Genomic DNA, 115,343 nt, shown 5'->3' with positions numbered 1-115,343 from the left:
TAAAAAAATGAAGCGGTTACGTAAAAGTTATAAAAATAGTCAGAAAGTTTGAACAATAAATTTAAAGGTTTTGGTATAATTAATTAAAAGAGTAGAACGATGGGGGCGGGGAAGTTGAGTATAATCGGGATCATTGTATCGATACTTGCGATATTTAGTCTCTTTGTAATAGCCGCAAGAGGCGGATTGCAAAGTGACGAAAACTCAGGAGACTTCGAACAAAACGTAGAAGAAGACGAAGACGACGTGGTGTAAAAGACAATAGGGAAGTGGCGTATGGAATTACGTTTAGAAGAAGTAATAGATAAAGACCAAAAAGCACGTATTGCGCGAGTGATACTAGAAGACTTGCCAGAATGGTTTGGTCTGCCAGAAAGTACGAAAGAATATGTCACAGAATCAAAAGAAAAGCCGTTTATTGTAGCGAAAGTGGACGATGAAGCGGCTGGGTTTATTGTGCTGACAGAAACAAGTCCAGACTGTGCAGAGATTTATGTAATGGGCGTGAGGAAGAAATACCATAGATTGGGCATTGGTCGAAAGCTCAATGAGGCGTATGAAACACTAGCGAAAGAAAACGGATATACTTATAGCCAAGTGAAGACTGTGGCGACCGGACACTATGACACATACGATCAGACCAATCAATTTTACTTAACAGTAGGCTATAAACCGCTAGAAATATTTCCGACACTATGGGATGAGTGGAACCCGTGTCAGGTGTATGTGAAGTATTTGGGGGAATAGGGAGACGACTAAAATGAGTCGTCTTTTTAAAATTGTAAAGACATCATATGATGATATGATAATTATATATATACGTAAAGTTATTCTAATTTTTAAAGGGGCATTTCAAATGAATGAATTTAATCGAAACTTACAAACATCAATAAATGTACAAAGACAAGCAAACTTAATCTGGAGTGTTGCGGATATTTTACGAGGGCTTTATAAACCACATGAGTACGGTAAAGTTATTTTACCGATGACAGTGATCAAACGCTTGCATGATACATTAAAGCCAACTCGTGATGCTGTATTAGATGTCGCAAAGAAAACAGAAAATATGAATGATACTATGCGTAACAGAATGCTAACAAAAGCATCTGGCTACTCTTTCTACAACACAAACCTTTATACATTTGAAACATTACTCGCAGATCCAGCAAATATTGAAACAAATTTTAGAGCCTATTTAAATGGCTTTTCAGAAAATATGCAGGATATTCTAGCTAACTTTAAATTCGATATAGAGATTAGTAATTTAGCAGAAAACGATCGACTCTTTTATGTCATTCAAGAATTTAGTAAAAAAGAAGTTGATCTAGGACCAGATAAAATGACGAGTACGGATATGGGATATGTCTTTGAAGAACTTGTAAGAAAATTCTCAGAAAGTTATAACGAGGAAGCTGGGGCACACTTTACAAGCCGAGATATTATTTATTTAATGACAGATTTATTGTTAGTTGAAGATCAGGATACTTTAACTGGAAAAGATGTGGTGAAGACAGTTTATGACCAAACGATGGGAACATCACAAATGTTGTCAGCCATGACAGAACGAATTCATGAGATGAATGAAAGTGCAGAAGTTGCAACATTTGGTCAAGAATTAAACCCTGAAACCTATGCAATCGCCAAGGCTGATACAATGATTCGTGGAGGAAATCCAGACAACATGGTCTTAGGCAGTACCTTATCCAAGGATGGCTTTGAAGGCTATACTTTTGACTACTGTATTTCTAACCCGCCATTTGGAATAGATTGGAAGGGTGACCAAAATGCTGTAAAGGCTGAACATGAACTTGGTGAAAATGGGCGATTTGGGGTTGGACTACCAAGAATTAGTGATGGGCAATTACTCTTCCAATTAAATGGTTTATCAAAATTAAAAGAAACAGGTAGAATGGCAATTATTCATAATGGTTCTGCTCTATTCTCAGGCAATCCTGGAGCTGGGGAAAGTTTAATTCGTCAATATGTCATTGAAAATGATTGGTTAGAAGCAATTGTTCAATTACCCAATGATTTATTTTATAACACAGGTATTTCAACATACATATGGATTGTTACGAAAAATAAATCTGCTGAACGTCAAGGTAAAGTGCAGCTCATTGATGCCTCGAAAATGTTTGAAAAACGCAGAAAAAACATTGGTGAAAAACGTGTCGATATTTCGGAAGAATGTCGTGACATGATTGTCAAGGCTTACGGAGAGTTTACTAATGATGAATATTACTTAGATGAACGTGTCGTTGAATCGAAAATCTTTGATAATGAAGAATTTGGTTTTACACGTGTGACTGTCGAAGGTCCGCTGAAAGATGAAAACGGAGAAATTGAACGTAAAAAGAACGGTGACCCAAAACCTGATGCGAAATTACGTGACACAGAAGACATTCCTTTAAAAGAAGATATAGATGCGTATTTTGAGAGAGAAGTATTACCATTCAACCCAGATGCATGGATGGATCGAAAAAAGGACAAAATTGGCTATGAAATTCCCTTTACGAGACTTTTCTATAAGTACACAGCACCAGAACCATCAGAAGTTATTGCTGAACGCATCAAAAAATTAGAGGAATCAATTGTCGCAAACTTCCAAGCACTATCAGGGAAGGATGTGGAAAACGTTGACTAGAAAAATGAAAGACAGCGGAATTGAATGGATTGGGGAAATACCTGAGGATTGGGAAATAAATAAACTTAAAAACTTTTTTTCGTTCTCAAAAGGTAAAAATGCTGCTAAATATACTAAAGAATATGTTAATGAAAAAGGTAAGTACCCAGTTTATAGTGGGCAAACTTTAAATGAAGGGATTTTGGGATATGTAGATCAATATGAGTATGATATAGATGAATGCCTTTTTACTACTACGGTAGGGGCAAAGGTGATGACATTAAATATATTAAAAGGAAAATTTACATTATCACAAAACTGTCTGATTATGAATAAAAAAAAGGATTTAAATATTAATTTCTTTTATTTTTTAATACAGGGATTATTTGATTATGAAAAATCAAGAATACCTTCGTTTATGCAACCATCTTTGAGAATTGAAGATTTAAATTCGTATAAAATAATACTTCCAAGTAATAAAGAACAAAATCTAGTAGTTAATTTATTAGAGAAAAAAGCAAATAAAATTGACAATATTATTTATAATACTCAACAATCCATCGAAGAACTAAAAAAATACAAACAATCACTTATCACAGAAGCAGTGACAAAAGGGTTAGACCCAAATGTGGAAATGAAAGATAGTGGGATTGAGTGGATTGGAAAAATACCAAAACATTGGTCAATTAATCGTATTAAAAATAAATTTACTTTGAATAAAGGATTAACGATTACAAAAAGTGATTTAAAAGATAAAGGCATTCCTGTAATTAATTATGGTGAAATACATTCAAAGTATGGATTCAGATTTGATACCAAAATACATACGGTAAAAAATGTAGATGAAGAATATTTAATCAAAAATGAGAACTCACTAATAGAAAAAGGTGATTTTATTTTTGCTGATACATCTGAAGATTTGGATGGATCGGGGAATTTTACTTGTTACATTGGAGATGCTCAATGCTTTGCAGGTTCGCATACAGTCGTATTAAAACCAAGAAAAAATATAAACCATTTATATTATTCATACTTGTTCGAATCACTAGCATTCAGAGCGCAGATACAAAAAAAAGTACAAGGAATAAAAGTGTTTAGTATTACACAAGGAATTTTGAAACCTTTAACATTAATTATACCTACTGAACATGAACAACAACAAATCGTCTCTTACCTAGACGAACAAACGTCTCGTATCGACAAGCTGATCGCTGATAAAACAAAAGTAATTGAAGAACTTGAAAGCTATAAAAAGTCTTTAATCTATGAATATGTAACAGGGAAAAAGGAAGTGTAAGGGAGGTAAGTATCATGCTAGAGAAAAAGGAAATTCGCTTTGAGCAAGATATTGAAACTGTGTTAACGAATGTAGGCGGTTGGCAGTCTGTGTCTTTTGCCGATACTAACTATGATCCTTCTATTGGAATGGATGCTAGTGTTTTGATTGATTTCATTCAAGAAACCCAACCACGTGCTTGGAAGCGGTATGTTTCTATTTATAAGGAAGCTGCGGAAGACCGTTTTGTAAGGCGTTTTAATGAAGAAGTAACAACACATGGTCTACTACACGTTCTACGCAAGGGAATTCGTGACCGTGGTGTTCATTTCCGTGTCATTTATTTCCGTCCCGTTTCTTCCATCAGTTACGATAACTTGAAATTATATGAAGCGAATCGTTTTCACTGTATTCGTCAATTTTATTATAGTGCAAACAATCGTAACTCGATTGACATGGTACTCGTCGTAAATGGGATACCACTTGTTGCCTTAGAGCTTAAAAACCAATATACAGGTCAAAATGTCCAACATGCAAAACTGCAATTTGAACAAAATCGTGACCCAAGAGAACTTGTTTTTCAGTTTAATACACGTTTTCTCGTATATTTTGCGGTAGATCATTACGATGTCTACATGACAACGAAACTAGCTAGAAATAAGACATATTTTCTTCCATTTAATCAAGGGTCAAACGGTCCTGGGAATGTTGGTGGTGCAGGAAATCCAGCTAATCCTGAAGGGTATCCAACTGCTTATTTATGGGAAGAAGTCTTAAAGCGCAATCAACTCATGGATATTATTGAACGGTTTATGAACCTAGAAGTGAAGAAGAATATTCTTATCTTCCCGCGTTATCACCAGCTAGATGTCGTGAAAAAGTTAGTTGCAGATACGAAGGAATATGGCTCTGGAAAAAATTATTTAATTCAACATTCAGCAGGGTCAGGAAAATCTAATAGTATCGCCTGGCTAGCTTATCATTTGGCTTCTTTACATAATCAAGAGGATGAGCCAATCTATAGCTCTATCATTATCGTGACAGACCGAACTGTCTTAGATAGGCAGTTGCAAGATACATTACTCAGTTTTGAACATACGACTGGTCAAGTTGAAACAATCGGTGATAATAAAACGTCCCAACATTTAAAAGATGCTATAAATGATAGAAAAAAGATTATCATTACAACCTTGCAAAAATTTCCTGTCATATACGAAGAGATAGATAGTGTAGCGGGAAGAAATTTTGCCATCATTATTGATGAAGCACATTCCTCTCAAACTGGTTCAAGTGCGCAAAAGTTAAAGCAAGCTTTAGCAGATAAGGAGGCATCCTTAAAGGAATATCAAGAAATTGAAGAAGCAATCGAAAACCAATCTTTAGATGATCAAGATCAACTTGTGAAAACACTACTTTCGCAAGGTCAGCATAACAATTTGAGTTTCTTTGCCTTTACAGCTACACCGAAAGAAAAAACGATTGAAATGTTTGGGGCAAGGCAAAAAGATGGTAGCTATCGACCTTTTCATATTTACTCAATGCGTCAAGCGATAGAAGAAGGGTTTATTTTAGATGTCTTAAACAACTATATGACCTATAAGGCGTCATATCGTATAGCAAAAGAAATAGAAGAAAATCCTGAATTACCAAAAACAGAGGCTGTCCGGGCGATTGCTAGATATCAGTCCTTCCATCCATGGGTATTAAGGCAGAAAACAGAAATTATCATTGAACAGTTTAGAGAAGTAACTAAAAAAGCGATAAATGGACGAGCAAAAGCAATGATAGTCACATCATCTAGATTACATGCGGTCCGCTATATGAAGGAATTTAAGCAATATATTGAAGAAAAAGGTTATGATGATTTAGATGTACTTGTCGCATTTTCTGGAATAGTAAATGATGATGGTGAAGAGTATACAGAACCAAAACTTAACATCACAAAGTCTGGAGAACGAATTCAAGAAAATCAATTGAAAGATACTTTCCATAGCGATGATTTTAATTTACTGATCGTTGCAGAGAAATATCAAACAGGCTTTGATGAACCATTACTCCACACGATGTTTGTCGATAAGAAATTACGTGGTGTGAAAGCAGTACAAACTTTATCGCGCTTAAATAGAACCATGCCAGGCAAAAAAGATACTTTTGTTTTAGACTTTGTCAATACAGAGGAAGAAATATTTGAAGCTTTCCAGCCTTTTTATGAAGCGACATCATTAAAAGAGGAAATTAATATTAACCTTATTTACGATACGCAGAGTAAATTAAGAAAGTTTTATGTTTTTAATGATGACGACATTAAACAAGTAATGAAAATAAATGAACAAGCGGGTAATAAACAAGACGAACGATTACTTGGCAGATTATCCAGCTTATTCAAACCAATACTGGGTCGTTATGAGGAACTAGAAGAAGATGTGCAATATGATTTTAGGGTGACATTACGTAATTTTAATAAGTGGTATAACTACATTGCACAAATTGACCGAACTTTTGATAAAGATTTACTAGAGGAAAGTATCTTTACAGGTTTCTTACTTAAGTTTATTCCCAAGAAAAAGCGTGAAAAGATAAGTATTGATGATAAAGTAAAATTAGAATATTACAAATTACAAGAAGACTTTCAGGGAGAAATAACGCTTATAGCAGAAGATGATGGAAGCGGTGAGTTAGCACATCCAGCAAGTATCGATGCAAGTGTAAAACCTGTTGAAGAACATGATTCCTTAGAAGAAATAATTAAACGAGTAAATGAACGATTTCCTGAAGGGTTTACAGAAGCTGATCGCGTTTTAATTGAAACTATGCATCATAGTTTGAGAAAAAATGCTGATGCTAAGTTGGTAAATATGGCAAGAAACAATAGTAGTGAAATGTTTGAGAGAAACTTGTTCAAGGAACAATATGAAAACTTTATTGTACAGCAATTTGAAAACAATCAACTAGCGTACAAAAAACTTTTTGATGCAGATCAGTCATATTATAATACTGTTTACTCGTTGATTGCTAAAGATATGTACAAATGGTTGAGATCACAGGAAGTAGAAAAACATGGTTAAGTTGATGAAACATTTAATTTTATTTATAAAACAATAATAAAATTAGGGGATATTGATTTGAAAGTTAATAATTATATCGAAAAGATAAACAGTGAGTTAAAACCTAATCAAAATATAGAGTACGAGAGTCTTTATAGCTCATTTAAGAATGTGAAATTACAAGAAATATTTTCAACTCTTCATCATTTATTAATTAGCAATTATAAAAAAATGAATACTCGTTTACCTACTGGAGATAAGACAGAATATTTCTGGGCAGAAAGTAGTCGTGAATTAATACTTGCTATCGAAACTATTCAAGGATTAGAAAGAGCACTAAGTAATAGTTTGTATAACTTCAATGTTGAAGCATACTATAATAGAATTAATAAAGAAGTTTTAGAGTTTTTATCACCCTCAATGGGTAGTATAATTCCAAGAAATATGGATAAAATTGAAATAATTGATGCAAAATCAATTTTTAAATTGCAAGATTCTGTTGAATTAAGATCAGAACTAAGCTCTGTTAATGTGCAGTTAAAGAAAATAGGAAGTGGATCTTATGCAACAGTTTTAAAATATAAAGATCCACTCTACGAAAAGAATTTTGTTGTAAAAAGAGCAAAGTCTAATCTTAATGAAAAAGAAATTGCAAGATTTGTTCTTGAGTTTGAAACGATGAGACAATTGAAGTCACCATATATTGTTGAAGTTTATAGATACAATCATGATAAAAATGAGTACTATATGGAATATATGGATACGACTTTGAATGATTATATCAATAAAAATAACACTAAGTTAAGTTTAAATATAAGAAAAAATATTGTCAGACAAACATTGAGAGCATTCGAATACATTTATTCAAAAGGTTTTTTACACAGAGATATTAGTCCAAAAAATATATTGATAAAAAAATATGATGATGTGAATGTGGTAAAAATATCTGATTTTGGATTAGTAAAGATTCCTGACAGTGAACTTACAAGTTGGAACACAGATTTCAAGGGATACTTTAATGACCATTCTCTACAAACAGAGGGATTTAATAATTATACTATCCAACATGAAACTTTTGCTTTAACCAGAGTTATATTATTCGTGATGACGGGTAGAGTTAATATTAATAATATTGATAATGAAGATTTAAAATCTTTAGTGGAGAAGGGTTTAAATCAAGATAAAGGAAAAAGATTTCAATCAATAGAAGAATTAACTCGATTTTTCAACAGTCTTTCTTTTGATGAATAATTATAATTTATAGGAGAGAAAAAATGGGTCCGTCATTGCAAATGTTGAAAAATAAAGTTGATGAAATTTCATTTCACGAATATTTTGTACGAATTGAATTTGGTGATGGTCGATATATATTTGGAGCAATACAAAAAGATAAAAGTAAAATCGATCTATTTGCAATAAACTCAATCTACGAAACTATAGTTGACTTAAATAATAAAATTATTTATTCGTTTGAAAAAGCTGTAGAATGCAATCCTTCAGAGAGTTTAAATGGCTATGACCCTTTTAGAAAGCCAATAGGAAATGAACTAACAGCACTTTATTATATTGAAAATATGGTTTTTAGAACTAGTGTATTATGGGATTTACTTGCTCAAATGTGTAATGTTTTTTGGCAAAAAGAGAAAGATCCACATAATATTTTCGTGGAAAGTTTTTTTCATGATTGTTCGCAAGGAAAAAATGCTCAACAGCTTGCCAAAGATATATATAATTATTTCTCTGAGGAAGATAAAGTCAAAGGTGATTTGGAAAACTGGTATGGGAATTTTGATTATGTAAAAGAATATCGTAATAAAATGACACACAGGAATTCGCCTAACATTACTGCTATATCTAACTTCGATACATATTTAAGACCACCTCCAATTTTTGTATTGAAAAGAGCTACAGAGGATTATTTAAAAGCAATTTCATTTATAAAAAGTATTTTAATTGAAATTGAAAACAAAATATTGGAGCAAAATTAATTCAAGAGCTACAATTTTTTAAGTAGCTCTTTTTCTTACCTAAAACACCGCTTCAACAACAACGCCCAGCAGCGCCCCAACTACCACTACCGTCCACGGTGGTAGTTTCAACATGGCGATCATTATAAACAGCACGACTGCTATAGCCGCTTCAATCCATCCGATTACCGACGTCGTTACAATCGGCGTCATCCACGTCGACACGAGTATGCCCACAACTGCGGCATTGATTCCCGCCACTGCTGTACCTAATTTTTCATTCTTCATCACTTCTTGCCAAAATGGTAACATGCCGATGATGAGTAGAAATGCTGGCAGGAATATCGTGAATGTTGCAAATAGTCCGCCTGGTATGCCTGCGATTTCCGCGCCTATAAAGGATGCGAATGTAAATAAGGGGCCGGGTACTGCTTGTGTTGCACCGTATCCTGCCAAGAACGTCGCCTCGTCTAAGTATGTCGGTACGAGTTCTGCTTCTAAGAGTGGTAAGACGACGTGTCCGCCTCCGAATACTAAAGATCCCGCTCTATAAAACGCGTCCATCATCTGAACGTATATATTTTCACTCAGTCTCGCAAGTATCGGTGTTAGTACAAAGAGTGCTCCAAATAACGTGAGCGAAATTATACCTGTATTCTTCGTCACATAGTGTGTCACTTTTGTTTGTTTTGTTTCTTTTTTAGGGTTGAGCAAGATAAACCCAAGTAATGCGCCCAGCAGTATCACAGCTATCTGAATAAACGGTGTATGTATTGTCAGTGTGAGGATAACTGCCAGTGCTGCAATCAGTATCGTCTGCCATTCTGTCGTGAAGTTTTTCGCCATCGAAATAATCGCATGCAAAACAATTGCGACCGCGACGAGCTTTAGTCCTGTAATTAGTCCGTCTAATTGTGACGTTCCGGTTAATAGTGACTGAAATACGATCAGAATAATAACTGACGGCATCGTAAATCCTAGGAAGCTTGTGAGGCCACCGAGTATGCCAGCGCGTCTCACGCCAATTCCAATGCCTACCTGAGAACTTGCAGGTCCGGGTAGGAATTGTGAGAGCGATACGAGTTCTATGTATTCTTTTTCAGACATCCATTTGAGCCGTTTCACATATTCTGTGTGAAAATAGCCTAAGTGTGCAACAGGCCCACCAAATGACGTGAGACCGAGTTTTAATGACACTAAAAATAGATGTATTAATGATTTCATAACCGTTACCTCCATTACATGATTCACTCTATCTTACAACATAGTAAGTATTAGTTTTATTAGATTTACACATTCTTTACAAATCTATTTAGTCACTCTTTTTGTTACAATATAAGGTAACACACTTTATGGAGAGGTTCATATGAGAATAGGCGTCATCTCTGACTTACATATCGATCGATATAATACGGAAGAAATAAAACCAAAGGATTTTTCTTTAACACTTGCAAATGAGGTGGCACGTCAGTCCATTGAGCTTTTAATTATTGCAGGGGATATCGCAAATGACCACCATAAAGCGCACCGCTTCATTCAAGAAGTGGAACAGCTGACTAATATTCGTGTTTTATTTGTACCAGGGAATCATGATTTCTGGAACTCGAGCAAGGATGCGAAGACAACGTGGGAAATCTACCGTTTCTTCAAGATGCAGCAGGAGTCTCTGATTGGTAACCCGTACATCATTAACGAGAAGTGGGCGATTGTCGGTAGTCCAGCTTGGTATGATTATACTTTCGCAAGTGATCGTTTTTCTTACGACGATCTGAAAAAGCGCGAGTTTAGTGGAGGTACGTGGCAAGATAAGGTGAGAATTAACTGGCAGAAGTCTGACCAAGAGATGTCAGAGTACTTCCGTGATGAGGCGAGCCGTGATTTTGAAAAAGTTAAAGATAAAAACATCATCCTCGTTACGCACGTACCGACACATAAAGCGTTTCGTGTCCCTATGCCGCACCGAATCTTCGACTACTACAATGCTTTTATTGGTACCTCGGACTTTAACGATTTTTATGATGAACACAATATTCGCTATAGTATAATGGGGCACATTCATTTTAGACATGAGGTTGTAGAAAATGGGGTCAACTATATCTGTGCGTGTCTCGGGTATAGACGTGAGTGGCGAACAAATAATTTACAGCATGAAATTAGGAATACATTAAAGGTAATAGAAATTGGAGATGAGTAAATGGTATTTGATGAATTTTTAAACAAGATCGATGAAGCGGATAAGCGTGCGCAAGTCGGGCAGATTTTAGAGTTTATTCACGAGGCATTTCCTGAACTTGAACGTGAAGTGAAGTGGAATCAGCCGTTCTTTTTAAATGAAGGGACATTTATTATTGCTTTAAGTGTGGCGAAACATCACATGTCGATCGCGCCCGAAGAGGTGACGATGGAGAAATTCTCGGACCGCATTGACGCTGCTGGCTACGATAAGACTAAAGGGTTATTTAAAATTAAGTTTAGTGACAAGGTCGACTGGGAGCTTTTAAAAGATATGATCGCGTTTAATATTGAAGATAAAAAAGGCTATAAAAAATTGTGGCGTTAAAATGGTTAGTGCAACAATTTTAGGGTATATTTAATTTATAGATTTATTTATTTAATTAAAGAGGAGTGCTCGTAATGAAGTTTATTAAACTCACGCTACTCGCTATTGTAAGTATGTTCGTGCTTGCGGCTTGTGGTGGTAAAGAAACAACAGAGAAATATACTGGAGATGTTCAAGGGTTAGATACGACAATTGAAATCACTGCAGATGGTGACGACGTGTCAAAAGAAAAACTCACTCAAACAGGAAAGTTAGACGCATGGGGCTTCTCTTCTAAAGAACAAGCTGAAGAAGCATTTAAGCAACAAGAAGAAATTGACAAAGAAACGTACAAAGACATCCCAGACGGTGCAATCGAAACAACATACACTGTAGACGGTGAAACAGCGACGATGGAAACAACGTTCAATTACACGAAAGATAATATTAAAGCTTTAATTGATGCGGGATTATTAGATTCTGAAGGTAACGAAAAAGCAGATCGCGTTTCTAAAGAGAAAACAGTAAAAGGATATGAAAATCTCGGCTTAACTAAAGAAGGCGAATAATTCATAAATTAAACATCGTGGTAGATGATTTTTATCATTCTTTACGATGTTTTTTAATTTGGTTAGGTTAATATTTATAGGGTATTTGGATATAAAAGGAGTGGGACGGTTGAAATACATAAGATTAATAATGATCTCGTTTTTAGGTATGATTGTGCTTGCAGCATGTGGCAGCAAGACGGAAGAAACTGTTACATATACGGGTGACATGAACGGATTTGACACGACTGTTGAGATGACAGCGAAGGGTGACGACGTGGTACGCGAGAAAATTGTGCAGGTCGTTGACTTTAAGACTGCGGGATTTAACAGTAAAGAAGAAGTAGATGAGTGGTTAGTTCAGCAGAAAGAGTATAACAAAAATGCGCTCGCTGACTTGCCTGAAGACACAGTGACGATTGATTATAAGATAGATGATAAAAACATCACAATCATCACGCACACAAACTACGAAGATGTAGATATTCAAAAACTGATTGATGCTGGCTTCATTAAGACAGACGGCGACAAGGACGCGAAGCATATCTCTAAAGAGAAAACAGAAGCCAACTACAAGAACATGGGATTAACGAAGAGTGAGTAGAAAGTCTTTTGCACTTTGAGATGCAAAGTAAAAAGCGATTTACGATTAAAAAGAAACACGCGAGCCCAAAGGTTTGCGTGTTTTCATCTTTTTATTTGACTTTAATTTCTTCGTATTTCTTGAACCATTCGGGAAATGTCTTCTTAAAGTTAACGGGTTTAAATCCACCTTCTGGTAGTTTCTTTCCTACAATGCACGTGACTGTGCCTTCTGAACACACGTCGCGATTCTGATTCACAATCTCAAATCCATATTCCACACGGATCCCCGTATTCTTACTCACCCACGTTCTCACAAACGCACGGTCCCCATACTGAATCGGCGTCTTGTATGTAATATTCACGTTATGAATCGGCGCGACAAATCCAGATTTTTCCATCTCTACATAGCTAAATCCAATGTCTTCAATCAGCTGAATACGCCCGAGTTCTAACCACTTCACATAGTTTCCGTGGTACATCACACCCATCATGTCGGTATCTGCATATAACAGCTGAATTTCAGTTTCTGCAATATAATGACTCACTTTAATACACCCTCTCAATGATACGTTTCATTGTACCATTAATGAATTTGAAGATAAAAACAATTATAATGAAAGTTAAGTATATTCTGTTAAAAGTGGGTGGCAATTATGTCTACAGGCATTATTAAAGAAATTTTTACAGGTAAAGTCACGACATACGGAGATAATCGTGAAGAGAATAAGTTTGACCAAGAGTGGGAGACGGCAGCATTTAAAACTCCAATCACTGAAAGTATTTTTTTAGATACGCTCGGTTTGAAAGGCGACGAACAGGCAGATAAAAAACATCATGGTGGTGTGGACAAAGCGCTCTTTGTATATGCAAGAAAGCATTATGAAGACTGGAATGTCGAGCTCGGAAAAGAGGTTAAACCGGGAGCGAACGGTGAAAACATCTCAGTCGTTGGAATGGATGAGTCTCTCGTATGCATCGGAGACGTGTATATGCTTGGGAAAGCGCAGATTGAAATTACACAACCGCGTCGTCCGTGCTGGAAACCGGCACGCCGATTACGTGATGTTGAATTCGCGAAAAAGGTTGAGGCAACAGGTCGCACAGGCTGGTACTTTAAGGTTCTCGTTCCTGGTGAGATAAAGCCAGGGGATACGTTTATATTGTTAGAAAGAAAATATCCGAACTGGACGATTGAAAAAATCAATGACGTGCTGTACAAATACACGGATAATATTGGTCTCATGGAGAGCTTATGTGACGTGGAGATCTTGCCGACGTCGTTTAGAGAGCTGTTTACGAAGCGTCTGAAAGGCGAACAAGTGGACGACACGAGACGTCATTACGGACCAAACATTTAAGAATTGAGGGAATATATTGAGAATAGATGTGAAATCACAAGCGTTTAAAATCAAACAAATGAAGCGTAACATCGAGAATTTCCTAAATAATATTAGTGAAGCAACCATGCAAGATTCCCTTAAAAAGTTGCAAGCGAAGCGTGCGGAGAATGATATCGAGGTCATTCCTGTCGACGTCTTGAATTCCGGTGATGATGACATTATTTCGAGTCTTCGTCAGAATAACATTTTTAATATCGGAGACTTGAAGCGCTATGACGCGAAGTCTCTTGGTGTTGTGCTAAATAATTTTACGCCTGAAGCGGTAGAAAAAGTGATACAAGATAAAGACATCTTAATGCGCGATATTACGGTCAACACATTTCCTAAGATTGACCCGGATCGCCTCAATAAAGATTCGCTTATTTTGCTGAAACATTGGTATTTTAATACGACGTATCAACGTGATGTTGAAACGTTAGAGTCTCTTACAGTGACGAGTGAGGCTGAAGCACTTCTTAACAAGATGAAGAAAAAGCGCGGGAAATTATTATCGTTATTTCAGTCTTCATCTGAAAAAGAACAAATAAATAAAGCATTCACTGAGTTTGAACAGATTGAACCTGAATTAAACGAAATTAAGAAACTGGTCGATAAACTCCTTCCAGAATACGAAGACGACAAATACGCGAGAGACGCGTTTATTAATGACAGCGCGGCGTTTTACGCGTACATAGAATCCAGAACGGGTGTTGCGCCAACCACGCATTCTGGAGATTTACCAGCGATTTTAGTCGAAGAGATTCAAAATATGGAACTTGATGTTTCGGGACTCACTGGAGGGACTCTGCGTCCGTACCAGTTATTTGGAACGAAATATGCAGTGTACAACAAGCGCACGTTGATTGGTGACGAGATGGGGCTTGGTAAAACGATCCAAGCGCTCGGTGTCATCACGCATTTATTTACTGAGCAGAAGACGCGCGCATTTGTCATCTGTCCGAAAAGTGTCATGGCGAACTGGGCACATGAAATTGAAAAGTGGACGGGAATTCCTGTGAAGATTTTTCATGGCGCAAAGAGGGATGAAGCATATAAAGAGTGGTTAGAGACACCAAGTATACTAATCACAAACCCAGAACACACAAAAAACTTAGATATCGATGCGCTCGATTATGTGGATTGCTTAATTATTGATGAAGCACATTTAATCAAGAATCCGAAGACGCAGCGTACCCAAAATGCGATAGCGATAGCGGCAAAAAGTGAGTACGTCATGATGATGACGGGGACACCAATTGAAAACAATGTGAACGAAATGAAGCATCTTATTGGAATCTTACAGCCCCACATCGTTGAAGAGATGGAGCGTCATCCGCGCATGAATGAACCGGAAGCATTCAAGACGCTCGTGTCACCGGCATATCTTCGCCGTAAACGTATTGATGTATTAAAAGAATTACCGGAAATTGACTTCATAGAGAAGTTCTCAGAGATGAGTGGCAAAGAGCGTGATTACTATAATGAAGGCGTTCGTGAGGGACTGTCTGGTCTCATGAAGATGAGACGCGCAGCTTTCACTGGAAACTCGATTGACGACTCTGAGAAACTCGCAAATATCATGGAAATCTGTACAGAGGCGAAAGAAAACGGACATAAGGTGTTAATCTTCAGCTTCTTTAAAGATAATTTGAATCTGATACATGAAACGCTTGGTGCACAAAGTGCGGGGATTATTTCAGGAGACGTTGGGATGGATGAACGTCAAGGGATGATCGATGAGTTCACGGCGCGAGAAGCAGGTGCGACGTTGATTGGTCAGATTGACGCGGCAGGCGTTGGATTAAACATCCAAGCTGCAAATATCGTAATTCTGTGCGAGCCCCAGTGGAAACCGTCAACAGAACTACAAGCCATTGGACGCGCGTACAGAATGGGACAGACGAGAAACGTCATTGTGTACAGGCTTTTATCTGAAAAAAGTATTGATGAAGCTATCACACAAGTTAGAGATGAGAAGCTGAAATCATTTAACCTGTACGCCAACGACTCGAGTGTAGCAGACGTCTTCAAGGCGCAAGAAGTAGAAATCAATGAAGCGGAAGTTCAAAAAGAAGCGTTTGAGATCGAACGCAAACGATTAGAAGAAGCGAAAGTATAACGTATAAGTTATATGTTAGTTTGAATATGAGGAATGAACACTTTTATTCATTCCTTTTTATTTTGTGTTGAATTTTCTAAAGTAAACGATAACTGCTGCAATTTGAAGTATGATAATTAAAACAGTGAGGCTAAACAGAACAGTGTTGTTTGTGAAAATAGACTCATCCATCAGTTCGCCTGACGTGAAGTTCAGAAGAATACAAATGATTGTGTACGGTAAAGAAGCAAGCAACACAGTTTTGGACTTGTTTTTATCTTTAGACTTTAGAATTCCCAAAACAGTAACGATTTGAACAAGTGCAACGATGAGGAAAATGAGAGTAAAAATTGTTAATGTCAGCATGAGGTGTGACTCCAGACTTTTTGATTTTAATTTAATTATAATGTGTAAATTTAATTGTTCAAAAGATAACCTTATGTTTAAAACTCTAGTTTACAAATAAATTGGTTTTATCTTTAAAGTAGGCGTGTATTGTCCTCTAGTTTACAAATAAATTGGTTTTATCTTTAAAGCAGGCGTGTATTGTCCTCTAGTTTACAAATAAACTGTTTTTATCTTTAAAGTAGGCGTGTATTGTCCTCTAGTTTACAAATAAACTGTTTTTATCTTTAAAGTAGGCGTGTATTTTCTTCTAGTTTACAAATAAACTGTTTTTATCTTTAAAGTAGGCGTGTATTTTCTTCTAGTTTACAAATAAACTGTTTTTATCTTTAAAGCAGGCCAAGATTGTCCTCTAGTTTACAAATAAATTGATTTTATCTTTAAAGTAGGCGTGTATTGTCCTCTAGTTTACAAATAAATCGTTTTTATCTTCAATATTTGTACAAATCCATGTTCTATCAAAACTAGCTCAGCAGGGCCAATAAAATTTAATACAATCGATAAAAACCCACATCAAATCAAAAAAAGCATCCTCTCGGCTAGCCCTATCTTGAAACTAGCCAACTAGAGGATGCCTTTTCTATTTACCCAACCCAGTTCATGATTTGGTTGCATTTATCGACTTCTTTTCCTTCAAAGATCCAGTCGATTGCTTTTCGTATGCATTTATCCCAATAGCTCCAGTTGTGCTCACCGGGTTCTCTATCATACTTGTGCGGGATGTGTTTATTTTCTAAAAATTTCATAAATGAGTCTGTACGGTCGATCAATTCGTCTTCTGTACCGCACATAAAATACAACTCTGGCAGGTTTTCGATTCCATGTGTTTGTGCTCCTTGCAATACCGTATGTCTCGTATCCATCGCAGTACCCGAAATGTCTTCAATGTCACCAAACACCGCGCGCCCATCAAAGTCATGCCAGTCGTAGTCTATAAACGACGCATCCATATCGAGTGCCGCACTCATCATTACGGCTTTCTCAAACAATTCTGGCACGTTCATCGCAAAATGGAATGCACCAAATCCCCCCATCGAGTTGCCTGCGACATAATTGTCCTCTCTTTCCCAAGACAGCGGCAACACCTGATGCGCATAGCGCCATACTTCTAACACATGGTCGTAATAACTATGCCCATATTTCATATTCTGATAAAAAGAATGATCGGCATTTGGCATCACAACAGCCAAGTTATGCGTATTTGCATACATTTCCACATTCGTATATCTAGAAAACATCGAGTCATCACTCGACAACCCGTGGAGTAACAACAATGTACGCAGCTTCTTCACCGGCTTATCTGTCTGAAACATATCTTGTTGCTCCGGCAAAATCACCTTAAACGTATGATGTTTTCCGAGCATCATTGAATGAAAGTTAATATCAAGTAAAGCCATTTAAATTTCCTCCTAATAAAAAAGTACCGCACACACTGTGCGATACTGTTCAATTAATTTACACTCTGAACGTCTTCTGGCGCATCATTATCTGACACTGTTGGATCGAGTTTACGTTCAATAATGCGAAGCGCAATATCGATAATGACCGCAATCAGTGCGATTGGTAAGGCACCAGCGATGATAAACACAGTACCATCCGTCGCGTTTGTGCCACGAATGATGATATCTGATAACGTTGGCGCACCAATGAACGAACCAATTGCTACGACACCAATCGCAACAACGAGTGCGATTCTAAGTCCACCGATAATTACAGATAAAGACAGCGGAAGCTCAATCATTCTGAGCACTTGGTTACGGGTCATACCCATTGCTTTACCGGCATCTGTAATGTTAGGGTCTACACTTTTAATACCAGAGTACGTATTTTTTAAAATAGGAAGTAGTGCATATAAGAATACTGTGAATATCACTGTATTTTGTCCAAGTCCCATGCCTAGCATTAAGATCGCAAGCATTGCGAGTGCTGGAACCGTCTGAATAATATTTGCGAGCGTGATGACTGTACCGGATAATTTTCCGTAACGTGCAATCAATATGCCAAGAGGAATACCCACAATTGCTGCGAACAGTACCCCATAAATACTCATCAGTAAGTGGTCGAAGAATAATCTCATCAGATATCCGAAGTTATCGCTGTAATATGCCGATAAGTCAGATAGTAAACTACCGAGTATCATTATTTTTCCCCCTCTTCATCAAAGTAATTATGCTCTTCTAAAAACTCTTCTGCGACAACTGCTGGTTCAATACCTTCACCGTCTGCGCGGTAGTTCAGCTGTTGCATTGTCTCTGTGGACACTTTTCCGACCAGTTTGTCTAACGCACGTTCCACTTCTGGATGTGTTTCAAGAAGCGCGTTTGTTGCGAGTGGCGATGCGTCATATGGTGGGAAGAACTGTCTGTCGTCTTCTAATACCACTAAATCATAAGCTGCAATACGCCCATCAGTCGTATACCCAAGCGCAACATCAATCGATTCTGCGTTCAATGCGTCGTACACTAAACCAATCTGCATTGGTGATACTGAATCGAATCTAAATCCATATTCTTCGATAAACCCAGGATAACCGTCACCTTTACGGTTCATCCAAGATGAGTCTACACCTAAGCGTAGATCGTCTTTATATTCTTCTAAATCAGAAATTGTTGTTAAATCATATTTTTCTGCTGTATCTCTTGTCACCATAAATGAGTAAGAGTTCGCAAAACCATATGAGTCAAAGAACTTCGTATCGAATCGTTCTTCAAATCCTTTTTGTGTCAGTTCAAGTGCTTCTTTCGGATCTTTCACAGGGTCATCACCAAGTGCGCCTGTTAAATCTGTACCTGTATAACGCACACCAGAAATTTGCGCATCACCGTTTTCAATGGCGTTATGTTGAATGGTACTTGAACCTAAGTTGTTAATTAATGTTGGCTTTAATTTTCCATCTGTTTCATGTTCAATCATGAGACGCACCATATGCGACATGATTTGAGACTCACTCGTTGCAAGTGCTGTGATTTTTATTGAATCTTTGTCACTACCACTAAGTCCAGGCAATGTACACCCAGATAGTATTGTAAGACTAGCGACTACAACGAGTAAAAGTTTACTTAATCGTTTCATAATTGCCTCCTATCTGGAAATGTTTATTCCTTTTGGTACTGCGTAACGTTCCACAAGACCAAGTATTTTATCAGTAAGTAGTGCAAGCACAGTCACTGCAACTGTACCAACGATAATCATTACAGGGTCATAGAGGTTTAAACCGTTGAAGATAAAGTCCCCAAGACCGCCTGCACCGATGTAGCTGGCGATTGTTGCCCACGAAATGACGTACACACTCGCAAGTCTGATTCCACTTAAAATCAGGGGAGAAGCAAGTGGTAACTCCACCTGAGACATCAGTTGTAAGCGCGTCATCCCCATGGAAAGTGCTGCTTCTTTTGCGTTCGGGTCAGTGTTTCGTACACCAATAATCGTATTGTTTAAAATCGGTAATAAAATGTACATCGATAGTGCGATAATCGCAGGAATCTTACCGATACCAAATAGCGGGATCATCAATGCGAGCACTGCGAGTGTCGGAATCGTCTGTAAGACTCCGGCAACCGTTAGAATCCAGTTACCGAGTTTATTTGTACGAGCAAGTAACATTCCTAAAGGAACGGCAATCACGACACCAATGAGTAGAGCGATTGCTGAGATATAGAAATGCTCCCATGTTTTTTGTAGGAGTTCGAACCCGTAGTTACTGAAGAATTCACTCATGCTTCATCAACTCCAGCAGGCGTCTCGCCCCAAATTGAATCGTACACGATGTCTACCAAGTTTGAGCGTGTAATGAGCCCAAGTAGGATATTGTTTTCATCGACTACAGGAATGTTTCTAAGATTACGTTTTAGAATTGTACGTACTGAGTCTTGTAGTTTGTCATGAATTTGAATTTTGAATAAATCGCGGTGCATGATATCGACGAGGTCTTTACCTTTACGATATCCTTCATTGATGTCCTCGATGTCTAAATATCCAAGTAATGTACCATCGTTTCTCGTTACAAAAATTGTATCTACACGACGCTCTCTCATAATAGAAATGACTTCGCTCAGTGATTTATCCGCAGTCACACTGATTGGTTTGATCATTGCATCTTCAACTGTACGCATGTTTGGACGGTCTTGAATTAATCTATTTTCACCAATAAAATCACGCACGAACTGGTTCGCTGGGTTTCTTAGGATTTCATCTGGTGTATCAAATTGAATCAGTTGTCCATTAGACAGGATCGCAATACGGTCTGCGAGCTTGATTGCTTCGTCCATGTCATGTGTTACGAAAATAAATGTTTTACCAAGTTTCTTTTGTAGTACTTTTACTAAGTCTTGGAGCGTATCACGTGTGATTGGGTCTAGTGCCCCAAATGGTTCGTCCATCAAGATAATGTCTTGCTCTGCTGCGAGCGCACGAATTACACCGATACGTTGTTGCTGCCCACCTGAAAGTTCGTTTGGATAACGATCTAAATATGATTCAGGAAGGTCCACGAGATTAATGAGTTCTCGTGCTTTTTTATCTTTACGTTCCTCTGACCATTTTAGTAATTTAGGTACTAAAACGATGTTTTCTTTAATAGTTAAGTGAGGAAGTAAACCGATCTGTTGGATTACATAACCTATACTACGACGGAGTTCTACCGGGTTCATTTGCATTACATCTTTTCCGTCGATTTCAATTGAGCCACTCGTTGGCTCAATCATGCGGTTAATCATACGTAAAGCAGTCGTCTTACCACTACCACTCGTACCGATAAAGGCAATAAACTCACCTTGTTCGATGTCGAGCGAAATGTCATCGACCGCTTTATTTTTACCGCCGTAAATCTTCGTTAAATTTTTAATACTTAACATGATATTCTCCTTTGGTTTGTATTTAGTTGTTATGAAAACTGGACACAGTTTACTATTATAACATAAAATCTATACCCTTTTTTAGAGAAAACATTCTTTGGATAGTATCTAAAGAAGTATTTTGTGAATATGTGAAACAAAATAAAAGTATCGTTACAATGCTTTTCACGTTTTTGTAAGAGGGTTTAAAAGAGTTCGAAAAAGGTTATTTCTATGGTTTCAGAACAATTTACAGTAGAATAAAATGAATAACATAAGAGTAGGTGCAAACGTGAAGAAATTTATTATGTGTCTATTGGTTGCTTGTTTTGTACTCATTTTACCGAGTGTGAAACTTGTACAGGCAGCAGAGATGAATCCATATTTAGAAAAAATTATAGATTTACGAATATATAATGATGATGAAAAAACAAATCAAGAAGCTAGAGAGATGATCGAGCGACTGGACCACATCGATGATAGTATTTTAAGGAATATCAGCTTGAGTGGGGCGACCATGATTTTATCTGACAAAAAACTCGTGGAGTTACCTGAATTTGCTGAGTTGAAAGGCGTTGTGCCGCGCGGACATACGGAACCGTGGGACGACATTCCAGGGCTCGGCGGATTTATTTCGTATGCAGCGATTGGTAAGAGCGATCCGTCCATCAAGAATAACCACGGAGACATTAACTTAGAACTCCACGAGTTTGGGCATATTGTCGATATGTATACAATTAACGGTGTGGAACTGAGCGCAACAGAAGCGTTTAGAGCCGCCCATCAAAAAGATAAAAACAATATCTTCCCGACTGATGATTACTTTGAATACGTCGATGAATATTTCGCAGAAGTGTTTGCGTATTACTACTACACGGAAGCGTCTAGACAGACGTTGTATGAAAAAGCACCAACAACTGCGCGATTCTTTGACGATTTACACACTAAAATTTTGACGGTATCAGAGCGTACGGAAAGTGCGTTTACAGTTGTGTGGGATGAACACGTAAGTGGCAACTCCTACATGGTTCGTGTGAATGACAAGGAGTATGAGGTGACTGAACCTGAGTTTAGTCTTGACGGATTACTCGGAAACTCAAACTATAAAGTGCAAGTGTTCACGAAAGATGCAGACGGAAAAGTGATTTCGAGTAGCTACGCAAAAACAGTGCTGACGCACAAATATGAGAATATTGATGTATCAGGGCTCGTAGATGCGTATAATGAAATAAAAGCAATCGATGTAGATAATAGAACTGAAGTACTAAACAAATTAAAGATACAAGCGGATACGATGTTTACGAATATCGAGCATGGTCGAATTTCCCAAGAAAAGGTCGATAAGTTAATAGACCAAATCATGGTTGAAGCGGAAGACATCAAGTTCGATCTTGTAATGAAAAATATGCCAAAGCGTCCAGTAACTGGAGTCGCAACACCACCACAAGAAAATCCGATGAAACCATACTTACCTGTGATATTTGCCAGTCTTGGTATTTTAGTCGTCGCTAGTGGAGTATTCGTTTATCTACTGAGATCTAATAAAAAAGGATGATGAAACATGACAGTGAGTAATCAATTATTTGAAGCATACAAAACAAACACCCCTGTAGAGATTGAAGACATCGAGGTCGCGGACATAATGGATGCTTATGATAACCAAGAGGCACTCTTAGAGCGCAAGAAAGACCTCGGTGAAACGTTAAAGGGATACAAAATTTCCTTAACATCACAAGAAACCCAAAGACTGTTTAATTCGACACATCCATTATATGGTGCGATGACGGACAAACAGATTGTAGAATCGGTGAGTCTCGCTGACTATAACGAACCATTACTTGAACTTGAGTTAATTTTTAACGTGGTAGAAACTTTAGAGGTTGAAGATACGTTAGAGGAAATTTGCAGAAAATGTACGATTTCACCGGGAATTGAAATTCCGGATGGACGTTATAAAAACTGGTTCCCAAATATTGATATGTTCCAAGTGATCAGTGACGCTGCGGTATCTGGAGCAGTTGTGATTGGTGAGCCAAAACAGCTGACGTACGCAAACATCGCGAGCATCAAGGGTACGATTTTCAAAGATGGTGAAGAAGTGAAGTCCGGTTACTCAACGGAAGTCATGGATCATCCGGCTGAAGCAGTGAAATGGTTAGTACTAGAACTCGATAAGCGTGGTAAGAAGTTAGAGCCCGGCATGTTTGTTTCGAGCGGAACGTTTATTATTCCGTTTGCGTTAGAAGTTGGAACGTACACAGCGTCTTATGAAAACGTCGGTTCTGTATCAGTAGAAGTAACGAAATAAATGTTTAGACTCAACTCATAAATGGGTTGAGTTTTTTTATCTTAAAAAGCAGAATCCTTCCCTTAAACTGCTAGGAATCACAATTAGAGGTAGGATAAAATTAGTATCCTTCCTCTAATCTTAAAAAGCTGTAGATTAGGGTCACGATTCAAAAAGTATCCCAACGCTAATTATATAAATTTACAATTTAGCGTTAGGATAGACTTTAGTACACAAATAAAATTCAAATAAAAACATGCTATCCACTCACTCCCCAAAAAAAAAGACCAGCCGCAGCTCGTCTTTTTTCTGTCTTTATCTTACTCGTCTACCTTAACGATCCAGTTGAATTTGTCTTCTACTTTTCCGTTTTGGATGCCTGTCAGTGTTGTATAAATTTCTTTTGCGACTGGGCCCACGTTGCCGTCGCCTACCACATATTTGTTACCGTGGATATTGAGTTCTCCTACTGGTGCAACGACTGCTGCTGTTCCTGCGCCGAACACTTCTGTGATGCTTCCGTCTTTTAAACCTGCATCTAAGTCTTCAAGTGGAATGCGTGCTTCGTTTACTGTGTAACCAGCATCTTTCGCAAATTCAATAATTGATTTGCGCGTTACTCCTGGCAGAATCGAACCGTTTAATTGAGGCGTAAACAATTCACCGTTTTGCACGTAGAAAATGTTCATCGCACCGACTTCTTCAAGGTACTTTTGTTCCACGCCGTCTAGCCATAGCACTTGGTCATAACCAAGTGATTGCGCGACTTCTTGTGCCTTCATTGAAGCGGCATAGTTACCCCCCGTTTTCGCTTCACCAACTCCACCACGTACCGCACGAACAAATTTATCTTCTACATAAATTTTAGTTGTACCCATCGTGCCTGCTGAGAAGAGTCCACCAACTGGGCTTAATAGAATCATAAATTTATATGTTGTTGATGGATGAACACCTAATGTATGGTCATCTCCAAATACAAATGGGCGGATGTATAAGGACTGTCCTTCACCTGTTGGGATCCAGTCTTTCTCAACTTTTAATAATTCTTTAAGGGCAAAAAGTGCATCGTCTTCGTCGATTTTTGCCATAGACATGCGTTCTAATGAACGATTCAGACGCGCAAAGTTTTCGTTTGGACGGAAGAGGACAGCTTCACCGTTCACGTTGTATGCTTTTAATCCTTCAAATACAGTTTGTGCGTAATGAAGTACAACTGCTGTTGGAGCAAGTTGAATTGGTCCGTATGGTTCAATCGTCCAGTCATGCCAACCATTCTCCTCGTTATAAGATGCCGTAAGCATGTAGTCTGTGAAAGTACTACCAAATGTTACTGTAGACATATCTGGTTTTTCTTTGAGTTCTTTTCTTTCGATAAACTTAATTTCCATCATGTTTCATCTCCGTCTCTTATAAATTGATTTAATTTTATCAATCTTAAGAAAACTATGCAATGCAAAGTCATCTCTAAATACACCTTTCGTTCCATGTATTGAAACCCATTTCTTTGTTAGAATAAAAGAGATGAGACAAGATTACGGGGTATTGGAGTTTATTACATGACAAAACAATTATTCGAATCGGTACAACTAAACAAATCAGGTGTGACACTCAAAAATAGAATCGCGATGGCTCCTATGACCACGACGAGCTCTTTTTTTGATGGGTCCGTTACTGATGAATTGATTGAGTATTATGGTGCGCGCGCAGGCGAGGCTGCTATGATCATCGTCGAAAGTACGTTTATTGAAGACTACGGTCGCGCATTCGATGGATCGCTCGGCATCAGCAAGGATACTCATATTGAAGGATTATCTAAACTTGCGAAAGCAATACAAGATAAAGGGTCAAAAGCGATTATACAGCTGTATCATGCGGGACGTATGGGAAAGTCGATGCTGAACAAAGGGCGCAAACCAGTGGGTGCGTCTACTGTCAAAGCGTTGCGTGATGATGCAGAAGAACCAGAAGCACTTACATCTGAACAAGTAGAAGAGATGATTAAACATTTCGGAGATGCAGCGCGTCGTGCGATGGAAGCTGGCTTCGATGGTGTTGAGATTCACGGAGCGAACACATATCTAATCCAGCAGTTCTTCTCACCACACTCAAACACACGTGATGACGAGTTCGGTGGAGACATCGAAAAACGTCTGACGTTTGGTCGCAGAGTGATTAGAGAAATTGAGCGCATGAAAGAGAAGCTCGGTAAACGTGAGTTTATCGTTGGCTATAGATTTTCACCTGAAGAATTAGAGAAGCCAGGAATTACTTTTAAAGACACAATGCATATGTTGAATGCTTTTGCGCATGAGTGCATTGATTACTTCCACTTCTCGTTGAACGATTATAAACGCGGCAGCATCATTGATACGGAAGATATTGAGTATCTGATTCATAAATATCATAAGAATAAATCGACGGCGCTTGGAGAAATTCCGGTGATTGGTTCTGGTGGTATTTGGGAAAAAGCGGATGCTGAAGAAGCGCTAGAAACAGGATTTGACATTGTTTCTGTTGGGAAGGCACACATTGTGAATCCGGACTGGGCAGAAAAAATTAAAAGCGGCGAGCCGATTGAACGCAAGATAGACGGAGAACGCGATGAATACCATATCCCGAGACCGTTCTGGAACTCGGTTGGATTCTTAAAAAAATAAACGAAAAACTGGTATGAAAAAATTTCATACCAGTTTTTTTATGTGTCTAAGTAGAATCCATTTTGTAATATTTTCTCAGATTCTTTAATATATTTCGAGGCTTTATCGTAATCTTTCACTGCTGCGAGACTGACGAGATAGCTGCTGAGTGAAATCGGTGCAATGAGCGATTCTTTAACTCCGCCACCATACACGTGCGTTGGCAAAATAATATCCCCAAATTCTTTGATTTTCTCCGTATTTGAACTCGTGATGATTAAAACATTCCCGTTGTTTTTCTTAATTCTGTTTATGATATTTAATGTGTATAGCGAATATCTCGGGAACCAATAGGCAATCAGTAAATCTTCTTCATTAGAATCTACAATTTCATACGGATAAACACCACCGACACTCTGGAGTAGATGGACGTTTTCTCTAATTTGTCCAAGGCGCATTGTCATGTAGTAAGCGAGCGTAAACGAATCATTGTATCCGATGATATAAATGTTTCTTGCTGTATTTATCTTGTTGACGGCAGCTTCAAGGAGTGATGGATCGATTGTTTTGAGTGTCTGATTCAGGTTCTCGATGTCTTTATCTATTGATTGTTTAAATAGGTCGTGCGTTGTTTTGTGCTCGATATTATCTAGCGTTTTAGAAGCATTGAATGGATCGTCCGCATGTGTGTAATCGCGAATGCTCGTTTGTAGACCGCTGTATCCGTCGAATCCAAGGGACTGTGCGAAACGCACGATTGACGTTGTGCTCGTGCCAATCTTATCGGCAAGTTCACTCAGCGTATCGTATGTAATGTAGTTCGTATGGTTGATAATATAATCCGCTATCCTTCTTTTCGAAGGCGTGAATGAATCGTACTCTTTATAAATAATCTTCAAGATATTTGTCATTATAAAACCCCAGACCACGTATTTGTTCTCTTTAGTGTACATATTATGACTCTATTTTAAAAGAGTTAAGCGATTTAATATACAGCGAATATAGTAAGTGATACAATATGTATTAAATAATACATCGAGGTGAAAGTAATGAGTCAGAGTGTGGATTTTATCTTTTTAAACGAGCAGGACATGATTGACGCAGGTGTGATGAACACATCAGAGTGCATTAACGAGATGGAAGAAGTGTTTAAGTTACTATCGGACAATGATTACCGAATGGGTGGTAAGCTTGGGAACTCTCACGGGATGGTTGTGAATTTCCCAGATGAACCAGAGCATGAGGGGATGCCAAAAAATGGTCCGGATAGACGTTTTTGTGCGATGCCAGCGTATCTTGGTGGGAAGTACAGAGTTGCGGGTTGCAAGTGGTACGGATCGAATATCGAAAATAAAGAAAAAGGATTACCACGTTCAATTCTAATGATGACGTTGAACGATGCGGACACAGGTGCGCCGCTCGCTTACATGTCAGCTAACTTACTCAGTGCGTGGAGAACGGGTGCAATTCCAGGAGTAGGTGTGCGTTATCTTGCTAAGGAAAACACAAAAGTTGTTTCAACGATTGGAGCTGGCGCAATTGGAACTTCAAGTTTATTTGCCATTTTAGATGAACTTAAGACCGCTGAAGTTGTGAAAATTTTTGATGTTTACGAGAAATCATCAGAAGTTTTAAAAGAAAAATTAGAAGCGGAATTTAAGCATGTAGACGTTCAGATTGTGAATAGCATTGAGGAAGCGGTTGTTGGTTCTGACGTGATTTCGATCGCAACTGCAGGGAATGTCAGTCCAGAAATTAAGAGCGAATGGATTGAGAAGAGTGCGTTATTTGTCACTTCGGGTAGTGCGACATTTGATCCTGACTTTGCGACTAAAAATATTCAGTTTGTAGTCGATAACTGGCAGATGTACGAAGAAGTTAAATATGAAGATGAATACCCGTACAACAATAAGGAGATGGGTGTCGTTGGGCGTCTGCTCTTAGACTGGATTCATGAAGATAAAATGACGACGGACAATATAAAAGAGATTGGTGACGTAATTAACGGAAAAGTGAAAGCACGTGATAACGAAGATGACATCGTTGTCTTTGCGCTTGGTGGACAGCCGGTATACGACGTTGCTTGGGCATATAATGTCTATCAAAATGCGTTAGAAAATAATATTGGTACGAAATTAAACCTTTGGGATGTTGCGTATCAAGCACGTTAAATTTAAGAAAATGATGCATCCTAAATAAAAAATAATTCAGTCGCTAATTCCTGTAACTAGAAATTAGCGACTGAATTGTTAGTTGAGCACCAAATTTTCAGACAGAATTCAGACCTCTTCCTACAACACTCTATACTTCTTATGCGTCAACTTCTCCAGTACACCTTCTGATTCTAGCTTAGAGAATATGCGGTTCAGAGTTTCTGGCTGCATGCTGAGTAGGGATGCGAGAGTCTTCTTTGTCATTGATAATTCTATGATGTCGTTATTTTTTTCTTTATCTATATAGTCGATTAAACGATCGCGCGCACTCAGTATGGCAGCGCCTGTTGTCTGTGCTTCGGATGCGTTGAGCCTCTCGGCGAAGCTCTCAATAATTTTTAACCCAATCTTAGGATAACTATTGATGAGATCTTGAATATCTTCCTTTTGAATTGTACAAATACTTGCGTCTTTCGTAACTTCTGCGTAGTTCGCATACTTTCCAGTGGAACCGAAAAGTGCGTATTCTCCTGTAAAGTCGCCGTTTCTTAAGATGCGTAATAACTGCTCGTCGCCTTCGTCATTTAAACGATAGACGCGAACTTCCCCAGAGTGCACGACATATAAAGTGTTTTTCATATCTTCTGCCATGTACAAATAATCGCCCGCATTAAACTTGCGATGATTCACAGTATTGAAGACTTCTTTTAATTGCTCATTATTCAGTTCTGCAAAAATAGGCACTTGACTTACACACATTGGTCTATTCATTTTGATCACCTTAAAAATTGATTGTAAGTCAATTATAGCCTAAATTTGCTTGAAACTAAGCTAAAGTGTCTTTTGTAAATTCGACATTTTTGTGACTGATTTCACGATCTTTATAGCGCATGAGTCTCATTGCGTTTAATATTACGATTAAAATCGATAACTCGTGGATCAGCATACCGCTCGCTAAGTGAATGTAACCGTAGATCACTCCGAAAAGTAGTAACACGACTGTAAGTAGGGCAATCGCTGTGTTTTGAATCATGACGTTAAACGTTTGTTTAGACAGTGCGAATCCGTATGCTGCGTGTCTTAACTTTTCGCCCATCAAGACAACATCCGCTGTCTCCATCGCAATATCCGTTCCCTTATGTCCAATCGCAAGTCCAACATCACTCATCGCGAGTGCCGGCGCATCGTTAATACCGTCACCAACCATCAGTGTTGGATTAGTCTTCTGCTCATTTTCGATATAGTTGAGTTTATCTTCAGGTAAAAGTTCTGCATGGAACTCATCAATACCAAGAATTTCTGAAACTTTCTGTGCCGCGAAGTAGTTATCACCTGTCAGTATGACAATCTTCTTCACGCCTTGACTTTTCAGATAGTCAATCGTCTCTTTCGCGTCGCTCTTAATTTTATCCATAATAGAAATAAGTCCAACAACCATACCATTTTTAGAGATAAACATCACGGTTTGGCCAAGTTTTTGCTCGTTCTCGTAAAGTTCTAAAGTGTCATCAGTGATCTGAATATTGTTCTCTGTCATGAGTCGCTCGTTACCAATCAAGTAATTCGCGTCTCTTAAAATTCCTGAAACGCCACGCGCCTTAATTGCAGTCATCTCAGACACTGGCATGTTGATGTCGAGTCCGCGTTTCACAGCTTCATCTACAATTGTACGTCCTAAGTGGTGCTCTGACACACGTTCAACTGCAGCGACATCACGAAGGAGGTCGTCTTCACGAATATCCGTGAACGAGTGGATACGCGTCACACTCGGTTTTCCTTCAGTTAACGTACCTGTCTTGTCAAAAATAACAGTCTTCACTTTCGCAAACTGGTCAATCACCGCGCCACCTTTAATCAGTACACCTTTTTTCGACGCGTTACCAAGCCCTGCAACATACGCGACTGGTGCACCGATAATTAATGCACCCGGACACGCGATAACAAGGAAGGTAATCGCTAAGTGAACGTCTTTCGTAATGAAATACACGATAATCGATAAAATCACGACCGCCGGTGTATAGTACTGAGCGAAAGTATTCAAGAACTTCTCCGTCGGACTCTTCGAACTCGTTGCAGTTTCTACTAGCTCAATAATCTTACTGAACGTTGAGTCTGCTCCGATTTTCGTAGCTTCAATTTCGATATATCCACTTTCAATAATCGTTCCACTATATACTTCATCTTTCGCAGTCTTATGACTTAAGACCGATTCACCGGTAATCGCAGCTTCATTCAGTTGTGCCGAACCCTTCACGACAACGCCGTCAACAGGAACTTGGGATCCCGGACGGATAATTAAGTGGTCTCCGATTTCTACATCATCGACATCCACTTCAACTTCTTCGCCGTCAATCCACTTGTATGCAACCATCGGTTCCATCTCAAGAAGTGACTGAATCGACTGGCTCGTCTTCTCGAGCGTACGTTTTTCTAAGTATGCTCCAAATAAGAATAGAAACGTGACCACCGCAGCTTCTGTGTATTCTTGAATGAACATCGCAGCAATCACTGCGATCGATATCAAGAGTTCAATACTAAAACTCTTTACCATTAATGCGTTATACGCGCGTACTAAAATTGGTCCAATCGCAACAATCGTCGCGAGTATAAATGTAATGTTACGTATGTTTGTATATCCTAAAGATAAAAACAAGAGTCCAATCACAATTAAGATACCCGATATGATCATCATCTTATTTAAATGTTTGTTCATAAAATAAGTCATTTTGTTGACTCCTTCCTATACCTTACAGGGGTATATGTTTTTGAAAAAATAATAGCCATGACGGCTATTATTTTATGCTGTTGTGCGTACGGACTTCACTGGGTAACCAAGTTTCTCAACAGTTGCTTTAATTTTATCTGCTGAAACATCTTTGCTGTGACTGACTTTAACGCGGCTAACGTTGAAGTTTACATCGACATCTTCAACTCCAGATATAGACTTTAGTCCTGACTCAATCTTCTTAATGCAGCTTGGGCAAGTTAATGTGTCTGTTGTAAGTTGTGTTCTTATCATTTTTCTATCTCCTTTATGATTTGTTTGTCTCTTCACTTATGATTATAAAGTATCTATTCACTTAAAAAATTGACGTGGATCAAGAAAAATTAGATCGTTAAAAATTTTGACATATACCTATATGGGGTATAGTATAGAGATAAGAAATAAAGTCGGGAGACGATAATATGGAAGAAGTAAAACTGACACATCGTCCGGATAACGAGAAGACAAAGATATTAAATAGATTGAAGAGAATTGAAGGACAGGTTAGAGGTATTCAAAAGATGGTTGACGAAGATAGATACTGCGTTGACATACTTGTTCAAATCAGCGCGATTGAATCAGCACTTCATAACGTCGGACTCGGTATCACTGAAAAACACATGAAGCATTGTGTGACAGACGCAGTTAAAAGTGGTGACGGGGACGCGTCAATCGACGAACTCATGGCAGTATTAAAACAATTTTCTAAAAGGTAGGTGGAACTAAAATTATGAGTAAAGCGGAAGAAACACTCAATATCACAGGTATGACATGTGCGGCATGTTCGACACGTGTTGAGAAAGTCTTAAACAAAATGGATGGCGTTGAGGCTAAGGTGAACCTTGCGACTGAAAAAGCATCCATTGAATATGATAAAGACAAAGTATCATTAGAAGACATCGAAAACAAAATCAGCGACATCGGTTATGGTGTTGAAAAAGCAAATGCAGAATTTGACGTCACAGGCATGACATGTGCAGCATGTTCAACACGAATTGAAAAAGTGTTAAACAAGTTTGATGGTATAGATACTGCAGCAGTCAATTTAACGACTGAAAAAGCAACAGTTTCATACAACCCAAACAAAGTGTCTACTGGAGATATCATCAATAGAATTAGAGATATCGGATATGATGCGACTGAAGCGGGTGATTCTAAAGACAAACAAGATCGTAAAGATAAAGAATTGAATACACTGAAGTGGAAAGTAATTATTGGTGCAGTGTTATCATTACCACTGCTCGTAACCATGCTCGATCACCTTTTCGGTATGAATCTACCAAGTATCTTTATGAATCCTTGGTTCCAACTTGCATTTGCGACACCAGTGCAGTTTATCCTTGGATGGCAGTTCTATAAAGGTGCCTATAAGAACTTAAAAACTTTCAATGCAAACATGGATGTGCTTGTTGCGATGGGTACGTCAGCGGCATACTTCTATAGTTTGTATGAATCTTATCGTTGGATAATCGGTGAAACCTTGCATCCACACTTATACTTTGAAGCGTCTGCAGTGATTGTCACGCTCATTCTATTCGGTAAATATTTAGAAGCGCGTGCGAAATCACAAACATCCGGCGCAATTTCAAAACTGATGGATATGCAAGCGCGTGATGCGCGCGTCATCCGTAATAATGAAGAAATTATGATTCCAATCGATCAAGTGGCTGTTGGTGACCGCATCTTAGTAAAGCCGGGTGAGAAATTCCCGGTAGACGGTACGATTCTTAAAGGTGCAACTTCAGTTGACGAATCGATGCTGACTGGTGAATCAATTCCAGTAGAGAAAAACATCGACGACACTGTCATTGGTGCAACTGTAAACCAAAACGGTACGATTGAGATGGAAGCAACAAAAGTCGGTAAAGATACTGCACTTCAAGCGATTATCAAAGTCGTTGAAGATGCACAAGGTAAAAAAGCACCAATTCAAAGAATGGCGGATGTCATTTCAAGTTACTTCGTACCGATTGTGATTGTGATTGCAATTGTGACCTTCTTAGTATGGTACTTCTTTGTTGGAAAAGGCATAGAGCCTGCACTAGTTGCTGCGATTTCTGTACTTGTAATCGCATGTCCATGTGCGTTAGGTCTCGCAACACCAACAAGTATCATGGTAGGTACAGGTAAAGGTGCAGAGAACGGTATTCTCTTTAAAGGTGGAGAGCACCTAGAAAAAACACATCAGTTAGATACGATTATCCTAGACAAAACAGGTACAATCACGCATGGTACACCTGTCGTTACTGACTACACAGGAGACCATGAAACCTTACAACTCCTTGCGAGTGCGGAGAACTATTCTGAGCACCCGCTAGCAAATGCGATCGTCGATTTTTCAAAAAACAAAAGTCTTCATCTTTTAGAAGTCGAAGACTTTAAGGCAATTCCAGGTCACGGGATTGAGGCTGTTATTGAAGGAAAAACGGTTCTTGTCGGTACGCGTAAATTAATGACTGAGAACAACGTGGACATCACTGATAGCGACCTGGAAACTTATGAATATGATGGTAAGACTGCGATGATTATCAGTGTAGATGGCGTCTATAAAGGCACAGTTGCGGTTCTTGATACCGTTAAAGAAACAGCTAAAGAAGCGATTGAAATGTTGAAAGAACAAGGCTTAGAAGTTGTAATGCTGACGGGTGACAACACGCGTACGGCTGAAGCGATTGCGCGTACGGTTGGTATCGACACTGTTATTTCAGAAGTGTTACCTGACCAAAAAGCAGATGTTGTGAAAGAGTATCAGAGTGAAGGTAAAGTTGTTGGAATGGTCGGAGACGGTATTAACGACGCACCGGCACTCGCTCTAGCGGATATTGGTATCGCAATTGGTACAGGTACGGAAGTGGCGATTGAAGCGGCGGACTTAACGATTTTAGGTGGAGAGTTAACACTCATTCCGCGCGCAATCCATTTATCTCACAAAACCATTCGCAACATTAAACAAAACTTATTCTGGGCATTCGCGTACAACACAATCGGCATCCCAGTTGCGGCTCTTGGTTTCTTAGCGCCTTGGATTGCGGGTGCTGCGATGGCATTCAGTTCAGTGAGTGTTGTAACGAACTCACTTCGATTAAAACGTGTTAAAATTTAAATATAAATAATAGTAATGGAGGTTATTTTATGGAACAAGTAATTAGAGTAGATGGTATGACATGTGGACATTGCAAGTCAGCGGTAGAAGGGGCTTTATCTAAATTAGATGGCGTAAAATCTGCTGCAGTAGATTTAGAAAACAAAAACGTCACTGTAGATTTTGACGACAGCAAAGTATCTCTTTCAGATATGGAAACTGCGATTGAAGATCAGGGTTACGACGTAGAAAAATAATCACAAAGACTAATTTGGCGGGCATCCTTAAAGATGCTCGTCTTTTTTGTGTTTAATAGAGAAACAATTTGGTAATATTAGTGTATGGATTCAGAATAGGGGGATATGACTTGACCGTCGTTGTAATATTCTTGCTCTTAGTTTCTGCATTCTTCTCAGGAAGTGAAACAGCACTGACAGCTACGAGCAAATTAAAGCTTCAAAGTGAAGCGAATCATGGCAACAAAAAAGCTGAAAAACTACTTGGATTGATTTCTAGACCAAGTGAATTTATTACTACAATTTTAATTGGAAATAACATCGCGAACCTTGTGCTGCCGGTGCTTGTTACAACAATTGCGCTGTCAAATGGCTTTAGTGTGACATGGGCTACGGTAATTCTCACAGTGACGATTATTATCTTTGGTGAGGTATTTCCAAAGTCGATTGCAGCAGCATTCCCAGAGCGTATCAGTATGCTTGTTATGCCGATCATCAACTTTTTAATTATTGTATTTAAACCGGTGACGAGTGTATTTAACAGAATGACTGATTTTATCACGAATAAACTATCGCATGGTGAGAAGAAACCGTGGACAGTTTCAAAAGATGAACTCATCTCGATGATTGAAATCGCCGATGAAGAAGGAGTGATTGACCCACATGAATCACTCCGTGTGCGTGGAATTTTAGATTTCACGAACTTGAATGTAAAAGACGTTCTACAAACGCCACGTGTTGAAATGGATGCATTGAAATACGATATGACGTTTGACGAAGTGAGTAAAATTGTAACGGAAGGGATGTACACGAGATACCCTGTCTACCGCGAGGATTTAGACGATATCGTTGGTGTATTCCATACAAAGTATATTTTAAAATGGAGTTTAAATAAAGACGATGAATTCCTGAAATACTGTGACACGACGCCACTTACGATTCGTGAGTTCCAAAGTGTAGAAGACGTGCTTCGTATGATGACACGTGAGCGTAGACATATGGCAATTGTGCTTGATGAATACGGTGGTACAGAAGGAATTTTGACTCATGAAGATATAATCGAAACATTGCTCGGATTTGAAATCGAAGATGAAATGGACGATAAGTCTGAGGCAATCGTAAGATCTTTAAAAGAAGATAGAATTATTTGTGAAGGTAAAATTACATTACACAGGCTGAATGCGATATTCCAGACGGAAATCCCGGAAGAAGAAGATACATTATCTGGATACCTTTATTTCTTATTTGATGCTATCCCTGAAAAGGGTGATTCAATCGAAATTGACGGGCTAAAATTTGATGTATTACAGATGGAAGAAAACACGATTCGACTTGTGAAAGTAACGAAGTTAAAACAAAGAAGTGAGTGATAATATGAAGAAGAGAAGTGCAATTATCATTGGCTTCATCATCGCTGTAATCAGATTTTTATGGGTACAAGATAAGAAAATTGTAACGAGTTTTCATACTTTTAAATCGGACCGTGTGTCTTCATCTTTTGATGGATTTCGCATGACGCAAGTCTCGGATTTCCACAATATGTATATTGGAAAAGACGCGAGAATTTTATTAAAGAAAGTGCGTGAAACCAAGCCTGACGTGATTTTAGTAACAGGTGATGTGATCGACAGACGTACGCCGAATGAGATGCGTTCATTAAAATTCTTACAAGATTTGACTGAAATCGCGCCGACGTATTATGTGACGGGCAACCACGAAGCGTATTACCGTAAGTTTGAAGATTTCTACAGGAAAGTCCTCATGACGGATGTTACAAGCGTGTGCGAGAATGACGCCTATGTGTATCGCGGAGATGATTACATTAAAATCTCAGGCGTGCATGACGTTCGCGTGTTTGGAGACGATACGAATTTAAATCTGTATGATGAGTACGCCCTATATCTTGAAGATAGACTATCTGAAATTGAAGATAAACTCACGGTACTCTTAGCACATCGTCCGGATTTAATTCACATGTACTCAGAGTATGATGTTGACATGATTTTTAGTGGGCATGCGCATGGCGGACAGTTTAGGGTGCCATTTATTGGCGGACTTTACGCACCAGACCAAGGCGTACTGCCAAAGTACACAGAAGGCGTGCATGAAATGAATGGTTCAAAAATGTATATATCGAGAGGACTTGGCAACAGTAGGTTCCCATGGCGCTTATTCAATAAACCTGAACTCGTAGTGGTAGATTTGAAGAGAGAAGTTTAGTCTTCTCTCTTTTTTTTTGAACAAAAAACCACAGATAAAAACATCTGTGGTTTCATAAATTTAGTCAAAGAACACCATTTCTAGTGCGTCTTCTTTTGTGATTTCGTCTGTTTGGATGAGAACTTTTTTCATCTTTTCAAAGTCAACTTCTGCACCAATTCCTGGTTTGTCTGATAGTTGTACAACTCCGTTTTCTGCTACTACTTCTGGAGTGATAATATCTTCTTCCCAGTATCTGCTTGAGGATGCTGTGTCTCCTGGTAATACGAAGTTTGGTAATGTCGTAATCGCGATGTTTGTAAGTCTACCTACACCAGCTTCGAGCATTCCGCCACACCATAAGGGAATCTTATTTTCTTTTGCTAAGTCATGAATCTTGATTGATTCAGCTAATCCACCAACACGTCCAACTTTCACGTTGATGATTTCACAGCTTCCAAGTTCAATTGCAGCTTTCGCATTTTCATAACTATCGATCGATTCGTCGAGACATACAGGTGTCTTGATTGCTTTTTGTAATGTCGCATGGTCTACGATATCTGTGCTTCCAAGTGGTTGCTCGATCATCATAAGATTAAATTCATCGAGCTGTTTTAAGAGTTCAATATCGTCTAATGTGTATGCTGAGTTAGCGTCTGCCATCAATGGAATATCTGGGAACACTTCACGAATGGCGCGAATCATTTCAACGTCACGACCTGGTTTTATCTTCACTTTAATGCGCTTGTAACCTTCTTCAACTTTTTCACGAATTTTTTCGATGATAATATCATCTGACTTTTCTAGTCCAAGTGAGATACCGACTTCAACTTCAGTTTTCTCTCCACCAAGTACTTTGTATAGTGGGAGTCCTTGTTGTTTTGCGTATAAATCCCAAACCGCTGTTTCAAGACCAGATTTTGCCATCATGTTACGTTTGAATGGTTTGAATAGTTCTGTCACTTCTTTTGGATGTGATAAGTTAGACTGTAAGAGTAGAGGGCCAAAGTATTTCTTGATTGCAACGAGTGCAGAGTCCATAAATTCTTCAGAGTAAAGTGGATCTTCCCCCGCCACACATTCACCAAATCCACTTAAGCCATTCTCATCGATAATCTCAACAATTGTAACGTATCGATCGATTTGAGTACCAAAGCTTGTTGTGAATGGTGTTTTCATCTTCATTTTAAGTCTGTGTAATAAAATCTTTTCAAAGTTCATGAGTTCCCCTCCGAGTGTTTGATAATTATATTATAGCGAATTCTTAATAGAAATAGAATCTAATAATTGTGAGAATATTTCATTGATTCAGAATTAAAAAGAATGTATTCTTTATATATACATAATTTGGGGGAGTTATATGTCGATGGAAGAGATATTTGAGGTATTTGAACATGTGCATCAAAATCCAGAGCTCAGCCTGGAAGAGTTTAAGACGACAGAGTATATATTTGACTATTTGAAGACACGCGGTTTTAATCCAGTAAAGTTTAAAAATGTGACTGGATTATATTGTGATGTCGGTGATTTTAGTGCGGACAGTCTAAAGATTGGTGTGCGCGCGGACATCGATGCGTTGTGGCAAGAAGTGAATGGTGTAGAGCAAGCGAACCACTCTTGCGGGCACGACTCACATATTGCGATGGTCATCGGCGCGATGTTAAAAGTTAAAGATGAAGTGCTGGATCAAAAAGGGGTGCGCTTCGTATTCCAACCTGCTGAAGAGCTTGGAGTAGGTGCACAAAAAGTTATTGAAGAAGGCGTCATTGACGAACTGGATTACATGTTTGGAATTCATTTGCGTCCAATTGAGGAAGCACGTGACGGGTTTGCGGCACCGAGTATTGAACACGGGGCATCTGGAAGTGTGACGTTTAAGATTGTTGGACACGACGCTCACGGCGCGCGTCCACACTTGAATCATAACGTAATTGAGATTGGTTCAGACTTACTCGGGATGTTGTCATCGATCCACGTGAATCCGATGGTGCCTTCAAGTATCAAGATGACGAAATTCCATGCAGGTGGACAGTCTATCAATATCATTCCTGGATCAGCAGAAGTTGGGATCGATGTGAGAGCACAAACGAACGAAGTTATGACTGAAATTCAAGAGCGTATCAAAGAGATTTTAGAAAGTATCAGTGATCTGTATGATGTAAAAATCGAGAATCTTGATATGCACGCGATGGTGGCGAGCGAAAGTAACGACGATGCGATTGATATTTTAAGAAGTGCGATCATTGACACAATCGGTGAAGATAAGCTGCTTGATCCAATTGTGACAAGCGGTGGAGACGATTTCCATTTCTACACAGTACAAAAGCCAGAACTAAAAGGTGCGATGATCGGACTTGGATGTGACTTAACACCAGGACTTCACCATCCATACATGAAATTTAACCACGACAGCATGCCAGTCGGCAGTGCTATCATTTACCAAGCAATAATGAACGCGAAGTAGGGCCAAGCCCTGCTTCTTTTTTGTTTTTAGCTTGAAAATATCGATTTACGTTAAATCAAGTAGGGGAATGTCATGCTGAATTAACGTAAACAGAATTGATTCCGTTTCTTTATCTGAAGATAAAAACCCGCTCAACAAGAGCGGGCCTTATCACCACTATTTACCAACCACGTTCTGACATTCTTTCAGATTCGTCTAATGTTCTTACGTCGATACCTTTCATTGCTGCACCGAGGTCTTCTGATAGTTCTGCAATTAATGCGTAATCTGTATAGTTTTCTGTTGCTTGCACGATTGCGCGCGCAAATTTTTCGGGGTTCTCTGATTTAAAGATTCCTGATCCTACAAACACGCCGTCTGCACCAAGCTCCATCATCAGTGCTGCATCAGCTGGAGTCGCGACGCCACCTGCTGCGAAGTTTAATACCGGAAGTCTGCCATATTCTTTAATTGCGAGTAACACATCAACTGGCGCGCCGATATTTTTCGCTTCAGTCATGAGTTCATCTTCACTCATAGATAAAATCCTGTTCACATCGCGATTCACTTGTCTCATGTGTCGCACGGCTTCTACAATATTTCCTGTCCCTGGTTCACCTTTCGTTCTGAGCATCGTCGTGCCTTCACCTAAACGTCGTGCCGCCTCTCCAAGATTTCGACACCCACACACAAAAGGTGTCTGGAAATCAAACTTATTTAAGTGGAACGCCTCATCTGCTGGTGTTAATACTTCAGACTCGTCAATATAATCCACTCCGAGTGCTTCTAAAACACGAGCTTCTGAGATGTGTCCGATACGTCCTTTCGCCATCACTGGAATCGACACAGCCGCTTGAACTTCTTTAATGATCGACGGATTCGCCATTCTTGCAACGCCTCCCATTTTGCGGATGTCGCTTGGCACTGCCTCTAACGCCATGACCGCAACGGCGCCAGCACGTTCAGCAATCTTCGCTTCTTCGGCGTTTACGACATCCATGATGACGCCGCCTTTTAATTTTTTACTTAGTTCTGTAGATAGATGTTCATATTTTTTCATGAAATATGCTCCTTTTCGGTTGATTACTTTAACTATAATCTTTAAACTGATACTCAACAAAGTTCAAAATCAAACTATTTCAGAGGGTCAGATTGGAGATAAACATATGCGTCCACTTTACGTTCAACTTTACGAAGAGTTCAGAGATAAAATTATTCAGGGAGAGTACAAGACAGGGTCACGTTTGCCATCAAAACGAAATTTAAGTGCAGATTTAAACTTGAGTGGCACAACTATAGAAAACGCCTATGAGATGTTGCTCGACGAAGGTTATATTTACTCGAAGCCACGTTCAGGTTACTTTGTATCACAAATAGAGCAACTTCCAATTACTAGAAAAAATGAACCAACGCTCATTGAAAAAGAAATGAAAACTTATACATACGAATTTAAAACCGCTCAAGTAGACCTGACACACTTTCCATTCGCTCAGTTTAGGCAACTGTCTAGAAAAGCATTTGAAGATGAAAACACGCATCTCTTTATGAGTGGAGACAAGGAAGGCTACTGGCCGCTCAGACAAAGAATTGCGCAATATGTGTTCAACAGTCGCGGAGTGAAGTGCACACCGAATCAGGTGATCGTGGGTTCATCCACTGAACAGCTTAGCGAATTGTTAACAGAAATTTTAAAGACGAGCCGATTTCTAATTGAAAACCCGTCCTATCCTCCAATTAGAAATGTACTTGAAAAAAAGTCAATCGAATATCAAAACGTCCCTGTAATCGAAAATGGAATCGATATGGATATCGTTGAACAAAGTGACTATGAAATCGTGTATGTAACCCCGTCACATCAGTTCCCGACGGGTGAAGTGATGTCGATTGATAATCGTACACGCCTCATCAAGTGGGCGAATAAACGTGGCGACCGCTACATCGTCGAAGATGATTACGACTCTGAGTTTCGATATTTTAAGAAACCATTACCTGCCTTACAAAGTTTAGATACGAAAAATAAAGTCATCTATGTTTCAACGTTCTCTAAATCACTTTTCCCAGCAGTCAGAATTGCGTACATGGTGTTACCTGTGCACTTAATTCAAACGTTTCAAACTTTGAAATACAAGGAGAGTTCAACAGTACCATTACACATGCAGTGGATTGTGAGCGAGTTTTTATCGTCTGGGAAGTTTGATAGACATTTAAATAAAATGAGAAAAGTATATGAAAAAAAGATTACGTATATTTTAGAGCGGCTAAAAAAATATCCAGAAATCTCTGTGCAAGGTGAGAAAACAGGGATGCACTTTGTTCTCACAGTGCGTGACGGAGATCTAGAAACGATATTAGATCGTGCTGAAGCGGCATCTCTCTATATCGAGCCGTTTAAAACATACGATGAATACACGAAATCTGCTAAATTTGTGATTGGATTTGGTGGCGTTAGGGAAAAAGACTTAGAAGCACATATGGATATTCTAATTCATGTATTACTTGGATTTTGACGTGACATCCTGTGGATGTTTGTTAAAATTAAAGTAATCATTTACCCAAAAAGGGAGGTCGACTATGTTCTTTTTTCACAGAGATTACTTTAGAAATGCGCGTGGACAACACTTAAAAGTGTTTTTCTATGGACTACTTATGATGTTACTCGCATTTATTCTCATGACAGTTCTTACAGGTGTCGTATTTGGCGGCGGAATGGGCATGATATTTGGAGATTATATCGCTTTAGGTATTATGACATTTATTTTTGGGGGACTTGCCTTACTGGCGTTCTCAATTCTCGTCTTGATGCCGCTACAATATAGTATTTACGCTTATTATATGTACGGCTATAACGGTACGGATTTTAGTTTTAAGGATGGACTGATTTTATTTAGAAAAGGCAATTTCTGGAAATCAGTCGGCATCATTTTACTTCTGATGATTATGGCTATGGTAATTTCAAGTGTCGTTTCTGGTGTGGTATACGGACTCGTATTTGTGGTTGCATCACTCTTCGGAGTCGGTAGTGCACTTATTGACCCTGAAGGAATAGAAGCACTCTCGATTGGTGCATCAATTGTTTTAATCATTCTTCAATTTGTATTAGCAATGTTTCAGATCGCATTTTCGATACTTTTACAACTTGCGATTACAATGATCATGCTAAATCATATTGATCAGCCACAAACAACGCTTGGTAGCAAGCTCGCGAAAGGATTGACAATCGCATTCCAATCATTTAAAGACTTACTGAAATTATTATTTAGTAACTTTATCTTGATGATAATTCCAGTCATTTTAATTTTTGCAGCGATTATTATCATGGTGATTGCAGGACTCACGCTAAGCACTTCAGACACGATGCCTGTAGGTATTGCGGTTGGAATGATCATACTCACGATTGGAATTATGATTATGTATATCTTTATCGGTTACTACATGATCGGTTCGTTTATTTCGTATTACTTCAACGGTCGTGATCGTTACGAAAGAAAACATGAAGCACCTTCACAAGATGATTATAGAGAAGATGGCACTCAGCATATTACTATGAGTTAAACTGAATTCATGCTACTATTTAATATAGGTTAAGACTGAATTAAGGAGCATTAGCATGAATAGTTTAAGAATGCTTTTTGTATCCATGTTAACACTCTCAATTTTAGTGGCATGTTCTCAAGATGATACAAAAGATACAGTTAAAGAAGACGAAACACAGACTACAAATAAAGTCGAAGAGTCAAATGAAACAGAAGACACTGCAGAAAAAGACACGGAGTCTGAAGAATCGATCGACGAAGACAAAGAACTTACTGCAATCAAAGATAAAGGTGAGTCAGTCGAATCTTATCATGCGGTCATTGATATGAACGCGAATCTAGATAATAGTGAAGAAGAATCGCTCAATTTGGATGTGAACTATATCAATGGTGAAAATCCAGCGTTTGAATTACAAACATTTGGTGAGTTACGCATGGTTTCAGTAGACGGACAAACATATTTTAATAACAGTGAAGAGTGGGTAGATATTTCAGATTCTGTGGAACTGAACGCACTTTTCCATGTGACGTATGATCAGGCTGTGCAATATTTCAGTGATATTTATAATGAATTAGAGCGCGTTGAAGAAGGCGGCGAAGTGAAATATGTGTACGAAGGTGATGATGGATTTGTGTACAACCGTCTCGAGCAATATTTACAAGTGAATTTCGGTACGGTGAATACGACAGACCATCAAACAAAAATTGAATTTACAGTTGACGATAAAGAAAAACTCATTAAAGATGTTCTGTTTTCATCTGAAATCAATGACCAAGAAGGTGGCATTGATTTCGATGGTGAGATTCATTACGACGCGTTTGACAAAATTGAACCAATCGCATTACCTGAAATGTAATTCACATATTCTCCAAAACACACGTGTTTTGGAGAATTTTTTTGTCTTATAATAGAATTAAGAGATATTTGTGGAGGCGGGACATGGTGAAAGAGAACGAATTTTTATAGAACTCGCTTCAATTACTGAACACAACACTATGTTTTTTATTTTTCATACAAAAGCACCCCTTAAGTTGGTGATTAAGTCCAACTTAAGGGGTGCGCAACATTTTATAAAACGCGTGTTTTTATCTTATTGAAACTGGTCTACTGGTTTTAAATAGAGTTCTATGAATGTGCGGTCTTGTTCTAAAAATGGAGGGAGCGCGAGTTTCTCGCCCAATGTTTCTAGGTTCTCGTCACTAGTGAATCCTGGGCCATTTGTTGAAATTTCTACCGTGATATTGTTTGGTGACTGAACGTAGAGTGCTTTGAAATAATATCGGTCGACGATTCCAGAGTTTGCGTAACGCTCTTTCTTAACGAGTTCGAGCATCTCGTTTAGCGCTGCGTCGTCTTCTACTTGAAGTGCAAAGTGATGCACACTGCCGTACCCTTGTTTTTCTACGAAAGTCTGGCGAAGTTCTTTGACGTAAATATTGTCATTGCCGAACGCTACAATGTCCGTCTTGCCGTTACTTTTACCCCCAAGTAATCCCATGAATTCAACAAAGGGTTGTGCATATTGTACTGTAACTTCGACGCCGTGCAGACTCGTGATACGATAGGCTTCGTCGATTTCGCCGTCATTGCCAAATGGCTCAACCGTTTCTTCAACTGGATCTACAATCAGCATCATGCGTTGTTCTTCATCATCAAAGAATTCAATGGCATTTTTTCCGTAATATTCTATGATGTCACCGTGCTCAACTTTGTGTTCATCGAATCGATCTATCCAATAATTTAATGCCTCATTCGTCTTCACGCGGAATATCGTTTTCGTAATCGCGTTTGTGCCAGCAGTGTATTGATCTGTACCTTTTATTTCAAAGAACGTCATGTCCGTCCCAGGCGATCCTTTATAGTCCGCATAAAATAGGTGATACATGCTTGTATCATCTTGATTGACTGTCTTTTTCACGAGTCGTAACCCTAAAATTTTCGTCATAAAATAATAATTATGTTGAATATTTCTCGTAATTGCAGAAACGTGATGTATGCCTTTTGCGAGCATATTTACCACTCCTTTTAATAAAATAAGTATAGCACCAAATTCTTAGATTGTTGATTTATCTACTCAAGTTAAAAACATACTCAACCGAAACTAATTATCATATACTATTAGAAAGAGTGGAGTGATAATTTTGAAACGTATCTTTATAAAAGGAAATGAAAAAAGTGATATTACGCTTATCCTCCTGCATGGTACAGGTGGACGCGAAACAGACTTACTTCACGTTGCAGCAACTGTCGATCAGAATGCGAATGTGCTTGCATATCGTGGAGAGGTTTTAGAAGGAGAGCAGACAAGATTCTTTGAACGTTTAAATTTAAGAACGTTCGATGAAGACAGTCTCAAAAATGAAAGTGAAAAACTCTTCAACCAGATTGTGGCAGACAGTCAGGAATTTGGATTTGATCTGACGCGTACCGTTTTAATCGGTTATTCAAATGGTGCCAATATCGCAGCACACATGCTTTTAAATCATAAAACGAAATTTTTAGGTGCGATGCTCATGCATCCAGGATATTTCAGTGAGCAAGTGAGTGACGTAGACTTAAGTCATTTGAACGTACTCTTGACAGCCGGTGCACGCGACGCGATGACAACAGCCGGCGAAGCATACAAATTAAAACAGTTGCTAGAAGCACGTAGCGCGAAAGCAGAAGTTAAACTCACAGACGGCAGCCACGAAATCGATCCGATGGAACCGATGGAAGGCCACGTGTGGCTGTTAGGAGTTAAATAATGTAAACACATTGTTGAATTAGCTTCAGAAAGGCTGTTTTTATATCTTAATTTTAAAGATAAACACAGTATCCCTCCCTTAAATTATTGGAAATAACAATTAGGGGTAGGATAAAAACAGTATCCTACCGCTAAGTCACTGGAAGTAATAAATAGCGTAAGGATACTCTCTGTATCCGGAAGCTAACGTGTTATAAAGTCTTGTTAGAGGAGGGATTCAGTGAGTATCCTGACTCTGATCTGAAAAAGTTAATGAATAAGGTAACAATCCAAAAAGTATCTTCCTGATAATCATTAAAAATGTTTGTTTTGTGGCAGGATTGACAGTCATTCACAAATATATTCAGATAAAAACAATCTCTAAAGCAAATCGTCTGGAAAGTGGAATTAGCTGTAATATGAAGAGATGTGCTATACAGCTAAAGTGCTGGAAAGTTGAATTAGCTATAGTTAAAAGTGATTGCTATATAGCTAAACAGATAAAAACTGAAATTAGCTATAGTCAAAAAAGTTTACCCTATAGCTAATGTAAGAAATGAAGTGATTAGCAATAGTCAAAAGTGATTGCTATATAGCTAAACAGATAAAAACTGAAATTAGCTATAGTCAAAGAAATTTACCTTATAGCTAATGTAAGAAATGAAGTGATTAGCAATAGGGTAGCTGGAGGGTTGTTGCGCTATTGCTAAGTAGGCTGTGATTAGCGCAACGATGTGAGGAGTATCTTCGCGCTACCAACTGCCAAACTCGATTTAGCGCAACGATGTGAGGAGTATCTTCGCGCTACCGCCAGCGAAACTCCAATTAGCGCAACGATGTGGGGCGTATCTTCGCGCTACCCTCATACAAACTCCATTTAGCGCAACGATGTGTGGAGTATCTTCGCGCTACCGCCAACCAAACTCGATTTAGCGCAACGATGTGGGGAGTATCTTCGCGCTACCGTCAGTGAAACTCCAATTAGCGCAACGATGTGAGGAGTATCTTCGCGCTACTGAATTGGAATTCAAGATTATCTCAAGAATATTACGGACCTTTCAGCGCTAATCCGATAAAAACCAAGTTTACCTCAATAAGGTTGCGCGCCTTCTAACGTTATGCCAGCATTTCCAGACATTACCGCAAAAAGCTTAATACAAACAAAAAAAGGCAGTCCCGTCTCTCAAGGGATTGCCTGTTTTTATCTTAAAACGGAGTGTTCTTAACGTGTTTCATGTTGAATAGAATGAGTAATGCACAGATCATAAAGACGACGGCGAGTATTACGACGCCTGGCCAGTGCATGTGACTATAGAATATCCCACCGACGGTTCCGCCGAGCGATGTGCCTGTGTAATAAAAGAGCAAGTACAGACTTGTCGCTTGCGCGCGGTGGTCTCTCGCACGGTGTCCGACCATCGAACTCGCCATCGAATGCCCTCCAAAGAATCCAAATATCGTGAGTCCGAGTCCAATGACTTTAACCGTGACACTTGGCACAAGTGTAATCAGCGCGCCTCCAATAAATAGCAAGAGGTTATACTCGAGCGAGTTAAATATTCCAAATTGGTTTGAAACACGCCCAATCGTCATTGATGAAATGATGCCTAAAAGAAATAAGAGATACAAGAAACTCACATACTGCGCCTTGATACCGTAATTATTGATGAGTTCGAAACTGATGTAGTTAAAGAGCGCAATATTACCGCCCATCAGCAATAATCCAAGCATAAATGGCTGCAATAAAGCGCGGTTCATCAAGTGATCTTTGTACGCACCTAGCAACTCTCGCACATTCAATTCCACCTTAACAAAGTGTCTCGATGGTGGTAGCATGACAACAAACAGAACAGTCGCGATCACACTCAAAATTGAAATTGCCAAAAGTCCATTTTCAAGGCCGTATAAAGACGAAACATAGTTCGTAAAAATACGTCCAAACGCGCCACCAAACGCATTCCCCGAAATGTAGATTCCAATTGCCGAGGCCTGAGAAACCGGCGACACCTCTTCACTAATGAACGCCATCGCAATCGCTGGTAGTCCCGCAAGACACACACCTTGCACAAGTCTCAAGAATACGAGTACGTCAAAATTATGTACAAACGGCATCACAAGTGCAAACAGCGACACCGAGATAACTGAAAAGATCATGATTTTTCTGCGTCCAATGACTTCTGATAACGCACCGTATACAAGCATGGCGAGTGCTAATGCCACAGTCGAAGAAGATAAAACCAGGCTCGCCCGCGTCTCAGAAATACCATAAATATCTACGAAGTACGGCATGAGTGGCTGAACAGAGTAGAGGACAGAAAAAATCGTAAATCCTGCTAAGAAAAATGCGATATTAAGTTTTGTATACTCTTTTGTCCCCTTAATAATGTAGGTGTCTTCATGGTCCATAGTCTCTCTCCAGTTCTAATTTAAATAATGGTCTTCTAAATATTTCGCAAGCCCATCATCATCACACGAAAACTGTGTCACATCATCCGCAATTTGTTTTAATTCATCCGTCGCGTTTTTCATCGCTGTTTTTTTCCCAGCGCGTAAAAACATCGGAGTATCATTCATGCTGTCACCAAACACATGTAGATTCTCAAACGAAACACCTAAGTGACCGAGAAGTGTTTCGAGGCCCGTGCCTTTATCGACACCGCTGACCATTGTTTCTGAATTATGCGGAGCCGTCTGGTATAGCGCATATTTCGCATCGTTGTTTTCATCTAACACATTATAAAAGTTTGCGATTTTTTCACCATTCATGCTAAAGAAATAAAATTTAATCGTTTGAGACATATCCACATAGTCGACCCATTGTTCTTTACTTTTCAGCGTGCGTTCAATTCCAATGAGTTCATAACCGTACGCATTTTCACCGGGCGGACTTAAGAGATCTTCCATAATATATTCGCGATCTGATTCAAATGTATACGGACCATCCGTCACCGTGTTAATTTCATAATACATTTTATGCTCACGTGCTAATTCCAAGATAAAATTCGCAGTCTCTTCGTCAAACACATGGCTCTCTAATACTTCATCCGGTGTCTGTACGCGAACCCCACTCGCTGCAACGTAGCCATCGACTTTTAATGTATCAGGAATCTTCGTACTGAGCGACTTCATTGAGCGTCCAGTAGCGATGATAATTTTAAATCCTCTGTCACTTAACGTGTTTAAAACATCATTTAAGTGAGATGAAAACACGCCTCCATGAGTAAGTGCAGTCCCATCTAAATCAATCGCAATTGCGTTCATAAAAAGAATCTCTCCATTTCAATAATATTCAGAATATTTATGATACAATATTAATATTATTTTAACACAAGGAGAGAGATTTTTTGAAAGATGTATACAAGCGTGCCTTTTCCGATGGCACGACTATTGGTCTCGGGTATCTACCAGTAGCGGTCGCGTTCGGAATTACTGCAAAGCCAATCCTTGATTTGTTAGCGACTAGCCTGATGAGTGCCATGAATTATGGTGGAGCAGGACAATTTTTAACATTACAAATGTTAAATGATAGTAGTTACATCGCAATCATCATTGCTATTTTCATCTTAAACTCACGTATGTTTGTCATGAGTTTTAAAATCAACTATGATTTGCGTCATTTAAATATCGTGAAACGATTTATGATATCTTTATTTGTGACAGATGAATCGTTCGCACTCACAAGTCGATATGGTCCAGAACGTAAAACATTCGCAGATTACCTTATTACTGTTTTTGTATCATATCTATTTTGGGTAGTATTCACTATAGTGGGATATCTCACTGGAGAAATTATGAGTGAGCGCTTGGTTATTGCAAGTGGAATTGCGTTATATGCTTTGTTCATTGCACTTCTCATGCCATCACTTGGTTCAAATGTAAGAAACATCATTGTGGCAGGACTCGGTATGACGTTACACTTTTTCTTAATTGAGGTTGGGATTGCTCCTGGAATTGCGATTGTAATCGCAATGTTAACAGCATCATCTGTCGGTCTCTTGTTAGAGCTACGTGAAAGAAAAAGGGGGCCAGTGTCATGAGTGTGCTTGTCTTAATCTTAATATTGACTGTGGTCAACGTCTCGATTAGAGTAGTACCTACGTTTTTCGTTGGGAAACTCGAGCTACCTGAAAATTTTGTTGCTTTTTTAAATTACATACCGATTGCGGCTCTTGGTGTTTTAGTCTTTCCAGGAATTTTAACTGCGGTTGAAACACCGACTCAAGGACTCTTAGCTGGTGTATTCGCAGCAGCGCTTGGAATACTAAGGGTACCGTTATTTTTCATCGTCGTATTATCTGTCGCGTTTGTTTATGTGCTAATGCTACTGCCTTAAAGCTCAATTACGTGTACCATATTTACTCTCATGATAATATATGGATAATAGCTTTTTGAGGTGAATAAAATGGATTTTGAAATTAGAAATTCTGTTGTTAGCGACGCAGAGCAATTGATCGATCATAAATTGATTGTAACGAGAGAAAATCCCGATACGCTCGCGACTTTGATTGAGAACCATTATATTTCAATCAATGAACAAGAAGAGGCAATCACAGAAGTGGGGCCAAACGATTATAAGCGAGTCGCAGTTGTAGACGGAAAAATCGTTGGAATTATTAATATGAAACAAGATTTAAGAAAAAAGTTTGAACACATTGCGCAGTTTGGTATTAGTGTTCAACAAGATTATGCAGGGATGGGTATCGGGTCAAGCCTAGTTAAAGGCGCGATTGAATTTGCTGAAGAAAACCCACTCATCGAAAAAATTATGCTCACTGTATTTTCTAATAACCCAGGCGCAATCAGACTCTACGAACGCTTTGGTTTTAAAGAAGAAGCGAGACTAACCAATCAAGTGAAACTCAAGGAAGGCTATACGGATTTGATCTACATGACGCTTTGGGTAAACAAATAAGTTTTATACGCATTAAAAACACGCACTTAGAATTTTGACGCGTACCCCTTAAGCCAAAATTAAGGGGTGCACGGCATTTCGTGCGTGTTTTTATCTTTATAAACCGTAATTGTTTTGTCATGAATTTTGAGATAAAAACATGAGTTTTCATGATATATTTAATGTATCAAAATGAATAGGTGAACGTTTATGAAAAACTGGCAAGTTATTGTATATGCGTTTGTAGGCGCACTGTTTACTGGTGGTATCATTTTCTCGATTACGAGCACGGTGACGAATGATTCTCCATTAAGTCTTGTGATCATCATCGGTATTATGATTATCATGTTTCTGCTCTTTATATTCTTATTATTATCGTACAGAAGTAACCGTCCATCCGTTGAAGAAATGAGAGACAAAGAGTGAGCGAGTTTTAATTTCTTTATGTATACTATAGTAAATTAAGGAGGAATCATCATGTCAATTAGCGTAAAAACGAAATGGCAGGGTAACATTAAGTTTGAGTCTGAAGGACAAAACACAGGCTTTAAAGTAAATATGGATGCGAATAAAGAAGCAGGTGGCGATGCGAGTGCTTCTTCACCGATGGAGATGTTACTCCATGGTGTTGCAGGTTGTATGGGTATCGATATTTGTGTAATCATGCGTCACAATATGGATGAAGTGAAAAATCTGGAACTTGAAGTTGTCGGAACTAGAAACGACGAAGCGCCAAAATTCTACACAGATGTTGTAGTAAGAGTGCACGTAGAAGGTAACGTTCCTGCGAAAACTGTGAAGCGTGCAGTAGAATTATCACATGATAAATATTGCTCAGCAATCAACTCATTAAAAGCAAAAACACGCGTAGAAACTTATTTAAATGGAAGTAGAGTAGACTGAGGGAATCCTCAGTCTATTTTTTAAGGAAACACTATGTTGACGATTAATGAATTATCGATTGACCTTGGGAGCTTTCATCTGAATATGAATACAAAGATTCGTCCTGGACTCACAATGATAGTTGGTCAAAATGGAAGTGGGAAGAGTACTTTTTTAACGGGACTCACAGGTTTTTATGATGAAAAATCCGGGACAGTTCGTGACGTAAACTATAACTCTAAGCCACTGTCTCATCACACTTATGCGTACCTCCCACAAGAAATGCCGCGATCCTTATTATCCGTAAAAGATTTTGTTGAACTGACGACAGAAAAAGATTCTGGCGAGATGTTAGATATTTTTAATCTAACAGATTTACGAGACGCACGAATCGAAACGTTATCTGGTGGGGAGTTTAAACGTGCGCAACTCGCCCAAATTATTTTAGAAGATAAACCCATTCTCTTACTAGATGAGATTGATCAGAGTTTAGATATCGCATTTCAAAAGCACGTCTTTGAGTACTTGAGCACCTTAAAAGATAAAATAATCATCGCCAGCGTGCATCAGCTATCTTTATCTTTAAAATACGCTGACGAGATTTTAGTCATAAAAAAAGGCGCACTCCTGTCTCAGAATGCACCACAAAATATTGATGAAATCACGCTCTCTGATGCATTTGACACGAGTGTCAAAATCAGAGAATTGAGTGGATCAAGGCATATTATTCTGTAAATACGAGAATAGAGCCGAGCGCACCACTGAATTCACCATGCTCGATGATATACGGCTTAATCCCTTTCATTGGACCATAGCTGTAAATCACGTCACGCATGACTTGGTTGTCATTGAGTGTTGATCCTAAAAAGACCATGTCTTCCGTGCCAAAACCATTTGCGAGTGTAACACCGAAAGACGTCACAGTTTCTGCGACAAGACCAATGACTGACGCAATTTTATCTGCATTTGTCGCAGTTTCAAAGTGACCATGTTCAACATGCGCAAAGTTACTCGCTGTTAAATCTCCAGGCAATGGGCTCGGACCGCCTTTAAAGATGTGTTTCACCTTTAAATCAAGCGTGTCGCGAGACCCTTTTTTTGATTCTTCAACAATATCTTCAAACGATTCAATCCCAGTTAAAAGATAAGACAATCCCATCAATGTACCGCCACCCACACCAGTTCCACCAACGCGTACTTGTGAATTCTGATCCGCTTGGTGGAAACTCGTTCCGGTACCAACGTTTAAATATACGAACTTATCAAGATGAATACCTGCTCGGTCCATCAACTTTTTAAGCCCCACATAAGTCGCATCAAACTCTATCGATAAGTGTGATTCATGTCTAATATTTTCAGAGATATAAACACTTTGTCCACCAGTAAGATACACTTTTATATCGTCCATCTCATTTAATTCCTTTATAAGTAGATCCACTTGACTTGTTGGTCGTACGTCAAAAGAGTAGTGATTGTCTTTATCGATTATGACCATTTTAGTTAATGTTCCACCTGCATCTATGCCAATTTTCATAGCGGCCTCCACAAAAAAATATCTTAGTATAGATGATATACTAAGATATTTTCGTTTGCTAGTCTGAATTAAAATTGTTTATGTTCTTCTTTTGCATTGTGTGAGTGACGACGTCTGACAAGCGCTCGGTTTGGTTCGCGTCTCAGACTTCTAGATACACTGAATATCATCATTATCAAGACGATTGCGAACGGTAATCCGGCGAGTAAACTTGCGGCCTGTAAACTTGTCAGTCCACCAGCGAGAATAAGTGCGATTGTAAGTACACCTAAGATTACACCCCAAAGTACTTTAAGTTTAATTGGTGGGTTCTCAGTGTTACCAATACTCATACCTGAAACGATGAACGTAGCAGAGTCTGCAGACGTTACTAAGAATAGGAAGATGAGTAGAATTGCAATTGCTGATGTTATGAGTTCAAATGGCATTGTATTTAGAAGTGCAAATAGCGCTCTAGTTTGGTCATCAAGTACAATTTCACCAATATTTGTGTTGTTGAATAAGTCAGAGTAAATTGCTGAACCACCAAGGGCACCTACCCATAAGAATGAAAGGATTGGAGGTACAATTAAGATACCCATAACATATTCACGAATTGTTCTACCACGTGATACACGTGCAACAAATGAACCGATGAATGGACTCCATGCAATTACCCAAGCCCAATAGAAGACTGTCCAGTCTTGTACCCAATGTTGACCTGAGTATGGTTGTAGACGTAGAGAATAACCAACGAAGTTAGTAATATAATCTCCCATTCCGACTACGATCGATTCCATAATAAATGTGAATGGTCCAAAGAACATTACGAACACTGTTAAGAACATTGCAAGTACCATGTTCGTCGTACTTAAGAACTTCATGCCCTTTTTAAGTCCAGTCGTTGTTGAAATAATAAATAATACAGTCATAAGAATTGTTAAAATGACTTGCGTCATAGGTCCGTTTGGAATTCCGTAGGCGATGTTTAAACCACCGTCCATTTGTAGGATACCAAGACCAACAGATGTTGCCATACCTGTAACTGTTGCGATAATTGCTAAAATATCTAAGCCTTTACGTGCTTTAGTGCTGTAGTTAAACCCTAACAAAGGTTCTAATGATGTTGAAACGAGACCATCACGTTTTTTTCTATATTGGAAATACCCAATGGTAAGTCCTGCCACACCAAAGATTGACCACTGTGAAATACCCCAGTGGAAGTATGTGTATCCCATTGCGATACGTGCCGCTTCAGCGTTTTCAACTGGTCCACCTAAGAATGGTGATTTTACAAAGTGTTCCATAGGTTCAGCGACCCCATAGAATACGAGACCGACACCAAGACCACTTGAGAAAAGCATCCCAATCCATGACCAGAATGAGAATTCGGGTTCAGAATCATCTTCACCGAGTTTAATTCTTCCATACGGCGAAATGGCTAGGAATAGTAAGAATACTCCGAAGCCAAATACAACAAGTAAGAAGAACCAGCTAAACTTATCTGATATAAATGAATAAACAGTTTCAGAAGCCATTTGTACTTGCGATGGTATAATCATTGCGATTATTGCAACGACTAATATAATAATCGCAGCTCCCCAGAATACTACTCCGAGCTTAAGCGGGGGGCTTGTTTCTTCCGATTCATTGACTCGCTTGTTATTACTCTTGTCATTATTATTGTTTTCTGTCACAAGAATTTCCTCCTAAGTTTTATAGCTTTTACCCTAATCTAACGTCTTTAAACAAAAATCTCATATAAATTTTAAGTGCATATAAAAGAACTGTGATACAATGAAAAAAATTACTTGTGTTTTATCTAATAAGTATGTAATATAACGTTGACATTTATGTTTCGGAAAGGAAGTAACATAGAATGAAATTAGATGACTTTACAAAAGAGATGATTGACGAGAGTTCTTTCATTGACATGTCACACATATATTTAGAAGAAGTTGGAAAAGAAACGCATCTTTACGATATTGTAGATAAGTTCAAAGATATCGGTGGATATACTGAAAAAGAAATCGAAAATCGTATTTTACAATTCTATACAGATTTAAATACAGATGGTCGTTTTGTATCAACAGGTGATGGCGTTTGGGGACTTAGAAAATGGTTCTCAGTAGACGACATCAACGAAAAAATCGCGCCAACTGTTCATAAGTTTGACGTTGTAGATGACAATGATTACTTAGAAGATGATGTTGATTATGACATCGAAAAATTAGAAGACGACGTAGTTTCAGAGGAAGCAGTGGAAGAAGATGAAGATGCTGCTGACATCGATTCTGTGATTGATGATGAAGACATCGACACAAAAGATCTGAACTATGATGACGGAGATACTCTAGAAGACAATTATGATGATGGCGACGACTACTAAATTTTTTTGATTGACAAAATCGTGAAACGTGCTAATATTTTAATTGGGCTCCCTTAAATGGGATTGTATATGAGCTCCTTTTCACATTTACGTGGAAGGGAGCCTTTTTTATTTTTTTAGGAGGAAACTTTTTTGACAAAGTATATTTTTGTAACAGGCGGAGTTGTATCGTCACTCGGTAAAGGTATCACAGCAGCATCACTCGGTAGATTATTGAAAAGTCGTGGATTTGAGGTAACAGTACAGAAGTTTGACCCATACTTGAACGTGGATCCAGGAACGATGAGCCCATTTCAACACGGTGAGGTTTTCGTAACTGAGGACGGCGCAGAAACAGATTTAGATCTCGGACACTATGAGAGATTTATTGATATCACTGTCAACAAGTATTCCAACGCAACAGCAGGTAAGATTTACTCTGAAGTTTTAAGAAAAGAACGACACGGAGACTACCTAGGTGGAACAGTTCAAGTTATTCCACATATCACTAATGAAATTAAATCACGCATGATGGCAAATGGTGAAGCTACAAACGCAGACATCGTTATTACTGAAATCGGTGGAACAGTAGGGGACATAGAGTCACTTCCATTCGTTGAGTCGATTCGCCAATTACGTTCACAACTTGGTAAAGAGAACGTGATGTTTATCCACTGTACATTGCTTCCATATATCAAAGCAGCTGGTGAGATGAAAACAAAACCTACGCAACACTCTGTTAAAGAATTACGTAGCTTAGGTATTCAACCAGACATGATTGTTGTACGTACAGAGTACGAAATGACTGAAGATTTAAGAGATAAAATTGCATTATTCTCTGACGTGAAAAAAGAAAATGTTATTGAAGCAAAAGACGAAGAAACAATTTATAACATTGTATTAAGCTTACAAGATCAAGACATGGATGATATTGTGTTAGATACTCTAGGCTTAGAATCTAAACGTGAAGCAGACCTAGAGGACTGGGTTCACATGTTAGAAAACATTAACAAATTAGATAAAACAGTGACAATCGGTATCGTTGGTAAATATGTTGAGTTACAAGATGCGTATCTATCAGTTGCTGAATCATTACGTCACGCTGGGTTCGAAAACTTAGCAGACATTGAAATTGAGTGGATCGATTCTTCACTCGTTCACGAAGGTAACTATGTTGAGATTTTAAGTGACCTTGACGGTATCGTTGTACCAGGCGGATTTGGCGACCGTGGTATCGATGGTAAATTACATGCACTTAAATTTGCACGTGAAACTGGCAAACCATTACTTGGAATTTGTCTCGGAATGCAGCTCATGACAGTTGAGTATGCAAGAAACGTTGTTGGTATTACTGATGCGCATTCAAGCGAGTTAGATCCAACAACTAAAAACCCTGTAATCGACTTAATGCCAGACCAAGTAGAAGTTGTAGATGTTGGCGGCACATTAAGACTTGGCGCGTATCCTGCAGTAATCACTGAAGGTACAGTCGCTCATAAACTATATGGCGAAACTGAAATCTCAGAACGTCATAGACACCGTTTTGAATTTAACAACAAATATAAAGATCAATTAAGTGACAAAGGACTTGTATTCTCAGGAGTATCACCAGACGGGAGACTCGTTGAGATGGTAGAAATTTCAGACCATCCATTCTACGTAGGTGTACAATTCCATCCAGAATTCAAATCAAGACCAACACGTCCACACCCATTATTCAGAGGGTTAATCGAAGCGGCACTTAAAGCTAGAACAAACAAGTAATAATAGATAGGGTAAGAGAAAGCCAAACGACAGTGTATCGTTTGGTTTTTTTTATGTTATCTTCTTTTTGAGTGTACAATTTAATTAAGAAATGGGGTTCTTTAAGATGCGATATTGGATCGATAAAGACACGACGATATGGATAGAACTTCCGGAACTGTTTGATTTCAAGGTGAATCTGGATTATCTGAAAAGAGATTTGAATGAGTGTTTGTACGAGGTTATGGATGACACGGTTTTGAAGGTAATCTTTAATACTTTGGTGAAAGTGAGTTCTGATGATAATAAATATTTAGTCGTGGAATTCTTGTCAGGAGACATTCCTAAAACGATGAAAGACAAAGAAAAGTTTGTGAGTTATGTATCTAATTGGTTTGATCTCGACACTGATTTGGAAGAGTTCTATATAATAGCCGGCAAAGACAAATTATTGAAAGAAACGATAGATAGATTTTATGGCTTACGAACTATGGGGATTCCTGATTTATTTGAAGCATTATGTTGGGGAATACTTGGCCAACAGATAAATATTGGATTTGCGTATACTCTTAAAAGACAGTTCGTTGAGAAGTTTGGAGACTACATTGAATATGAGAATAAAAAGTATTGGATATTCCCATCATATGACACAATTGCAAAGTTAGAGCCGGGTGATATGACAGGAGTTCAACTTACAAAGAGAAAGATTGAATATATCATTGGAGTTGCGAAAGAGATGAGTAGTGGGCGTTTATCTAAAAAAGAACTACTTGAAATGAATGATTTTAAAAAAGCAGAGAAGGCTCTTGTTAAAATCCGAGGAATCGGTCCATGGACAGCAAACTATGTCTTGATGCGATGCCTACGTTACACGAATGCCTTTCCGATTGATGATGTCGGACTTCATAATTCCATAAAATTTCAACTCGATATCGACCGAAAACCAACAAAAGATGAAATTCTGGAACTTTCAGCAGGCTGGTCGCACTGGGAATCATACGCAACTTTTTATTTATGGAGATTGAAATATTAAACTCCGACTTCTAAATAGGGCTTTGTGAACGCGTTTTAATACCTAATTTTTAATAAATCTTAGGAAGTTTAATATATTGTACTTCCTAAGATTAATATATTTTTTAACTCCTACAATGAATCATAAAACTCAATCAAACGTTTCAGCTTTTCATTATTTATAAGTACTATATCTTTACCCATTGCGAGTTTATTTCTAACAATTTGTTCTTTCTTACTTGGCGTATTACCACGATTTTTACCATGAATAAGTATATCCATATCGTCGTTAATTGTGTAGGTTCCACCGTTATTCACAATATATTGAACGAGTTCTTTACGTTTTAAAAATAAAGTACCTGATATCGCAATCTTTTTATCAAAAAATGGATGCGTGTCATCTGTCACGTCTTCAGTAGGTTTAATTTGTAAGAGTGCATCGTTATACTGACTCATCGCAGCGCTTTTACTCTTATTATTTTTCATAGTACGTAAGTATTTCTTGTGTGATTTTAGATAGTCTTCTAGGGATGGATAATGTTCGAGTAATCGATAAGTGATCATGGCAGCAGCTTTTGCATCATTAAGCGCGTGGTGGTGCCCTTTAAAGTCGATGTTGTAATACTGCATCATATTTTTTAGAGAGTAACTGTGGTTTTGTACTGTTCGTCGTCCCATTTGCACAGAACAGAAGTATTGTATGGGTGGAATTTCTTTTTCATAGCGTTCTAAAGACGCATATAACACCTTCATATCAAAGTTTGCGTTGTGTGCGACAACGGGTAAGTCTCCAATGAAGTTCATCATGTATGGAAAGACGTCTTCAAATGTCGGTGCATCCTTTACGTCTTCAGGTGTAATACCATGAACTCTAATATTGCCTTCAGAAAATCTTGCTTCTGGGTCGACGAGTGTGTAGAACGTTTCCGTCATATGTTTGTCTATGACTTTGACCATACCGACACTACAAATCGATGCGGGACTAGAATTCGCCGTTTCAAAGTCTAGAGCTATGAACTGATTACTCATCGTCAGCCGTCATTTCATCTATAAAGATATATAGGTTGTAGTAAATAAATAATAGAGCAGATACGTATGGGTTAATGATACGGTCAAAATCTGCAGTCGGTACGAGTTTGCGTGTGCTCGCTAAGTCGATGAAGTGAAATATACTTTCTAAAGTTTCCGCGTCTTCTTTATTTTTATTACAAATTAAACAGTAGTCCATGTCTTTATCTTCTAATTCTTGAATGAATGTTTTAACATCGTCATCAAAATCCTTAGCTACTACTAAAATACGGTCTGGTGTTGTCACATTTTGAATCGTTTCAAACGATTTGATATCTGGGAGTGACTCTTCACCTTCAATTAGTAAAGTCTCTATATATCTGAAGTCATGAAATGTCTTCAATAAAATATTTCCGTCAGTACCAACTGCTTGTGCGAGTAAACGTGCAGCAATTTCAATCTCTTCAGCCTGATCGAAAATTTTGTTATATACATTTGTCATTTGTGTTTGTAAAATTTTGTCCATTGTTATACTCATCCTGATTCTTTAGATTATATTTATACTATCAAACAGTTGTTCTCTCGTGCAATGAAAGCATATGCTATGTACTGTTATATTTGAATTGTTACGAAATTTAATTATAATTGATATAGATAAACTAAAGGAGTCTTTATATCATGAAATATTTTATTGATACAGCAAATATGGAAGAAATTACTGAAATTAATGAGTGGGGCGTACTCGCAGGAGTTACGACAAACCCGTCACTCGTAGCAAAAGAGAAAAACATCTCTTTTCACGATAGATTAGTAGAAATTTGTGAGCTTGTTGGCGGACCAGTAAGTGGAGAAGTTATCTCACTTGAAGCGGATGGCATGATTGAAGAAGGCCGTGAACTTGCGAAATTACATGAGCACATCGTTGTTAAAATCCCAATGACAGCTGAAGGTATGAAGGCTGTTTCTGTTTTATCAAAAGAGGGAATTAAAACTAACGTAACGCTCGTATTTAATACAGTACAAGCATTAACAGCGGCACGCGCTGGCGCAACTTATGTGTCACCATTTATTGGTCGTTTAGACGACATCGGTTTAGAAGGTATGCAATTAATTTCTGATATCGCTGATATCTTTTTGATTCATGACATTGATACTGAAATCATTGCAGCATCTATCCGTAATGAAGGACACGTTCATGGAGCGGCGCTTGCTGGAGCAGATATCGCGACGATTCCATACGCTGTCATTAAAAAATTGACGAACCATCCTTTAACAGATAAAGGGATTGAACAATTTTTAGCAGATTGGAATAATAAATAAATCTGTTAACGATTGGGAGTGAAGTAATGGCAGATGAAGTAATTAAAATTAGAGGTGGCAATACTCTTACTGGCGAAGTCAAAATTAGTGGTGCAAAGAACAGTGCGGTTGCGCTGATTCCAGCTTCACTCATGGCCAAGAGTGGTACGGTTGAACTTGAAGGAATTCCAGATATTTCAGACGTCGCAACACTTGTAAGTCTCTTAAAAGACTTGGATATTGACGCGAGTATTGATGGTGATGTGCTTACAGTGAATGCTGAAAACGCACATAATACACCTCTACCAAACGATAAAGTACAATCATTACGTGCATCGTATTACATGATGGGCGCAATGCTCGCACGATTTAAAAAAGTAGCAATTGGTTTACCGGGAGGATGCCATTTAGGTCCGAGACCAATCGATCAACACATCAAGGGGTTCGAGGCACTCGGTGTTGAGGTCACAAATGAACATGGGGTTATGCATTTATCTGGAGAAAACCTTTCTGGTGCAAAAATATTCTTTGACGTTGTTTCTGTCGGTGCCACAATTAACGTAATGCTTGCTGCAACAATGGCAAAAGGGCGCACAATTTTAGAAAACGTTGCACGTGAACCAGAAATTGTGGATGTTGCGACACTTCTAAACAAGATGGGTGCAAACATTCGTGGTGCAGGTACGGAAACGATTCGTATCGAAGGTGTAGAATCATTACACGGCACGTCTCATACAATTATTCCTGACCGCATCGAAGCAGGATCTTATATTTCTGTTGGTGCGTTAGTGGGTAAGGATTTTAAAGTGAAAAATATTATTCCAGAACACTTAGAGTCACTGTTCTCTAAATTAGAGGAAATCGGTGTAGACTTCACAATCGATGACGACGAGGTTGTGATTAACAGTGGTACAGACTACAATCCTGTTGAAATAAAAACCCAAGTATATCCCGGGTTCCCAACTGACTTACAACAACCGATTACACCACTGCTCATGCAAGCGAATGGTACTTCAAAGGTATCTGAAACAGTGTATCCAGCAAGATTCCGTCATATCGACGAACTTTCTCGCATGAATGCTCGATTAGAACAGCGCAGTGGGGCTGTCTTTATTGAACAATCAAAACTGACAGGTGCAGAAGTTTATGCAAGTGATTTACGTGCAGGATTCTGTCTCGTTGCTGCCGGTTTAATTGCAGAAGGTACAACAACGATTCATAACATTCATCACGTGATGCGTGGGTACTCAGGTATAATTGACAAACTTAATTCGCTCGGTGCAGATATTGAACTTGTGACGAAATGATTTTTTGAGAGACACGATATGTGTCTCTTTTTTCATATATATTGAATGTCTTTTTATGGATTCTAAAATAATTCAAAAAATGTGCAATGGCTTTCAATAACTCATGATTTTTAATGCGTATGTGTTTTTCACTGTGATATAATAAACATGAGAAATTTTCAGGAGGCGTTTAAATGGAACGAAGTCTATCTATGGAACTCGTAAGGGTGACTGAAGCTGCCGCACTAGAGAGTGCGAAGTGGGTTGGTAAAGGATTAAAGAATGAAGCGGACGACGCTGCGACAACTGCAATGCGTAACGTTTTCGATACTATTCCAATGAATGGTACAGTCGTAATTGGTGAAGGTGAAATGGACGAAGCACCTATGCTTTACATCGGTGAAGAGCTTGGGACTAAAGATGGTCCAGAGATCGACATCGCAGTTGACCCATTAGAAGGTACGACAATCGTTGCTGAAGGTGGCTGGAACGCGCTTACTGTTATTGCGATTGCAGACAAAGGAAATCTTTTACATGCACCAGACATGTATATGGATAAAATCGCGGTTGGACCAGAAGCGAAAGGACTCGTTGATTTAGATAGCTCAGTTGAAGATAATATTCGTGCTGTTGCGAAAGCGAAAAATAAAAATATTGAAGACGTTACAGTTACTTTATTAAAGCGTGATCGTAACCAACATATTATTGACGAAGCACGTCGTATCGGTGCACGTATTAAATTCGTAGAAAATGGTGACGTAGCTGCTGCAATTAACACATGCTTTGACTATACAGGTGTAGATATCATGTTTGGTTCAGGTGGTGCACCAGAAGGTGTACTTGCTGCTGTTGGGATCAAAGCATTAGGTGGAGACTTCCAAGGACGTCTATTACCAATGACTGATGAGGAGACAGCACGTTGTAAAGAAATGGGTGTAGACCCAGAGAAAAAATTCCTTTTAGACGAACTCGTTAAAGGTGACGACGCAATCTTTGCTGCAACAGCAGTAACTGATGGAGAACTCATGAAAGGTGTACAGTTCAAAGGAGATCATGTTGAAACTGAAAGTCTCGTAATGAGGGCGAAGTCAGGCACAGTGCGTTTCGTTAAAGGACGTCACTCAATGGTAAAAAAACCTAAAATGATTCTATAAGATTTTAATATTTAAGAGACCTATTTATTAGGTCTCTTTTTTATTTGTCTATTTTAATGATTAATCATACGAGTTTTTATCTTAATAATGTTGAGATTATGCGACTTTAAGTGAAAAATATCACAACTTAGGCATTTCCCCTATAGATATAGGCAATTCCCTAATGTCGGACTTTTATTAAATCATTCATAATTTTAATTAATAAGTGTTTAAGCTTTAGTAAAGGAGTAATGTATATGGTTATTGGAACAGGACTCAGATTTTTTACGCCCACTGAAAAGTTCAATGGTAACTGGTCAGTTCTCGAAAGTAAAAGTCGTGAATGGGAAAAGATGTATCGCGAACGTTGGAGTCATGACAAGGTTGTACGTACGACTCACGGGGTAAACTGTACAGGTTCATGCTCATGGAAAGTATTCGTTAAAAACGGAATTATTACATGGGAAAATCAACAAATAGACTATCCGTCATGTGGACCGGATATGCCAGAATTCGAGCCTCGTGGGTGTCCACGTGGTGCGTCATTCTCTTGGTATCAATATAGTCCACTAAGAATTAGATTTCCTTATGTCAGAGGTGTCTTATGGAACATGTGGCAAGAAGCATTAGAAGAACATGGGCATCCAGTTGCTGCATGGGCCTCGATTGTTGAAGACCCAGAGAAATCTAAAGCATATAAGAGTAAGCGCGGAATGGGTGGTCTTGTTAGAGCAAACTGGCGAGACGTCAACCGACTCATTTCTGCTCAAATGATTTATACAATTCAAAAGTATGGTCCAGATAGAATTGCAGGATTTACACCAATTCCAGCAATGAGTATGGTCAGCTACGCATCAGGTGCACGAATGATTTCATTACTCGGTGGAGAAATGTTGTCATTCTATGACTGGTACGCAGATTTACCACCAGCTTCACCACAAATTTGGGGTGAGCAAACGGATGTACCTGAATCATCAGACTGGTACAACGCACAGTACATCATCATGTGGGGTTCAAACGTGCCATTAACACGTACACCAGACGCTCACTTTATGACAGAAGTACGTTACAAAGGTGCGAAAGTTGTTTCAGTAGCACCAGACTACGCAGAAAACGTAAAGTTTGCAGACAACTGGGTTGCACCACATCCTGGAACAGACGCAGCACTGGCACAAGCAATGACACATGTCATCTTAGATGAGTTCTATGAAAAACGTAAAGAACCGATGTTTATCGACTATGCAAAACAATATACAGATATGCCATTCCTAATCATGCTCGACAAGCATGAAGACACATATAAAGCCGGACGTTTCCTACGTGAATCAGACCTTAAAGAAACAAGCGTAAACGGTGAATGGAAACCTGTGTTAATCGATGAAACGACAGAACAAATTGTCGTTCCAAACGGTACGATGGGTCAACGCTGGGAAGAGGGCAAGAAATGGAATTTGAAACTTGAGACTGAAGACGGTACTAAAATTGCGCCAGCGATGACAGTTAAAGGTATGAATCACGAAGTGACTGAAATGGTGTTCCCGTACTTCAACAATGATGGAAACGGCACGTTCAAGCGTCCAATCGCAACAAAGACTATAACTTTAAAGAACGGTAGAGAAGTCAAAGTAGCAACAGTATATGACCTTATGCTTTCACAATATGGTGTGAATCGTTTTAACACTGAACATGAAGCCAAAGGTTATGACGATAGAGACAGCATCTACACACCAGCTTGGCAAGAAAGTGTGACAGGTGTAAAAGCAGATCTCGTTACACAAATCGGTCGTGAGTTCGCACAAACATCTGTAGACACAAATGGTCGCTCTATGATCATCATGGGTGCTGGTATCAACCACTGGTTCAACTCAGATACGATCTACCGTTCAATTTTAAACCTCGTAACATTATGTGGTACTCAAGGTAAAAATGGTGGGGGTTGGGCACACTATGTTGGACAAGAAAAATTACGTCCAATTGAAGGATGGTCAAACCTAGCATTCGGTCGTGACTGGCATCCAACAAGTCGTCAGCAAAACGCAACAAGCTGGTTCTACTTCGCAACAGACCAATGGAAATACGAAGAGTCTGGTGTCGATAAGTTAAAATCACCGCTTGCTAAGGACTTAAAGCACACGCACCCTGCGGATTATAACGTGACGGCAGCAAGACTTGGCTGGTTACCTTCATATCCTCAGTTCGATAAAAACAGTCTTCTCTTCGGCGAAGAAATGAAGGATAAGGGAGACTTTAGTGATGAAGCGATTTTAGAACACGCTGTAAATTCAGTGAAGAATCGTGAAACGAAGTTCTCTGTAGAAGATCCAGATAACGAAAAGAATTTCCCACGTACATTATTCGTATGGCGTTCAAACCTAATTTCATCTTCTGCCAAAGGGCAAGAGTACTTCATGAAACACTTGCTTGGAACTAAGGACGGATTACTAGCTAAAGAAAACGACAGCGAACGTCCAGATGAGATTGTATGGCGTGATGAAGTAGAAGGGAAACTTGATTTACTCGTATCTCTAGACTTCAGAATGACAGCAACACCACTTTATTCAGACGTAATTTTACCGGCAGCAACATGGTACGAAAAACATGACTTATCATCAACAGACATGCACCCATTCGTCCATCCGTTCAACCCAGCGGTTAACCCGTTATGGGAAGCACGAAGTGACTGGGACATCTTTAAGAACTTATCAGAAACATTCTCTGAAATGGCAACAGACTACTTACCAGAAACATATAAAGACGTAGTTACAACGCCACTTATGCACGACACACCAAACGAAATTGCTACAACTTACGGAATCGTTAAAGACTGGACAAAAAGCGAGATTGAAGCGATCCCAGGTAAGACGATGCCAAACTTCACAGTGGTAGAACGTGATTACAAAGAAATTTACAACAAGTTTGTATCAGTTGGTCCATTAATGCGTGAAGGTAAAGTAGGGGCACACGGTGTCGCGTTCAGCGTCAAAGAACAGTTTGATGAGTTACAAAATATCGTTGGAACGCACTACGATGATACTCTAAAAAATGGTCGTCCAAAAATTGAAACTGCCAAACAAGTAGCAGACGTAATCTTAAACGTATCGAGCGCAACAAATGGTGCAGTTTCACAGAAATCATATAAGAGCTTAGAAGAAACGACTGGCATGGAATTAATGGATATTTCAAGTGACCGTGCAGCAGAACGTATTACGTTCCAAGCAATTACCGCACAACCACGTGAAGTGATTCCAACAGCCGTATTCTCAGGATCAAATAAAGGCAGTAAACGTTACTCACCATTTACTACAAACATCGAGAGACTTGTACCATTTAGAACACTCACAGGTCGTCAGAGTTATTATATCGACCATGAAGTATTCCAACAGTTCGGTGAATCACTACCGGTGTATAAACCAACATTACCACCGATGGTATTTGGTCCAAAAGACCAACAAGTTAAAGGCGGCGTAGATAGTTTAGTACTTCGTTACTTAACACCACACGGTAAGTGGAACATTCACTCAACTTACCAAGATAACTTACACATGTTAACACTCTTCCGCGGAGGTCCAACAGTTTGGCTTTCAAACGAAGATGCAGAAGCACATAATATAGGCGACAATGACTGGTTAGAAGTTTATAACCGTAACGGTGTAGTAACAGCGCGTGCAGTTGTATCACATAGAATGCCACGCGGCACGATGTTCATGTATCACGCACAAGATAAACACATCCAAACGCCAGGATCTGAGCTTACAGATACACGCGGAGGATCACATAACGCGCCAACAAGAATCCACTTAAAGCCAACACAACTCGTGGGTGGATACGCGCAAGTCAGCTACGGCTTTAACTATTACGGACCTATCGGAAACCAAAGAGACGTATACGTAGCTGTCAGAAAAATGAAGGAGGTCGATTGGCTTGAAGATTAAAGCTCAAGTTGCAATGGTGCTCAATCTAGACAAATGTATCGGGTGTCACACGTGTAGTGTGACTTGTAAAAACACATGGACAAACCGTCCAGGTGCAGAATATATGTGGTTCAACAACGTTGAAACACGTCCTGGAATGGGATATCCACACCGCTGGGAAGACCAAGAGAAATACAAAGGTGGTTGGGTACTCGGTAAGAACGGTAAACTCGAACTGAAATCAGGTACGAAAATGTCAAAAATTGCTCTAGGTAAAATTTTCTATAACCCAGACATGCCTGAATTGAAAGACTACTACGAACCATGGACATATAACTACAGCCATTTAACAACAGCAAAATCAGGTGAACATTCACCTGTAGCACGTGCTGAATCAGTAATCACTGGAGAAAAAATGGACTTAGAGTGGGGTCCTAACTGGGATGACCAACTGGCAGGTGGTCATATCACTGGACCTAAAGACCCTAACATTCAAAAAATTGAAGAAGAAATCATGTTCAACTACGAACAGACTTTCATGACTTATTTACCAAGACTATGTGAACACTGTCTTAACCCATCATGTGTAGCGAGTTGCCCAAGTGGTGCGATGTACAAACGTGATGAAGACGGAATCGTACTTGTAGACCAAGACGCATGTCGTGGTTGGAGATACTGTATGACAGGTTGTCCTTACAAAAAAGTTTACTTCAACTGGCAAACAAACAAGGCTGAAAAATGTCACTTCTGTTTCCCAAGAGTTGAAGCGGGAATCCCAACTGTATGTTCTGAAACTTGTACAGGTCGTATGCGTTACCTTGGTGTACTTTTATACGATGCAGATAAAGTTCTAGAAGCAGCAACAGTAGAAAATCCAAAAGATTTATATCAATCACAACTTGACTTATTCTTAGATCCAAACGATCCAGAAGTTATTGCTCAAGCTGAAAAAGATGGTATCTCATATGAGTGGATTAAAGCAGCACAAAACTCACCAGTGTATAAACTTGCGATTGAATACAAATTAGCATTTCCATTACACCCAGAGTACAGAACATTACCAATGGTTTGGTACTGCCCACCACTTAGCCCAATCATGAACTTATTTGAAGGTAAAGATTCAATCAAAAACCCTGATTTAATTTTCCCTGCAATTGAAGAAATGAGAACACCACTTGAGTATCTTGCAAATATGTTAACAGCTGGAGACGTAGAACCAGTTAAAAAATCACTACAACGCATGGCAATGATGAGAAGTTACATGCGTGCGATTAGCGCAGGTAAAGACTATGACCTTAGTCGATTAGATAGAGTAGGTATGACACCTGAAGCTGTAAAACAAATGTACCGATTACTCGCAATTGCGAAGTATGAAGACCGTTTTGTAATACCAACTTCACATAAAGAAGGATACATGGATCCTTACCGTGCACAAGGTTCGGAAGGTTATGGTACGTCACAATTATTCGGTGCAGACTGTGATGGGTGTATGCCAGTAACTCCGGGTAAATCAACAAAAGATATTTACCAAGATAACTTCTATGGAGGGATTTGGCGTGATTAACTTAGAGAAATTATATGAACTTAAAAAGACATTTGGATTCTTTACGAGTCAGCTTGTATATCCAGAGAAACTGAGTTTTCATCCTAGGGAATTTGATGGTGTATTTACACCATCTCACCCTGCTTATGAAGCAGTTTCTCATTACTGGAAAGACATGCATGATATCAGCTTAGAAGAAATCCAACAAGTCTATACGTACACGTTTGACTTTGAAAAGAAAACAACACTCTACATGACTTACGTGCAGTTTGAAGATTCAAAAGAGCGTGGACAGATGCTTGCGAAACTAAAAGTGCTTTATGAAATGTTTGGTTTACAAATGCCGGACGGTGAATTATCAGATTTTCTTCCGCTGATGTGTGAATTCGTCTACGCTGCTGATTGGCGCGGTGACGATAGAGCAAGAGAGAGCTTAGGTTTCTTACTTATGGTCATTGAAGACGGTACTTACGGACTGATGAAACAGTTAGAGGAGATGAAGAGCCCATATTACAATCTCATCGTAGCGATACGCGAGACATGTAAGGCATGCCTCATAAGAAATGAGGTTATCGCCAATGGTTAGTCAATTACTATGGGTCATCTTCCCTTACCTCTGTATATTTAGTTTTATAATTGGACATATCTTTAGATTTAGATATGACCAATTTAACTGGACAGCGAAATCGTCTGAGTTTATTGAGAAGAAAACATTGAAATACGGTAGCTTGATGTTCCACATTGGTATCGTACCTGTATTCTTAGGTCACGTCGTTGGACTCGGTGTACCAAAAGAATGGACGAGAGCACTTGGCATCAGTGATCATCTCTATCATCTCGGAGCAGCATTCGGTGGCGGTTTTTTTGGTATAATAACATTAATCGGTATGATACTTCTGACTTACCGTAGATTAAGTGTAAAAGCAGTAAGAAAGTTATCTTCAGTTTCTGATATTATCGTAAACTTATTACTGTTATTTATTGTATTCATAGGAGTATACGCAACATTCTTTACAACTATTGCTGTGCCTGACTTCGATTACCGTGAAACGATTTCGGTCTGGTTTAGAGGACTCTTAGTTTTTAGTCCAGATGCAGTCTTCATGAATACCGTGCCTTTATCGTTCCAACTTCACGTCCTTACTGGATTTTTGATTATTGGACTTTGGCCGTATACACGCTTGGTACACGTATGGAGTGTTCCAGTAAACTACGTAGGAAGAAGTTATATCATCTATAGAAAACATAGATAAGAGGGCTTTTGAATGTTTGATTATGAAAGTGCAGTAAAACAATTGCAAAAGGATATGGGCGTCGATTTTGTTGGTCTTGCGTTACCATCAAATTTAAAAAGTGAACAAGATGTCACGTGGAAATATGTCTGTGGAAATTTAAATGAGCGCTATAAACGCATTCATTTAAGACGTGACTCTGGTGTCGCTGGAGTTGTAATGAAAACAGGGCGCAAATGGATTGATAGAGATATTTCAAAAACGGATGTTGGTGAATACACGTATAAATTCCCGATTATTAAATTTGAAAATCTGACTTCTTTCCTTGCGGAACCACTATGGAAATACAACAAAGTTGTTGCTGTATTACTTTTTGCAAATCGTAATCATACACCACTAACTGAAACGATTGAAGCAGATGTAGAAAAGCTTCTGGAAACTGGTTTTGGCCCTTTTTATCCTGAGGATGTGATTAATTTTGAAAACACAAAAGGTTGATATTGATGCATTTATGAAGCAGTATTTTGACGAAACGGATGAAATGATTTTAATCTTAAATCGATTTAATCAAATCATTAAGATGAATAATGCAGCACAGAGCGTACTTCATAATCAATATAATAAATTGGAAATTACAAAGTCACTATGTACGATCTGTACAGGATTTACGTCGCCAGACGCACAGATAACATGTAAAAACTGTTTTGCAGTATCTCCTTCAAACATTGATGGCACATTCCAGGTATTTATGAGAGATAAAAACAATACGGTTGTACCTTATTCAGGTAGTATTGTTGAACTCAGTGGCAGAGAACAACTAAAAGTACTCACATTACAAAACATTTCCGAACAAATTAAAACACAAGAAATCCTACATCAGAAAAATATCACTAAAAAAATTATTAATGCCCAAGAAAACGAAAGAAAACGTGTATCTAGAGAGCTGCATGACAGTGTTGTTCAAGAGTTATTAAATGTCATGGTTGACTTTAGATTACTAAAGTACCAAGGCGAAAAATCTATGGACAAACAACTCGAATTGATGGAAGGCACAATGGCACGTCTCATGGATGACATCAGACGTATTTCATTAGAGCTTAGACCTTCATCTTTAGATGATCTTGGATTGTCTGCAGCACTTAGATCACATATAAAAATGACTGAACAAAACTTTGGTGTAGATGTGGAATTCCACACAAACATCAAAGATGAGAGATACACAAGTGAAATCGAAACGACTGTCTATCGCGTGATTCAAGAAGCGATGCATAACGCAGTTAAGTATTCTAATTCTGAAAAAATTTTTGTCAGCGTAATTAAAGAAAGTTTAGGCAACACATTAAATGTATCTATTGAAGACCAAGGTGATGGATTCCTGTTGGATGATACACCAAAAGGTACAGGACTTGGTCTATATGGTATGAAAGAACGCAGTGAAATCGTAAACGGCATCGTAGACATTCACAGCGAACTCGGTAAAGGGACGGAGATTTCCCTTACGATTCCGTTAGGAGTGAAATCATGAGAATTGTAATAGCAGATGACCATGCAGTCGTTAGATCAGGGTTTTCCATGATACTGAATTTTCAGGAAGACATGGAAGTCGTCGCAACTGCTGCGGATGGTAGAGAAGCGTTTCAGATGGTAGCAAAACATGAGCCAGATGTCCTTCTCTTAGACATCAGTATGCCACCAGGAGAGTCGGGGTTAATTGCGACTGGAAAAATTAAAGAAGCATTCCCTGACACTAAAATATTGATACTCACGATGTTTGATGACGACGAGTATCTATTTTACCTATTAAAGAGTGGTGCAAATGGTTATATACTTAAGAATTCTCCAGACGAAGAGCTCGTTTCAGCGATTCGTATGGTACATAACGGTGGAACGTATATAGATCCGAAGCTCGCGAGCACTTTAGTGAATGAACTTATCAATCCTACTGACGGTAATGAGACAAGCGATCCATTTAAGATTTTGACTAAAAGAGAACTGGAAATTTTGCCACTTGTTGCTAGAGGTTACGGGAATAAGGATATTTCGGAAAAACTATTTATTTCTGTAAAAACTGTAGAAGCACATAAGTCTCGAATCATGAGCAAGTTAGGATTCAAGAGCAGACCTGAACTTGTGGATTATGCGATTAAGAAAAAGCTCATGGATTTATAAGGAGTGTTCTAATATGAAATTTTCAACTAAAGTCAAGGCACTTAGAATCGTTGAGAATGAGCACATGCTCATACGTCACTTAATGAACGATTGGTTTAATGATCTAGAAGAAGCGAGAGAACTAAACCAGATCATGGCACTTGCATTAAAGATAAAGACAATCCGCGAAAAGATGCACGTGTTTTTATCAGTACTAAAAAAACATCAGGAAAAGGAGGAAAAATTCCTCTTCCCAGTACTTGGTGCATACGTCGGTACATCCCAAGGACCAGTCATTACAATTGAAGCAGAACATGACGAAATGAATCAGTATTTTGAGCACTTTATGAGTCATGCGACGCCGGATAAGACTGTAGATGAAATACATGCACTTCTTACAGATTTAAACGAAGGCTTTGAAATCTTGATGGTCCACATGTACAAGGAAGAGAGCGTGCTCTTTACTATTGCAGAAAAAGTCTTAAAAATTAAAGACGAAGAAATTCTTTTAGAGTCGATGAGCACACTCATATACGAGTAATCCCGACCTAAAATAGGCGTTTCCCTAATAGGCTTATTCCTACTCATTTTTTATAATTAATATATGAGAAATAATTCACATTATTAAGAGAAGAGTGAAAATATGAACAAGTCAACGGGGAAGATACAACTTCCTTTACAAGCTATTTCATTAACAATGGGATTTGCAGCTTGGACGGCGATTTCTCCATTAATGCCGTTCATGACAGATTTTGAAATTACTGAAGGAGAAAAATCTTTAATCATCGCGATTCCAGTTATCCTAGGATCGATTTTAAGAATTCCTTTTGGGTACCTGACAAACGTTATTGGTGCTCGGTTAATCTTTCTGATTAGCTTTATATTCTTAATGTTCCCGATTTTTTACTTGAGTATTGCGAATTCAACTACTGACCTAATCATTGCAGGTTTATTCCTCGGAGTCGGAGGCGCAGTGTTCTCAGTCGGTGTGACAAGCTTACCGAAATACTATCCAAAAGAGCGTGCTGGGTACGCCAATGGTATGTACGGTTTAGGTAACTTAGGAACAGCGCTGTCAGCATTCTTAGCACCACCAATCGCAATGGCTATTGGTTGGCAATCAACAGTTAGACTTTACATGGTAGCACTTGGTATTATGATACTTGCAAACTTCTTCTTAGGAGATAAATTTGAGAAGAAAGTTAAAGCACCATTAAAAGAACAAATCATTCAAGTATCTAAAGACTACAAAGTCTACTTACTCAGTTTCTGGTACTTCATTTCGTTTGGATCATTCGTTGCATTCGGACTATTTTTACCAAACTATCTTGTAAGTACGTTTGACCTAACACCAGTTGATGCAGGACTCAGAACAGGTACATTCATTGCACTCGCAACTGTGTGTCGGCCTTTGGGTGGTATTTTAGGGGATAAACTCGCACCACTTTCAACGACGCGCACGGTGTTTATTGGCCTAATTATTGGAGCATTATTACTATCATCTAACCATCATATTTTCTTCTTTACGGTCGGATGTTTACTCGTTGCGATTTGTGCGGGACTTGGTAATGGACTAATTTTCAAACTTCTACCAATGTTCTACACGAAAGAAGCAGGGACAGTGAACGGTATCGTTTCGATGATGGGTGGACTCGGTGGATTCTTCCCACCACTGATTATCACATCAGTAGTAGCAAGCTTTGGAACAAGTAAACCAGCATTCCTTTTCTTGGCATTGTCAGGCATCATCGCACTGATTACAATGTTCTGGATGGGTAAAAAAGAAGAATCTGTGCAATAAAGTTGAGCCTAAAATTTAGGCTCTTTTTTTGTCTATATAACTATATGGTCAATTTTAGGAGGTTTGCTTTTTTTAAGGAGAAAAATATACGAATTATTTTGGTTTTTAGCTTAAAAAATTGTATAAAAATGGTCGCTGTGGTTCACTCTAGGTGAAAGCGAGGAATGCCTAATAAAAACCTTAGAGATAAAATCAGAGTCAGCGCTACTGATTTTAGAAAAACGTATGGATGTTACTGCAGAATTAAAAGCCGAAATGAGGCGTGTTGTAAGTGGTAAAAGTGGCGAAAGTGAGTTTTTAAATCGGTTAGTGGGTCTTGAAACTAAGCCGAAAATAATTACTGATTTTAGATTTATGTATGAAAACAGTGAGTGCCAGATTGATTGCCTCATCATTTACTCTGACGAAATTGTGATTGCTGAAGTGAAAAATTATCAGTCCGACTTTTATTTTGAAGCGGGACGATGGTTTTTATCTGGTAGTGGAAAAGAGGTGAGCAGTCCTCTAGAGCAGGCAAATAGAGCTGCGCGTATGCTCCGGAATATGTTGAGTGAAGCGAGATTTCGTATTGCTATTTCTGAGTATGTTGTTTTTATCAACAAGAACTTTGTGCTGTACGGCGCGCCCCGAGATGCGCGGATTATCTTCCCAAATCGAGTGGACCAGTTTTTAAATTTACTCGATAAAAAGAATGATTCCCCGTCGGCAAGGACGGTTGCAGTGGAGCGAGCATTGCTAGAGAGACGTCTCACCGAATCTCGATATGGCTTTAGAATTAAGGTGACCCGAGACCAGATTAGGAACGGGGTTACCTGCACAAACTCTAGGTGCCGCGGGTTCATGGAAGTAGAGAATCGCCGTTTTATTTGTAGAAGTTGTGGCTCTCTGGAAACAATGGAATCTGCCGTCATTCGCATGACCCGAGACTTCAAAGCTTTATTTAAAGAAGCTAAAATCACAGTACCTGCGATAGAAGAGTGGATGGATTACGGGGTTTCTATAAGAACTCTACAAAGAATTTTAGCAAAAAACTTTGAGAGAATTGGTAACAAGAGAAGCACTGAGTATTTACTAGGAAAAAATGACAAATTAAGTTTTGAGCGCCAAAGTTAACAAAAAACCCATAGTTTGACGCATAACACGAATTTGTGCGCCAAAGTCAACAAAAAAACCCATAGTTTGTCGCATAACTCGAATTTGAGCGTCAAAGTAACTGAAAAACAAGAAAGTTTGACGCATAAGTAAAAGCAACCATCAAATTTTTTCATCAGAAAGTTGCGACGCACAACATTACCAGTATTACCATCGAATTTCAGCGGCCCTCCATCATCTAGCCTGCTACTCACATCAGCCCGTTTGTTTTTATCTTCTACAACATCGGTCAATCTCAATTTATTGTACCAAAACACCATACTGGTGTAGTATAATTTTAAGGTAAACATTGAAAAGAACGGACGTGTAGCAATGTCGGAATCTGATAAAAACAAGGAACACGAGGGGCAAAAGTATGAGACCTTCGATTCACTGTATAAGAATAATACGACAAAGGATTTAACTGCTAGAGCGAAATCGCTTCGCCTAGAGAACTATAGTAAATTAAACAAAAAGGAACTTGTCCTCGCAATCTTAGAAGCTGAGATGGAAAAAGATGGCAAGTATTATATGGAAGGTATCTTGGATGATATTCAATCGGATGGTTACGGCTTCTTAAGAACGGTGAACTATTCTAAGGGTGAAAAAGATATCTATATTTCTGCGTCACAGATCAGACGCTTTGAACTCAAAAAAGGGGACAAGGTGACTGGTAAGGTGCGTAAGCCAAAAGAGAAAGAAAGTTATTACGGATTACTGCAAGTAGACTTCGTGAACGACCTCAACGCTGAGGAAATTAAGAAACGTCCTCACTTCCAGGCATTAACGCCTTTATATCCAGATGAAAGAATTCACCTCGAAACGGAATCAAGAAATTATTCAACTCGTATTATGGATCTCGTTACACCAATTGGTTTTGGTCAACGTGGTATGATTGTCGCCCCACCAAAAGCAGGTAAGACGTCAATCCTTAAAGAGATTGCGAATTCTATTTCAACAAACCATCCTGATGCGAAACTTTTCATCTTACTCATTGGGGAGCGTCCTGAAGAGGTAACGGATATTGAACGTTCGGTTGAGAATGCTGAAGTTGTGCATTCTACATTCGATGAACACCCGACCCACCACGTGAAAGTCGCTGAACTTTTACTCGAGCGTTCTAAACGTTTAGTGGAAATGGGCGAAGACGTGATTATCTTAATGGACTCAATTACAAGACTCGCACGTGCATATAACTTAGTTGTACCACCAAGTGGTCGTACGTTATCAGGGGGTCTAGACCCTGCGTCACTCCATAAACCGAAGGCATTCTTTGGTGCAGCACGTAATATTGAAGCGGGTGGTAGCTTAACAATTCTTGCGACTGCTTTAGTAGATACAGGCTCACGTATGGATGATATGATCTATGAGGAGTTCAAAGGCACGGGTAACATGGAACTTCATCTTGACCGTGGTCTTGCGGAACGTAGAGTGTACCCAGCGATCGACATTAGGCGCTCAAGTACACGTCGTGAAGATTTGCTTCTTAAAAAAGAAGAACTCGAGGTATTATGGCAGCTTAGAAACTTATTCACAGATGCACCAGACTTTACGGAACGTTTCTTAAGAATTGTAAAGCAGACGAAATCAAACGAAGAATTCTTCGATGAACTGCGTCATAGAATGTTAGAAAGTGCAAAGTCTGGCAAGCCTGTAATCTAATGATTTTTTACGAAAGAATTCTGTGCAATACTGTTGATTTATGGTTAATATCCATGTATAATATTCTAAGTATTGTAGGGGAAAACCCAGAAAAACTCTGTTCCAGATGGTTCAGGGCATAAGGAGAATGTTATTTATGAAACAAGGAATTCATCCAGAATACCATAGAGTTAACGTAATTTGCTCTTGTGGTAATGAATTTGAAACTGGTTCAACATTAAACGATGATATCAAAGTAGAAGTTTGCTCAGAATGTCATCCATTCTATACAGGGCGTCAAAAGTTCGCTTCTGCTGACGGTCGTGTTGAACGCTTCAACAAGAAGTTTGGTCTCAAATCAGCTAACGAAGAACAATAAGATTTCTAGAGTCGTACTGAGCTATTCAGTACGGCTTTTTTTATGTGAAAAATATCTTTATGCCTATGGTATAATGAACTAACGAAACTATATAAAGGACGCGTGCAAAGTTATGTTTGATCAATTAGAAATTATTGAAAATAGATACGAACAATTAAACGAATTATTAAGCGACCCTGACGTGGTGTCAGATCCTAACAAATTAAGAGAATATTCGAAGGAGCAATCAGACCTTCAAGATGTCGTTGATGTTTATCGTGTATATAAAGGTCATAAAGAAACGATTGAAGAATCTAAAGAAATGTTGAATGAGACAGATGACAAAGAGATGATTGATTTACTTAAAGAAGAGATTTCAGCATCTGAAAAAGCGTTACCTGGCTTAGAAGACGAGCTTAAAGTATTGCTTATTCCAAAAGACCCAAACGATGAAAAAAACGTTGTCATGGAGATTCGTGGTGCAGCAGGTGGAGATGAGGCACAAATTTTTGCTGGTGACTTATTCCGCATGTACTCACGTTATGCTGAAGCACAAGGGTGGAAAACGGAAATCGTTGATGCGAGTGCGTCAGACCAAGGTGGTTACAAAGAGATCAGCTTCATGATTAATGGTCATGGGGCGTACTCTAAACTGAAGTACGAAAACGGTGCACACCGTGTGCAACGTGTACCAGATACAGAATCTGGTGGACGAATCCATACATCAACTGCGACAGTTGCGGTACTTCCAGAAGTAGAAGAAGTCGAAGTAGAAATTAAAAACGAAGACTTAAAAATTGATACGTACCGCTCAAGTGGTGCCGGTGGTCAGCACGTTAACACAACGGACTCTGCTGTACGTATCACACACTTGCCGACCGGAACAGTCGTGACGTCACAAGATGAAAAATCACAAATCAAAAACAGAGAAAACGCAATGAAAGTATTGCGCTCTAGAATTTATGACATGATGCAACAAGAAGCTCAAGATGAGTATTCTGCGCAGAGAAAGTTAGCAGTAGGTACAGGTGACCGATCTGAACGTATTCGTACGTACAACTATCCACAAAACCGTGTGACAGATCACCGAATCGGTCTAACAATCAATAAACTCGACCAAATCATCGACGGTAACTTAGACGAAATCTTCGACGCATTAGCAATCGAAGAACAAACATCCAAACTTGAAGAATTAAATAATGCTGAGTTTTAATGAGGCGTTAAAAGAAGCGAAAATAGCGCTAGGAAAGCATCACAAAGAAACGCGCATCGCTTCTCTTCTATTAGAAGATATGTTTCAGATGGACCAAGTCGCGCTGATGATGCGTGGTACAGAAACTATTTCAGATAACGCTCTAAAATCCTATCGTGAAGCGGTTGAACGAGTTATAGAAGATTATCCATATCAGTACATCACAGGGCGCGCACACTTTTATGGAAGAACGTTCAAAGTAAACAGTCACACGTTAATTCCAAGAAATGAAACAGAAGAGCTTGTGTATCATGTATTAGACAAGGTGAAGTCAGGCAAGATCGTTGATATCGGTACAGGCACTGGTGCTATAGGTCTAACGTTAAAGCTAGAAAACAAAGCGTTAGATGTCTACGTTACAGATATCAGTAGTGACGCGTTACGTGTGACAAAACAAAATATGGACGCACTTGATGCAAAGGTCACGATATTAAACGGAGATATGCTGAAACCATTAACAGATAAAAACATCAAAGTTGATGTGTTAATCTCAAATCCGCCGTATATTGCGGAATCAGAAACAGACGAAATGAGTGCGAGTACTGTGAAGTACGAACCACATTCAGCGCTGTTTGCTGAAGAAGATGGACTATATTTTTATCGAAATATAATAGAAGGTTTAGAGTTTGTCTTAAACACAGATGGCAAAGTATTTTTTGAAATTGGCTACAAGCAAGGAGAGAAAGTAAAAGATTTATTCCTTTCCAATTGGCCGAAATCGAAGGTCCAAGTGATTAAAGACATCAATGGGCAAGATAGAATTATTTATGCAGAGTGGGTGAAATGATGACGACAAGAAAATGGAAACTAACATCAAAAGATATAGAAGAGCCGATTTCAGAAGAAGTGAAAAATACTTTAGAAGAAATAAAAATTGCGCTCACATACGGTGAAGTGATTGGATTACCTACAGAAACAGTATATGGTCTTGCTGGTGATGCGAGAAATGCTGAAGCGATTCATAAAATTTTTGTGGCTAAAGGTCGACCTGGTGACAATCCATTAATTGTACATATTCATGACACAAAACAGATGGAAACATTTGTTGAACCTGTCCACGAAAATGTAAAAAAATTGATGGAGGCCTTTTGGCCAGGACCAATCTCTTTTATCCTACCTTTAAAAGGAGATTACATCTCATCAAACGTCGTTGCAGAGCTCGACAGTATTGCGGTGCGCATGCCGAGCCATCCGGTGGGGCGTAAAGTGCTTCAATATGCGGATATCCCACTCGCTGCACCAAGTGCGAACTTAAGTGGAAAGCCGTCTCCGACGAGCTCCGACCATGTATATGAAGATTTAGACGGAAAAATCTATGGTGTGATCGAAAGCGAGCCGGCGGAATATGGTCTAGAGAGTACTGTGTTAGATTGCACGCAGTTCCCTTACCGCATAGCACGGCCGGGAGCAATTTCAATTACACAGTTACGCGAAGTGCTAAAAGAAGATATTGAGCGTCATAGAGATACATCTGAGCGTCCGATTTCTCCAGGTATGAAATATAAGCACTACGCACCAAGACAGCCACTCACAGTATTTTTTGGAAATATGAACGCAGGTTCTAAAGCTCTTCCTTATGATAAAAACAAGAAAACCGGTGTAATTGCACCTGAAACAATGAGAGAATACTTCAAAGAAGATGTTGTATTTGTAAGCTTGTGTAAGGATGAGGCGAGCTATAGAGAAGCATCAAAAAATTTATACGCAGCACTCAGATTTATGGATAGCTCTGATGTGGAAGAGATTTTTATCTATGGATTTGATATGAATGACGAAACAGAAGCGCTCATGAATCGAATTTACAAAGCGACAGGAAACACTGTCATTAGAGGGTGAACATGATGAAGGATATCATTTTTGTTTGTACGGGTAACACATGTCGCAGTCCGCTCGCTGAAAGTTATGCAAATACTCACGTTGAAGGCAAGAGTTTCGGGTCACGCGGACTTTCTGTGATGAGTCGAAGCACTAATATGAAGTCTCTAAAAATTATTGAGCGAGAATCTTTAAAAATGCCATCACTGCCACGACAATTGACAGATGAAGACACGAAAAACTCTATTTTAATTACAATGACTTCAGGTCATAAGATGCAAATACTGATGAATCATCCAAATGCAAATGTGTATACACTAGGCGAACTTTCTGGTGAAAACACTGATATTAGTGATCCGTATGGTGGAACTGAAGCGGATTATGAATATACGTATCAAGAATTAAGACGATTTATCGACAAAATTGACTTTCAGTCTGATATCTTTTGAATCAGTAAAGAGTGATAGATATAATAATGTGTAGGAGATGATTGTGTGAAAGTTATCATAGGTTCAGATCACGGTGGTTTTAATCTTAAAAAGAGTGTAGTCGAACATCTAGAAGATAAAGGGATTGAAGTCAAAGACGTTGGTCCTTTCAACCTAGATTCAGTGGATTATCCGGATTATGCAAAACCAGTTGCAGAAGCTGTACAAAATGGTGAATACGACCGTGGAATTTTAATTTGTGGCACGGGAATCGGAATGAATATTGCAGCAAACAAATACAAAGGTATCAGAGCAGCACTTGTTCACGACACGTTTTCAGCACATGCAACGAGAGAACATAATAACTCGAACATCTTAAATATGGGTGAGAGAGTAATTGGTCAAGGACTTGCCTTAGACATCGTTGATATTTGGTTAAATACTGAATTTGAGGGTGGTAGACATGAGCGAAGAATTGAGAAAATTGAAGGATGAACTAGATCAGATTGTTGAAGAGTTAGAAGAGATAGACTTTTTCTTTAAAGGTGCACAACTTGTTATTGGGTGTTCTACATCTGAAATTATTGGAGAGCATATCGGTAAACACAGTTCTATGCCTGTAGCTGAAGTGGTTTTCGAAGCGTTCCATGATATTCAAATAAAGTACGATTTACATCTACTTTTCCAAGGATGCGAGCACATTAACCGTGCATTGACTACAGCGCGTAAAACAAGTACTGAGTTTAACTACGAGGAAGTTTCAGTTGTACCTCATAGAGGTGCTGGTGGAAGCTTGAGTGAAGTTGCGTACAAAAATTTGGATAATGCTGTAGTAGTAGAGTTTGCAAAGGCAGATATCGGTATCGATATCGGACAAACATTGATTGGTATGCATATGAAACACGTTGCAGTTCCTGTTCGAATACCTAGTAAGGTTCTCGGTTCTGCACATATAACACTAGCGAAAACACGTCCAAAACTCATTGGTGGCGTACGTGCGCAATATAAATGATTACATATCAAAAAAGGAGAGTTTTGAAATGTCTTACATCGAAAAAAACGACAAAGAACTAAATGATGCAATTCAGAAAGAGTTTAACCGACAAAATAACAACATCGAGCTGATTGCTTCTGAAAACTTTGTTTCTAAAGCAGTGCTAGAAGCACAAGGTTCTATCCTTACAAATAAATATGCAGAAGGCTACCCTGGTAAACGTTACTATGGTGGATGTGAATTTGTTGATATCGTTGAAGATTTAGCACGTGATCGCGCGAAAGAAATCTTTGGTGCAGAACATGCTAACGTTCAACCACACTCAGGTTCACAAGCAAATATGGCTGTTTATTTCTCAGTGTTAAAACCTGGAGATAAGATTTTAGGTATGAATCTAAGCGACGGTGGACATCTAACTCATGGTGCACCTGTAAACTTCAGTGGTAAATTGTTTAACTTTGTAAACTATGGGGTTACAAAAGAAGAAGAAGCAATCGACTACGATGAATTAAAAGAAGTTGCAATTAAAGAGCAACCGAAGTTAATCGTTGCAGGTGGTAGCGCGTATTCACTTAAGATTGATTTCGAGAAATTCCGTGAAATTGCAGATGAAGTTGGCGCATACCTAATGGTTGATATGGCACACATCGCAGGCCTTGTGGCTGCTGGGCTTCATCCGAACCCAGTACCATATGCAGACTTCGTGACTTCAACTACTCACAAAACGTTACGCGGCCCACGCGGCGGACTGATTTTAACTAAAAGAGAGCACGCTAAGAAAATTGACTCAAACATTTTCCCAGGAATTCAAGGTGGCCCATTAATGCACGTAATCGCAGCGAAAGCAGTTGCATTCGGCGAAGCATTAAAACCTGAATTCAAAGAATATCAAGAACAAGTCATCAAAAATGCGCAAACTCTAGCAAACCGTCTACAAGAAAATGGTCTACGTATCATTTCTGGTAGAACTGAAAACCATTTACTATTAGTAGATACTAAAGGATTTGGTTTAACAGGTAAGGCAGCAGAAGAAGCGTTAGACGAAATTGGTATTACATGTAACAAAAACACAATTCCATTTGAAACTGAGTCACCATTCGTAACAAGTGGTTTACGTATGGGTACTCCAGCGATGACAACTCGTGGTTTCAAAGAAGACGATATGTTAGAAGTGGCAGATTTAATTATTGAAACTCTAACACGTCACAAAAATGGGGAAAGCTTAGACGGACTTCACAACAAAGTTGAAGCTCTAACAAGCAAATATCCACTTTACGAAGACTAATCTATATTTTTTCGGAGGCACACTATGTCAAAAGTACAAGTAATGGACCATCCATTAATTCAACACAAACTCGGTTATATCAGAGATAAAAATACGTCAACTAAAGAATTCCGTGAACTCGTGGACGAAGTAGGTATGTTAATGGCGTATGAAGTAACTCGTGACTTAACATTAGAAGATGTTGAAGTTGACACACCAATTCAAACGACTACAGCTAAGAGACTCAGCGGTAAGAAAATCTGTCTTGTACCAATTTTACGTGCAGGACTTGGAATGACTGACGGAATTCATAGCTTAATTCCATCAGCACGCGTTGGTCACGTGGGACTTTATAGAGATCCAGAAACACTAGAGGCTGTAGAATATTACGCAAAATTCCCTAAAGACATTGAAGAGCGAGATATCTTAGTTATTGACCCGATGCTTGCTACTGGTGTAAGTGCAATTGAAGCGATTGACGCAGTTAAAAAACGCGGTGCAACTAAGATCAGATTCATCTGTCTAATTGCAGCACCTGAAGGTGTTGAAGCGTTAAAAGAAGCACATCCAGATGTAGATATCTACATTGCAGCTTTAGATGAAAGACTTGACGAAGACAGCTACATCATTCCTGGTCTTGGTGACGCAGGAGATAGACTATTTGGGACGAGATAATATGAAGAAAATTATGGTGGTGTTCGGGACGCGTCCAGAAGCTATAAAAATGGCGCCACTTGTACACGAATTACAGAAAGACGAACACTTAGAGCCAATAGTTGTTGTAACAGCACAACATCGTGAAATGCTCGACCAGGTTTTACAGATATTTGACATAAAACCAGATTATGATTTAAATGTGATGCAGAGAGATCAAACACTCTCTAGCATCACTTCACTTGTATTAACACGTATTGAATCCGTCATTAAAGAAGTAAAACCAGATATGGTTTTAGTTCACGGTGACACAACAACAACATTTGCAGGAGCACTCGCTGCGTTTTATCAAGAAATTGATGTTGGTCATGTAGAAGCAGGGCTAAGAACGTATCAAAAATATGCACCTTATCCGGAAGAACTTAATCGTCAGATGACGACGAGACTTTCAGACCTTCACTTTGCTCCGACTTCACTTTCAAAAGAAAACCTAATCAAAGAAAACGTAGATGTATCTAAGATTTTTGTTACAGGAAATACGGTAACAGATGCACTTCATACAACAGTTCGAGATGAATACAAGAGCGAAATTCTAGATCGACATAAAGATAAAAAAATTGTTCTCTTAACGGCGCACCGTCGTGAAAATCTTGGAGAAAAAATGGAGAATATCTTTAAAGCAGTTAGAGATATTGTAGATAAACACACGGATACTGTTGTTGTTTATCCGATGCATAAGAATCCGAAGGTACGAGAACTTGCGATGAAACACCTTTCACATGACCGCATTGAGCTCATAGAACCACTCGATGTCATTGATTTTCATAACTTCGCGTCAAAGAGTTATTTAATTTTGACAGATTCAGGTGGTATTCAAGAAGAGGCGCCTTCACTCGGTAAACCTGTTTTTGTATTACGTGACGTAACAGAACGACCAGAAGGTGTTGAAGCGGGAACATTGAAACTTGTTGGTACAGACAGAGAAAGAATTTTTAAAGAGGCAGATACGTTGTTAAAGGATGTTGAAGCCTATAAAAATATGTCCGAACTTCGAAATCCATACGGTGACGGAAAGGCTTCTAAACGTATAGTGGAAGTCATTAAATATCACTACGGTTTAAGTTATGGATATCCAAAAGAATTTTGAATGTACAACTTTAGGTGTATTTCCTAATTTGGTTGACACTGAGGGTAGTAATTCGTTAAAATTTAATAGGTATGTAAAAGCTTTCTTTTCATATTGATTTACTGTAGGAGACGTTTTCTAAGTGACTGTATTTAAAGCTTTTTTAAGACATTTCGTGATATATTTCGCTATTTTTCTATTTCTATTTTTAGCGTGGTACTTCATCACAAAATCAAGCATTGCACTTGGGTTAATCCTCGGTACAGTGATATCGGTTTTTATGGCATTTAGTTGGTATGTTAGCTTGAGGCGAGCTTATGATGAACACACAACAAACATCAGGACAGGCTCGGCCACAAGAGTAATATTGGTAATTCTCGCATGTTTAATATGGTATAAATTTAGTGCATACATCAATATCTTTGGTGTTCTTCTAGGACTATTACTTACATATGTACTAATAACATTTCATGCGATAACTACTCAAATTTTTAGAAAGAGGTGAAGAAATGGATCACGGAACTCCAACGTTTCAGACAAACTTGTTTGGTATACCAATCGTTTTCGATTTAGCCACTTGTTTTATGATCGTTGTAACCAGTTTGATTGTCTTTTTTATACTGTTCTTTATGACACGTAAACTTTCAATCAGACCTACAGGGAAGGCACAGGTTTTAGTAGAGTGGCTTATGGACTTTGTACGCGGTATTATCACAAGCAACATGGCTTGGCGTGATGGCGGGCGATTCCACTTCTTAGCACTCACATTAATTGTGTTTATCTTTGCAGCGAACTTAATTGGTATACCATTTACATTCGTTGCTCCTGACGCGGAACACACGTTATGGTGGAAGTCACCAACAGCAGACCCAACTGTTACATTAACACTTGCGGCACTGATGATTGTTATGACTCACTATTATGGTGTTAAAGCTAGAGGATTTAAAGAATACGCAAAAGATTATGCAAAACCACTACCATTCTTAGTTCCAATCAAGATTTTAGAAGAGTTTACTTACAACTTAACTCTTGGATTGCGACTATACGGTAACATTTTTGCAGGTGAAATTTTACTTACACTCCTTCTTGGATTAGTCACATCAGGCTCTGTTATTGCAGCAGTTGGTGGATTTATTCCAATGATGGTATGGCAAGGATTTAAGACGTTCATCGGAGCGTTACAAGCATTTATTTTCGTTATGTTATCAATGGTGTATCTGTCTCACAAAGTGAGCGAGGACCATTAATATAAAATTAAAAAATATTATTCAATTTTCTTAGGAGGAAATTTTAATGAGCTTATTAGCAGCTGGTATTGCGGCAGGTTTAGCAGCACTTGGTGGTGCGATTGGTATCGGGTTAGTAGTTTCGAAAACAGTAGAAGGTGTAGCACGTCAACCTGAGTCACGTGGTCCATTAATGACGATTATGTTCATCGGTCTTGGTGTAGTAGAAGCCGTGCCAATTATTGCGATCGTTATTGCATTCTTATTACTATTCCAATAATTAGTATATATAGGCGAAGTCTCAAGAGATTTCGCCATATCTTTATGAACTTAAGTCTATGTGAACTTTCTTGAAAGGAGTGTACATAAGTGGATCTAATTATTTTAGGCGCTGCAGGTGAGACTATGGCAACAGCTTTTGGTACATCACTTGTACTATTAGTCAGTTTTTTAGTACTACTCGGTGCGCTTTCCTACTTTGTATGGAATCCAGTTAAAAAAATCATGGATGACCGTGAACAAGCCATCCACGACGATATACAGAATGCTGAAGACAGCAAAAAAGATGCGTCTCGCTTACGTGATGAGAATGAAGCACTCTTAAAACAAACACAATCTGAGATTTCAGAGATGTTTGAGAATTCTCGTAAACAAGCGATCGCAGAACAAGAGCTTATCATCAAAGAAGCCAATGACCGTGCGAGCCATATGATTACAGAAGCAAAAGCGGATATTGAGCGTGAAAAAGAAAGAGCTATGCGTGAAATCAACGATCAAGTTGCAGATCTATCTGTATTAATCGCTGAAAAAGTGATTCAAAAAGAATTAACTGCAACAGATCAACAAGATCTCGTGAAAAAGTACCTACAGGAAGCAGGGGATAGATAATGACTGAGGCAGCAAGACAGTATGCCGATGCACTGTTTCAAGTAGTAAAAAAACACGAAGCGCTAGATGATACGCTGACAGAATTCGATGAAGTATTAAAAGCAGTAAAAACTGTAGATCACTTCTATGAGTTTATGACGAACCCACGTATCTCAAAAAACACACGTTTAGAAGCAGTAAAAACTGCTTTTAAAGACGTGAATCCATACTTACGAAATCTTATTCTGATTCTAACTGAAAAGAATCGTACAGTATTATTACCAAGCATTAAAGACGAATACGAGTTACTCTATGACGAATATAACAATCAGGCGAGAGTTACAGTAGAATCTGTTTATAAATTATCAACAGATGAGTTAGACGAATTAGGTAAGATCTTCATAGCTAAAACTGGTTATGAAAAATTACTTATCACAAATAAAATCAATAAATCTCTTCTCGGTGGATTCAGAGTACTGATTGGTTCTAAAGTATATGACGAATCAATCCTTAACCAACTGAACGGTATCCGTGATAGATTTAAACGAATTAAGAATAATTAAGGAGTGAGATTTCTATGGCAATCAAGGCTGATGAAATTAGTGCTCTCCTAAAATCCCAAATAGAGAACTATGAAGCAGACTTACAAGTATCAGACGTTGGTACAGTTATTGAAGTTGGTGACGGTATTGCCGTTGCTCATGGTTTAAACGATGCGATGGCTGGAGAATTACTAGAATTCCCTAGTGGTGTACTAGGCTTAGCTCAAAACCTTGGAGAAGGCGATGTTGGTATCGTTATTCTTGGACCATATCAAGATATTAAAGAGGGCGATGAGGTTAAACGTACAGGTCGTATCATGGAAGTACCTGTAGGTGAAGAACTCATTGGACGTGTAGTTAACCCACTTGGTCAACCTATCGATGGTAAAGGACCACTTGGAACTACAAAAACACGCCCAGTAGAAAGCCCAGCAACTGGAGTAATGGATCGTAAATCAGTATTCGAACCATTACAAACTGGAATTAAAGCGATCGACGCTTTAGTACCAATCGGACGTGGACAACGTGAATTAATTATCGGTGACCGACAGACTGGTAAAACAACGCTTGCAATCGACACAATTCTTAACCAAAAGAATGAAGATATGATTTGTATCTACGTTGCGATCGGTCAAAAAGAATCTACAGTACGTTCAACAGTAGAAACTTTCCGTCAAAATGGTGCATTAGACTATACAATCGTAGTATCTGCAGGTGCATCTGAACCAGCTCCATTACTATACGTAGCACCATATGCGGGGGTTGCAATGGGTGAAGAGTTCATGTTCAACGGAAAACACGTACTTATTGTTTACGATGACTTATCTAAACAAGCACAAGCGTACCGTGAGATGTCATTATTACTTCGTCGTCCACCAGGCCGTGAAGCATACCCAGGTGACGTGTTCTACTTACACTCTCGTTTATTAGAGCGTGCAGCAAAATTAAACGATGAATTAGGTGGCGGATCTATCACAGCTCTTCCATTCGTAGAAACACAAGCAGGGGATATCTCAGCATTCGTACCAACAAACGTAATCTCAATTACAGATGGTCAGATTTTCTTACAATCAGACCTATTCTTCTCTGGGGTTCGACCAGCAATCAACGCAGGTCTTTCAGTATCACGTGTAGGTGGTTCTGCTCAGATCAAAGCGATGAAAAAAGTAGCGGGTACACTGCGCTTAGACCTTGCAGCATTCCGTGAACTTGAAGCATTTGCTCAGTTCGGTTCTGACTTAGATGAATCAACAGCAGCGAAACTTAAACGTGGTCAACGTACAGTAGAAGTGTTAAAACAAGGTGAAAACAAACCACTACCAGTAGAACAACAAGTTGTTATTCTATATGCACTAGTTAATGGATACCTTGATGACATCGAAGTTAAAGATATTAACAGATTCGAAGATGAATTCTTAAGCTGGTTAAAATCTAATAACGAAGGTCTTCTTAACAAGATCCGTGAAACTCATGATTTACCAGACAAAGATGAGTATGATACAGCAATTACAAGCTTCAAAAAGCTTTTTAGCTCAAGCAAATAAATGACCCATTATTAGAAAAAGGATGGTGAAATCATGGCTTCATTAAGAGAAATAAAAGGTCGTATTACTGCAACTGAAAAAATGAGTCAGCTTACTAGTGCGATGAACATGGTAGCGAACTCTAAGTATGCGCGTTCTGAACAGAACACGAAGAAATTCCGTCCGTACATGGACCGCATGCAAGAAACAGTTCAAGCGATTGCGTCTAGTGGTGCAGGTAACTTGCATCCAATGCTGCAAGAGCGTCCAGTAAAACGTGTTGGTTATCTTTTAATCACAAGTGATACAGGTAAAGCAGGTCCTTATAACGCGAACGTTATGAAGGCGATTACGACACAAATCCATGAACGCCATAAAGGTAACCAAGATGAGGTATCACTTCTTGTCTTAGGTAAGATTGGTTATGACATTTTAAAAACACGTAACTACAAAATCGATGATTTCCGAATCGGGTTACCTGATCAGCCATCATTTTCGGATGTGAAAAAAATTGCACATGCCTCTATTAGAGGTTTTGAAAGAGAAGAAATCGACGAACTCTATATCATTTATAACGAATTCGTATCGATTCTTGAACAGAATGTAAAAGTAAGAAAACTCTTACCAATGTCAGAATCTGACCTTGAAACACAATCTGAATTCTCAAGTCTCGCAACTTATGAATTTGAACCTGACAAGGAATCAATTCTAGAGACTTTATTACCACAATATGCAGAAGCAATTATCTACGGCGCATTACTTGAAGCAAAAACAAGTGAACACGCTGCTCGTATGACAGCTATGAAGGCTGCTACAGATAACGCAAACGAATTGATTGGCGACTTAACGCTTTCTTATAACAGATTAAGACAAGCGGCAATCACGCAAGAAATTACTGAAATCGTAAGTGGTGCACAAGCACAACAATAAAAAATAATTATAGGAGGAACTCTAATGGCTTTAGGACACGTGGTCCAAGTTATGGGACCAGTTGTTGACGTGCGTTTTGAAGAAGGAGAACTACCTGAATTAATGAACGCTCTCACAATCGATCACAAAGAAGAAGGTCAACAAGCAATCGAACTTACATTAGAAGTTGCACTTCACCGTGGAGACAACATTGTAAGAACTATTGCGATGAGTTCTACAGATGGATTACAACGTGGTATGGAAGTTGTTAACACAGGTAACCCAATCTCTGTACCAGTAGGTAACATTACTCTAGGTCGTGTATTCAACGTATTAGGTGAACACATTGACTTAGGTGAACCAATTCCAGAAACTGAACTTAGAAACCCAATTCACCGCGAAGCACCTCAGTTTGAGGATCTTTCGGTGTCTGTTGAAATTTTAGAAACAGGTATCAAAGTAGTAGACTTATTAGCTCCATATACTAAAGGTGGTAAAATCGGTCTATTCGGTGGTGCCGGTGTAGGTAAAACTGTATTAATTCAGGAGTTAATCCACAACATTGCACAAGAGCACGGTGGTATCTCTGTGTTCGCAGGTGTAGGGGAACGTACTCGTGAAGGTAACGACCTTTACTTCGAGATGGAAGAATCAGGAGTTATCAGCAAAACTGCAATGGTATTCGGACAAATGAACGAACCACCTGGAGCACGTATGCGTGTTGCATTAAGTGGTTTAACAATGGCGGAATACTTCCGTGACGTAGAAGGACAAGACGTACTTCTATTCATTGACAACATTTTCCGTTTCACACAAGCAGGTTCAGAAGTATCAGCACTTCTCGGACGTGTACCATCTGCCGTTGGTTACCAACCAACACTTTCAAGTGAGATGGGACAACTGCAAGAACGTATTACGTCAACAAATAAAGGATCAGTTACATCTATCCAAGCGGTATTCGTACCTGCCGATGACTATACTGACCCAGCGCCAGCGCAAACTTTCGCACACTTAGATGCGACAACAAACTTAGAGCGTAAAATCTCTGAAATGGGTATTTACCCTGCGGTAGACCCATTAGCATCAACATCTCGTGCACTTTCACCAGCAGTAGTTGGTGAAGAGCACTACAATGTAGCGCGTGAAGTTCAATCTACTTTACAAAGATATCGTGAATTACAAGATATCATTGCAATCTTAGGTATGGATGAGTTATCAGAAGAAGATAAAGCCCTAGTAGGCCGTGCACGTCGTGTACAATTCTTCTTATCTCAAAACTTCCACGTGGCAGAACAATTCACTGGTCAAAAAGGTTCATACGTACCTGTTCAAGAAACAGTACAAAACTTCAAGGAAATCCTTGAAGGTAAATATGACCACATTCCAGAAGATGCGTTCCGTCTTGTAGGTAACATTGAAGAAGCTCTCGAAAAAGCACGTCAAATGGGTGCAGAAGTTTAAACAGGGAGGTTAGACAATGAGTACAATTGCATTAGATGTAGTTACTCCTAACGGATCTGTGTTTAAAGAAGAGAATTGCGAAATTATTATTCTCCAAGCCAAACAGGGAGAGTTAGGTGTCATGGCTGGGCACATTCCAACTGTTACACCATTAAAAATTGGAAGCGTCAGAGTCAAAATCAATGGTGAGTATGAATATCTTGCTGTTACTGAAGGGTTTGCAGAAGTCAGACCTGACCGCGTAACAGTGCTTGTTCAAGCAGGCGAGTTTTCTGATGAAATCGACACGGACAGAGCAAGAGCTGCTAAAGAACGTGCCGAAGAGCTATTAAAACAATCTGAAGCTGAACATATCGATGAAGTTCGTGCACACCTTGCACTAGAACGTGCAACGAACAGACTCAAAGTTGCTCAATATAATTAATAAAAAAGTCTAAGGGAAACCTTAGACTTTTTTTAAGGGAGTTTTTAAATATGGTTGCATCACAATTAGCACTCATGCATATTATCTTGCACATTGTGTGTACGATATTTGCATTTTATCTATTAGACTGCTTAAATATAGAAGTGTTATTTAAAAAGAGCCAACCAGAAAAGATTAGGCTTGTTTTAATCTTATTAGCAATTTTACTTGGAACTTCTCTGAGTAATTTTATTATGGATTTATTTACAGAGATCCAAATGGTGGGGTTATGGTTTAGCTAGGGTAATTGCTTTACAGTAGCCTGTTATCACTATAGAATTAAGGTATATATTGATATTTTTATGGAGTGAGAGTATGGAAAGAATTATCGTTAAGGGTGGAAGAAAGTTAAGTGGTTCAGTTAAAATTGAAGGTGCAAAAAATGCAGTATTGCCCATCCTTGCAGCCTCTCTCTTAGCTTCTGAAGGACAGTCTGTGATTCGGAATGTACCGGAACTTTCGGATGTTTCAACATTAGCAGATCTACTTTCGATTTTAAAAGCAGATGTTGAAGTAGATAAAACTAAGGTCATTGTAGATGCGAGCAATGAGTTAAGTACGCATGCACCGTACGAGCTTGTAAGCAAAATGCGTGCATCAATGCTTGTTATGGGACCTTTACTTGGACGTTATGGTAAATGTGAAGTTGCAATGCCTGGTGGATGTGCGATTGGTTCTAGACCGATTGAACAACATCTTAAAGGTTTTGAAAAAATGGGTGCAACATTCAATACAATGGATGGTTTTATTGAAGGTAAGGTAGATGGTAGACTTAAAGGTGCTAAAATCTTACTTGACTTCCCAAGTGTAGGTGCGACGCAAAACTTAATGATGGGTGCAGCACTTGCTGATGGTATTACTGTTATTGAAAATGCTGCGATGGAACCAGAAATTGTAGACCTTGCAAACTATATCAACCGTATGGGTGGTAAAATTAGTGGTGCAGGTACTGGACGTATGAGAATCGTCGGTGTCGAAAATCTTATTGGAACAAAACATCAAGTGATTCCAGATAGAATTGAAGCAGGGACATTCATGGTTGCTGCAGCAATTACTAGAAGTGAGATTGAAATTCAAAATGTTGTCATCGAACACTTAAGTGCGGTTGTTTCTAAATTAGAAGAAATCGGCGTTCGTTTTGTTGAAGATGGAGAAAATGTCCGAGTGATACCGAACGAAGTATTAAAAAGCGCAGATATTAAGACGTTACCTCACCCTGGATTCCCAACAGATATGCAGAGCCAAATGATGGCGTTACTTTTATCTGTTGAAGGTACAAGCATCTTAACTGAAACTATTTTTGAAAATAGATTTATGCATGTCACTGAATTTAATAGTATGAATGCCGATATTTCATTACAAGATAATCATGCAGTCATTCGTGGGGGACGTGAACTCCACGGAGCACGTGTGAAGGCGACTGACTTAAGAAGTGCAGCGGCACTAGTCTTAGCGGGTCTTGTAGCGGAAGGCTACACAATTGTGACAGAGCTTAAGCACCTTGACCGTGGATATGTAAACTTCCATGGAAAACTAGCAAAATTAGGTGCAAACATTGAGCGCGTATCTGACGAATCAGAAGATGAGTAATAAAGGAAGTGTGATGAATTTGGCAACGAATACGGACAATAAGAAACTCGTACATCGTAAATTCCCACTCTTAGTTAGAATTTTAATATTTCTATATGTTGCGCTCATGTTATCTATCATTGGACTGATGATCGGTTATGGTATTTTAGATAATCCATTTGAAGTATTCAGAATAGAAACATGGGAACATATTATTAATTTAACGAAGGAATGATGAATGTGTTAACGTACGATCAAATTAAAGCGATTATTCCGCATAGACCACCATTTTTACTAGTAGATAGAATTACAGAACTTGTACCTGGTGAGAAATGTGTAGGATTAAAACAAGTATCAGGTAACGAACCGTACTTCGTGGGTCACTTCCCAGAATATGCAGTAATGCCGGGTGTTTTAATCGTAGAGGCTCTAGCACAAACAGGTGCAGTCGCATTATTACAACAAGATGAATTCAAAGGAAAGTTAGCATTCTTCGCAGGAATTGATAAGTGTAGATTCAAACATCAAGTGACTCCAGGAGATACTCTAGAGCTTTCTGTTGAAATTACTAGAATTAAAGGACCAATTGGTAAAGGAAACGCCGTTGCAAAAGTAGACGGTAAAGTTGCTTGCCAATGTGAAATTACATTTGCTATTAGTGAACCAGCTGAGTAAATTATACTCAACTGGTTTTTTTGTTATTTAGAATTTTAAATTTATAGGTTGCAATGAGGGAGATACAGTTTGTTAGAAGTTGCATGTTTTTATCTTTCTAATATACCAAATTTAGTGTTCTGCATTTTGCGATAAGTTTACGTCTCTAATATAGTATATATTAAGAAAGGAGAACTGATCTTGATATCGAAATATAGTTATCGATATGCCTCTCTTGTAAATTCAATAAAAGTTTCAACTTCCCCTCAAACTTAAGAATTTCACATTGGTTACTGTTAGTTAATGTTACAAACGCTAATAATACCTCACTTTCATACTCACAACTCAAAAATAAACAACTTATTTTTACGAAGCGCGGATAAAAATAGGTTGTTTTTATTTTTATCGTGTAACATAATCCTATAACATTACAATTATCTGACATTATACATAAATGAATAAGTACGTGTAACCATTGGCATAATAACGTTTAGAACATATTTATATTATTTATTAAAAAACAAAAGTGTTAATATGACATTAAGAATTTGTAAAGCAACATCTATGTAATGTTACGGTAACACAATACGAAATCTTTTATATTACTGTAACCTATGTAACTTTTTTTCATGATAGTATTATAAACAGTTAGTTGAGGGATGCCTCGACGGAGAAACATAAGACAATCACGAACTTTTATATATATTATCAACGTACAATTATTGGAGGATTTTTTACATGAAGAAAAGTATTATCAGTTTAGGTGCAGTAGCATTAGTATCAGGCGCGATCGTTGCAAATGAAGGGAATGCAGAAGCTGCAACTCATAAAGTTAAAAGTGGAGATACATTATCAGCAATTGATGTAGAGTACAACACTACAGTTAAAGAAATTAAAAAAGAAAACAAATTAGATTCTGATTTAATCTTCACTGGTCAAGAACTTAAAATTGATGACTTAAAAGTTGAAACTAAAGAAGAAACAAAAACTCATAAAGTAAAATCTGGTGACACTGTTGCTAAATTAGCTGAAAAATATGAAGTTACAGTAGCAAACATCGTAGCATGGAACGAGTTAAAATCAGCTGACTTAATCATGGTTGGTCAAGTATTAAATGTTTCTGAGCCAGAAGGATTTGTTGAAAAAGCACCAGTTACTACTGAAGCACCCGCTCAACAAAACCAAACTGTTTCAAACGCTAACTACTCACAACCAAAACAACAAACACAGCAAGTTCAACAAGTCCAACAACCAGCTCAACAGCAACAAGTCCAACAACCTAAACAACAACCAGTTCAACAACAACAGGTACAACAGCCTAAACAACAACCAGCAGCACAACAACAATCAGGTGGCGGCTTAAACTGGTCAGCACTTGCTGCGTGTGAATCAGGCGGTAACCCAGGAATCGTATCTGCAAATGGTATGTACCACGGTCTTTACCAATTTGACGTTCAAACTTGGAGATCTGTTGGTGGATCAGGACTTCCATCACAAGCATCTGCTGCTGAACAAACGAAAAGAGCACAAATTCTATACAACCAAAGAGGTTCTAGTCCATGGCCTGTATGTGGTTCAAGACTATAATAGAATTTTAAAATATACTTTGCCCAAGCCACGCTTGGGCATTTTTTTATTTAAGTAATGATATATACTTGTGTTATGATTAAAAAAAGGAGAGATCATATGTCACATATACCTATTGCTTTAACAGTTGCCAGTAACGACCCAACAGGTGGGTCAGGCGTTATCGCAGATATTAAAACGTTTCATAAATTCGATGTTTTCGGTATGGCGGCAATAACAAACTTAACTGCACAAAACTCTCAAGGCATTCATGAAATTTTAGAAATTCCACCAGAATTTTTAGAAGGGCAACTGTCTAGTATTTTTTCAGATGCCATTCCTTATGCCATGAAATCTGGGATGATACCGAGTGCTGACATGGTAGATATTATTAAGAAATACATAAAAGGATACGACATCCCATTCGTTTTGGATCCCTTTATCTTCTCAAAAGAAGGTAAGCGAATTATTACTGAAGAAGTGCAACACAAACTTGCAACGGCGCTATTACCTTTTGCGAGTGTTGTTACGCCAAACGTTCAAGAGACTGAGGCCATTACTGGTATTGAGATAAATACAGAGTCAGATATTAAGTCAGCTGCGAACGTTTTCCTTAAAGAGATTGGTGTGAAAAGCGTGCTGATAAACGACAGTCAACTGACAGGTGAGGCATGTGATTATCTTTATACGCGCACAAAAGAAGTGAAGCTCACTGGTCCGATAATAAAATCGAAAAACTTACGTGGAGTAGGGAGTACATTTTCTGCAGTCATTACAGCAGAGCTCGCGAAAGGGCAAGATTTAGAGCAATCATTTAGAAAAGCTAAGATGTTTGTAACGAAAGCAATTGAAAGTGGAATTGATATTGGTAAAGGCAACGGTCCAATTAGTCATTTCATCGATCTTTAATTTGTTAAAGTTTATGACTTTAGTTTATCTAACTTGTGATTTATGGTACAATCACACTTGTGTATATAATATTTTGAGGTGAAATTATGTCTAAAAAATGGCTATTTGGAGTGACGATGACACTCGTATTATTCTTAGCCGGATGTGACTATTCTGTAGAAGAGAACAGGTCTGGATTTTTCTATAATACATTCGTAAGCCCGATGGACAGCGTCCTACACTGGCTTGGAGAACATCTAAATAATAACTATGGTCTAGCAATTATTGTTTTAACACTTATTGTAAGACTTGCAATTTTCCCATTCATGATGCGTACGTATAAAAACCAAATGCTCATGAGAGAAAAAATGAAGATCGTTAAACCACAAATGGACGATATTCAAAAGAGAATGAAACTTGCTACAACGCAAGAAGAAAAAATGGAAGTACAACAAGAGATGATGAGTCTCTACAAGAAACATGATATCAACCCACTTAATGTCGGTTGTTTACCAATGCTTATTCAGATGCCAATCGTAATGGCACTATTCTTTGCATTGAAATACCCATCAGAAGGTGGAATTGTAGAACACCCACACTTCTTGTGGTTGAACTTAACTGAAGTAGACTACATTATGGTAATAATCGCAGGACTTGTGTATGCTGCACAAGCATACGTTTCAACACTCTTCTTACCAGAAGAACAAAAAAAACAAATGCGTATATTCATGTTTATTTCACCAATTATGATTCTTTGGATTTCATTCATTTCACCATCAGCACTACCTCTTTATTGGGCAGTCGGAGGTATCTTCTTAGTACTGCAAACAATTATCGGTAACCTTTATTATCGTAATAAAGTAGAAGAAGAAATGGCACCAATCATTGCTCGTCACGAAGAAGAACAAAAAGAAAAAGAACGCAAAAAGAAAGCTGTACAAGTCGCACCTAGCAAAAAACGTAAATAAACTTTAAATTTTATGCCACGAGCAGAGCGCTCGTGGTATTTTTTGTAGATAAACACACGAAAGATTGTGGGAGTGTATCTTTAGTAGATCTGGTGAGGAATTAGTGTGTTAAAGAGATACATAATTTGAAGTGGTGTGATTTCATGTCGTATTGTTGGGAGTAATGCTACATGTTGATAGAGATTCTAGGATTACATGTCTTAACTATTGCATGTTTACCTGAAGTTAAGAAACGACGACTTGATTCCGGTCTAATCGTCACGTGGTTTCCTGGAATTCTGAATTATACATGACGATTACGAGCTAAACATCACGTGGTTTCCTGGAATTCTGAATTATACATGACGATTACAAGCTAAACATCACGTGGTTTCAATATAATCACGATTCCACATACTGATTAGGTGAGAGCTATTATTTATTCAAAGAATAATTCTTCATATTTCAATTTTCTCTCTGAATCCAGTGTTCCTGCATCGCCCGCACAACTCGCACCACAACAAATCATTCTCCACACAAAAAAGATCCCACAGGTTCGTTTCCCATGCGATCTCATATCACCGTCGCCAACCATCAACAGCAACCGCCGACATCTAATCTACATCCAATCTCTAAACAATCCGTATCCAATCAACATCCAAATCTACAATATTGGTGATATTAGATTTGCGATGGCTTCTTTTAGTTTGATCCATGCGCTACGTTCTGCATAGATTTCTGGTGTCAAGAGCTTACTGTTTATTGCGTCTTTCTCAAATGCTTCTCTCTGCTTTACGGCTTCTTTTCTATCAAAAATAAACGCGTTGACTTCAAAGTTTAGTGCAAAGCTTCGGTTATCCATATTCGTTGATCCGATACTTACAACTTCGTTGTCAATCATCATTGTCTTCTGGTGCAAAAATCCTTTTTGGTAGATAAAAATTTTGGCGCCCATTTTAGATAATTCTCCAACGTTATGGTACGTTCCCCAATATACGAATGGATGGTCTGGGAAACTCGGAATCATAATATTGACGTTCACGCCGGACAGTATCGCAATCTTCAATGCTTCCATAATCGACTGATCTGGAATGAAGTAGGGGGATTGGATATAAATATCTTTCTTCGCTGAGTTGATCATCTTTAAATATCCGAATTTAATTTGTTGCCATTTTTCATCAGGTCCACTTGTCGCGATTTGCATCGTCGTGTTTCCGACATTCTCAATTTCAGGGAAATATCTCGTCTCGTGAACCATCTTATTACGACTTCTTTGTGAGTTCCAGTCGAGCATAAATCTAAGTTGAAGTGACTTTACAGCATTCCCTTTAATTCTTAGATGTGTATCTCTCCAGTAACCGAACTTTTTAGAGTTACCCACGTATTCATCTCCAACGTTCGATCCACCTGTGTATCCAATTTTTCCGTCGATCACTACAATTTTTCTGTGGTTACGGTTGTTAATTCGTGGGTTTATCACAGATAAAAAACTCGGGAAAAATGCTTCTACATGTCCACCGAGTGAGCGGATTTCTTTAAAGTTTCTGAGTCTTAACGTTCTCGACCCCATGTCATCATACAGAATACGAACAGAGACTCCTTCACGTTGCTTTTCAAGAAGTGCGTTGTAAATTTCTTTACCAAGGTTATCTAATCTAAAAATATAATACTGAAAATGGATATGGTCCTTGGCATTCTTGATATCTTCTAACATCTGTTTAAATAAATCTGGTGTTCTATAAAAAGTATCAATATGGTTGTTTGATGTTACGAAACTTTGGTTGTTATAAAGCAGCATATGAATGAGTTTCGTATGCTTAGTGGCAACATCACTGTCTAATTCAAAATTATTTTTTCTAATTTCATCAAGTTGTTCTTGGACAAGGTATTCAAGCCCGATCTGATCTTCTTCTGGGATTTCAAAAATTTTGTGGTTATAAATTGTTCTACCTAAGAATAAATAGAGTATAAATCCAACGATAGGAATGAAGAACAAGATTAAAAGCCATGCCCATACACTTTGAGCACTCTTTCTTTCCCAGAAAATCATACCGATAGCCAGGAAAAAGTTGATGAGTAGGATGGTGATTGTAATAATTGTGGTAACACTAGAGTTGGATATCAATGAAACAAAAAAGTCGTTCATTCTCATTTTCCTTCCATTTTAACTTAATCTATTCGTGACAAATATGTAACGATTATTATTAAATACATGTAGTAATAGGCTCTAATAAACATTATAATAGTGATAACTTAACAAATAAGGAGTTCATTATCATGAAAAATGACAATTCAAAGATTAAAGAAGTTGTTGAAATGCTCCGTGAACTTGGTGTGAAAGTTTCAGTCGCACCGTCAAGAATAGAACTTATGAAACGCATTAGCTCAGCGCAAAAACTCAGACTAAATGAATAAGATATATTTAAACGGAAAGTAGTACTTACGTACACTTTCCGTTTATTTTTTTATATCAATCTCTTACGTTTTCTTTCATCTACTCGGTAAAAGTATATGCTAAGCACAATTCCGATACCGACCATATTTGCCCACAGACCACTACCTCCATAACTAATAAATGGAAGTGGGAGTCCAGTGATTGGAAGAATTTGAATTGTCATTCCAATATTCTGGAAAATATGGAAGAAGAGTAACGAAATATATCCGATAATAAAGTAACTTCCAAATGAATCCTTTGTTGCTAGAGAAATTCTAAATAAGTGTACGAGTAATAGGAATAACAGAATAACAACTATCGTTGTACCGATAAACCCAAACTCCTCACCAACAATCGTAAAAATAAAGTCTGTATGGTTCTCAGGAATATAAATAATTCCGTCAGCGTACCCACGACCTCTTGCGCCACCTGAACCAATCGCAATCAGTGAGTTCATCAGTTGGAACCCGATATCAGAACCATAATCTTCAGGTCTTAACCACGAATAGATACGGTCCAGTTGATACGAATGAATCCCGAGTTTATTAATTAAATCTGGTCGATATAAAATACCAAGTATGAGAGATAAACCCACGGTACCTACCATGAATACAACTGGCAGAATGATCCACCAGCTAATCCCAGACACAACGACCATACCAAAGAAAATAGCGAGCATAACGAGCGTAGTTCCAAGGTCGTTTTGCATCAAGATTAAAATCATCGGGAGAAGTGAGACGAGTCCAAGTTTTATTAGTAAGCGTACATCCATATTTAAACTATTATGCTGTTTATATTTATTGTGCTGACTGATGACGTAACTCATAGTCAAAATATAGATGATCTTCATAAACTCCGAAGGTTGGATACTAAAGAATCCGAACTGGTACCAACTTTTTGCACCGTTGATAATAGGCGTTATGCTATCAAATGGCGAGAAGTGCAGGAATAGTAAACTAAAAATTCCAAGCCCATAAATCAACCATATATATTCGCGGAACAACCTAAACGGAATGATCATGATAATGAATGCAATAAAGAATCCAAAAATATAAAAATAAAACTGTCGAATCGCAAAGTTAGTACCATATTGGCCACTTGTCATCGCAGATTGTATGAGAGTAATACTAATCGTTGCTAGAATCGCAATCTGTATCACTAAAATCCAGTCGACACGAGAAAGATAGCTCAAATTGATACGTTTAAATTTTAAATCATTCAAATCAGTCACCTAATTTATTAAAAAAATAGAAGATATGACATTACAAATTGTCTATCATATAATTATAACATGTACAAATCATTATAAGGAATGGAAACCATATGTTAAATATCACGATTGAAAAACTTTCAAAATTCACAAATGGTACAATGAATCAGAAAGCGTTAGAGATAAAAGACACACACGTTAAAGGTGTGTCAATCGATACAAGAACAATTGAAGAAAATAATTTATTTATTCCATTTGTTGGAGAAAATGTAGATGGCCACAAGTTTATTGCATATGCACTTGAAAGTGGCGCATCTATTGCTTTATCAGAACAAGAAAGAGATGACGTTCCCGTCATTTTAGTAGACAATACTGAACGCGCACTCGGTCTTCTCGCGAAAAACTATCTCAAGACATTTAACCCAAAAGTCATTGCGGTGACTGGATCTAACGGGAAGACAACAACAAAAGACATGATCGAATGTATTTTACAAGATAAATACAAGGTCGAAAAGACACAAGGTAACCTAAACAATGAACTCGGAATGCCACTCACAATTCTCGCGACAGATATAGAAACTGAAATTCTTATCTTAGAAATGGGAATGGATAGTATCGGAGATATTCATTATCTTTCAGATATCGCAAACCCAGACATCGCTGTGATTACAAGCGTCGGAGAATCTCACCTAGAGAAGCTTGGTTCACGTGAAAAAATTGCAGAAGTGAAATATGAGATTGTGGACTTTTTAAAAGATGACGGGCTCTTTATCTATTCAAAAGACTATGAAATGCTAGAAAACATTGTCGATAAAGACACGCCATATACGATTAAGACAGTCGGAGAAAACGAAAAAAATGGAGTGCATATCAAAAACATTTTAGAGCGTCTTGAAGGGACAGAGTTTACTTTAGATACTGCGAACTTCAAAATCCCACAGCTCGGTCGTCACAACGCGTTAAATGCGTCGTACGCAATTATGATTGCGCGTGAGTTTGGTATTTCAGATGAGACGTCTGAAGCGGCACTTCTGAAGCTTAAAGTTACAGGTATGCGCATGGAACAAAAGGAATTAAAAAATGGTGCAATTCTTATTAATGATGCGTACAATGCAAGCCCATCTTCAATGAAGAATGCGATTGATACGGTGCGTGATTTGCAGTATCAGAATAAGGTTCTTGTGCTTGGTGATATTTTAGAGCTCGGAGCTTATAGTGACGTACTGCATTATGACATTGCGACACACATCAACCAAGATAATAACTTTAGTCATATCTTTACGTTTGGTGAAGCGGCTAAAAATATTAGCGATAATATTAAGAAAGCAAACAGTGAACATTTTACAGATATTGACACACTGATTGAAAGAGTAAATGAAGTCATTGAGAATAGAACCGTTGTTTTATTAAAGGCATCTCGTGGTATGAAACTAGAACGAGTAGAAGAAGGTATAAAATAATTCTTGTAGTGTATAGCTGAAAGTGGTAATATAGAGAAGTTGTACACTTACGAGGTAAGAAATAGTCAAAGGAGACTAAAAGTTGAAATTTTTTAAAGAATTAGGTGTAAGTGAAAAAACTATTCAAGCATTAGAGGACATGGGTTTTACAAACCCAACTCCAATTCAAGAGAGTAGTATTCCACTTGCATTAAATAATGAGGATATCTTAGGACAAGCACAAACTGGTACAGGTAAAACAGGTGCTTTCGGTATTCCTTTAGTTGAGAAAGTAAAAAAAGGAGAAGGCGTACAAGCCTTAATCCTTGCGCCAACACGCGAACTCGCTGCACAAGTTGGAGAGCAATTAAAATCATTTGCTAAGTATAAGAAGCTTAATGTGAATGTAATTTTCGGTGGAGTATCCATCGCTAGACAAATTGGTGATTTAAAGAGAAAACCTGAAATCATCGTTGGTACACCAGGTCGTGTCATCGACCATATCAACCGTAGAACACTAAGACTAGATCACATTAACACGTTAGTTTTAGATGAAGCGGATGAAATGATGAACATGGGATTCATCGATGACGTGACGTTTATCATGGATAAGCTTCCAAAAGGGAATGTACAGACGTTACTATTCTCTGCGACAATGCCTAAAGCGATTCAAGATCTTGTGACACGTTTTATGCACGATCCTAAGATCGTAAAAACAATGAATCAAAATGATTCAGACCCACAAATCGAAGAGCACTACACGATTGTTAAAGAGTTAGAAAAACTCGACACATTTGTAGATTTCTTAGACGTACATCGTCCAGAGCTTGCGATTGTATTCGGTCGTACAAAACGTCGTGTAGATGAACTCACGAGTGCATTAATTGCGAAAGGTTACCAAGCAGAAGGCTTACACGGTGACATCACGCAGTCTAAACGTCTTGAAGTACTCAAGAAATTCAGAAATGATGCATTGCAAATCTTAGTTGCGACAGACGTTGCAGCACGTGGTCTTGATATTTCAGGTGTATCACACGTTTATAACTTCGACATCCCGCAAGATGCTGAAAGTTATACACACAGAATCGGACGTACAGGTCGTGCGGGTAAAGAAGGTATGGCATTAACTTTCGTAAACCCAGTTGAAATGGGGTATATCCGTTTAATTGAAGAGGCGAAAAACAAAAAGATTTCTCCACTTCGTCCACCAAACAAAAATGAAGTAGAAGCTGCACGTAAACAGAGCATTTTCGAAAAAATTAGAAAATGGCAAGAAAAAGACATCAATGCTGAGTCTTACAAACTTGCAACTGAACTCGTAACGGAATTCGAACCACAAGAAGTGATTGCCACTCTTGTTAATGAATTCTTATATAGAAAAGACGATGATAACATCCAGCTATCGTTTGAAAAACCACTCTCTCGTAGGAGTACAAAGGGCGATGGCAGACATCCGTATAAACGCGGTGGAAACAAAAAAGATAACCGCGGCGGTAGAAGACGTGGCGGTAACAATGGCGGAAAAGGTAAACAAACACCTTACAGCAAGAACAAGAAAAGTTCTAATCGCACACGCACATTTAAAGACCATATGAAATAATATTTGAGCATCCTACAGAGTGGGATGCTATTTTTATTTTTATATGTAAAATATCTCATGTATAATTAATAAAATAAGGGGAGGTCACGTATGATTCGATTATCAGATGATGTAAAAAAGTATTTAAGATTAAGATCAATCATCACATTTGTGATTGTACTTATTTTTTATTTAATTATTGCAAGCATTGCCATCTACTTTGACTTTTATAAAGAGTGGGTGATTATAGGTCTTGGGTTTCTAGTTCTCATACATCTCATTGTTTTTGTGTTTATTAGACCTGTTTTTTACCAAAAAGTAACAAAGTATCAAATATTTAATACACGTCTCGTGACTGTTCAAGGATTTATTATAGTAGAACACAAGATGTTGCCACTAAAACGTGTACAAGGTGTAGAGGTGTCTCACGGGATTATTTCAAGAAGATACAATCTCGCAAAACTTACAGTAACAACAGCAGGTACATCGTTTAATTTACCTCCATTAAAAATTGATGAAGCATATCAACTTCAATCTCAAATGATTGAGCTCGTAAAGGAGGAATTTACACATGTATAAACCTCAAAAATTACATCCATTAGCTTATTTAGGTTCAGTTGGCAACACGATTAAAACATTCTGGATCCCAGCAGCTATTTTCATTTTTAACTTCATAGGTGGAGATGGTCTAAGCGGAAACCGTTTCTTAATCTATATTGGACTCATTGTATTTCTGTTTATGCTCCTTATGATCGCAACGGATATTGTGCAAAAATATAAGACGCGATTTTGGATTGAAGACGGAAAGTTTATCTACAAAACAGGTGTCTTCGTTTTAAAGGAAAAGGAACTGACAATCAACCGCATCCAGTCTATCGATATTACAGAACCCTTGTTCTTAAGAATCTTTGGTGTGTGTAAATTAGACATACAAACGCCTGCAGAAGGTGTGTCAATTGAAGGTATTAAGTTATCTCAGGCAGAAGAGATTCGCCGAAGTGTCTATAAAGAAAAAGTGGCTGAAAAAGAAGAACCTAAAATCGTATCAGATGAAGACATAGATACTGAAATTCTAGATGAAAATATAGAACCAATAGAAACAACAGAAAATGTTTCTGAAGATGAAATGACACTTATCCATAAGATGACGATGAAAGAGTTATTCATTATGGCTATGACAAGTGGGGGACTTGGGATTTTCATCGCCGGATTCTTTACGTTCTTAACAACATTCAATATAGATACGTTTGTGACAAACTATATTGAAGAGAACTTCCAAAAATTGATAACGTCAATGCTAGTGTTTACTGTAGTCATTGCATTAGCTTTAATCATTTTTGGGTATATTATCGGAACAGTGATTTTATTGATTCGTTATTATGATTACAAAGTGTTTGAAGATAATGAAGATCTCATCATCACTTATGGACTTTTAGAGAAAAAGAGAGTGACGGTAAATATCAACCGCGTACAAAATATTATTATCAAGGATAATATTTTAAGAAGAATGATTGGATTCAAATCGTTATATGTGACGATTATGGGAGATACCGACGAAGAATTAAGTGACGGAAAAGTGATGGTTGTCCCACTCATTAAGACAAAGTTACTCTTTGATATTGTGACAAAATTCTTCCCGAATTACGAAATTAAAACGCCTGTAGAATTTGTTAAAAAACGTGCATACAGACGATTCTTTACAGTGCGTAGTATTTTCTTTTTAGTAATTTATGTAGTACTCGTATATGTAAGTCACGAATACTTCATACCAGTTGCATTCTGGATGATCACGATTATTGGTGCGATTATTTTTATCCTCCAAATCATCTCAGCAATATACTCGGCGAAGCATACTGGGTATACAATTAATGGTGATGAAATTAATCTAATGGAAACATCGTTTTTCGCTAGAAGTCATTATGCGATTAAGTCAGAAAAAATTAACACGATTGAATGGCATAACAATCCATTTACGAGACGCGCAGAGCTCGGTACAGTGTCGGTGATTACGGCAGGTGGTGTGCTCGACTCTGTTGTGACGTTAAAGCATTTAGAACGTAATGATATAGATAGAATTTGGAGATTTGTAGAAGGAGGAATGATTGATGAAGCGAATATCGAAGAGCGCGATTAAATATCGTCGTGTGACGAGTTCGATTTACCTCATTATTCCCATCTTGACTTTACTTGGTCTATTCGTTGCAACCTTTTTTACCCCAGAAAATGTAGACTTTTATCTGTATTTATCGATTGGAGGAGTGGGCTTACTCACACTTATTTATATCGGGTACTATATTATTGCTGAACCAATTTTAACTTATAAATATTTGAGGTACCAAATTGAGAACGGTGAACTAATCGTTGAACAAGGAATTTTCACGCGCAAGAGACATGTAGCACCACTCTTTAGAATTCAAAACATCGATGTGTCGGAAGGTCCAATCATGAGAAAATTTGGTCTTTCTGGAATTACGTTCTCGACTGCGAGTGAAAAACTATATATTCCTGAGTTAGAGAAAGAGGAAGCAGTAGCGCTTAGACAGATGGTCAGAGAGATTATTAGAAATAGTAAACGAGGTTCGAGTGTATGATTACGGGTCTTGGAACAGATATTGTAGAAATAAAAAGAATTACCCGTGCGAACAATGAAGATAGACTTGCACGGAGAATACTTTCAGAAAATGAATTAAAAGTTTACAATGGTATAAATAATGAAACGAGAAAAAATGAATATGTTGCAGGTCGTTTCAGTGCTAAGGAAGCATACAGCAAAGCACTTGGTACTGGAATTGGCGCGCACATTCAGTTTCATGAAATCAGCATCATGAATGATGAATTGGGTAAACCTTTTATTGAAGGTAGCAGTGCATTAATCTCTATTTCACATTCGAGAGAGTATGCAACTGCAACTGTAATTTTAATTGATAGTAATTAACTGGAGTGAATGAATTGAGCGATAGATTTTATAGAGATGCACAGGTAAATATTGACCTAGATAAAATTGGTCAGAACTATGATGCAATTGAGGCAAAAGTGAATAAGAAGGTAATAGCCGTTGTAAAATCTAACGCTTATGGCCATGGCTCTCGTGCAGTAGCGAGATATTTAGAAGAAAGAGGCGTAGACTTCTTTGCTGTTGGAACGTTAGATGAGGCGATTGAACTCAGAATGCATGGTATTAAGAGCAAGATTTTAGTCCTCGGAATTATCAGTCCAAAAGACATCAACAAGGCAATACAACATAGAGTAGCAATCACAGCACCTTCAAAAGAGTGGCTCGTTGACTCACTTGAAAACATCTCGTATGAATATGACAAAGAAGTGTGGATTCATATTAAAGTGAACGGACATATGAATCGTTATGGAACGAAAGACATCACTGAAATTAAAGAGATGATTGAATTGATTTATAGTTCTGAGTATTTCGTGTATGAAGGATTGTTCTCTCACTTTGCGATGGCGAGTGTAGACCTTGACCGTGTACGACAAGAACAAATGGAATTCAAGGAAATCGTAAACCAAGTAGAAACGCCACCGTACGTTCATATTTCTAATACTGCAGGTGCACTACTTGTTGAAGATGAATTTACGAACGCTGTTCGTGTAGGAATTGGCCTTTACGGGTATTATCCAAGTGAGTATACGAAAGAACGTACGGATGTGGTGTTACAACCTGCGCTTGACCTTGTCTGCCATGTTGTCGATACACATGAGGTCAAAAAAGGTGAAACTGTCGGATATGATGAAACATTTATAGCAGACGAAGACATGTCACTTGTCACAATTCCAATTGGATACGGTGACGGATTATTACGAAAACACAGCGGGTATCACGTAGACATTAACGGAGAACAATGTGAAATTGTTGGTCGCGTATGCATGGATGCCGCAATGATTCGTTCAAACGCAAAACGTGGAGATGAAGTCCGCATCATCGTAAGTGACCATGATAGTTTACAGTCGCTAGAAAACTACAGTAATCACGTAGATACAATTACCTATGAGTCGACTTGTCTACTGTCAAGAAGATTACCAAGAGTTTACAGTTCAGAGTCAAATGAAGTGATATTCAATGAAATTCTGAAATAACAGTTAAATAAAGGCTAGATATGATACTATTAAACTGTATTTACAGGAGGCTCATATGAATTCAAATGACAGATGTGCACAACTTAAAAATGAGTTAAAAGAAGGCTATAAATCTATGCACCATTTGAATCTTTGTATTGCAGAAGAACATTTCTTAATGGAATGTGAAGTCGAAATTAAATATACGGCAGAAATTGGAACGATTATTTTATCAAATAATAGAAAAAAAGATGGTGAGTAGATGAAGCGAGGAGAGGTGTACCTAGCTGATCTTTCTCCCGTTCAAGGCTCAGAACAAGGCGGTAAAAGACCTGTAGTCATCATTCAAAATAATGTCGGTAACAAATACAGTCCAACTGTAATTGTTGCCGCGATTACAGGTAAAATTAACAAAGCAAAAATACCGACCCATGTTGAAGTCAATAAGCACAAATACCATTTTGAAATGGACTCTGTGATATTACTAGAGCAAATAAGAACGATAGATAAAACTAGGTTACAAGAAAAACTTACATATTTAGATGAAGATAAGATGGCCGAAGTTGATCGTGCACTCATGATCAGTTTAGGTCTTAATGTTAATATGGAAGAAAAAGTAAAACAATGAAGATAATAGTAGAGAATGAGGACAGTGTCATGAGTTATATAGATAGTCTAACCAATGATTATGAGGAAATATTACGATTATATCTATATGAAAATGATGTAGATGCAGCAATTGCAAAATGTCATACATTCAGTAGAAACGTAATAGAAATAGATACTTCTCCAGAAGAAATAGTGTCATTACATACACAGATGTTAAACCACATGCACGTGAATGACGTAGATTTAGTGAAGCAGTCACTCGAGATTTTAGAAGAAGTTATGATTTCATTTGGATTTACATATCGTGACTATAGAGCGATGTTAGATAAATTAGACTTGCACGATCAAGAATTAGATATTGCTGCAAGTCTTCAAGAAACAATGCTTAAACCAACAATTCCTGTAGCTGATACGATGCAAATAGGAGCAATCAGCATACCAGCAGGTAAAGTGAGTGGAGACTACTTTAACTTCATTCACCATAACAGTCATAAGATATCATTTGCCGTCGCAGATGTTATCGGGAAAGGCATACCTGCTGCAATTGCGATGACAATGCTTAAATTTGGTATGGAACTCGCCCATCTGAATAAAGGTCCTGCCAAAGCATTAGAAACGTTAAACAATTTAGTTGAAAAAAATGTAAATAAAAATATGTTTATCACTATGTTTTATGGTGTGTATGACTATAGAAATGGAAAACTTACTTTCTCAAGTGCAGGTCACGAACCTGGATATATATATAGATACGAAGAAGATGTATTTGAAGAAATCGATACTAAGGGTTTAGTACTTGGTGTACGGCAGGACAATACATACTTTGAAAAAACAGTAGATTTAAAAGAAAATGATATGATTTTTATCTTTACAGATGGGGTTTCAGAATTACGTAAACACGACGAAACGTTTATTGATATGAATGATATCTTCCAAATGCTCAGAGAAATGAAAGATAATCACCCTCAAGATACCGTTCAATATCTATATGAAACGTTAACGAGAATGCAAAATAATTTACGTAAAGACGATTTAACAATGCTTATTATAAAGAATGCAAAAAACTTGTATTAGTATGTTTAATCTCTAAAGTACAGGGTATAAATGTATTTGAAAAGTATTATTTGATTGGAGTAGAATCGAAACATGAATATTAACATTGAAGTAAACGAAAAACCAGGCATCACTGAAGTAAGCATTGCTGGTGAATTAGATATTTATACAGCTCCAGAATTAAAGAAAGTATTTGAACCAGTAGCAGCAGACGGAACAAGTAGCCTACATGTAGACTTAAAAGAGCTAAGCTACATGGACTCAACAGGTCTTGGACTTTTTGTTGGAACGCTAAAAGACTTAAATAGAAACGATAAAGAACTAAGAGTGACAAATGTACAGCCGCGCATCATGAAGTTATTTGAAATCACTGGACTTAGAGATTTAATGTACATCACTGAGTATTCGGAGGGTGAAGAAGTTGAAAAATAACTTTGAATATGTTGAAATGAAAATTCCATCAAATCCAAAATATGTTGGACTTGTGAGACTTACATTATCTGGGATTTTATCTTCAGCAAATGCGTCGATTGAAGAAATTGAAGACTCTAAAATAGCAGTATCTGAAGCAGTAACGAATGCAGTTAAGCATGCTTATAAACAAGATGAAGATGGTGAAATCATCATTGGCTTCGCAGTCTTTAAAGATCGTATAGAAATTATAGTTAGAGACTCAGGCAAGAGCTTTGACTACGAAACAGTTAAAGAAGAACTTGGACCATATAAGGAAGACGATTCAGTTGGTTTCCTTAGAGAAGGTGGGCTTGGATTATTCTTAATAGAAACGCTGATGGACGATGTTCATGTGAAAAAGGAACCTGGAGTAACAATTAGCATGGTTAAGTTTGTTGGCAAAGGTCAGGTGCAAAATAATGGAGAAACTATCACAGGATAAAACAGAATTAACGCCTGACGAAATTAATGCGCTAATTATGAGATGTCAAGAATCAGAGGATGATGAGGCACAGACACAGCTTGTCTTGCATTATCAGCGATTGATCGATTCACTCGCATATCGATATTCTCGTGGTCAATCTCATCATGAAGACTTAGCACAAGTCGGAATGGTCGGATTACTTGGTGCGATTCGTCGTTTTGACTTATCGTTTAATCGAAAATTCGAAGCATTTTTAGTACCTACAGTACTTGGGGAAATCAAGAGATATTTACGTGACAAAACATGGAGTGTCCATGTGCCACGCAGAATCAAAGAAATAGGCCCAAAAATTAAGAATGCAACAGATGTCTTAACTTCAGAACTTGAGAGATCTCCTACAGTTAAAGAAATTGCGGATCATATTGGTGCAACTGAAGAGGAAGTACTTGAAGCAATGGAGATGGGACAAAGCTATAATGCACTCAGCGTGGACCATTCTATCGATGCAGACAATGAAGGTTCTGCAGTGACATTACTGGATGTCATGGGAGATGTCGATGAAAACTATGAACGATCAGAGGAACGCATGTTAATTGAAAAATTATTACCGATTCTAACAGATAGAGAACGTAGCATTATCGAATCGACATTCTTAGATGGACTGAGTCAAAAAGAAACTGGAGAACGTATTGGTCTAAGTCAAATGCACGTGTCTAGGTTGCAAAGAAGTGCGTTAGAAAAACTGCGTAAAGCAATGAAACAATCTCAAGACGCTGAATCACAAACCTGATCGAAAGATTAGGTTTTTATTTTTTAGGAGGACGTATGAACGAACAACTGATTAAGAATTTATCAACAGAACTAAAAATTAAACCAGAATATATAAGTAATGTATTATCTATGCTCGCAGACAAATCAACGGTGCCATTTATTGCGAGATACCGTAAGGAACAAACAGGTGGACTTGACGAAACAGAAATTAAAGCAATTGAAGATGAATATAGATATTTAGAAAATCTTGAAAAAAGAAAAGAAGAAGTCATGCGTTTAATTGATGAGCAAGGCATGCTAACAAATGACTTAAAGCAAGATATATTAAAACAAACAGAACTTGCAAGAGTAGAGGACTTGTATCGTCCGTTTAGACAAAAGAGAAAAACACGCGCGACTGAAGCGGTGCGTAAAGGGTTAAAACCACTATTTGAAGTCATGTTAAAACAAGATGTTTCTGAGGGTGATTTAGAAACAGAAGCAGAATCATATATTACAGAAGAAGTGACTTCAGTAGAGGATGCGTTAAATGGGGCAAACGACATTTATGCTGAACATATTTCAGATGATGCACAATATAGAAAAGTAATTTTACGTGAGATTAAAAACTCATCACTCATCGTTTCATCTAAAAAGAAAAATGCAGAAGATGAGCAAAATGTGTTTGAAATGTACTATGACTATAGTGAAGCGGTCAAACGCATTCCACCGCATCGTACACTTGCTATGAACCGTGGAGAGAAACTAAATGTATTAACGCTTAAATTTGAACACAATATCGATCGTATTTCTGGGTATTTATCTTCGAAAGTCATTAAAGAGAACTCTAAAATCTCGTATAGATTAAATATGGTGATCGAAGATAGCTTGAAGAGACTCATCTTACCATCACTTGAACGTGAAGTGAGAAATGATATGACAGAAGTGGGTGAAGCGCACGCAGTAAATATCTTTGAAGAAAACTTGAAGAGTTTACTACTGCAACCACCCCTTAAGAATCATATGATTTTAGGTGTAGACCCAGCATTTAGAACAGGATGTAAGTTAGCTGTCATTAACCCATCTGGCACTTTTGTAGATAAAAATGTGATCTACCCGCACATGCCAGTGAATAAAAAAAAGCAAGCTGAGAAAATCATGCTAGATATTATCAAGAAACATAATATTACACTTGTTGCGATTGGAAACGGTACGGCATCTAGAGAAACAGAAGAATTTATAAGTGAGTTAATTAAAAATAACAATCTAGACTTGCCGTTTATTATCGTAAATGAAGCGGGTGCGTCAGTATACTCTGCATCAGAAGTTGCACGTGAAGAATTCCCGGACTTCCAAGTTGAAGAGAGAAGTGCAGTATCAATCGCGCGACGTGTGCAAGATCCACTATCAGAACTTGTTAAAATCGACCCGAAATCCATCGGTGTTGGACAATATCAGCATGATGTAAACCAAAAGAACTTGTCAGAAGCACTCGACTTTGTAGTAGAAACAGTTGTAAACCAAGTAGGTGTAGATGTGAATACAGCATCATACACACTGCTCGAGCACGTGGCTGGTTTATCTCCACAAATTTCTAAAAATATCGTAGCATTTAGAGAAGAAAACAAGGGAATCAATAAAAGATCAGATCTAAAAAAAGTACCTAGACTCGGACCAAAAACATTTGAGCAATGCGTTGGATTTTTAAGAATTATTGATGGTAAAGAACCGTTAGACCAAACGGAAATCCACCCAGAACAATATAAGAATACCTATAAATTGCTTGATACAATCGGTGCATCAATAAAAGATCTTGGTACAGATGAAATTAAAGAAAAGCTCGAGAAGTTAGACCAGGGCGCATTTGCAGAAAAAGAAGGCATCGGATTGCCGACACTTGAAGACATGGTGAAAAGTTTAATTGCACCATTAAGAGATATCCGTGACCAGTATGATACGCCGCTCTTAAAATCAGATGTATTAGAGATGAAAGACTTAAAATCAGGAATGAAACTATCAGGAACAGTGAGAAACGTGACAGACTTCGGCGCATTCGTAGACGTTGGAGTAGGGCAAGATGGACTTGTGCATATATCACAACTCTCAAACCGATTTGTGAAGCATCCGTTAGACGTTGTAAGCTCAGGAGACATTGTAGAAGTCACAGTCATGGATGTAGACGTTCATAAAAAACGCATATCACTGACGATGAAAGCTGAAAAAAAGTAGCGTTGTAAATTGGTGTTGAATACCACATCACTAATGAAAAAAAGAACCACTCATGATTTCATGAGTGGTTCTTTGTGTATAGGCGATTAGCTTATTTGTTTGTATCTACTGGTTTACCTTCGAATGGGTGGTCGCCTTTTTCTAGGTCTACATCATTGATGTCGATTCCGAGTGCTTTTGCTACACCTTTACCATATTCTGGATCTGCTTGGTAGCAGTTGAAGATATGACGGTGTTTCACTTTGTCTGAAGTGCCTTGCATTTCATTTGCAGTGTTTTGGAAGATTAGTTCTTTTCCTTCTTCAGATTGTAATCTGAAGAGTTTTCCTGGTTGCTCGTAATAATTATCATCGTCTTCACGGAAGTCATATTCAGCAACATGACCGAGTTGTAGGTCTAATACAGGTTGTTTGTGCTCTGGTTGTGAGTTGTGTGCACCATAGCTGTTAGGGTAGTAGTTGATGTGAGAACCTAAGTTACCGTCAACTCTCATTGCACCGTCACGGCTAAATGGGCAAACATTTGCTGCTCCTTTTGGGGAGTTCACTGGAATTTGGTGATGGTTAACGCCTAAGCGGTATCTTTGTGCATCTCCATAAGAGAATAGACGACCTTGTAACATTTTGTCTGGTGAGAAACCAATACCAGGGACAATGTTAGTTGGTGCAAATGCCGCTTGTTCTACTTCTGCGAAGTAGTTTTCTGGGTTTTTGTTTAATTCGAATTCCCCAACTTCAATTAATGGGTAATCTCCTTTGTACCAAACTTTAGTTAAGTCGAATGGATTGTGTGGGTGATTTCTAGCTTCTTCTTCAGTCATCACTTGAATATATACTTTCCATTTAGGGAAATTTCCTTCTTCAATGGCATTGAAGAGGTCACGTTGTGATGATTCTCTATCGTGTGCGATAGTTCTTGAAGCGTCTTCAGCACTTAAGTTATCAATACCTTGTTGAGTTCTGAAGTGGAATTTAACCCATACACGTTCATTATTAGCGTTAATCATACTGTAAGTGTGTGAACCGAAACCGTGCATATGACGGAATCCGTTTGGAATACCACGCTCAGACATAAGAATTGTCACTTGGTGTAATGCTTCTGGTAATGAAGTCCAGAAATCCCAGTTGCTTTCAGGATTGTGCATGTTTGTTTTAGGGTCACGTTTAACAACGTGGTTTAAGCTCGGGAATAATTTAGGATCACGGAAGAAGAATACAGGTGTGTTGTTACCCACTAAGTCCCAGTTACCTTCTTCAGTGTAGAATTTAAGTGCGAATCCACGGATGTCACGCTCAGCATCTGCAGCTCCACGTTCACCAGCTACTGTTGAGAAACGAGCGAACATTTCAGTTTTCTTACCGATTTCACTAAAGATTGCAGCTTTAGTATATTTAGTAATATCATGTGTTACAGTAAAAGTACCGTATGCACCTGATCCTTTTGCGTGCATACGACGCTCAGGAATAACTTCACGATCGAAATGCGCCATCATATCTAAGAAGTATGGATCTTGCATAACAAGTGGACCTCTTGGTCCAGCAGTCATAGTATTCTCTCGGTCTCCAACAGGGTTACCAAACAGAGTAGTTAACTTGTTTTCTTCAGGATTTAGATTTTTGTGCATTATTGAACCTCCACAATTATTTATAATGATTCTAAATAAAGTATATCAACAAAAGCCAAAATCTTCAAGTAAGGTAAGCGTAAACGATGTGCATGTCATCCTTTAGACCTATATCAAGATAAAAACATTATTATCTCTTCTATTATATAAAGCAAAAAAGGTAACAGATAAAAACATGCGATCAAAATTTGTTGAAATTATTTAAACGAACATTGTTGACAGTATGTAAATTAGTATATATAATAATAAACGTTGCTAATTGATTAGCGGTTGTGGCGGAATCGGCAGACGCGCTAGGTTGAGGGCCTAGTGGGAGTTAAATCCCGTGGAGGTTCAAGTCCTCTCAGCCGCATTATTTTTGCAAAAAAGATAAAACTTTTAGTTGCATCATTAGTACGAAGTATGTATAATAATTAGTAGACGTTTCAAGAGCGAAACGCATTGCTAAAATGTTTTCGAAAAAACTTAAATTAAAGTATTGACATTATTTATAAACGCTGTATAATAAATAAAGTCGTTAAAACTTAGCGGGTGTAGTTAAGTGGTATAACCTCAGCCTTCCAAGCTGATGTCGAGAGTTCGATTCTCTTCACCCGCTCCATTAATTTTAAACATTAAAGAACATTGAAAACTGAATGACAATATGTCAACGTTAATTCCAAGAAAAATACTCTACGGAGTAACTGAGAGAACAGTATAAAACACGGATAAATTTGAGCTAACTCAAATTCTTTTATGGAGAGTTTGATCCTGGCTCAGGATGAACGCTGGCGGCGTGCCTAATACATGCAAGTCGAGCGCAACTTCTTATACCGAACCTTCGGGTTCATTTTAAGAGTTGAGCGGCGGACGGGTGAGTAACACGTAGGCAACCTACCCTTAAGACTGGGATAACTACGGGAAACCGTAGCTAATACCGGATAATACCTTTACTCAAAAGAGTTAAGATTGAAAGATGGATTTTCTATCACTTAAGGATGGGCCTGCGGCGCATTAGCTAGTTGGTGAGGTAGTAGCTCACCAAGGCGACGATGCGTAGCCGACCTGAGAGGGTGATCGGCCACACTGGGAC

Annotated in this window: 115 protein-coding genes, 2 tRNA genes, 1 rRNA gene and 1 pseudogene; 94 read left to right on the top strand and 25 right to left on the bottom strand. The window is 38.4% G+C overall.

Annotation, left to right across the window (positions count from 1 at the left end; all coding sequences use genetic code 11):
* The first annotated feature begins 114 nt into the window (after window positions 1-114).
* From IEU51_RS07190 to IEU51_RS07160, 7 genes are all read left to right on the top strand, one after another.
* Window positions 115-255, top strand: a complete 141-nt coding sequence (locus tag IEU51_RS07190) for a hypothetical protein (RefSeq protein WP_186084524.1) — start codon at window positions 115-117, stop codon at window positions 253-255.
* Window positions 256-276: 21 nt separating this feature from the next.
* Complete coding sequence (locus IEU51_RS07185; protein ID WP_186084526.1) at window positions 277-747, top strand: GNAT family N-acetyltransferase; 471 nt, start codon at window positions 277-279, stop codon at window positions 745-747.
* Between the two features lie 109 nt (window positions 748-856).
* A complete protein-coding gene (locus IEU51_RS07180) occupies window positions 857-2,644 on the top strand; it encodes a type I restriction-modification system subunit M (protein ID WP_186084528.1) in 1,788 nt (595 codons plus the stop codon).
* A 4-nt stretch (window positions 2,645-2,648) separates the two neighbouring features.
* On the top strand, window positions 2,649-3,920 hold the full coding sequence (locus IEU51_RS07175; RefSeq protein WP_186084558.1) for a restriction endonuclease subunit S: 1,272 nt from the start codon (window positions 2,649-2,651) through the stop codon (window positions 3,918-3,920).
* A 14-nt stretch (window positions 3,921-3,934) separates the two neighbouring features.
* The gene (locus IEU51_RS07170) at window positions 3,935-6,964 is read left to right on the top strand and encodes a type I restriction endonuclease subunit R (protein WP_186084530.1); all 3,030 of its coding nucleotides are present in this window, start codon (window positions 3,935-3,937) and stop codon (window positions 6,962-6,964) included.
* 57 nt (window positions 6,965-7,021) lie between these two features.
* Window positions 7,022-8,194: a protein kinase family protein gene (locus IEU51_RS07165; protein WP_186084532.1), complete on the top strand. Its 1,173-nt coding sequence runs from the start codon at window positions 7,022-7,024 to the stop codon at window positions 8,192-8,194.
* Window positions 8,195-8,217: 23 nt separating this feature from the next.
* A complete protein-coding gene (locus tag IEU51_RS07160) occupies window positions 8,218-8,931 on the top strand; it encodes a Cthe_2314 family HEPN domain-containing protein (protein ID WP_186084533.1) in 714 nt (237 codons plus the stop codon).
* 39 nt (window positions 8,932-8,970) lie between these two features.
* Here the strand turns inward: IEU51_RS07160 and chrA are convergent, their stop codons facing one another.
* Window positions 8,971-10,134, bottom strand: a complete 1,164-nt coding sequence (gene chrA / locus IEU51_RS07155; RefSeq protein WP_186084534.1) for a chromate efflux transporter — start codon at window positions 10,132-10,134, stop codon at window positions 8,971-8,973.
* Between the two features lie 142 nt (window positions 10,135-10,276).
* Here chrA and IEU51_RS07150 point away from each other — a divergent pair, with 142 nt between their 5' ends.
* The 4 genes from IEU51_RS07150 to IEU51_RS07135 all read left to right on the top strand — a co-directional run bounded on the left by IEU51_RS07150 (window position 10,277) and on the right by IEU51_RS07135 (window position 12,601).
* A complete protein-coding gene (locus IEU51_RS07150; protein ID WP_186084536.1) occupies window positions 10,277-11,104 on the top strand; it encodes a metallophosphoesterase in 828 nt (275 codons plus the stop codon).
* Window positions 11,105-11,470, top strand: a complete 366-nt coding sequence (locus tag IEU51_RS07145) for an iron chaperone (RefSeq protein WP_186084538.1) — start codon at window positions 11,105-11,107, stop codon at window positions 11,468-11,470.
* Window positions 11,471-11,544: 74 nt separating this feature from the next.
* Window positions 11,545-12,018 (top strand): DUF1307 domain-containing protein, encoded by a 474-nt coding sequence (locus IEU51_RS07140; RefSeq protein WP_186084540.1) that lies wholly within the window; start codon window positions 11,545-11,547, stop codon window positions 12,016-12,018.
* Window positions 12,019-12,127: 109 nt separating this feature from the next.
* On the top strand, window positions 12,128-12,601 hold the full coding sequence (locus IEU51_RS07135; protein WP_186084542.1) for a DUF1307 domain-containing protein: 474 nt from the start codon (window positions 12,128-12,130) through the stop codon (window positions 12,599-12,601).
* Window positions 12,602-12,692: 91 nt separating this feature from the next.
* On the opposite strand, the gene IEU51_RS07130 is transcribed toward IEU51_RS07135, so the two are convergent.
* Window positions 12,693-13,127, bottom strand: a complete 435-nt coding sequence (locus IEU51_RS07130) for an acyl-CoA thioesterase (protein WP_186084544.1) — start codon at window positions 13,125-13,127, stop codon at window positions 12,693-12,695.
* Between the two features lie 108 nt (window positions 13,128-13,235).
* On the opposite strand from IEU51_RS07130, the gene IEU51_RS07125 reads away from it, so the two are divergent.
* Window positions 13,236-13,940 carry an MOSC domain-containing protein gene (locus IEU51_RS07125; protein WP_186084546.1) on the top strand — a complete coding sequence of 235 codons (705 nt, stop codon included), beginning with the start codon at window positions 13,236-13,238 and terminating at the stop codon, window positions 13,938-13,940.
* A 16-nt stretch (window positions 13,941-13,956) separates the two neighbouring features.
* Window positions 13,957-16,080, top strand: a complete 2,124-nt coding sequence (locus tag IEU51_RS07120; RefSeq protein ID WP_186084548.1) for a DEAD/DEAH box helicase — start codon at window positions 13,957-13,959, stop codon at window positions 16,078-16,080.
* Window positions 16,081-16,137: 57 nt separating this feature from the next.
* On the opposite strand, the gene IEU51_RS07115 is transcribed toward IEU51_RS07120, so the two are convergent.
* The 6 genes from IEU51_RS07115 to IEU51_RS07090 all read right to left on the bottom strand — a co-directional run bounded on the left by IEU51_RS07115 (window position 16,138) and on the right by IEU51_RS07090 (window position 21,317).
* On the bottom strand, window positions 16,138-16,425 hold the full coding sequence (locus IEU51_RS07115) for a hypothetical protein (RefSeq protein WP_186084550.1): 288 nt from the start codon (window positions 16,423-16,425) through the stop codon (window positions 16,138-16,140).
* A gap of 623 nt (window positions 16,426-17,048) precedes the next feature.
* A complete protein-coding gene (locus IEU51_RS07110; protein ID WP_186084817.1) occupies window positions 17,049-17,861 on the bottom strand; it encodes an alpha/beta hydrolase in 813 nt (270 codons plus the stop codon).
* Window positions 17,862-17,914: 53 nt separating this feature from the next.
* A complete protein-coding gene (locus IEU51_RS07105; protein ID WP_408634891.1) occupies window positions 17,915-18,604 on the bottom strand; it encodes an ABC transporter permease in 690 nt (229 codons plus the stop codon).
* Window positions 18,604-19,536 (bottom strand): osmoprotectant ABC transporter substrate-binding protein, encoded by a 933-nt coding sequence (locus tag IEU51_RS07100; RefSeq protein ID WP_186084814.1) that lies wholly within the window; start codon window positions 19,534-19,536, stop codon window positions 18,604-18,606. The genes IEU51_RS07105 and IEU51_RS07100 overlap by 1 nt, the downstream gene beginning before the upstream one ends.
* Window positions 19,537-19,545: 9 nt before the next feature.
* Window positions 19,546-20,181, bottom strand: a complete 636-nt coding sequence (locus tag IEU51_RS07095) for an ABC transporter permease (RefSeq protein WP_186084811.1) — start codon at window positions 20,179-20,181, stop codon at window positions 19,546-19,548.
* Window positions 20,178-21,317, bottom strand: a complete 1,140-nt coding sequence (locus tag IEU51_RS07090) for a betaine/proline/choline family ABC transporter ATP-binding protein (RefSeq protein WP_186084808.1) — start codon at window positions 21,315-21,317, stop codon at window positions 20,178-20,180. Before IEU51_RS07090 ends, IEU51_RS07095 begins: the two co-directional genes overlap by 4 nt.
* Window positions 21,318-21,561: 244 nt before the next feature.
* On the opposite strand from IEU51_RS07090, the gene IEU51_RS07085 reads away from it, so the two are divergent.
* Complete coding sequence (locus IEU51_RS07085) at window positions 21,562-22,851, top strand: anthrax toxin lethal factor-related metalloendopeptidase (protein ID WP_186084805.1); 1,290 nt, start codon at window positions 21,562-21,564, stop codon at window positions 22,849-22,851.
* A 6-nt stretch (window positions 22,852-22,857) separates the two neighbouring features.
* On the top strand, window positions 22,858-23,604 hold the full coding sequence (locus tag IEU51_RS07080) for a 2-keto-4-pentenoate hydratase (protein WP_186084802.1): 747 nt from the start codon (window positions 22,858-22,860) through the stop codon (window positions 23,602-23,604).
* 299 nt (window positions 23,605-23,903) lie between these two features.
* On the opposite strand, the gene IEU51_RS07075 is transcribed toward IEU51_RS07080, so the two are convergent.
* Window positions 23,904-24,974, bottom strand: a complete 1,071-nt coding sequence (locus IEU51_RS07075) for a branched-chain amino acid aminotransferase (protein ID WP_186084799.1) — start codon at window positions 24,972-24,974, stop codon at window positions 23,904-23,906.
* 165 nt (window positions 24,975-25,139) lie between these two features.
* On the opposite strand from IEU51_RS07075, the gene IEU51_RS07070 reads away from it, so the two are divergent.
* Window positions 25,140-26,240 (top strand): NADH-dependent flavin oxidoreductase, encoded by a 1,101-nt coding sequence (locus tag IEU51_RS07070; protein ID WP_186084796.1) that lies wholly within the window; start codon window positions 25,140-25,142, stop codon window positions 26,238-26,240.
* A 38-nt stretch (window positions 26,241-26,278) separates the two neighbouring features.
* On the opposite strand, the gene IEU51_RS07065 is transcribed toward IEU51_RS07070, so the two are convergent.
* Entirely contained in the window at window positions 26,279-27,130 is an 852-nt protein-coding gene (locus IEU51_RS07065) for a MurR/RpiR family transcriptional regulator (RefSeq protein WP_186084793.1), read from the bottom strand.
* A gap of 138 nt (window positions 27,131-27,268) precedes the next feature.
* On the opposite strand from IEU51_RS07065, the gene IEU51_RS07060 reads away from it, so the two are divergent.
* Window positions 27,269-28,390, top strand: a complete 1,122-nt coding sequence (locus tag IEU51_RS07060; protein ID WP_186084790.1) for a tyramine oxidase subunit B — start codon at window positions 27,269-27,271, stop codon at window positions 28,388-28,390.
* 120 nt (window positions 28,391-28,510) lie between these two features.
* Here IEU51_RS07060 and IEU51_RS07055 read toward each other — a convergent pair whose 3' ends face one another.
* The 3 genes from IEU51_RS07055 to IEU51_RS07045 all read right to left on the bottom strand — a co-directional run bounded on the left by IEU51_RS07055 (window position 28,511) and on the right by IEU51_RS07045 (window position 31,391).
* Window positions 28,511-29,143 carry a Crp/Fnr family transcriptional regulator gene (locus IEU51_RS07055; RefSeq protein WP_186084787.1) on the bottom strand — a complete coding sequence of 211 codons (633 nt, stop codon included), beginning with the start codon at window positions 29,141-29,143 and terminating at the stop codon, window positions 28,511-28,513.
* Window positions 29,144-29,198: 55 nt separating this feature from the next.
* Window positions 29,199-31,085 carry a heavy metal translocating P-type ATPase gene (locus tag IEU51_RS07050; protein WP_229713909.1) on the bottom strand — a complete coding sequence of 629 codons (1,887 nt, stop codon included), beginning with the start codon at window positions 31,083-31,085 and terminating at the stop codon, window positions 29,199-29,201.
* Window positions 31,086-31,169: 84 nt separating this feature from the next.
* On the bottom strand, window positions 31,170-31,391 hold the full coding sequence (locus tag IEU51_RS07045) for a heavy-metal-associated domain-containing protein (RefSeq protein WP_186084781.1): 222 nt from the start codon (window positions 31,389-31,391) through the stop codon (window positions 31,170-31,172).
* A gap of 167 nt (window positions 31,392-31,558) precedes the next feature.
* On the opposite strand from IEU51_RS07045, the gene IEU51_RS07040 reads away from it, so the two are divergent.
* The 5 genes from IEU51_RS07040 (at window position 31,559) to IEU51_RS07020 (ending at window position 36,674) form a co-directional block, all read left to right on the top strand.
* Entirely contained in the window at window positions 31,559-31,852 is a 294-nt protein-coding gene (locus tag IEU51_RS07040; RefSeq protein ID WP_186084778.1) for a metal-sensing transcriptional repressor, read from the top strand.
* A 14-nt stretch (window positions 31,853-31,866) separates the two neighbouring features.
* Window positions 31,867-34,239 carry a heavy metal translocating P-type ATPase gene (locus tag IEU51_RS07035; protein ID WP_186084762.1) on the top strand — a complete coding sequence of 791 codons (2,373 nt, stop codon included), beginning with the start codon at window positions 31,867-31,869 and terminating at the stop codon, window positions 34,237-34,239.
* Between the two features lie 29 nt (window positions 34,240-34,268).
* Entirely contained in the window at window positions 34,269-34,475 is a 207-nt protein-coding gene (gene copZ / locus IEU51_RS07030) for a copper chaperone CopZ (RefSeq protein WP_186084760.1), read from the top strand.
* A gap of 110 nt (window positions 34,476-34,585) precedes the next feature.
* Window positions 34,586-35,824, top strand: a complete 1,239-nt coding sequence (locus IEU51_RS07025) for a hemolysin family protein (RefSeq protein WP_186084757.1) — start codon at window positions 34,586-34,588, stop codon at window positions 35,822-35,824.
* A 4-nt stretch (window positions 35,825-35,828) separates the two neighbouring features.
* The gene (locus tag IEU51_RS07020) at window positions 35,829-36,674 is read left to right on the top strand and encodes a metallophosphoesterase (protein WP_186084742.1); all 846 of its coding nucleotides are present in this window, start codon (window positions 35,829-35,831) and stop codon (window positions 36,672-36,674) included.
* A gap of 60 nt (window positions 36,675-36,734) precedes the next feature.
* Here the strand turns inward: IEU51_RS07020 and menC are convergent, their stop codons facing one another.
* Complete coding sequence (gene menC, locus IEU51_RS07015) at window positions 36,735-37,874, bottom strand: o-succinylbenzoate synthase (protein WP_186084740.1); 1,140 nt, start codon at window positions 37,872-37,874, stop codon at window positions 36,735-36,737.
* A gap of 145 nt (window positions 37,875-38,019) precedes the next feature.
* Here menC and IEU51_RS07010 point away from each other — a divergent pair, with 145 nt between their 5' ends.
* Window positions 38,020-39,117 (top strand): amidohydrolase, encoded by a 1,098-nt coding sequence (locus tag IEU51_RS07010; RefSeq protein WP_308808179.1) that lies wholly within the window; start codon window positions 38,020-38,022, stop codon window positions 39,115-39,117.
* Window positions 39,118-39,277: 160 nt separating this feature from the next.
* Here the strand turns inward: IEU51_RS07010 and pdxS are convergent, their stop codons facing one another.
* Window positions 39,278-40,156, bottom strand: coding sequence for a pyridoxal 5'-phosphate synthase lyase subunit PdxS (gene pdxS, locus IEU51_RS07005; RefSeq protein ID WP_186084736.1), 879 nt, complete (start codon window positions 40,154-40,156; stop codon window positions 39,278-39,280).
* Between the two features lie 106 nt (window positions 40,157-40,262).
* Between pdxS and pdxR the strand changes: the two genes are divergently transcribed.
* From pdxR to IEU51_RS06990, 3 genes are all read left to right on the top strand, one after another.
* Window positions 40,263-41,603 carry a MocR-like pyridoxine biosynthesis transcription factor PdxR gene (pdxR, locus tag IEU51_RS07000; protein ID WP_186084734.1) on the top strand — a complete coding sequence of 447 codons (1,341 nt, stop codon included), beginning with the start codon at window positions 40,263-40,265 and terminating at the stop codon, window positions 41,601-41,603.
* Between the two features lie 64 nt (window positions 41,604-41,667).
* Entirely contained in the window at window positions 41,668-42,648 is a 981-nt protein-coding gene (locus IEU51_RS06995) for a hypothetical protein (protein ID WP_186084731.1), read from the top strand.
* Window positions 42,649-42,703: 55 nt separating this feature from the next.
* Window positions 42,704-43,486, top strand: coding sequence for a hypothetical protein (locus tag IEU51_RS06990; protein WP_186084728.1), 783 nt, complete (start codon window positions 42,704-42,706; stop codon window positions 43,484-43,486).
* A gap of 234 nt (window positions 43,487-43,720) precedes the next feature.
* Here IEU51_RS06990 and IEU51_RS06985 read toward each other — a convergent pair whose 3' ends face one another.
* Window positions 43,721-44,641 (bottom strand): VOC family protein, encoded by a 921-nt coding sequence (locus tag IEU51_RS06985; RefSeq protein ID WP_188349293.1) that lies wholly within the window; start codon window positions 44,639-44,641, stop codon window positions 43,721-43,723.
* Between the two features lie 130 nt (window positions 44,642-44,771).
* Here IEU51_RS06985 and IEU51_RS06980 point away from each other — a divergent pair, with 130 nt between their 5' ends.
* Entirely contained in the window at window positions 44,772-45,377 is a 606-nt protein-coding gene (locus IEU51_RS06980) for an alpha/beta hydrolase (RefSeq protein WP_186084723.1), read from the top strand.
* Between the two features lie 1,184 nt (window positions 45,378-46,561).
* On the opposite strand, the gene IEU51_RS06975 is transcribed toward IEU51_RS06980, so the two are convergent.
* Window positions 46,562-47,761 (bottom strand): MFS transporter, encoded by a 1,200-nt coding sequence (locus IEU51_RS06975; RefSeq protein WP_186084720.1) that lies wholly within the window; start codon window positions 47,759-47,761, stop codon window positions 46,562-46,564.
* A 15-nt stretch (window positions 47,762-47,776) separates the two neighbouring features.
* On the bottom strand, window positions 47,777-48,616 hold the full coding sequence (locus IEU51_RS06970) for a Cof-type HAD-IIB family hydrolase (RefSeq protein ID WP_186084717.1): 840 nt from the start codon (window positions 48,614-48,616) through the stop codon (window positions 47,777-47,779).
* A gap of 83 nt (window positions 48,617-48,699) precedes the next feature.
* On the opposite strand from IEU51_RS06970, the gene IEU51_RS06965 reads away from it, so the two are divergent.
* The 6 genes from IEU51_RS06965 (at window position 48,700) to IEU51_RS06940 (ending at window position 51,863) form a co-directional block, all read left to right on the top strand.
* Window positions 48,700-49,392: an AzlC family ABC transporter permease gene (locus IEU51_RS06965; protein WP_186084714.1), complete on the top strand. Its 693-nt coding sequence runs from the start codon at window positions 48,700-48,702 to the stop codon at window positions 49,390-49,392.
* Window positions 49,389-49,688 (top strand): AzlD domain-containing protein, encoded by a 300-nt coding sequence (locus IEU51_RS06960; protein ID WP_186084712.1) that lies wholly within the window; start codon window positions 49,389-49,391, stop codon window positions 49,686-49,688. Before IEU51_RS06965 ends, IEU51_RS06960 begins: the two co-directional genes overlap by 4 nt.
* 69 nt (window positions 49,689-49,757) lie before the next feature.
* On the top strand, window positions 49,758-50,267 hold the full coding sequence (locus tag IEU51_RS06955; protein ID WP_186084710.1) for a GNAT family N-acetyltransferase: 510 nt from the start codon (window positions 49,758-49,760) through the stop codon (window positions 50,265-50,267).
* Window positions 50,268-50,456: 189 nt separating this feature from the next.
* Window positions 50,457-50,672, top strand: a complete 216-nt coding sequence (locus IEU51_RS06950; protein WP_186084708.1) for a hypothetical protein — start codon at window positions 50,457-50,459, stop codon at window positions 50,670-50,672.
* Window positions 50,673-50,723: 51 nt separating this feature from the next.
* Entirely contained in the window at window positions 50,724-51,149 is a 426-nt protein-coding gene (locus IEU51_RS06945; RefSeq protein WP_229713908.1) for an OsmC family protein, read from the top strand.
* Between the two features lie 33 nt (window positions 51,150-51,182).
* Complete coding sequence (locus IEU51_RS06940; RefSeq protein ID WP_186084706.1) at window positions 51,183-51,863, top strand: ATP-binding cassette domain-containing protein; 681 nt, start codon at window positions 51,183-51,185, stop codon at window positions 51,861-51,863.
* On the opposite strand, the gene coaW is transcribed toward IEU51_RS06940, so the two are convergent.
* Together coaW and IEU51_RS06930 are read right to left on the bottom strand one after the other, a co-directional pair.
* Window positions 51,853-52,662, bottom strand: a complete 810-nt coding sequence (gene coaW, locus IEU51_RS06935) for a type II pantothenate kinase (RefSeq protein WP_186084704.1) — start codon at window positions 52,660-52,662, stop codon at window positions 51,853-51,855. The two genes, IEU51_RS06940 and coaW, sit on opposite strands and share 11 nt — an antisense overlap.
* 68 nt (window positions 52,663-52,730) lie before the next feature.
* Window positions 52,731-54,338, bottom strand: a complete 1,608-nt coding sequence (locus IEU51_RS06930; RefSeq protein WP_186084702.1) for a BCCT family transporter — start codon at window positions 54,336-54,338, stop codon at window positions 52,731-52,733.
* Window positions 54,339-54,520: 182 nt separating this feature from the next.
* On the opposite strand from IEU51_RS06930, the gene rpoE reads away from it, so the two are divergent.
* From rpoE to IEU51_RS06915, 3 genes are all read left to right on the top strand, one after another.
* Window positions 54,521-55,030, top strand: a complete 510-nt coding sequence (gene rpoE, locus IEU51_RS06925) for a DNA-directed RNA polymerase subunit delta (protein WP_186084700.1) — start codon at window positions 54,521-54,523, stop codon at window positions 55,028-55,030.
* Between the two features lie 132 nt (window positions 55,031-55,162).
* Window positions 55,163-56,773 (top strand): CTP synthase, encoded by a 1,611-nt coding sequence (locus IEU51_RS06920; RefSeq protein ID WP_186084698.1) that lies wholly within the window; start codon window positions 55,163-55,165, stop codon window positions 56,771-56,773.
* A gap of 106 nt (window positions 56,774-56,879) precedes the next feature.
* Window positions 56,880-57,785, top strand: a complete 906-nt coding sequence (locus IEU51_RS06915) for a DNA-3-methyladenine glycosylase family protein (RefSeq protein WP_186084696.1) — start codon at window positions 56,880-56,882, stop codon at window positions 57,783-57,785.
* 467 nt (window positions 57,786-58,252) lie between these two features.
* Here the strand turns inward: IEU51_RS06915 and IEU51_RS09300 are convergent.
* Window positions 58,253-58,792 (bottom strand): annotated as a pseudogene (locus IEU51_RS09300) (3'-5' exonuclease); the annotation flags it as partial.
* Window positions 58,785-59,297, bottom strand: a complete 513-nt coding sequence (locus tag IEU51_RS06905) for a DUF2529 family protein (RefSeq protein ID WP_186084692.1) — start codon at window positions 59,295-59,297, stop codon at window positions 58,785-58,787. The gene IEU51_RS06905 and the pseudogene IEU51_RS09300, both read right to left, overlap by 8 nt.
* 152 nt (window positions 59,298-59,449) lie before the next feature.
* On the opposite strand from IEU51_RS06905, the gene fsa reads away from it, so the two are divergent.
* The 40 genes from fsa to yidC all read left to right on the top strand — a co-directional run bounded on the left by fsa (window position 59,450) and on the right by yidC (window position 96,423).
* Window positions 59,450-60,091, top strand: a complete 642-nt coding sequence (fsa, locus tag IEU51_RS06900; protein ID WP_186084690.1) for a fructose-6-phosphate aldolase — start codon at window positions 59,450-59,452, stop codon at window positions 60,089-60,091.
* Between the two features lie 26 nt (window positions 60,092-60,117).
* On the top strand, window positions 60,118-61,377 hold the full coding sequence (locus IEU51_RS06895) for a UDP-N-acetylglucosamine 1-carboxyvinyltransferase (RefSeq protein WP_186084688.1): 1,260 nt from the start codon (window positions 60,118-60,120) through the stop codon (window positions 61,375-61,377).
* 173 nt (window positions 61,378-61,550) lie between these two features.
* On the top strand, window positions 61,551-62,510 hold the full coding sequence (gene glpX, locus IEU51_RS06890; protein ID WP_186084686.1) for a class II fructose-bisphosphatase: 960 nt from the start codon (window positions 61,551-61,553) through the stop codon (window positions 62,508-62,510).
* A gap of 236 nt (window positions 62,511-62,746) precedes the next feature.
* Window positions 62,747-66,421, top strand: coding sequence for a nitrate reductase subunit alpha (locus IEU51_RS06885; RefSeq protein WP_408634890.1), 3,675 nt, complete (start codon window positions 62,747-62,749; stop codon window positions 66,419-66,421).
* Window positions 66,411-67,964 (top strand): nitrate reductase subunit beta, encoded by a 1,554-nt coding sequence (gene narH / locus IEU51_RS06880; protein ID WP_186084685.1) that lies wholly within the window; start codon window positions 66,411-66,413, stop codon window positions 67,962-67,964. Before IEU51_RS06885 ends, narH begins: the two co-directional genes overlap by 11 nt.
* Window positions 67,957-68,529 carry a nitrate reductase molybdenum cofactor assembly chaperone gene (gene narJ / locus IEU51_RS06875; protein ID WP_186084683.1) on the top strand — a complete coding sequence of 191 codons (573 nt, stop codon included), beginning with the start codon at window positions 67,957-67,959 and terminating at the stop codon, window positions 68,527-68,529. The genes narH and narJ overlap by 8 nt, the downstream gene beginning before the upstream one ends.
* The gene (narI, locus tag IEU51_RS06870; RefSeq protein WP_186084681.1) at window positions 68,522-69,196 is read left to right on the top strand and encodes a respiratory nitrate reductase subunit gamma; all 675 of its coding nucleotides are present in this window, start codon (window positions 68,522-68,524) and stop codon (window positions 69,194-69,196) included. Before narJ ends, narI begins: the two co-directional genes overlap by 8 nt.
* Before the next feature lie 12 nt (window positions 69,197-69,208).
* Entirely contained in the window at window positions 69,209-69,673 is a 465-nt protein-coding gene (locus tag IEU51_RS06865; protein WP_186084679.1) for a GAF domain-containing protein, read from the top strand.
* Window positions 69,654-70,700 (top strand): sensor histidine kinase, encoded by a 1,047-nt coding sequence (locus IEU51_RS06860; protein ID WP_229713906.1) that lies wholly within the window; start codon window positions 69,654-69,656, stop codon window positions 70,698-70,700. The genes IEU51_RS06865 and IEU51_RS06860 overlap by 20 nt, the downstream gene beginning before the upstream one ends.
* The gene (locus IEU51_RS06855; RefSeq protein WP_186084677.1) at window positions 70,697-71,344 is read left to right on the top strand and encodes a response regulator transcription factor; all 648 of its coding nucleotides are present in this window, start codon (window positions 70,697-70,699) and stop codon (window positions 71,342-71,344) included. The genes IEU51_RS06860 and IEU51_RS06855 overlap by 4 nt, the downstream gene beginning before the upstream one ends.
* A 13-nt stretch (window positions 71,345-71,357) precedes the next feature.
* A complete protein-coding gene (locus IEU51_RS06850) occupies window positions 71,358-71,864 on the top strand; it encodes a hemerythrin domain-containing protein (RefSeq protein ID WP_186084675.1) in 507 nt (168 codons plus the stop codon).
* A gap of 102 nt (window positions 71,865-71,966) precedes the next feature.
* Complete coding sequence (locus IEU51_RS06845) at window positions 71,967-73,124, top strand: nitrate/nitrite transporter (protein WP_186084667.1); 1,158 nt, start codon at window positions 71,967-71,969, stop codon at window positions 73,122-73,124.
* A 225-nt stretch (window positions 73,125-73,349) separates the two neighbouring features.
* On the top strand, window positions 73,350-74,237 hold the full coding sequence (locus tag IEU51_RS06840) for a nuclease-related domain-containing protein (RefSeq protein WP_186084665.1): 888 nt from the start codon (window positions 73,350-73,352) through the stop codon (window positions 74,235-74,237).
* Between the two features lie 351 nt (window positions 74,238-74,588).
* Window positions 74,589-75,917 (top strand): transcription termination factor Rho, encoded by a 1,329-nt coding sequence (rho, locus tag IEU51_RS06835; protein ID WP_186084663.1) that lies wholly within the window; start codon window positions 74,589-74,591, stop codon window positions 75,915-75,917.
* 136 nt (window positions 75,918-76,053) lie between these two features.
* Window positions 76,054-76,275 (top strand): 50S ribosomal protein L31, encoded by a 222-nt coding sequence (gene rpmE, locus IEU51_RS06830; RefSeq protein ID WP_186084662.1) that lies wholly within the window; start codon window positions 76,054-76,056, stop codon window positions 76,273-76,275.
* 112 nt (window positions 76,276-76,387) lie between these two features.
* Window positions 76,388-77,467, top strand: coding sequence for a peptide chain release factor 1 (gene prfA / locus IEU51_RS06825; protein WP_186084656.1), 1,080 nt, complete (start codon window positions 76,388-76,390; stop codon window positions 77,465-77,467).
* Window positions 77,454-78,293, top strand: a complete 840-nt coding sequence (gene prmC / locus IEU51_RS06820; protein WP_186084654.1) for a peptide chain release factor N(5)-glutamine methyltransferase — start codon at window positions 77,454-77,456, stop codon at window positions 78,291-78,293. Before prfA ends, prmC begins: the two co-directional genes overlap by 14 nt.
* On the top strand, window positions 78,293-79,342 hold the full coding sequence (locus IEU51_RS06815; protein WP_186084822.1) for an L-threonylcarbamoyladenylate synthase: 1,050 nt from the start codon (window positions 78,293-78,295) through the stop codon (window positions 79,340-79,342). Before prmC ends, IEU51_RS06815 begins: the two co-directional genes overlap by 1 nt.
* A 2-nt stretch (window positions 79,343-79,344) precedes the next feature.
* Complete coding sequence (locus IEU51_RS06810; RefSeq protein ID WP_229713904.1) at window positions 79,345-79,770, top strand: arsenate reductase/protein-tyrosine-phosphatase family protein; 426 nt, start codon at window positions 79,345-79,347, stop codon at window positions 79,768-79,770.
* Window positions 79,771-79,815: 45 nt separating this feature from the next.
* Window positions 79,816-80,244, top strand: a complete 429-nt coding sequence (gene rpiB, locus IEU51_RS06805; protein ID WP_186084652.1) for a ribose 5-phosphate isomerase B — start codon at window positions 79,816-79,818, stop codon at window positions 80,242-80,244.
* Complete coding sequence (locus IEU51_RS06800) at window positions 80,213-80,761, top strand: TIGR01440 family protein (protein ID WP_186084650.1); 549 nt, start codon at window positions 80,213-80,215, stop codon at window positions 80,759-80,761. The genes rpiB and IEU51_RS06800 overlap by 32 nt, the downstream gene beginning before the upstream one ends.
* Before the next feature lie 28 nt (window positions 80,762-80,789).
* Complete coding sequence (gene glyA, locus IEU51_RS06795) at window positions 80,790-82,028, top strand: serine hydroxymethyltransferase (protein WP_186084648.1); 1,239 nt, start codon at window positions 80,790-80,792, stop codon at window positions 82,026-82,028.
* 24 nt (window positions 82,029-82,052) lie between these two features.
* Entirely contained in the window at window positions 82,053-82,682 is a 630-nt protein-coding gene (upp, locus tag IEU51_RS06790) for a uracil phosphoribosyltransferase (protein WP_186084646.1), read from the top strand.
* A 1-nt stretch (window position 82,683) separates the two neighbouring features.
* Window positions 82,684-83,808: a non-hydrolyzing UDP-N-acetylglucosamine 2-epimerase gene (gene wecB / locus IEU51_RS06785; protein WP_186084645.1), complete on the top strand. Its 1,125-nt coding sequence runs from the start codon at window positions 82,684-82,686 to the stop codon at window positions 83,806-83,808.
* Window positions 83,809-83,929: 121 nt separating this feature from the next.
* Window positions 83,930-84,292, top strand: coding sequence for an ATP synthase subunit I (locus tag IEU51_RS09440; protein ID WP_186084643.1), 363 nt, complete (start codon window positions 83,930-83,932; stop codon window positions 84,290-84,292).
* Window positions 84,293-84,296: 4 nt separating this feature from the next.
* Complete coding sequence (gene atpB, locus IEU51_RS06775) at window positions 84,297-85,034, top strand: F0F1 ATP synthase subunit A (RefSeq protein ID WP_186084641.1); 738 nt, start codon at window positions 84,297-84,299, stop codon at window positions 85,032-85,034.
* A 46-nt stretch (window positions 85,035-85,080) separates the two neighbouring features.
* Complete coding sequence (gene atpE, locus IEU51_RS06770; RefSeq protein WP_186084639.1) at window positions 85,081-85,293, top strand: F0F1 ATP synthase subunit C; 213 nt, start codon at window positions 85,081-85,083, stop codon at window positions 85,291-85,293.
* A gap of 89 nt (window positions 85,294-85,382) precedes the next feature.
* Window positions 85,383-85,901 (top strand): F0F1 ATP synthase subunit B, encoded by a 519-nt coding sequence (locus IEU51_RS06765; RefSeq protein ID WP_186084637.1) that lies wholly within the window; start codon window positions 85,383-85,385, stop codon window positions 85,899-85,901.
* On the top strand, window positions 85,901-86,443 hold the full coding sequence (atpH, locus tag IEU51_RS06760) for an ATP synthase F1 subunit delta (RefSeq protein ID WP_186084635.1): 543 nt from the start codon (window positions 85,901-85,903) through the stop codon (window positions 86,441-86,443). The genes IEU51_RS06765 and atpH overlap by 1 nt, the downstream gene beginning before the upstream one ends.
* A gap of 14 nt (window positions 86,444-86,457) precedes the next feature.
* Window positions 86,458-87,966, top strand: a complete 1,509-nt coding sequence (atpA, locus tag IEU51_RS06755) for a F0F1 ATP synthase subunit alpha (protein ID WP_186084633.1) — start codon at window positions 86,458-86,460, stop codon at window positions 87,964-87,966.
* A gap of 33 nt (window positions 87,967-87,999) precedes the next feature.
* On the top strand, window positions 88,000-88,875 hold the full coding sequence (gene atpG, locus IEU51_RS06750) for an ATP synthase F1 subunit gamma (RefSeq protein WP_186084631.1): 876 nt from the start codon (window positions 88,000-88,002) through the stop codon (window positions 88,873-88,875).
* 24 nt (window positions 88,876-88,899) lie between these two features.
* The gene (atpD, locus tag IEU51_RS06745) at window positions 88,900-90,315 is read left to right on the top strand and encodes a F0F1 ATP synthase subunit beta (RefSeq protein ID WP_186084629.1); all 1,416 of its coding nucleotides are present in this window, start codon (window positions 88,900-88,902) and stop codon (window positions 90,313-90,315) included.
* Window positions 90,316-90,331: 16 nt separating this feature from the next.
* Window positions 90,332-90,739 (top strand): F0F1 ATP synthase subunit epsilon, encoded by a 408-nt coding sequence (locus IEU51_RS06740; RefSeq protein ID WP_186084628.1) that lies wholly within the window; start codon window positions 90,332-90,334, stop codon window positions 90,737-90,739.
* A 50-nt stretch (window positions 90,740-90,789) separates the two neighbouring features.
* A complete protein-coding gene (locus IEU51_RS06735) occupies window positions 90,790-91,020 on the top strand; it encodes a DUF1146 family protein (protein ID WP_186084626.1) in 231 nt (76 codons plus the stop codon).
* Between the two features lie 73 nt (window positions 91,021-91,093).
* A complete protein-coding gene (murA, locus tag IEU51_RS06730; RefSeq protein WP_186084624.1) occupies window positions 91,094-92,368 on the top strand; it encodes a UDP-N-acetylglucosamine 1-carboxyvinyltransferase in 1,275 nt (424 codons plus the stop codon).
* Window positions 92,361-92,582 carry a DNA-directed RNA polymerase subunit beta gene (locus tag IEU51_RS06725; protein ID WP_229713902.1) on the top strand — a complete coding sequence of 74 codons (222 nt, stop codon included), beginning with the start codon at window positions 92,361-92,363 and terminating at the stop codon, window positions 92,580-92,582. Before murA ends, IEU51_RS06725 begins: the two co-directional genes overlap by 8 nt.
* Complete coding sequence (gene fabZ, locus IEU51_RS06720) at window positions 92,579-93,022, top strand: 3-hydroxyacyl-ACP dehydratase FabZ (RefSeq protein ID WP_186084620.1); 444 nt, start codon at window positions 92,579-92,581, stop codon at window positions 93,020-93,022. The genes IEU51_RS06725 and fabZ overlap by 4 nt, the downstream gene beginning before the upstream one ends.
* A gap of 717 nt (window positions 93,023-93,739) precedes the next feature.
* Window positions 93,740-94,588: a transglycosylase family protein gene (locus tag IEU51_RS09410; protein ID WP_186084618.1), complete on the top strand. Its 849-nt coding sequence runs from the start codon at window positions 93,740-93,742 to the stop codon at window positions 94,586-94,588.
* Window positions 94,589-94,687: 99 nt separating this feature from the next.
* Window positions 94,688-95,476: a bifunctional hydroxymethylpyrimidine kinase/phosphomethylpyrimidine kinase gene (thiD, locus tag IEU51_RS06710; protein WP_186084616.1), complete on the top strand. Its 789-nt coding sequence runs from the start codon at window positions 94,688-94,690 to the stop codon at window positions 95,474-95,476.
* An 86-nt stretch (window positions 95,477-95,562) separates the two neighbouring features.
* Window positions 95,563-96,423 (top strand): membrane protein insertase YidC, encoded by an 861-nt coding sequence (gene yidC / locus IEU51_RS06705; protein WP_186084614.1) that lies wholly within the window; start codon window positions 95,563-95,565, stop codon window positions 96,421-96,423.
* A gap of 643 nt (window positions 96,424-97,066) precedes the next feature.
* Here the strand turns inward: yidC and cls are convergent.
* On the bottom strand, window positions 97,067-98,548 hold the full coding sequence (cls, locus tag IEU51_RS06700) for a cardiolipin synthase (RefSeq protein ID WP_186084612.1): 1,482 nt from the start codon (window positions 98,546-98,548) through the stop codon (window positions 97,067-97,069).
* A gap of 131 nt (window positions 98,549-98,679) precedes the next feature.
* Here cls and IEU51_RS06695 point away from each other — a divergent pair, with 131 nt between their 5' ends.
* A complete protein-coding gene (locus IEU51_RS06695) occupies window positions 98,680-98,817 on the top strand; it encodes an Lmo0850 family protein (protein WP_186084610.1) in 138 nt (45 codons plus the stop codon).
* 50 nt (window positions 98,818-98,867) lie between these two features.
* Here the strand turns inward: IEU51_RS06695 and IEU51_RS06690 are convergent, their stop codons facing one another.
* Window positions 98,868-100,058, bottom strand: a complete 1,191-nt coding sequence (locus IEU51_RS06690) for an FtsW/RodA/SpoVE family cell cycle protein (protein ID WP_186084608.1) — start codon at window positions 100,056-100,058, stop codon at window positions 98,868-98,870.
* 101 nt (window positions 100,059-100,159) lie between these two features.
* On the opposite strand from IEU51_RS06690, the gene IEU51_RS06685 reads away from it, so the two are divergent.
* From IEU51_RS06685 to IEU51_RS06620, 14 genes are all read left to right on the top strand, one after another.
* Window positions 100,160-101,506 (top strand): UDP-N-acetylmuramoyl-tripeptide--D-alanyl-D-alanine ligase, encoded by a 1,347-nt coding sequence (locus tag IEU51_RS06685; protein ID WP_186084606.1) that lies wholly within the window; start codon window positions 100,160-100,162, stop codon window positions 101,504-101,506.
* An 82-nt stretch (window positions 101,507-101,588) separates the two neighbouring features.
* Window positions 101,589-103,085: a DEAD/DEAH box helicase gene (locus IEU51_RS06680; RefSeq protein ID WP_186084604.1), complete on the top strand. Its 1,497-nt coding sequence runs from the start codon at window positions 101,589-101,591 to the stop codon at window positions 103,083-103,085.
* Window positions 103,086-103,175: 90 nt separating this feature from the next.
* Window positions 103,176-103,643 (top strand): PH domain-containing protein, encoded by a 468-nt coding sequence (locus tag IEU51_RS06675; protein ID WP_186084602.1) that lies wholly within the window; start codon window positions 103,176-103,178, stop codon window positions 103,641-103,643.
* Window positions 103,636-105,198 carry a PH domain-containing protein gene (locus IEU51_RS06670; protein ID WP_186084594.1) on the top strand — a complete coding sequence of 521 codons (1,563 nt, stop codon included), beginning with the start codon at window positions 103,636-103,638 and terminating at the stop codon, window positions 105,196-105,198. The genes IEU51_RS06675 and IEU51_RS06670 overlap by 8 nt, the downstream gene beginning before the upstream one ends.
* Window positions 105,170-105,655, top strand: coding sequence for a PH domain-containing protein (locus IEU51_RS06665; protein WP_186084585.1), 486 nt, complete (start codon window positions 105,170-105,172; stop codon window positions 105,653-105,655). Before IEU51_RS06670 ends, IEU51_RS06665 begins: the two co-directional genes overlap by 29 nt.
* Window positions 105,652-105,999 carry a holo-ACP synthase gene (acpS, locus tag IEU51_RS06660; protein WP_186084577.1) on the top strand — a complete coding sequence of 116 codons (348 nt, stop codon included), beginning with the start codon at window positions 105,652-105,654 and terminating at the stop codon, window positions 105,997-105,999. The genes IEU51_RS06665 and acpS overlap by 4 nt, the downstream gene beginning before the upstream one ends.
* Before the next feature lie 14 nt (window positions 106,000-106,013).
* Window positions 106,014-107,153 (top strand): alanine racemase, encoded by a 1,140-nt coding sequence (alr, locus tag IEU51_RS06655; RefSeq protein ID WP_186084576.1) that lies wholly within the window; start codon window positions 106,014-106,016, stop codon window positions 107,151-107,153.
* A gap of 55 nt (window positions 107,154-107,208) precedes the next feature.
* Window positions 107,209-107,394 (top strand): hypothetical protein, encoded by a 186-nt coding sequence (locus tag IEU51_RS09285; RefSeq protein WP_229713900.1) that lies wholly within the window; start codon window positions 107,209-107,211, stop codon window positions 107,392-107,394.
* Window positions 107,395-107,760 carry a type II toxin-antitoxin system PemK/MazF family toxin gene (locus IEU51_RS06645; RefSeq protein ID WP_186084574.1) on the top strand — a complete coding sequence of 122 codons (366 nt, stop codon included), beginning with the start codon at window positions 107,395-107,397 and terminating at the stop codon, window positions 107,758-107,760.
* Complete coding sequence (locus IEU51_RS06640) at window positions 107,757-108,812, top strand: PP2C family protein-serine/threonine phosphatase (RefSeq protein WP_229713898.1); 1,056 nt, start codon at window positions 107,757-107,759, stop codon at window positions 108,810-108,812. The genes IEU51_RS06645 and IEU51_RS06640 overlap by 4 nt, the downstream gene beginning before the upstream one ends.
* A 72-nt stretch (window positions 108,813-108,884) precedes the next feature.
* A complete protein-coding gene (locus IEU51_RS06635; RefSeq protein WP_186084570.1) occupies window positions 108,885-109,223 on the top strand; it encodes an STAS domain-containing protein in 339 nt (112 codons plus the stop codon).
* The gene (gene rsbW / locus IEU51_RS06630) at window positions 109,213-109,686 is read left to right on the top strand and encodes an anti-sigma B factor RsbW (RefSeq protein WP_186084568.1); all 474 of its coding nucleotides are present in this window, start codon (window positions 109,213-109,215) and stop codon (window positions 109,684-109,686) included. Before IEU51_RS06635 ends, rsbW begins: the two co-directional genes overlap by 11 nt.
* Window positions 109,664-110,458 carry an RNA polymerase sigma factor SigB gene (gene sigB / locus IEU51_RS06625; protein WP_186084566.1) on the top strand — a complete coding sequence of 265 codons (795 nt, stop codon included), beginning with the start codon at window positions 109,664-109,666 and terminating at the stop codon, window positions 110,456-110,458. Before rsbW ends, sigB begins: the two co-directional genes overlap by 23 nt.
* Window positions 110,459-110,493: 35 nt before the next feature.
* Entirely contained in the window at window positions 110,494-112,647 is a 2,154-nt protein-coding gene (locus tag IEU51_RS06620; protein ID WP_186084564.1) for a Tex family protein, read from the top strand.
* 91 nt (window positions 112,648-112,738) lie between these two features.
* Here IEU51_RS06620 and IEU51_RS06615 read toward each other — a convergent pair whose 3' ends face one another.
* Window positions 112,739-114,271, bottom strand: a complete 1,533-nt coding sequence (locus IEU51_RS06615; RefSeq protein WP_186084562.1) for a catalase — start codon at window positions 114,269-114,271, stop codon at window positions 112,739-112,741.
* A 266-nt stretch (window positions 114,272-114,537) separates the two neighbouring features.
* Here IEU51_RS06615 and IEU51_RS06610 point away from each other — a divergent pair.
* From IEU51_RS06610 to IEU51_RS06600, 3 genes are all read left to right on the top strand, one after another.
* Window positions 114,538-114,623, top strand: a tRNA-Leu gene (locus tag IEU51_RS06610).
* 175 nt (window positions 114,624-114,798) lie between these two features.
* A tRNA-Gly gene (locus tag IEU51_RS06605) sits at window positions 114,799-114,872 on the top strand.
* Window positions 114,873-115,003: 131 nt separating this feature from the next.
* A 16S ribosomal RNA gene (locus tag IEU51_RS06600) occupies window positions 115,004-115,343 on the top strand; the annotation flags it as partial.

This window comes from Phocicoccus schoeneichii (assembly GCF_014635565.1).
In the GTDB taxonomy this organism is placed as follows: domain Bacteria; phylum Bacillota; class Bacilli; order Staphylococcales; family Salinicoccaceae; genus Phocicoccus; species Phocicoccus schoeneichii.
Note: the sequence above shows the minus strand (reverse complement) of the source record. Positions and strands in the feature narration are given on the sequence as shown.

Bases quoted from the DNA above. Each gene is read 5' to 3' on its own strand.
- IEU51_RS07185 (WP_186084526.1), top strand. From the start codon at position 277: ATGGAATTACGTTTAGAAGAAGTAATAGATAAAGACCAAAAAGCACGT.
- IEU51_RS07180 (WP_186084528.1), top strand. From the start codon at position 857: ATGAATGAATTTAATCGAAACTTACAAACATCAATAAATGTACAAAGA.
- IEU51_RS07175 (WP_186084558.1), top strand. From the start codon at position 2,649: ATGAAAGACAGCGGAATTGAATGGATTGGGGAAATACCTGAGGATTGG.
- IEU51_RS07170 (WP_186084530.1), top strand. From the start codon at position 3,935: ATGCTAGAGAAAAAGGAAATTCGCTTTGAGCAAGATATTGAAACTGTG.
- IEU51_RS07160 (WP_186084533.1), top strand. From the start codon at position 8,218: ATGGGTCCGTCATTGCAAATGTTGAAAAATAAAGTTGATGAAATTTCA.
- chrA (WP_186084534.1), bottom strand. From the start codon at position 10,134: ATGAAATCATTAATACATCTATTTTTAGTGTCATTAAAACTCGGTCTC.
- IEU51_RS07150 (WP_186084536.1), top strand. From the start codon at position 10,277: ATGAGAATAGGCGTCATCTCTGACTTACATATCGATCGATATAATACG.
- IEU51_RS07145 (WP_186084538.1), top strand. From the start codon at position 11,105: ATGGTATTTGATGAATTTTTAAACAAGATCGATGAAGCGGATAAGCGT.
- IEU51_RS07140 (WP_186084540.1), top strand. From the start codon at position 11,545: ATGAAGTTTATTAAACTCACGCTACTCGCTATTGTAAGTATGTTCGTG.
- IEU51_RS07125 (WP_186084546.1), top strand. From the start codon at position 13,236: ATGTCTACAGGCATTATTAAAGAAATTTTTACAGGTAAAGTCACGACA.
- IEU51_RS07115 (WP_186084550.1), bottom strand. From the start codon at position 16,425: ATGCTGACATTAACAATTTTTACTCTCATTTTCCTCATCGTTGCACTT.
- IEU51_RS07110 (WP_186084817.1), bottom strand. From the start codon at position 17,861: ATGGCTTTACTTGATATTAACTTTCATTCAATGATGCTCGGAAAACAT.
- IEU51_RS07105 (WP_408634891.1), bottom strand. From the start codon at position 18,604: ATGATACTCGGTAGTTTACTATCTGACTTATCGGCATATTACAGCGAT.
- IEU51_RS07100 (WP_186084814.1), bottom strand. From the start codon at position 19,536: ATGAAACGATTAAGTAAACTTTTACTCGTTGTAGTCGCTAGTCTTACA.
- IEU51_RS07095 (WP_186084811.1), bottom strand. From the start codon at position 20,181: ATGAGTGAATTCTTCAGTAACTACGGGTTCGAACTCCTACAAAAAACA.
- IEU51_RS07090 (WP_186084808.1), bottom strand. From the start codon at position 21,317: ATGTTAAGTATTAAAAATTTAACGAAGATTTACGGCGGTAAAAATAAA.
- IEU51_RS07085 (WP_186084805.1), top strand. From the start codon at position 21,562: ATGAATAACATAAGAGTAGGTGCAAACGTGAAGAAATTTATTATGTGT.
- IEU51_RS07080 (WP_186084802.1), top strand. From the start codon at position 22,858: ATGACAGTGAGTAATCAATTATTTGAAGCATACAAAACAAACACCCCT.
- IEU51_RS07075 (WP_186084799.1), bottom strand. From the start codon at position 24,974: ATGATGGAAATTAAGTTTATCGAAAGAAAAGAACTCAAAGAAAAACCA.
- IEU51_RS07070 (WP_186084796.1), top strand. From the start codon at position 25,140: ATGACAAAACAATTATTCGAATCGGTACAACTAAACAAATCAGGTGTG.
- IEU51_RS07065 (WP_186084793.1), bottom strand. From the start codon at position 27,130: ATGACAAATATCTTGAAGATTATTTATAAAGAGTACGATTCATTCACG.
- IEU51_RS07060 (WP_186084790.1), top strand. From the start codon at position 27,269: ATGAGTCAGAGTGTGGATTTTATCTTTTTAAACGAGCAGGACATGATT.
- IEU51_RS07055 (WP_186084787.1), bottom strand. From the start codon at position 29,143: ATGAATAGACCAATGTGTGTAAGTCAAGTGCCTATTTTTGCAGAACTG.
- IEU51_RS07050 (WP_229713909.1), bottom strand. From the start codon at position 31,085: ATGAACAAACATTTAAATAAGATGATGATCATATCGGGTATCTTAATT.
- IEU51_RS07045 (WP_186084781.1), bottom strand. From the start codon at position 31,391: ATGATAAGAACACAACTTACAACAGACACATTAACTTGCCCAAGCTGC.
- IEU51_RS07040 (WP_186084778.1), top strand. From the start codon at position 31,559: ATGGAAGAAGTAAAACTGACACATCGTCCGGATAACGAGAAGACAAAG.
- IEU51_RS07035 (WP_186084762.1), top strand. From the start codon at position 31,867: ATGAGTAAAGCGGAAGAAACACTCAATATCACAGGTATGACATGTGCG.
- copZ (WP_186084760.1), top strand. From the start codon at position 34,269: ATGGAACAAGTAATTAGAGTAGATGGTATGACATGTGGACATTGCAAG.
- IEU51_RS07020 (WP_186084742.1), top strand. From the start codon at position 35,829: ATGAAGAAGAGAAGTGCAATTATCATTGGCTTCATCATCGCTGTAATC.
- menC (WP_186084740.1), bottom strand. From the start codon at position 37,874: ATGAACTTTGAAAAGATTTTATTACACAGACTTAAAATGAAGATGAAA.
- IEU51_RS07010 (WP_308808179.1), top strand. From the start codon at position 38,020: ATGGAAGAGATATTTGAGGTATTTGAACATGTGCATCAAAATCCAGAG.
- pdxS (WP_186084736.1), bottom strand. From the start codon at position 40,156: ATGAAAAAATATGAACATCTATCTACAGAACTAAGTAAAAAATTAAAA.
- pdxR (WP_186084734.1), top strand. From the start codon at position 40,263: ATGCGTCCACTTTACGTTCAACTTTACGAAGAGTTCAGAGATAAAATT.
- IEU51_RS06995 (WP_186084731.1), top strand. From the start codon at position 41,668: ATGTTCTTTTTTCACAGAGATTACTTTAGAAATGCGCGTGGACAACAC.
- IEU51_RS06990 (WP_186084728.1), top strand. From the start codon at position 42,704: ATGAATAGTTTAAGAATGCTTTTTGTATCCATGTTAACACTCTCAATT.
- IEU51_RS06985 (WP_188349293.1), bottom strand. From the start codon at position 44,641: ATGCTCGCAAAAGGCATACATCACGTTTCTGCAATTACGAGAAATATT.
- IEU51_RS06975 (WP_186084720.1), bottom strand. From the start codon at position 47,761: ATGGACCATGAAGACACCTACATTATTAAGGGGACAAAAGAGTATACA.
- IEU51_RS06970 (WP_186084717.1), bottom strand. From the start codon at position 48,616: ATGAACGCAATTGCGATTGATTTAGATGGGACTGCACTTACTCATGGA.
- IEU51_RS06960 (WP_186084712.1), top strand. From the start codon at position 49,389: ATGAGTGTGCTTGTCTTAATCTTAATATTGACTGTGGTCAACGTCTCG.
- IEU51_RS06955 (WP_186084710.1), top strand. From the start codon at position 49,758: ATGGATTTTGAAATTAGAAATTCTGTTGTTAGCGACGCAGAGCAATTG.
- IEU51_RS06950 (WP_186084708.1), top strand. From the start codon at position 50,457: ATGAAAAACTGGCAAGTTATTGTATATGCGTTTGTAGGCGCACTGTTT.
- IEU51_RS06945 (WP_229713908.1), top strand. From the start codon at position 50,724: ATGTCAATTAGCGTAAAAACGAAATGGCAGGGTAACATTAAGTTTGAG.
- IEU51_RS06940 (WP_186084706.1), top strand. From the start codon at position 51,183: ATGTTGACGATTAATGAATTATCGATTGACCTTGGGAGCTTTCATCTG.
- coaW (WP_186084704.1), bottom strand. From the start codon at position 52,662: ATGAAAATTGGCATAGATGCAGGTGGAACATTAACTAAAATGGTCATA.
- rpoE (WP_186084700.1), top strand. From the start codon at position 54,521: ATGAAATTAGATGACTTTACAAAAGAGATGATTGACGAGAGTTCTTTC.
- IEU51_RS06915 (WP_186084696.1), top strand. From the start codon at position 56,880: ATGCGATATTGGATCGATAAAGACACGACGATATGGATAGAACTTCCG.
- IEU51_RS06905 (WP_186084692.1), bottom strand. From the start codon at position 59,297: ATGGACAAAATTTTACAAACACAAATGACAAATGTATATAACAAAATT.
- fsa (WP_186084690.1), top strand. From the start codon at position 59,450: ATGAAATATTTTATTGATACAGCAAATATGGAAGAAATTACTGAAATT.
- IEU51_RS06895 (WP_186084688.1), top strand. From the start codon at position 60,118: ATGGCAGATGAAGTAATTAAAATTAGAGGTGGCAATACTCTTACTGGC.
- glpX (WP_186084686.1), top strand. From the start codon at position 61,551: ATGGAACGAAGTCTATCTATGGAACTCGTAAGGGTGACTGAAGCTGCC.
- IEU51_RS06885 (WP_408634890.1), top strand. From the start codon at position 62,747: ATGGTTATTGGAACAGGACTCAGATTTTTTACGCCCACTGAAAAGTTC.
- narI (WP_186084681.1), top strand. From the start codon at position 68,522: ATGGTTAGTCAATTACTATGGGTCATCTTCCCTTACCTCTGTATATTT.
- IEU51_RS06865 (WP_186084679.1), top strand. From the start codon at position 69,209: ATGTTTGATTATGAAAGTGCAGTAAAACAATTGCAAAAGGATATGGGC.
- IEU51_RS06855 (WP_186084677.1), top strand. From the start codon at position 70,697: ATGAGAATTGTAATAGCAGATGACCATGCAGTCGTTAGATCAGGGTTT.
- IEU51_RS06850 (WP_186084675.1), top strand. From the start codon at position 71,358: ATGAAATTTTCAACTAAAGTCAAGGCACTTAGAATCGTTGAGAATGAG.
- IEU51_RS06845 (WP_186084667.1), top strand. From the start codon at position 71,967: ATGAACAAGTCAACGGGGAAGATACAACTTCCTTTACAAGCTATTTCA.
- IEU51_RS06840 (WP_186084665.1), top strand. From the start codon at position 73,350: ATGGATGTTACTGCAGAATTAAAAGCCGAAATGAGGCGTGTTGTAAGT.
- rho (WP_186084663.1), top strand. From the start codon at position 74,589: ATGTCGGAATCTGATAAAAACAAGGAACACGAGGGGCAAAAGTATGAG.
- rpmE (WP_186084662.1), top strand. From the start codon at position 76,054: ATGAAACAAGGAATTCATCCAGAATACCATAGAGTTAACGTAATTTGC.
- prfA (WP_186084656.1), top strand. From the start codon at position 76,388: ATGTTTGATCAATTAGAAATTATTGAAAATAGATACGAACAATTAAAC.
- prmC (WP_186084654.1), top strand. From the start codon at position 77,454: ATGCTGAGTTTTAATGAGGCGTTAAAAGAAGCGAAAATAGCGCTAGGA.
- IEU51_RS06815 (WP_186084822.1), top strand. From the start codon at position 78,293: ATGACGACAAGAAAATGGAAACTAACATCAAAAGATATAGAAGAGCCG.
- IEU51_RS06810 (WP_229713904.1), top strand. From the start codon at position 79,345: ATGATGAAGGATATCATTTTTGTTTGTACGGGTAACACATGTCGCAGT.
- IEU51_RS06800 (WP_186084650.1), top strand. From the start codon at position 80,213: ATGAGCGAAGAATTGAGAAAATTGAAGGATGAACTAGATCAGATTGTT.
- glyA (WP_186084648.1), top strand. From the start codon at position 80,790: ATGTCTTACATCGAAAAAAACGACAAAGAACTAAATGATGCAATTCAG.
- upp (WP_186084646.1), top strand. From the start codon at position 82,053: ATGTCAAAAGTACAAGTAATGGACCATCCATTAATTCAACACAAACTC.
- wecB (WP_186084645.1), top strand. From the start codon at position 82,684: ATGAAGAAAATTATGGTGGTGTTCGGGACGCGTCCAGAAGCTATAAAA.
- atpB (WP_186084641.1), top strand. From the start codon at position 84,297: ATGGATCACGGAACTCCAACGTTTCAGACAAACTTGTTTGGTATACCA.
- atpE (WP_186084639.1), top strand. From the start codon at position 85,081: ATGAGCTTATTAGCAGCTGGTATTGCGGCAGGTTTAGCAGCACTTGGT.
- atpH (WP_186084635.1), top strand. From the start codon at position 85,901: ATGACTGAGGCAGCAAGACAGTATGCCGATGCACTGTTTCAAGTAGTA.
- atpA (WP_186084633.1), top strand. From the start codon at position 86,458: ATGGCAATCAAGGCTGATGAAATTAGTGCTCTCCTAAAATCCCAAATA.
- atpG (WP_186084631.1), top strand. From the start codon at position 88,000: ATGGCTTCATTAAGAGAAATAAAAGGTCGTATTACTGCAACTGAAAAA.
- atpD (WP_186084629.1), top strand. From the start codon at position 88,900: ATGGCTTTAGGACACGTGGTCCAAGTTATGGGACCAGTTGTTGACGTG.
- IEU51_RS06740 (WP_186084628.1), top strand. From the start codon at position 90,332: ATGAGTACAATTGCATTAGATGTAGTTACTCCTAACGGATCTGTGTTT.
- IEU51_RS06735 (WP_186084626.1), top strand. From the start codon at position 90,790: ATGGTTGCATCACAATTAGCACTCATGCATATTATCTTGCACATTGTG.
- murA (WP_186084624.1), top strand. From the start codon at position 91,094: ATGGAAAGAATTATCGTTAAGGGTGGAAGAAAGTTAAGTGGTTCAGTT.
- IEU51_RS06725 (WP_229713902.1), top strand. From the start codon at position 92,361: ATGAGTAATAAAGGAAGTGTGATGAATTTGGCAACGAATACGGACAAT.
- fabZ (WP_186084620.1), top strand. From the start codon at position 92,579: ATGATGAATGTGTTAACGTACGATCAAATTAAAGCGATTATTCCGCAT.
- IEU51_RS09410 (WP_186084618.1), top strand. From the start codon at position 93,740: ATGAAGAAAAGTATTATCAGTTTAGGTGCAGTAGCATTAGTATCAGGC.
- thiD (WP_186084616.1), top strand. From the start codon at position 94,688: ATGTCACATATACCTATTGCTTTAACAGTTGCCAGTAACGACCCAACA.
- yidC (WP_186084614.1), top strand. From the start codon at position 95,563: ATGTCTAAAAAATGGCTATTTGGAGTGACGATGACACTCGTATTATTC.
- cls (WP_186084612.1), bottom strand. From the start codon at position 98,548: ATGAACGACTTTTTTGTTTCATTGATATCCAACTCTAGTGTTACCACA.
- IEU51_RS06695 (WP_186084610.1), top strand. From the start codon at position 98,680: ATGAAAAATGACAATTCAAAGATTAAAGAAGTTGTTGAAATGCTCCGT.
- IEU51_RS06685 (WP_186084606.1), top strand. From the start codon at position 100,160: ATGTTAAATATCACGATTGAAAAACTTTCAAAATTCACAAATGGTACA.
- IEU51_RS06675 (WP_186084602.1), top strand. From the start codon at position 103,176: ATGATTCGATTATCAGATGATGTAAAAAAGTATTTAAGATTAAGATCA.
- IEU51_RS06670 (WP_186084594.1), top strand. From the start codon at position 103,636: ATGTATAAACCTCAAAAATTACATCCATTAGCTTATTTAGGTTCAGTT.
- IEU51_RS06665 (WP_186084585.1), top strand. From the start codon at position 105,170: ATGAAGCGAATATCGAAGAGCGCGATTAAATATCGTCGTGTGACGAGT.
- acpS (WP_186084577.1), top strand. From the start codon at position 105,652: ATGATTACGGGTCTTGGAACAGATATTGTAGAAATAAAAAGAATTACC.
- IEU51_RS09285 (WP_229713900.1), top strand. From the start codon at position 107,209: ATGAATTCAAATGACAGATGTGCACAACTTAAAAATGAGTTAAAAGAA.
- IEU51_RS06645 (WP_186084574.1), top strand. From the start codon at position 107,395: ATGAAGCGAGGAGAGGTGTACCTAGCTGATCTTTCTCCCGTTCAAGGC.
- IEU51_RS06640 (WP_229713898.1), top strand. From the start codon at position 107,757: ATGAAGATAATAGTAGAGAATGAGGACAGTGTCATGAGTTATATAGAT.
- IEU51_RS06635 (WP_186084570.1), top strand. From the start codon at position 108,885: ATGAATATTAACATTGAAGTAAACGAAAAACCAGGCATCACTGAAGTA.
- sigB (WP_186084566.1), top strand. From the start codon at position 109,664: ATGGAGAAACTATCACAGGATAAAACAGAATTAACGCCTGACGAAATT.
- IEU51_RS06620 (WP_186084564.1), top strand. From the start codon at position 110,494: ATGAACGAACAACTGATTAAGAATTTATCAACAGAACTAAAAATTAAA.
- IEU51_RS06615 (WP_186084562.1), bottom strand. From the start codon at position 114,271: ATGCACAAAAATCTAAATCCTGAAGAAAACAAGTTAACTACTCTGTTT.